Below are 115,343 nucleotides of genomic sequence, written 5' to 3'. Positions count from 1 at the left end.
CAAACATGTCCTCGATCTCGCGCAGCATGCGCGTGGCCGCCGGTTGCGACATGTTCAGGGCCTGGGACGCCCGGTGCAGGTTCTGGCTGGAACTGAGGGCCACCAGCATATGCAGGTGCTTGTAGCGCAAACGGTTGAACAGGCTGGGACTACGCATTTTCACCTTTCTTATCGATACCCTGAGGTTATCACTTGTAAGCGAGATTCGATTTGTAGCGCATTGCTCGGCCGCCGTACAGTCCGGCCCATAAGAACAAAACACTGGACTGCCCCTATGAAAACCCTGCCCGCGCCCCTGCTCGCCAAGATTTCCTGGCGGCTGCTGCCCTTCCTGCTGCTGATGTACATCATGGCGTTTCTCGACCGCGCCAACGTCGGGTTTGCCAAGCAAGCCTTCCAGGCCGACACCGGCTTGAGCGATGCCGCGTTTGCCTTTGGCGCCGGCGTGTTCTTTGTCGGCTACGCGCTGCTGGAAGTGCCGAGCAACCTGATCCTGCACCGTGTCGGCGCCCGCCTGTGGATGTGCCGGATCATGGTCAGCTGGGGCCTGATCTCGGCCGCGATGGTGTTTGCCCATAACGAGACCAGTTTCTACATCCTGCGCTTCCTGCTGGGTGTGGCCGAAGCCGGCTTCTTCCCCGGCGTGATCCTCTACCTCACCTACTGGTTCCCCCAGGCCGTGCGCGGCAAGGCCATGGGCTTCTTCTACTTTGGCGCGCCGCTGGCGTTCATCTTTGGCAGCCCGTTGTCCGGCCTGCTCCTGGAAATGGACGGCTGGGCCGGCCTCCACGGCTGGCAGTGGCTGTTCGCCGTCGAAGGCCTGATGGCCTCGGTGGTGGGCATCTGGGCCTACTTCTACCTGGACAACCGCCCCGCCGACGCCAAGTGGCTCAGCGTGGATGAGCGCCAGCAAATCCAGGCCCTGCTCGACAGCGAAGACCAACACAAAACCTCCCACGGCCGCAGCCTGCTCAACGTGCTGTGCCAACCCTCGGTGCTGTACCTGTGCCTGGTGTACCTGCTGATCCAGGCCAGTGTGTACGGCGTGGTGTTTTACCTGCCGACCCAGGTCGGTGGCCTGCTCGGCACCAAGGTCGGCCTGATGGTCGGGCTGGTCTCGGCGATTCCGTGGGTGTGCGCGCTGTTTGCGGCCTGGTGGATTCCGGCCTATTCCGACCGCACCGGCCTGCGTCGGCAAACCGCCTGCCTGACCCTGCTGATGGCCGCCGCTGGCATCGCCTGTTCGGTGACCTTTGCCAGCCCGCTGCTGGGCATGCTCGCCCTGTGTTTTGCCGCCTCCGGTTTTATCGCGGTGCAGCCGGTGTTCTGGACCTTTCCATCGAGCTACCTGGCCGGCAGCGCCGCCGCAGCCGGCATTGCGCTGATCAATTCCTTCGGCGCCCTCGGCGGCTTTATCGCGCCGGTGCTCAAGCACTGGGCCGAAGGCGCCTTCCATTCCCCGGCGGCCGGTCTGTACCTGCTGTCCGCCACCACGGTACTGGCTGCGTTGCTGGTACTGGGCATCCATTCACCCGGCCCTAAAGCGTCGAACACGCCGGCCACTGTTTAACTCCAGGAGTCACACCATGGGCAACCTCACTATCAAACACGTGCGCGCCTTTGTACTGCGCGGCGGCGGCGCCGATTACCACGACCAGGGCGACGGCCACTGGATCGACGACCATATCTCCACGCCGATGAGCAAATACCCGGAGTACCGCCAGAGCCGCCGCAGCTTCGGCATCAACGTGCTCGGCACCCTGGTGGTGGAGATCGAAGCCAGCGACGGCACCGTCGGTTTTGCCGTGACCACCGGCGGCGAACCGGCTGCCTATATCGTCGAGAAACACCTGGCGCGTTTCATCGAAGGCGCCCGCGTCACCGACATCGAAAAGATCTGGGACCAGATGTACCAGTCCACCCTCTACTACGGGCGCAAGGGCCTGGTGATCAACACGATCTCCGGCGTCGACCTGGCGCTGTGGGACCTGCTCGGCAAACTGCGCCAGGAACCGGTGCACCAGCTGCTCGGCGGCGCAGTGCGTGATGAATTGCAGTTCTACGCCACCGGCGCACGCCCCGACCTGGCGCAAAAGATGGGCTTTATTGGCGGCAAGATGCCCCTGCACCACGGCCCCAGCGAAGGCGAAGCAGGCCTGCGCAAAAACCTCGAAGAACTGGCGACCATGCGCGAGCGGGTCGGCCCGGACTTCTGGCTGATGCTCGATTGCTGGATGAGCCTGGACCTGAACTACGCGACCAAACTGGCGATCGGCGCCCATGAGCACGGCCTCAAGTGGATCGAAGAAGCGCTGTCGCCGGACGATTACTGGGGCTACGCCGCCCTGCGCAACAACGTGCCCAAGGGCATGCTGGTGACCACCGGCGAACACGAAGCCACGCGCTGGGGTTTCCGCATGCTCCTGGAAATGGGCTGCTGCGACATTATCCAGCCGGATGTCGGCTGGTGCGGCGGCCTCACCGAACTGGTGAAAATCTCCGCCCTCGCCGATGCGCACAACGCCATGGTCGTGCCCCACGGTTCCTCGGTGTACAGCTACCACTTCGTCGCCACCCGCCATAACAGCCCGTTCGCCGAGTTCCTGATGATGGCGCCGAAGGCCGATGAAGTGGTGCCGATGTTCCACCCGCAGCTGCTCGGCGAGCCGGTGCCGGTGAATGGCCGCATGCGTCTGTCGGCGCTGGACAAACCCGGCTTCGGCGTTGACCTGAACCCGGATTGCCAACTGCACCGTCCCTACAACCGCTGAGGAAACCTGCCATGCACATGCCCCGCAACGGCTTCAAGGCCGCCTTGGCCAACGACGCCACGCAATACGGCATCTGGGCCGGTTTCGCCACCGGCTACGCCGCCGAAATCGTCGCCAGCCTCGGTTACGACTGGATGCTGATCGACGGCGAGCACGCGCCGAACACCGTGCCCAGCGTGCTCAACCAATTGCAGACCGTGGCACCCTACGCCACCGCGCCTGTAGTACGCGCAGTGAATGGCGACGCCAACCTGATCAAGCAACTGCTCGATGTTGGCGCGCAGACGCTGATGATCCCCATGGTCGAAACCGCCGAACAGGCCCAGGCCCTGGTGCGTGCCATGCGTTACCCGCCCCACGGCATCCGTGGCGTCGGCGGCGGCCTGACCCGCGCCACCCGCTGGGACGGCGTCGACAACTACCTCACCACCGCCCATGAAGAGCTGTGCCTGATCGTGCAAGTGGAGTCGCGCCTGGGGGTGGAAAACGTCGCCGCGATTGCCGCCGTCGAAGGCGTGCACGCGGTATTCATCGGCCCGGCCGACCTGTCCATCGGCCTCGGCCACGCCGGCAACCCCGGCCATCCTGAGGTGCAGGAGCGGATCAAGCACGCGGTGGACGCCACCCTCGCCGCTGGCAAAGTCTGCGGCATCCTCGCGCCCAATGAAGACGACGCCCCGCCGCTACCAGGCCTGGGGTTGCCGCTTTATCGCGGTGGCCATCGACATCAGCCTGCTGCGCCAGAGCGCCCTGGCCACCCTCGCCCGTTATCGCCCGGGTGGGCGAAAACAAAGCCCCGTCGCGTACCTACTAAGGAGCTGCCCATGTCATCCGTTCCCGTGTACCAGAACTTCATCAACGGCCGCTTCGTCGCGAGCGAAACCCACATCGACGTGCTCAACCCAGCCACCGGCGCGCTGCTGTCCAAGGTGCCGGCGTCCAACGCCGCCGATGTGGACCAGGCCCTCGCCGCCGCACGCCAGGCGCAAACAGACTGGGCGCGCAAACCGGCCATCGAACGCGCCGGGCACCTGCGCCGGATCGCCGCCAAGCTGCGTGAAAATGTGGCGCACCTGGCGCGCACCATCACCCTGGAACAAGGCAAGGTCAGCGGGCTGGCCGAAGTCGAGGTGAACTTCACCGCCGACTACCTCGACTACATGGCCGAGTGGGCGCGACGCATCGAAGGCGAGATCATCACCAGCGACCGCCCGAACGAAAACATCTTCCTGTTCCGCAAGCCGCTGGGCGTGGTGGCCGGCATCCTGCCGTGGAATTTCCCGTTCTTCCTCATCGCCCGCAAAATGGCGCCGGCGCTGCTCACCGGCAACACCATCGTGATCAAGCCCAGCGAAGAAACGCCGAACAACTGCTTTGAATTCGCCAGGCTCGTCGCCGAAACCGACCTGCCCGCCGGCGTGTTCAACGTGGTGTGCGGCGACGGCCAGGTCGGCGGCGCCCTCACCGCGCACCAGGGCGTGGACATGATCAGCTTTACCGGCAGCGTCGCCACCGGTTCGCGAATCATGGCCGCCGCCGCGCCGAACATCACCAAGCTCAACCTCGAACTGGGTGGCAAGGCGCCGGCCATTGTGCTGGCCGACGCCGACCTGGACCTGGCGGTCAAAGCCATCCGCGACTCACGCATCATCAACACCGGCCAGGTGTGCAACTGCGCCGAGCGGGTGTACGTGGAGCGCAAGGTCGCCGACCAGTTCATCGAACGCATCAGCGCGGCGATGGCCGCCACGCGCTATGGCGACCCGCTGGCCCAGGCCGATATGGAGATGGGCCCGCTGATCAACCGCCAGGGCCTGGACAACGTCAACCGCAAGGTGCGCACCGCGCTGAGCCAGGGCGCCAGCTTGATCACGGGCGGGCAGATCGCCGACCTGGGCGCAGGCTTTCACTTCCAGCCGACGGTGTTGGCCGGCTGCCGCGCCGACATGGAGATCATGCGCGAAGAGATCTTCGGCCCGGTGCTGCCGATCCAGATTGTCGACGACCTCGACGAAGCCATCGCCCTGGCCAACGACTGCGACTACGGCCTGACTTCGTCGATCTACACCCGCGACCTGGGCAAGGCGATGCACGCGGTGCGCGAGCTCGACTTTGGTGAAACCTACGTCAACCGCGAGAACTTCGAAGCCATGCAAGGCTTCCATGCCGGCGTGCGCAAATCCGGGATCGGCGGGGCCGACGGCAAGCATGGCCTGTACGAATACACCCATACCCACGTGGTGTACCTGCAGAGCTGATCTGGTTAAACGGGCCCGCTCACGGTAGCGTGCGGGCCCTTCCCAATGTGCTTGCGATAAGGACTGCCCCCCATGCCCCTGACGCCCTACAGCGGCCCGATCATCGACAGCCACCTGCACCTGTTCGACCCGCGCCGGCCCCAAGGCATCCCCTGGCCCGAGCCGGGCAACCGCTTGTACGCCGCGCATCTGCCGGCGGATTACTGGGCGCTGGCCGCGCCGCACAACGTGGTTGGTGCGATTGCCGTGGAAGCCAGCCCGTGGCGCGACGACAACCACTGGCTGCTGCACACCCTGCGCAGCGACCCGCGCATGCTCGGCTTTGTCGGCAACCTCGACCCGTTGCACGCGGACTTCGCCCATGACCTCGAAGCGCTGGCCGACGAGCCGCTGTTCCTCGGCCTGCGCTACGGCAACCTGTGGGACCGCGACCTGCTGCTGGACCAGACCCGCCCCGGTTTTATCGACGGCCTGCGCGAACTCGCCGCCACCGGCCGCAGCCTGGACAGCGCCAACCCGAACCCGCGTTTGATCAAGGGTTTGTTGCACCTGAGCGATGCCTTGCCCGAGCTGCGCATCATCGTCGACCACCTGCCCAACGCCCAGGTGCCCACCGGCGAAGAAGCGGCGTATCACGCCGACCTGCTGCGCCTGGCCGAGCGGCCGAATGTGTTCGCCAAACTGGCGGAAATCCCGCAAGTCGGCCCCCTGGGTTTGATCAGCGACACGGCGTTCTACAACGACCGCCTGGCCGTGCTGTGGGAGGCCTTTGGTGAAGACCGTTGCTTCTTTGGCAGCGACTGGCCCAACAGCGATCACCTCGCGGATTTCGCCACCACCCTGGGCCTGGTCAAAGGCTGCATGGCCGACAAACCCGCGGCGGTGCAAAGCAAATTCTTCGTGCACAACGCCGTCCGGGTCTACACCCCCGACGCAGGAGCCCAGTGATGCAGACCCGCGCCTTTCGCATGAACCTCAACCCCGGCCAGGCCGATGAATACCGCAAGCGCCACGATGAGATCTGGCCCGAACTGGCCCAGGCCCTGCTGGACGCCGGCGTGGTGGATTACCGGATTTTCCTCGATGAATCGAGCAACGCGCTGTTCGCCGTGCTCACTCACGAAGACGCCCACGGCCTGGATGAACTGCCCGGCACCGCGCTGATGCAGCGTTGGTGGAACCACATGCAGGACATCATGCCCAGCCATGCGGATGCCTCGCCGATCAGCGTCGATCTACAGCCCATGTTCCACCTCACGCGCCCCTGACCAATCAAGCCCACAACAACAATAAAAAGGATTCGACTACGTGGAAATCATTCTCCTCGGTGTGATTCTGCACTTTATCGGCGGCTTCGCTTCCGGCAGTTTCTACATCCCCTACAAGAAGGTCCGCGGCTGGGCCTGGGAAAGTTATTGGATCACCGGTGGCCTGGTGTCCTGGCTGATCGTGCCGCTGATTGCCGCGCAATTGACGGTGCCGGGCTGGGTGCAGATCCTGCGTGATGCCGACACCAGCACCTTGCTGTGGACCTATATGTTCGGCGTGTTGTGGGGCATCGGCGGGCTGACGTTTGGCCTGACCATGCGCTACCTCGGCCTGTCCCTCGGCATGTCGCTGATCATGGGCCTCACCTCGGCCCTCGGCGCCCTGATGCCGGCGCTGTACCGCGACCTGTTCACCGACGCCACCGAAGGCACGCTGACCTCAATGCTGGCTTCCCAGGGCGGCCATTGGGTGCTGTGGGGCGTGGCGGTGTCGCTGGTCGGCATCGCGGTGTGCGGCAAGGCCGGGCTGATCAAGGAACGGGAAGTGTCCCAGGCGGTGAAGTTTGCCAGTGTCAGCGAGTTTTCCCTGGGCAAGGGCATGCTGGTGGCGGTGATCTCCGGCGTGCTCAGTGCCTGTTTCAGCTACGGCATTTCCGCCGGGCGCCCACTCGCGGCCGCTGCGGTGGAGCATGGCGCCAACAGCCTGTTCCAGAACAACGTGACCTTCATGGTGATCATGTGGGGCGGCCTGACCACCAACGGCCTCTGGTGCCTGTGGCTGAACTGGCGCAACCGCACCTTCCACAACTACACCGACCGCAGCACCCCGCTGCTGGGCAACTACCTGCTGGTGGCGGTCGCCGGCACGCTGTGGTTCTTGCAGTTCTTTTTCTACGGCATGGGCGAAAGCCGCCTGCAGAACGACGCCAGTTCGTGGGTGCTGCACATGTCATTCATCATCATCGTGTCCAACTGCTGGGGCCTGTATTTCCGCGAATGGCACGGCACCAGTGCCGCCAACAAAGGCGTGCTGGTGGCCGGGATCGCGGTGATCCTCGGCGCAATCGCCATGGTCGGCTACGGCAATTACCTCGGCTGAGGGCCGCTTATTTTTGAAGGAGTGTTGTTATGTTGCTTGCAGATAAAACCGTGATCATCACCGGTGCCTCCCGTGGCATCGGCCGCGCCGCCGCCCGTGAATGTGCGCGCCAGGGCGCCCGCGTCGTAATCGGCCACAGCGGCAGCGGCCAGGGCCGTGAAGCGGCGTATTCGTTGATCGAGGAGATAAAAGCGTTTGGCGGCGCAGCCATCGAAGTGGGCGGCGACGCGGCCGACCCGGACACCGGCGACAAGCTGGTGGCCGGCGCGGTGAAGGCCTTTGGCAGCGTCAACGTGTTCGTCAACAACGCCGGCATCTGCCCGTTCCACTCGTTCCTCGACATGCCCCGCGAGGTCTACCTGAAGACCGTCAACACCAACCTCAACGGCGCCTACTTCGCCGTGCAGGCGGCGGCCAACCAGATGAAAAACCAGGGCCGGGGGCGGCGCAATCATCGCGGTCAGCTCCATCAGCGCCCTGGTGGGCGGCGGCATGCAAACCCACTACACGCCAACCAAGGCCGGCCTGCATTCGCTGATGCAATCCTGCGCGATTGCCCTGGGGCCGTACGGGATTCGTTGCAACTCGGTGCTGCCGGGGACGATTGCCACGGATATCAACAAAGAGGATCTGGCGGATGCGGAGAAGCTCGCCTATATGACCTCGCGGACACCGCTGGGCCGCCTCGGTGAACCGGACGATGTGGCGGGGCCGATTGTGTTCCTGGCCTCGGACATGGCGCGTTATGTGACCGGTGCGTCCTTGCTGGTCGATGGCGGCCTCTACGTAAACCTCCAATAACACCCCGCTCGCTCCCCCAACACAGTTCCAATGTGGGAGCGGGCTTGCCCGCGATAGCAGTGGGTCAGACATGAATGTGCTGACTGACACACTGCCATCGCGGGCAAGCCCGCTCCCACAGGGGATCTCTGTGCCTGAAATTCCATAAAAACAACAATCCAAGGAGCTTTCCCATGCGCACCACCTACCCCCTGGCCCTGCTCTGTAGCGCCCTCTCCACCTGCGCCTACAGCGCCCCCGCCATGCTCGGCGACTGGAACGGCCTGCGCCCGCAACTGGCCGAACAGGGCTACGACTTCACCCTCAAATACGTCGGCGAAGTCGGTTCCAACCTCGGTGGCGGCTACGACTCCCACACCACGGCACGCTGGAGCGATCAACTGATCCTCGGCGTGGACATGGACCTGCAAAAACTCCTCGGCTGGCAGGACGCGACCTTGCGCATCGGCATCGGCGAGCGCCATGGCAAGGACATCACCAACGACCGCGTCCACCACCCCAACGCCACCGGGCTGACCTCGACCATGGAAGTGTTCGGCGGCGGCAACGCCTGGCGGTTGTCGCAGTTCTGGTATGAGCAGAAGTTCTTCGACAGGAAATTCGCCCTGAAACTCGGGCGTTTCGGCCACGGCGAAGACTTCGACCAGTTCCCCTGCGAATTCCAGAACGTGACCCTGTGCGGTTCCCAGGAAGGCAACTGGAATGGCGTGTGGAACAGCTTCCCCATCAGCCAGTGGGCGGTGCGCGCCAAGTACCAGTTCACGGACGCATTCGCCCTGCAGGTCGGCGCGTATGACAAGAACCCGGGCAACGCCGAAGCCAGTAACGGCTTCAAACCGTTTATCAGCGGTTCCCAAGGCACCAGTTTCCCCATCGAAGCGATCTGGAAAGGGCACATTGATGGGCTGAATTCGGAGTACCACGCCGGCTATTACTACGCCAACGCCGACACCAAGGACATGCTCAAGGACGCCGACGGCAACTACGCCGCCAGCTCGCAAAAACCTTACCGGATGTACTCCAGCAACAGTGGCTGGTGGCTGTCCGGCCAGCAGCAATTGACCACGGTAGACGGCAACAACAAGCGCGGGCTCAACGTGTTCGCCAACCTCACGGTGAATGACCCGGACAAAAGCGTGATCAAGAACCTGATCCAGGTCGGTTTGATTTACCGAGGCCCGTTCGATTCACGTCCCGATGACACCTTCGGCGTGGGCGCATCGAAGCTGCAGGTCAGCGACCGTTACACGCGCAACACGCAAATGCTCAATGCGGCGAATGGCGTGACGTCCATTGACGACCCGCTCTATGTCCCAGAGCAACGCCGCGAATACAGTTACGAGATCAACTACGGCGTGCAGGCAACAACATGGCTGATGGTGCGGCCCAACCTGCAATACGTGAAGTACCCCGGTGGGCTGACGCAAACCCGTGGCGCGGTGGTGGGTGGGGTGCAATTTATCGCGGATTTCTAAGCCCTGGTCCTGACGTGACTGAAGACTGGCAGCGACCCAAGACCGCACATCTTGTGCGTTGACCAGTCTTGTTACACACCATATAGTGTGCCCACAAACAAAACAGACCACTACATAGTGTGCAGCATCGGTATTTACCGACCACACTCTGCGCAGTATTTCAATGCCTAGTAGCCTGCAAACCGCATATTTTTGGACGGGTTCACACGCCGTCAGAACAGACCAGGAAGGAGTATTTCAATGCTGAGTTGGGATGAAGTCGACAACGAAGACACCGGTGCAGCGGTGATCAAGGGCGCCAACGCCGGCCACGCCAGCGAAGCCAACATGGACCGTCTCGACGGTGCCGGCGCTGCCGCCGCGCTGGAAGCCCGTAACGTGACCGCCAACGACTCCGCCGCGATCATCCGCGCCAAGGCTGCCCTCGACAAACTCGACATCGCCGAAGGCCTCGCCGAACTCGAAGGCGCCTCCGCCCGTGTCGCCGTTGACGAAAAGCGCATGATCAACTGCCGCGCCGACCTCAACCAACTCGTGCCGTTCAAGTACGACTGGGGCCTGGCAGAAGTACCTCGACGGCTGCGCCAACCACTGGATGCCGCAAGAGGTCAACATGACCGCCGACATCGCCCTGTGGAAAAACCCCGAAGGCCTGACCGACGACGAGCGTCGCATCGTCATGCGCAACCTGGGCTTCTTCTCCACCGCCGACTCCCTGGTCGCGAACAACCTGGTGCTGGCCGTATACCGCCTGATCACCAACCCGGAGTGCCGCCAGTACATCCTGCGCCAGGCCTTCGAAGAGGCCATCCACACCCACGCCTACCAGTACTGCATCGAATCCCTGGCCATGGATGAAGGCGAGATCTTCAACATGTACCACGAGATTCCATCGGTGGCGAAAAAAGCCGCCTGGGGGCCTGAAGTACACCCGTTCGATCTCCGATCCGAAGTTCGAAACCGGCACCGTCGACACCGACAAGGAACTGCTGCGCAACCTGGTCGCCTACTACTGCGTCCTTGAAGGCATCTTCTTCTACTGCGGCTTCACCCAGATCCTGTCCATGGGCCGCCGCAACAAGATGACCGGCGTGGCCGAGCAGTTCCAGTACATCCTGCGCGACGAGTCGATGCACCTGAACTTCGGTATCGACGTGATCAACCAGATCAAAATCGAAAACCCACACCTGTGGGATGCCGAGATGAAGGAAGAAGCGACCCAGATGATCCTGCAAGGGACCCAGCTGGAAATCGAATACGCCCGCGACACCATGCCGCGCGGCGTACTGGGCATGAACGCCGCGATGATGGAGGACTACCTCAAGTTCATCGCCAACCGTCGCCTGTCGCAGATTGGCTTGAAGGAAGAATACCCAGGGACGACCAACCCGTTCCCGTGGATGAGCGAGATCATGGACTTGAAGAAAGAGAAGAACTTCTTTGAGACCCGTGTGATCGAGTACCAGACTGGCGGCGCGCTGAGCTGGGATTAAACATGTAGGAGCGGGCTTGCCCGCGATGGCGGTGGGTCAGCATCAAGATGCGGTGACTGACAGACTGCTATCGCGGGCAAGCCCGCTCCCACATTGGTTTTCGGTGTTCTCCAGATTTTGCAAGCAAGCCACTTATGCCCAACCAGACCATCAAGACCCCCTGCATCGGCCTGTGCTCCACCGTCTACGGTGACCTGGTCTGCCGGGGCTGCAAGCGTTATCACCACGAAGTGATCCAGTGGAACGGCTACAACGCCGAGGAAAAACAGGCGGTGTGGCTGCGCCTGGAGCAATTGCTGGTGCAGGTGATGGCCAGCAAGCTGGAGGTGTTTGATCCGCACCTGCTGCGCCAGCAACTGGAGAACCGCAAGATCCGCTTTATGCCGCACCAGTCGCCGTATTGCTGGGCGTACCAGTTGATCGCCCGGGGGGCGCGGGTGATTTCCAGGCTGGATGCGTATGGGTTGGCGTTGCTGCCGGAGTTTCGTGAGCGGCAGCTGGCTGACTTGCGGGATGCCATCGACCGCGAGTTTTTCCTGTTGTCCGAAGCGCACTACGAGCGCTATATCGCCCCAGGCTTCCTCAAGGAAGCGTTTGGGCCGGCCATGATCGCCACCTTCTAAGCCACAGCACAAAACCCCTGTGGGAGCTGGCTTGCCTGCGATGACAGAGTGTCAGTCAGCACATTTATCGACTGGTACACCGCCATCGCAGGCAAGCCAGCTCCCACAGTTGATCTCGTTTGTTCAGGAGATCCAGGACGGATCACGCTCTGTCTGCAAGCCGTACTTCTCAATCGCCTGCTGACCCATCCGCGTATCCAACGCCGTCAGCGCCGCCAGTACGATGTGATACCGATCCACCTCAAAGAAGTCGCGCAACGCAGCGCGGGTATCACTGCGGCCGAACCCGTCGGTACCCAACACGGTATAGCTGGAACCGATGTACGAACCCACCATCTGCGGCACCGCCCGCACATAGTCCGACACAGCAACTACCGGCGCGCCCTTGGGCAGGCATGCAGTCAAATGGCTGAGGCGTGCAGCCTCTTGCGGATGCAGGCGATTCCACCGCTCCACCTCCCGCGCGTCCCGGGCCAGTTCGCTGTAGCTGGTGACGCTGAACACTGCGCTGGTCACCTGCCAATCGTCCGCCAGCAACCGTGCCGCCGCTTGCACCTCGCGTACCAGCGTGCCGGAACCCAGCAGGCGCACCTGGACATCGGGCGCGCCCTCCAGGCGGTACATGCCCTTGATAATCCCCGCTTCCACGCCCTCTGGCAGACTCGGCTGCGGGTAGTTTTCGTTCATCAGGGTCACGTAGTAGAACTCGTCCACCTCGTGTTCCAGCATCTGGCGCATGCCATGGTCGAGGATCACCGCGAACTCCCCGGCGAACGCCGGATCGTAGGCGCGGCAGTTGGGCACGGTGGCGGCCATGAGATGGCTGCTGCCGTCCTGATGCTGCAAGCCTTCGCCACCCAGGGTGGTGCGCCCCGCCGTCGCGCCGAGCAGGAAGCCACGGGCGCGCTGGTCGGCGGCGGCCCAGATCAGGTCGCCCACGCGCTGAAAGCCGAACATCGAGTAATAGATGTAGAACGGCAGCATGCGCAGGCCATGCACCGAGTAGCTGGTGGCCGCTGCGACCCAGGAGCTGATGGCGCTGGGTTCGCTGATGCCTTCTTCGAGGATCTGCCCGTCGGTGGCTTCGCGGTAGCTGAGGATCGAGCCGATGTCTTCCGGCTCGTAGCGCTGGCCGACGCTGGAATAGATACCAATCTGCTTGAACAGATTGGCCATGCCAAAGGTACGCGCCTCGTCGGCGACGATGGGCACGATGCGCGGACCCCAAGGCCGGGTCCTTGAGCAGATGGGTGAGCATGCGCACAAAGGCCATGGTGGTGGACATTTCCTTGCCGTCGGCCGCCGTGGCAAAACCGCCGTAGCCTGCCACGGGCGGCACGTTGACCGTTGCGGCGTGCTGGCTGCGACTGGGGACATAGCCGCCGAGTGCGTGGCGGCGCTGGTGCAGGTAGCGCATTTCAAGGCTGTCATCGGCCGGTTTGAAGAAGCTCAGGGACTCGGTCTGCTCATCGCTCAGCGGCAGTTGGAAGCGATTGCGAAAGGCGATCAACGCCTCGCGATCAAGCTTCTTCTGCTGGTGCGTGGTCATCTTGCCCTGCCCCGCCTCGCCCATGCCGAAACCCTTCTTGGTCTGGGCGAGGATCACCGTGGGCTTGCCCTTGACCCCGCCGCGCCGCATGGTAGGCCGCGTGGATCTTGACCATGTCGTGGCCGCCGCGCTTGAGGCGGTCGATCTGTTCGTCGCTCATGCCCGCCACGAGTCTGGCCAGGGAGTCACTCTGGCCGAAAAAGTGCTCACGGTTGTAGGCGCCGTCCTTGGCGGCGAAGGTCTGGAACTGGCCGTCAACCGTTTGCGACAGGGTGTTCACCAGCGAGCCATCCGCGTCTTTGGCCAGCAAGGCGTCCCAGTCCGAGCCCCAGACCAGCTTGATCACGTTCCAGCCGGCACCGGCGAACAGCGCTTCCAGCTCGTCGATGATCCGCCCATTGCCCCGCACCGGGCCGTCGAGGCGCTGCAGGTTGCAGTTGACCACCCAGGTCAGGTTGTCCAGGCCTTCGCGGGCTGCCAGGGTCAGGGCGGACATGCTTTCCGGCTCGTCCATTTCCCCGTCGCCAAACACGCCCCAGACGTGGCGGTCGGTGGTGTCGAGCAGGTTGCGGTGTTGCAGGTAGCGCATGAAACGCGCGTGGAAAATCGAGCTGATGGGGCCGATTCCCATCGACCCCGTGGGGAACTGCCAGAAATCAGGCATCAACCACGGATGGGGATAGCTCGACAGCCCGCGCGCGCCGGCCTTGGGGCCGCCGATTTCCTGGCGATAGTGGGCCAGGTCGTGTTCATTCAGGCGGCCTTCCAGATACGCCCGCGCATAGATGCCTGGGGCGGAATGGGGCTGATAGAACACCAGGTCGCCGCCAAAACCGTCGTTGCGCGCGCGGAAAAAGTGGTTGAAGCCCACCTCGAACAAATCCGCCGCACTGGCGTAGCTGGCGATATGCCCGCCGAGTTCACCGTAGGCCTGGTTGGCCCGCACCACCATGGCCAGGGCATTCCAGCGCACCAGCGAGGCCAGGCGCTCTTCGGTGGCGAGGTCGCCCGGGAACGCCGGTTGCTGCGCGACGCTGATGCTATTGATATAGGGCGTGCCGTGGCGCGGTTTCCAGTCGATGGGCGGCGCGCTGCCTTCACGGGCCAGCAAGTCGAGGATCTGCCGGGCCCGCGCGGGGCCGGCGTTGGCGACCAGGGACGCAAGGGCGTCGCGCCACTCGTCCAACTCTTGTTGATCCAGGGCTGTGTGATTCACCGCGCTCGCAAAACCGTTCATGGGCACCTCCGGGCTTTTTTTCCAGTTTATGTCGGCGTCAAAGGATTTTTTGCCTGTAATCCGGCGGACAAGTCTGAATTTTGAGCATGATTCACTGGCAATCCGCCTTTCCTCAGCACGTTGTGCTCAAGCCCCCCGAAACCTCGCCATTGTGTTTAAAATGCCGCCCGCTCAACGAACGACGTTAAACGATGAACCCAGACGCCCTTGCCACCCTGCACGCCCACCTGCTCACCGCCCTGGCGACCCCGCCCGGCGAAACCCGGCGCCTGTTCCACGGCCGTGGGCGCTGCTGGCCGGGCCTGGAGCAACTGACGGTGGATTGGTTGCAAGGCGTGGTGCTGGTTTCGCTGTTCAAGGAGCCGGAAGCTGAACAGTTGGAAGCCCTGAAGCAGTTGCTGCAAGCGCAGTTGAGCGCCCACACCGTCGCCCTGCAACACCGCTACCTGCCGCAAAGCACCACCGAATGGCTGGTGGGCAACCCCGTCGATGAGCTGACCATCACCGAAGGCGGCCTGCGTTACCTGATCGATCTGGGTAAAAAACAGAACAGCGGGCTGTTCCTCGACATGCGCTACGGGCGTAACTGGGTGCGTGAACAAGCCAAGGGCCAGCGCGTCCTCAACCTGTTCGCCTACACCTGCGGTTTCTCCGTGGCGGCCATCGAAGGCGGCGCCGACCATGTGGTGAACCTGGACATGGCCCGTGGCGCCCTCAGCCGGGGTCGCGACAACCATCGCCTGAACGGCCACGACCTGAGCCAGGTGACGTTCCTCGGCCACGACCTGTTCAAGTCCTGGGCCAAGGTCACCCACAGCGGCCCCTATGACCTGGTGATCATCGACCCGCCATCGTTCCAGAAAGGCAGTTTCCTGCTGACCAAGGACTACCAGCGCGTGCTGCGCCGCCTGCCGGACTTGTTGACGGCGCGAGGCACGGTGCTGGCCTGCATGAACGACCCGGCCTTCGGTGAAGACTTCCTGATCGACGGCGTGACCCGCGAGGCACCGGGGCTGCGCTTTGTCGAACGTCTGGAAAACCCGCCGGAATTTCCGGATATTGATGCACAAAGTGGCCTCAAGGCCCTGGTGTTCCGTCAAGGCTGATGCCGAAACCGCGCGCGCTTGCTACGCTTAGACTTACGCCGGGCGGTGAACCATATCCTCCCCTTCCCGGTCGATACCTGCATTCCCTGGCCAGACTCGACGGCGTCACGTTGTCGGCTGCCCCGTTTCACCTTTTGGAGAACCGCCCGTGATATCGACCCTGCATGTAGCCAGACTCAAAGCCTGGGGCGCCCACGGCTTTACCGCCACCGGTGTGGTATTGGCCTTCCTGGCCACCCTGGCGCTGCTGGAAAACTCGCCCAAGGCCTGCCTGCTGTGGCTGGGCCTGGCGCTGGTGGTCGATGGCGTCGACGGCTCGCTGGCGCGACGGGTCAACGTCAGCACGGTGCTGCCGAGCTTTGACGGCTCGGTGCTGGACCTGGTGATCGACTACCTGACCTACGTGTTTATCCCGGCATTGTTTATCTACCGCTACATCGACCTGCCGGACTTTACCCACCTGTTCACCGTGTCGGTGATCCTGGTGTCGTCGCTGTTCTGCTTCTGCAACGTGAACATGAAGAGCAAGGACAACTACTTCGTCGGCTTCCCCGCTGCGTGGAACGTGGTGGCGCTGTGCGTGTACATCATCCAGCCAGACGCCTGGGTCACCCTGCTCACCGTGATCGGCCTGGCCCTGCTGACCGTGACGCCGATGAAGTTCTTGCACCCGTTCCGCGTGAAGCGCTTCATGCCGATCAACATCGCGGTGACCACGATCTGGTTGCTGTGCAGCTTTCTGATGGTGGTGGATTATCCGAACACCAACCCGTGGACGTTTGGGTTGTGGTCGGTGATGTCGGCGTACTTCCTGGGGATTAGCATCTGGCGCACGGCTTTGGAGTGGATCGAAGCACGCCGCTGACTCAAGCGGGCACGGTCTAAATGTGGGAGCTGGCTTGCCTGCGATAGCGGTGGGTCAGCACCAGATTTTTTGCTTACAGACCGCTATCGCAGGCAAGCCAGCTCCCACATTTGGATCTGTGTAGATCTGGCAGTAAGATGGCGGCCTTCCGCATAGCGCCCTGCCAACAATAAGCCCTGCCCATGCCCTTCGAACTCAGCGTTGACCTCAGCACCCTCGCCATTCTCGCCGCCGTGGCCTTTGTCGCCGGTTTTATCGACGCCATCGCCGGCGGCGGCGGCTTGCTCACCACGCCTGCCCTGCTCACCGCCGGCATGCCGCCGCACCTGGTACTGGGCACCAACAAGCTCAGCTCCACCTTTGGCTCGGCCACCGCCAGCTTCACCTTCTATCGCCGCAAGCTGTTTCACCCGCGCCAGTGGGTGCACGCCATCGTCGGCACCTTTATCGGCGCGTTGACCGGCGCGGTGGTTGCCCACTACCTGCCCGCCGAAACCCTGAACAAGATGCTGCCGGTGATCGTCTTTGGTTGCGGCCTGTATTTGCTGTTCGGCGGCACGCCCAAGGCGCCGCTGGATGCCGACGCACCGATCAAGAAGAAATGGCAATCCACCCAGGGCTTCGGCCTGGGCTTCTACGATGGTGTGGCCGGCCCCGGCACGGGCGCGTTCTGGACCGTCAGCACGATGCTGATGTACCCCGTCGACCTGGTGAAAGCCAGCGGCGTCGCACGCAGCATGAACTTCGTCAGCAACGCGGCTGCGCTGTCGGTGTTTATCTTCAACGGCACGGTGGATTGGATCGTCGGCCTGACCATGGGCGTGTGCGTGATGGGCGGCGCGTTCTTTGGCGCACGCAGCGCGATCAGCGGCGGCGCCAAGTTCATTCGCCCGGTGTTTATCACCGTGGTGCTGGGCCTGACCGTACGCCTAGCCTGGCAGCACTGGTTCAGCGTGGCCTAAGCGCCGCGCCAGGTAGAGGTCGATCAGGTAGCGCGCAATCGAACGTGACGCCGGCAACGGTGGCAGGTTGTGGATGTTGAACCACTGCGCGTCTTCGATCTCGTCGGCCTGGGGCACGATGTCGCCACCGGCGTATTCGGCATGAAAGCCGAGCATCATCGAATGGGGAAACGGCCAGCATTGGCTGCCCATGTACTGGATGTTCTTGACCTCCACCTGCACTTCCTCGCGCACTTCGCGGATCAAGCAGTCTTCGGCCGACTCACCCGGCTCGGCAAACCCCGCCAGCGTGCTGTACACCCCCGTGACAAAACGCGGCGAACGCGCCAGCAGGATCTCGTCGCCCCGGGTCACCAGCACAATCATGCTCGGCGAGATCCGAGGGTAGCTGCGCAGGTCGCAGGCCTGGCAAAACATCGCGCGTTCGCGTGGCACCTGGACCATGGCCTGGCCACAACTGCCGCAAAACCGGTGCTCCCGCGCCCAGGTGCCGATTTGCGCGGCGTAGCCCAACACTTTGTACAAGGTGTGATCGCCTTGCAGCATGAAGGCGCGCAGGCCCTGCCAGCTGCAACCCGGCACTTCGGTCGGTGCGTTCAGCTCCAGCAGGTACAGCGGCTCGCCGTCGAGGTGGCCGATGCCGTGTTCGGCAAACACCGAGAGGTCCTGACGCTTGAGCCATTCGCGGGGGAACAGCGGGCCATTGCTGTCATGCAAAAAGCCCTCGCGGCTGCGGGCAACGGCCCAGCCGCCGGGGGTGTCGTTGTCCAGCAGTGTGGTGGTAATCCAGCCTGGGGTCATGTCAGTCAATCCACGAATTCGGGTTTCTGCTTGCTCATATGGGCCGCGATGGCCACGCGCAGGTCGTTGGATTGCAACATAGCCGCGTTCCAGGTGGCAACGTATTCCAGACCATCATTGACCGTATGGTCACGCATGTAGCTGATCATGGCTTTGGTGCCGGTCACGGCAATCGGCGACTTGGCGGCGATTTCGTGGGCGATCTCCAACACGCCGGCCAGCAGACGCTCTTGATCCGGGTAGACGCGGTTGACCAGGCCGATGCTGCGCGCTTCCTCGGCGCCGAATTGGCGACCGGTGTAGGCCAGTTCCCGCAGCATGCCGTCGCCGATGATGCGCGGCAGGCGTTGCAGGGTGCCGACGTCGGCGGCCATGCCGATGTCGATCTCCTTGATCGAGAACTGCGCGCCCTCGGCGGCGTAGCGCATGTCGCAGGCGCTGATCAGGTCGATGGCGCCGCCGATGCAGTAGCCCTGGATCGCCGCCAGCACCGGCTTGCGGCAGTTGTCCACGGCATTGAACGACGCTTGCAGCTCAAGGATCTTGCGCCGCAGCAGGCGCGCATTGCGGCCGACGTCCTTGCCGAATTCGTTGGCCACCGAGGCCAGCATCATCAGGTCGATGCCCGAGGAAAAATGCTTGCCGGCGCCACTCAACACCACCGCACGTACGGCGTCGGTGTCTTCGACCCACTGGAAGATCTCGATGATCTCGGTCCAGAACACCGCGTTCATCGCGTTGATCTTTTCCGGGCGATTGATCTGCACATGGGCAACGTTGCCAGTGAGTTCGACGACAAAAGCTTGGTATTCGGACATGGCAGTGATCCCTGACTGGCGAGTGATAAGGGCCGAACTATAACAAGGGTGCGCCACGGCGCATCGGCCAAAAGCGGGACTGGGAAAACGCTGGATAAAACCCGGCGTACGCGCCATCCTTCGCGCTTTAAGCCGCCCCATCAGCGGCGCTCGACGTTTAAAGGATATGCCCATGCACGCCCAACCCCTCTCCCCGGCCGAATTCGAGTTTGTCGAAGATACCCTGCAAAAGTACGGCGACGACCATTCGGTGCTGAACCTCGCCGAACTGGACGGCTACTTCACCGCCCTGGTGTCGAGCCCGGCCCAGGTGGACGTGGCCGAGTGGTTCCCGGCGATCTGGGGCGGGCAGAACCCCGAGTGGGAAAGCATGGACGAGGCGCAACGCTTCCTCGAACTGTGCGTGCGCCACATCAACACCCTGGCCGGGCAACTGGCGACCGACGCGACAAGCTTCAAGGCACGTTTCGACGACACTGAACACCAGGGCCACACCGTGACCCTCGCCGAGGAATGGTGCTTTGGTTATATCCGTGGCGCGGCCATTGGCAACTGGCCTGCGTTGCCGGCAGTACAGGCCGGCGAACTGGAGAAAATCTCCTGGTGCGCCGAGCAGGACAATTTCGAGTTGCCGGCCGACCTCGATGTAGCCGCGCACCAGCAGCGCGTCAGCCAGATCGAACCGGCCGCGCGTGCCCTGCACGATTACTGGCTGAGCCAGCGCTAAACCTCGACAAGTACTGCCGGTTTGGCCGATTATTCGGGTCCGCCCGTCGGCCACTCCCTACCACCTTGCCTTGCATCAGGAGCCTTGTACCTTGAGTTCGCAGAAAACCGTGACCGTTACACCGCCCAATCTCCCCCTCAATGGCAAGGTCGCGCCCCCCGGCTCCAAATCCATTACCAACCGCGCCCTGTTGCTGGCCGCCCTGGCCAAGGGCACCAGCCGCCTGAGCGGCGCGTTGAAGAGCGATGACACCCGCCATATGTCGGTGGCCCTGCGCCAGATGGGCGTGACCATCGACGAGCCGGATGACACCACCTTTGTCGTCACCGGCTCCGGCAAGCTGCAACTGCCGGCGCAACAGCTGTTCCTCGGCAACGCCGGCACCGCGATGCGCTTTCTTACCGCCGCCGTCGCCACCGTCGAAGGCACCGTGGTGCTGACCGGCGACGACTATATGCAGAAGCGCCCGATCGGCCCGCTGCTGGCGACCCTGCGCGAAAACGGCATCCAGGTCGACAGCCCAACCGGTTGCCCGCCGGTGACCGTGCACGGCGTGGGCAAGGTCCAGGCCAAGCGCTTCGAGATCGACGGCGGCTTGTCCAGCCAGTACGTATCGGCCCTGCTGATGCTTGCGGCCTGTGGCGAAGCGCCGATTGAAGTGGCCCTGACCGGCAAGGACATCGGCGCCCGCGGCTACGTGGACCTTACCCTGGACTGCATGCGCGCCTTCGGCGCCCAGGTCGACACCGTCAACGACACCACCTGGCGTGTCGCGCCGACCGGCTACCGCGCCCACGACTACCTGATCGAGCCGGACGCGTCCGCCGCCACCTACCTGTGGGCGGCCGAAGTGCTGACCGCTGGCCGTATCGACATCGGCGTCGCCGCGCAGGACTTCACCCAGCCGGACGCCAAGGCCCAGGCCGTGATCGCCCAGTTCCCGAACATGCAGGCCACAGTGGTGGGCTCGCAGATGCAGGACGCCATCCCGACCCTGGCCGTGCTGGCGGCGTTCAACAACACCCCGGTGCGTTTCACCGAGCTGGCCAACCTGCGGGTCAAGGAATGTGACCGCGTGCAGGCGCTGCACGACGGCTTGAATGAAATCCGTCCAGGCCTGGCCACCATCGAAGGCGACGACCTGCTCGTCGCCAGCGACCCAGCGCTGGCCGGCACGTCGTGCAACGCCCTGATCGACACCCACGCCGACCACCGCATCGCCATGTGCTTTGCCCTGGCTGGTTTGAAAGTGGCGGGCATCCGCATTCAGGACCCGGACTGCGTGGCCAAGACCTATCCTGACTACTGGAAGGCTCTGGGCAGTCTTGGGGTGCAACTCAGCTACTGAGCCGGCAGCGCCGGAATGGGGAGGCCAAGCACATGACGATTCGCCAACCCTGCCCACCCGGCGCTTGCGACTGCGACCGCGAGCAACTGCTGCAAACCCCTGACGCCGACGCGCGCATCCTCACCCTCACGCGCCAGGAAGAGAAGAAGCTGATCGCGCGCCTCGAAGACCTCAAGAGCCTGCAAGACCTGGAGCGCATGCAACAGCTGATGTACCAGCAATTGGGCATCCGCGTGCAGGTGGCGCCGGGGCATACCGAGGTCAAGAGCATGCGCGGCATCCAGATCGACATCGAGCCGTTTCCAGGCCTGTGCCGCAAGACCCGTCAGGCGATTCCGGCAGCGATCCGCCGGGGCATGGAAAAACGCCCGGAAATTGCCTACCGCCTGCTCGACGCCCACGACCTGTTTCGCGAAGGCTGAATCAGCCCGCGACCGTCTCCTGCTGAAACAAGCCCTGCCCGACCGCGTGCGCTGTGCGCAGGTGCGCCTCGGCGGTGCCGCTTTCCGATTCGAGCAACAGCTCGGAGGTGAGCACCTTGGCCCCGCAGTAATCAAAGATGCCGTGGTCGATCTGCGTACGCATGGCCGTGGCATAGCCGTGGCGATCAAAGGCGCTTTCATCCGCCGCCCCCACGGCCAGCAAGTGCACGTTCAAGTGCCGCAGCTTTTTCACCACCGGCCTGTTCGGGCCGTAATCAATCGCCCAGCCGTTGACGAATACACGGTCGACCCAGCCTTTGAGCAGGCCCGGCAGCGACCACCAGTAGATCGGAAACGCCAGCACCAGCGCATCGGCGCGGTCGATACGTGCTTGCTCGGCCAGTACATCCGCCGGCGGCGTGGCAAGGCCGCGATGCACGCGCTGGTCGGCGGCGCCGTAGCGTGGGTCGAAACCTTCGGCGGCGAGGTCGGCGATCTCAAAGCTGTGGCCGGCAGCGGTCAGCCCGGCAGCGGCTTGCAAAGCAATGCTGTGGGTCAGGGATTGCGGGTCGTGATGAGCGACAACGATCAAGGCGTGCATGACATTGACTCCATTTCGGTTTAGGCTGGGCTTAAGTTACCTTTGGTAAGTTACTTTTGGTATATAAGCATGTCAAGCCATGAACCCCCTGCCCCACGTCGCCGCCTGTCGCGCGAAGATCGCCTGCGTCAACTGTTGGACGTGGCCTGGCAACTGGTCCGCGATGAAGGCACCGACGCCCTGACCCTGGGCCGCCTGGCAGAACTGGCGGGCGTCACCAAGCCGGTGGTCTACGATCACTTCGTCACCCGAGCGGGGTTGCTGGCGGCGCTGTATGCCGATTTTGACGGGCGCCAGAACCAGGTGTTTGCCGAGGCCATCGAAGCGAGCCATGCGACGTTGGCGGACCGGGCATGGGTGATTGCCGCGTCCTATGTCGATTGCGTGTTGTTGCAGGGACGGGAAATCCCCGGGGTGATTGCGGCGTTGAGCAGCTCACCGGAACTGGAAACCCTCAAGCGCCAGTACGAGGCGATCTTCCTCGATAAATGCAGCGCCGCGCTGTCGCCGTTTGCGCCCGGCGGCAGTGTGTCCCGGGCTGGTTTGCGGGCGATGCTGGGGGCGGCGGAAGCCTTGTCCCAGGCGGCGGCCAGTGGTGAGCTGAGTCGGGAGGAGGCGCAGCAGGAATTGCTTGGGATGATTCTGGGGATGGTGGGTAGGCAGTGACGGCCTCATCGCAGGCAAGCCAGCTCCCACACTTGATCGGGTTCACACGGTCAAAATGTGGGAGCTGGCTTGCCTGCGATAGCAATAGGGCAGACACCACATCTGCCACAGAAAATTGAATCTCAGCCCCGCCCCTGCACAAACATCTGCACCTTGCGCGCCAGTTGATCCAGATGCCGGTCGCGCTGCTTCTCGGCATCCACCATCGCGCGCTTGCCGTGCTTTTGCAGCAGGTAGGTGTGAATCTGCCGCACTTCCAGCGAGCTGTAGATCGGCGCCACATCGAGCACACCCATCAGGCCGTCGGTGCCATAGCTGCGGGTATTCATCAACACCTGGGTGCCCCGCGCGCCACGCACCTGAAAGCCCATGGCTTCGAAGGCCGGGACTTTTTCGACAGCGCAGCTCAGCTCGGCGTGGGGATAACGTGCCAGCACATCGCCGATCATGGCGCGGGCCACGCCCTGGCGCCGGAAACCGGCCTGCACCGCCATGAACGCGATACCGCAGGCCTCGGGGTCATCTTTCACCGGCAGGCACAGCACGAAGCCAATGACCTCTTCCGGGTCCTGCGCGGCGGTGGCGACAAGCAACTCGACCGCAATCCCCTTCGCCCCATTCAAGGCCTCCAGGTACAGGTGCACCTCAAAGCCGATGGCGTACTGGTAGATGTTGTACAGCAGGTTGCTCGGCGGCAGGGCCACGCTGCTGATGTCGGTGAGGTTGTCCACCACCATCTGCAGGATCTGGCCATTGATGGGCTCGGGGCACGGCGTGGTGTAACGGGTAAGGCTGAACATGCACATTCCTGGGGTTTCGCGTCAAGGCTGCGGCGATTGTACCTGTTGCGGCCCGCAGACCTCACGCAAACATCCACGCAGCCAGCGATGGCCCAGGTCGGCATCCAGGCGCGGGTGCCAGAGCATCGCCACGGTAAAGGTCGGCAATGCCAAGGGCAGCGCGAAGCTGTGCAGGCCTTCGCGCTGCTGGGCGGTGTAGCGTTCGGGCACGCTGGCGATCAGGTCGGTGGCGCGGGCCAGGGCGATGGCGGTGGCGAACCCGGTGACAATCGTGCCGATCTGGCGGCTGAGGCCCTGGGCTTCCAGCGCGTCGTCGATCTGCCCACGGTCGTGCCCGCGCCGGGACACGTAGACGTGCTGGCCCTCGGCATAACGCTGCGCGCTGATGTCAACCTGGCTCAGGGGATGGCTGCTGCGCACGACGCCGATCAAGCGGTCGCGAAACAGCGCCTGGGTCAGCAGCTCGGGGCTGGCGTTGGCATCGACCACGCCGGTTTCCAGGTCAACGCTGGCGTCGCGTAGCCAGGCACTGTCCTTGTCGGTCTTGTTGACGAAGCGCAGGCGCACGCCAGGTGCTTCCGCCGCGATACGCGCGAGCAACGCCGGGCCGAAGTTTTCGACGAACTCGTCACTGGTGCGCAGGGTAAAGGTGCGCTCGACCCGCGCCATGTCCAGGGTTTGCGCGGGGCGCAGCACGGCCTGGGCATCCAGCACCAGGCGGCTGACCTGTTCGCGCAAGGCCAAGGCCCGTGGCGTCGGCACCAGGCCACGGCCGGCACGCACCAGCAACGGATCACCGGTGGTGTCACGCAAGCGCGCCAGGGCGCGGCTCATGGCCGAGGGGCTCAGGCGCAAACGCTTGGCTGCACCGGCGACGCTGCCTTCGGCAAGCAAGGCATCCAGGGTGATCAGCAGATTCAGGTCGGGCATCAGCGCTCCTTATCAGGCGTCTTGTGCAGGTATTGAATGCAATCCATGCGTCTTCCGCCATGTTAGGCGAGCCCGTAGATTTGTGACAGCAGCGATCATTCAAGGAATCCCAGATGCACACATCCACACGCGGCGCCCTTTTCAGCCTGTCGCTGTCCATGTTGCTGGCCTCCCTCGGCACCAGCATTGCCAATGTCGGCCTGCCCAGCCTGGTGCTGGCCTTCGACGCGTCATTTCACGCGGTGCAGTGGGTGGTGCTCGCCTATTTGCTGGCGATCACCGCCGTGATTGTCAGCGCGGGCCGCCTGGGTGATCGCCTGGGGCGGCGGCGGTTGTTGCTTGCCGGCTTGTTGCTGTTCGCCCTCGCCTGCGGACTGTGTGCCATGGCGCCGTCGCTGCACTGGCTGATCGCCGCGCGCGTGCTGCAAGGGCTCGGTGCGGCGATCATGATGGCGATGACCCTGGGGATGGTCGGCGACACGGTCAGCAAAGAGCGCACCGGGCGCGTGATGGGCTTGCTCGGCACGCTGTCGGCCGTCGGCACCGCCATGGGGCCCAGCGTCGGTGGCGTGTTGTTGAGCCTGTGGAGCTGGCGCGCGCTGTTCCTGCTCGGCGCGCCGCTGGGCCTGCTGGCGGCCGCCCTCGCCTACCGCTATCTGCCGAATGAACCCGGTGCACGGGCGACAGCGCCGTTCTGGTCGGCACTGACCAGCCCGGGGTTACGCAACGGCCTGGGGATGAGCGCACTGGTGTCGGCGGTGATGATGGCGACGTTTGTGGTCGGCCCGTTCTACTTGTCCCGGGGCCTGGGGCTCGCGCCGGCGTGGATGGGTCTGGTGATGGCGGTGGGACCTTGTGTCGCGGCCGCCACCGGCGTGCCTGCCGGCCATCTCACCGACCGCTTCGGCAGCTCGCCCATGACCTCCCTCGGGCTGGCCATCATGGCCGTGGGCGCGTTGTCACTGGCGCTGGCCAGCGGCCTGTTGGCCTACCTTGGCGCGCTGGTCTTACTGACGTCGGGCTACAGCCTGTTCCAGGCCGCCAACAACACCGCGGTGATGCGTGATGTCGAAGGCCCACGGCGCGGCACGGTGTCGGGCCTGCTGAACCTGTCGCGCAATATCGGCCTGATTTTCGGTGCCTCGGCCCTCGGCGCGGTGTTCGCCTGGGCGACGCCGGATATCGTCCGCGCCACCCCGCAATCCGTGGCTTTTGGCCTGCAAACCACCTTTGCGGTGGCGGTGGGCTTGATCCTGTTGGCCGGCACACTGCGATACAAACATTGACAAGATAAAATCGCAGCGACTATTGTCTGACAACCTGATCACCAAGGTTGTCCCATGCTTGAGCTCCAGCGCCCCGACTCGCTTGTCGTGCGGGTTGTCAGTGCGATCCGCGCAGAAATCGATTCCGGCCAATTGCCGCCGGAGTCGCGCATGCCCACCGAACAGCAACTGGCCGAACAACTCAATGTCAGCCGTTCCGTGGTGCGCGAAGCCATTGCCCAGCTCAAGGCCGATGGCGTGATCACTGCGCGCCGGGGCCTGGGCTCGTTCATTTCGCAGACGCCCGCGGGCACGGTGTTCCGTTTCCCCCAGCCCAACGGCCGCAGCCCCAACCTGGCGCAGATGTTCGAAGTGCGCCTGTGGATCGAAACCCAAGCCGCCTCGATTGCCGCCCAGCGCCGCGATGAGGCCGACCTGCAGCGCATGAAAAGCGCCCTGCAGGCCATGCAGGACCACCGCGACAACTTCGAAGCCGCCGCCCTCGCCGACGTGGAATTCCACCGTGCCATCGCGGATGCCAGCAAGAACGACTACTTCGTCGCGTTCCATGACTTCCTCAGAAGCCAACTGGCCAGCGCCCGTAAAACCGCCTGGGAAAACTCGGCGTCGCGCTTTGCCACCGGCTCCGCCGATGCGACCCAGGAACACCAGGCGCTCTACCAGGCCATCGCCGACGGCGACGCCCCACGTGCCGCCGCCAGTGCCGAGGCGCACTTGCGTGCTGCGGCGCGGCGCCTGAGCCTGGAGCTGCCAGCCACCCGTTGATCCTTTAAGTAGCGTGTCCTCGACACGCCATTTTTTTAACAAAAACATTAGTCTGACAACCTGATAAGCAGACCGAAATGTGCAACTTTAGGTACCCCACGCAATGATTCATGACTTTTGCATTATCGGCGGCGGCATCGTCGGCCTGGCCACCGCGATGGAACTGCTCAAACGCCAGCCGGGCGCCTCGCTGGTGATCCTGGAAAAAGAGGCGGTGCTGGCCAGGCACCAGACCGGCCACAACAGCGGGGTGATCCACGCCGGCATCTACTACGCACCGGGCAGTCTCAAAGCCGACCTGTGCAAGCGCGGCGCCGAGCAGACCAAGCAGTTCTGCACGGAGCACGGGATCAAGTTCGAGGTGTGCGGCAAGTTGCTGGTGGCCTCCAGCCCCCTGGAAATGCAGCGCATGGAAGCCCTTTACGCGCGCTCCCAGCTCAACGGCATGCAGGTCGAGCGCCTCGACGCCGACCAGTTGCGCCAGCGCGAACCGAACATCGTCGGCCTCGGCGGCTTGTTCCTCGACGCCACCGGTATCGTCGATTACCGCCAGGTCTGCGAAACCATGGCCCAGGTGATCCGCCGCAGCGGTGGCGAGATCTGCCTGGAACGCACTGTCACCGCGATCCACGAAGACACCGACAAAGTCACCGTGAATACCCGTGGCGAAACCTGGCAAGCCAAGCACCTGGTGGTCTGCGCCGGTTTGCAGTCGGACCGCCTGGCTACCCTCGCCGGCATTCCCATCGACCACCAGATCATCCCGTTTCGCGGCGAATACTTCCGCCTGCCCGCGGCGAAAAACAACATCGTCAACCACCTGATCTACCCGATTCCCGACCCGGAGTTGCCGTTTCTTGGCGTGCACCTCACGCGCATGATCGACGGCAGCGTCACCGTCGGCCCGAATGCCGTGCTCGGCCTGGGCCGTGAGAACTACCGCAAGTTCTCGGTGAACTGGCGCGACGTGGCGCAGTACGCGAGCTTCCCCGGCTTCTGGAAAACCCTCTGGCAGAACCTCGGCTCCGGCACCACCGAGATGAAGAACTCGCTGTTCAAGTCCGGCTACCTGGAGCAGTGCCGCAAGTACTGCCCATCGCTGACGATCGACGACCTGCTGCCCTATGAAGCAGGCATCCGCGCCCAGGCGGTGATGCGCGACGGCAGCCTGGTCCACGACTTCCTGTTCGCCCAGACCCCACGAATGCTCCACGTGTGCAACGCGCCCTCGCCGGCCGCCACCTCAGCCATGCCCATCGGCGCGATGATCGCCGACCGCCTGTTCCAGCCCGAGTAACACCCAGCAATACGCGTCCATTTGACAATAACTATAAAGACCCAGAAGGAAGTCCAGCATGTCGGCACCTGCCTCCATTCCGTCCACCGAAACACCCGAACAAACCCGCAAGCGCCTGCGCAAAGTCGCCGCCGCGACGATCTTTGGCTCGATGCTGGAGTGGTACGACTTTTACCTGTACGCCACCATGGCGGCCATTGTGTTCTCGAAGATCTTCTTCGATAACAGCGACCCGAAAACCGCCACGCTGATGGCCTTTTCCACCTTTGCCATCGGCTTTATCGCCCGCCCGTTCGGCGGCATCCTGTTCGGTTACCTCGGCGACAAGTTCGGCCGCAAGCAAGTGCTGGTGCTGACCTTCTGCCTGATGGGCGTGTGCACCACGCTGATCGGCCTGATCCCCAGCTACGCCTCGATTGGTATCTGGGCGCCGATCCTGCTGGTGTTTATCCGCATCATCCAGGGCCTGGGCGCGGGCGCCGAGCTGTCGGGGGCGGCGGTAACGTCCTACGAGCACGCGTCGGAAGGCAAGCGCGGCAGTCAAGGCGCATGGCCCGCACTGGGCCTGAACCTGGGCCTGTTGCTGTCGTCACTTACCGTGTACGTGCTGACCATCAACGGCAATGAGTTCCTGCTGGCCGGTGGCTGGCGTATCCCGTTCGTGTGCAGCATCGTGCTGGTGGGTGTGGGCCTGTGGGTGCGCAACAGCATCCCGGAAACCCCGCAGTTCAACGAGCTGAGCAAGGAAGCCGCCAAGGCCAAGGCCTCGCCGCTGAAAACCCTGTTCAAGAATGATATGAAAGGCCTGGCCGTGGTGTTCTTCGTGGCGATTGGCTACAACGCCCTGAGCTACATCTTCAAGACCTTCTCCCTGGCATACCTGACCCAGTTCAAAGGCGTGGATGTGCATGTCACCTCACTGTCGGTGACCATCGCCAGCCTGATCGCCATCGTCGCCGTGCCGTGCTTCGGCTGGCTGTGCGATAAATGGAGCAGCAAGACCGTGCTGATGCTCGGCGGCGTGTGCTCGCTGCTGTTCGCCTACCCGTTCCTGGCCCTGCTCAACACCGGCGAAAGCCTGATGATCTACATCGCCATCGGCGTCGGCACAGGCATCCTTGCGCCGATGATGTTTGCCCCCCAGGGCTCGTTCCTGAGCCGGCAGTTCCCGACCCAGACCCGCTCTTCCGGCTTTGGCACCGGGCGCGAAATCGGCACGGCCATCGCTGGCGGCCTGGCGCCGCTGGGAGCACTGTCGATGGTGGCAGCATCGGCCACCCATTCCACCGATGGCGTGGTGATCATCCTGGGCATTTCGGCCCTGCTGGTGGTGGTGTTTGCCCTGTGCGACCAGGGCCGCAAACACTCGGCCTTCAAGAACTGAAGGAAAAAGTTCAGACCAACGGGTGCATGGACGCACCTGGATCGCGCATCATGGGCACTTTACAAGCTCAAGGGTAATGTCCATGCGCGTGCTGTCATTGATGATGGGCCTGACGACGCTGGCCGCCACTACGGTGTTCTGCGCCAGCGCGATGGCGAATGAAGAAAGTCAGTTGGTACAACAGATCAACCAATACCGCAGCCAGCTACAGCGCTGCGGTGACCAGGGTTCCCAGGAACTGCCACCGCTGACCAGCGACACACGGCTGGTGCTGCCGGCGAATAATGTCGGCGACCTGCAACAGGCACTGGCGCGGGCGGCGTATCCGATGGTCAACGTGCAGGCCATCAGCCTGTCCGGGCCCAAGGATGCTGCGGCAGCCATGAAGGCCGTGCGCGAAAGCTTCTGCCGTGTGGTGCTGGACCCGCAATTTGTCGATATCGGCGTGAGCAACAGCGGCCAGGACTGGCGCATCGTGCTCGCCCGCCCGCTGCTGTCCAGCGGCCTTGGCGACTGGCAGACCGAAGGCAAGCAATTGCTCAACCTGGTCAACGCCGCCCGATCCCAGGCACGCCAATGCGGCACCCAGGCGTTTACCGCCACCACGCCGCTGAGCTGGAACGACGACCTGGCCGGCGCCGCCAACAGCCACACGCGCAACATGGCCAACGGCAATTTCTTCGATCACCTGGATCACGACGGGCGCACCCCCGGCGACCGTGCGGAACTGGCCGGGTATATCGCAAAAAACATCGGCGAAAACATCGCCGCCGGCCTCGACACCCCGCGCAAGGTGGTGGACGGCTGGCTCGCCAGCCCCGGGCATTGCGCCAACCTGATGAACCCGCAATTTCGCGAGTTGGGCGCGGCGTACGCCATGGACCCGAAGAGTGATGCAGGCATCTACTGGACGGGGTTGTTCGGCACCCAGTAACCTATTCAAATGGATAGAGCATCAAAATGCCATCTCCGCGATAATTGCGTTGAACTGCCAACAGCCATTCCGGTCTGTTGCGTGTCGGCCTGACCCTCCAGGCGATTAACAAGACGGCGGCAAACAAGGTGTTCTTCCAATGATGAATTGGCTGCAAAGCAGCAGCGACATGGCCGAGCAGGTGCGCTTGCATGATTGGGCCAGTACGCCGCTGGGCCCGCTGGACCAGTGGCCGGACGTGCTCAAGACCACCGTCGCGCTGTGCTTTGCCTCCAGCTTCCCCCAGGCCATCGTTTGGGGGCCTTCCCTGACCATGCTCTATAACGATGCGTTTATCCCGATCCTCGGCGACAAGCCCTACGCATTGGGGCGCCCGTTCAGCGAGGTGTGGAGCGAGGCCTGGAATGACATCAGCCCGATCGCCAAGGCAGCGTTCGAGGGGCATGCGACGTATATCGAGAACTACCCGCTGCTGATCGAACGCGGCGCCGGTACCGAGCAGGCCTACTTCACCTTTTGCTACAGCCCGATCCGCGACCCCCACGGCAGCGTGGTGGGCATGCTCGACACCGTCACCGAAACCACCGCCACCGTATTCCTGGCGCGGCGCCTGGCGATGCTGGACGCAATCGGCAATGCCGTGGCCAATGCCACCGACGCCGAAGCCATCATGACCAGCACCACCCGCCTGCTGGCGCAGCACCTGCAAGTGTCCAATTGTGCGTATGCCGACATGGACGACGATGAGGACGGTTTCACCATTCGCGGCAACTGGGCCGCGCCTGGCTCGCCGAGTATCGTCGGGCGTTACAGCCTGGCGTCGTTCGGCGCCTTGGCGGTGCAGCGCCTGCGGGCTGGCGAACCCTTGGTGATCCGCGACAACCGCGTGGAATTCCCCCCCGACGAGTCCGCCAGCTACCAGGCCCTCGGGGCCACGGCGACGGTGTGTTTCCCCCTGATCAAGGAAGGCCGGCTGACCGCCCTGATGGCGGCGCACCACAAATCGGCGCGGGTCTGGTCGCCCTATGACCTGGCGCTGCTGGGGGAAGTCACCGAACGTTCCTGGGCCCATATCGAGCGCGTGCGCGCCGACGCCGCCGTGCGCGAAGGGCTGGCGGCCTTCAGCGAACTGAACGCGACGCTGGAGCAGCGGGTGGAAGAGCGCACCACCGCCCTCACCCAGGCCGAAGCCGCGCTGCATCAATCGCAAAAGCTCGAAGCCATCGGCCAATTGACCGGCGGCGTGGCCCACGACTTCAACAACCTGCTGACCATTATCCGTTCCTCGGTGGATTTCCTGCGCCAGCCAGGGTTGTCCGAAGAACGCCGGCAACGCTACCTGGGCGCCGTCTCCGACACCGTCGAGCGGGCCAGCAAGCTCACCAGCCAACTGCTCGCCTTTGCCCGCCGCCAGCCGCTGAACCCGGAAGTCTTCGACGTGTGCCAGCGCGTGAGCAACATCGGCGAGATGCTTGAGAGCCTCACCGGTGCACGCATCCACGTAGAGGTCGAATTACCGGCGCAACCGTGCCATGTGCGGGTCGATTCCAGCCAGTTCGAAACAGCGCTGATCAACATTGCCCTCAACGCCCGCGATGCCATGGACGGCCAAGGCACCCTGAGCCTGCGGGTAGCCCAGGTATCGACGCTGCCGCGCATTCGTGGCGATGCCGAAGCACAGCAGCAGTTTGTCGCGGTTTCGCTGAGCGATACGGGGGTGGGTATTCCCAGGGACACCTTCGAGCGTATTTTCGAGCCGTTCTTCACCACCAAGGCCGTGGGCAAAGGCACCGGGCTGGGCTTGTCGCAAGTGTTCGGCTTTGCCAAGCAATCGGGTGGCAACGTCGATGTGAGCAGCACGCTGGGCCAGGGCACGCGGTTTACCCTGTACTTGCCCGCCGTCGCCGCACAGGTGGAACAGCCCGGGCCGTCACCTGAACCCGGCACGCGCCTCGACACCGCGCAGCGGCACATCCTGATCGTCGAAGACAACCTGGAAGTCGGGCGTTTTGCCAACCAGATCCTGCAAGATCTCGGCTACCAGACCACCTGGGCCACCCATGCCGAACAGGCACTCGCGCTGGCGGGCCCGGACGCCATGGCCTTCGACGGGATTTTCTCGGACGTGGTGATGCCCGGCATGACCGGCGTGGCCATGGCCAAACGGTTGCGCCAGCGCCGACCGGACCTGCCGGTAGTGCTCACCTCCGGCTACAGCGAAGAGCTGGCCGACAGCGGCTACGAAGGCTTCGAGTTCCTCGCCAAGCCCTACTCCGCCGAGCAGGTGGCACGGGCACTGGCCAAATCCATGCAGCGCGAGTGACCGCCTACTCGGCCACGGCCACCTGGTTGCGCCCCTGGGCCTTGGCGCGGTACAGCGCCTTGTCGGCGGTATTCATCAGGCTGTGCAGGTCCTGGTCAAGGCTGCGGATCGACGCCACGCCGAGGCTGGCGGTCAAGCCATGCACCGGCTCGGCCGCCAACCCGGAAATCGCGCGGATCAACTGTTCGGCGATGTTGCGCGCCGTTTCCAGGGAGGTATTCGGCAGCAGCACGGCAAACTCTTCACCGCCCAACCGGCCGTACACATCCGTCTGGCGGAACGAGGCGCTGATCACCCCGCCGATCTGGCGCAACACCTGATCGCCCGCCTGATGGCCGTAGGTGTCGTTGATCTCCTTGAAATGGTCCATGTCCAGCATCAGCGCACACAGCGGCTGGCTGTTGTGCCGGCACTGTGCGTACAACAAGTGGGCATGTTCGAAGAACGCGCGGCGATTCATCAGGCCGGTGAGTTCATCGGTCTGGGCGGCGCGGGTGGAAATATTGTGGGCACGTTCCATTTGCCGGGTCAGGCGAAAGGCTTTTTCCAGGGCATCCGAGAGTTTGCGCGTGGCGCTGACCACAAACGTCGAAAACACCAGCACTGCCACGGCCACGCCGACTTGCATGGGCGACGGCTGGAACAACAGCCACACCGTGCACGGCAACAACACCAGGGCCATGGACATCAGCGTCATGTAGCGATACGCCGAATAACACGACACCGCACTGACCGACATGCCCACGGTGAACAACATCACCAGCACCTGGGACACGCGGTCGTCGGTGGGCATCACGGCCAACGCGCCCGCGCCCCAGATTCCCGCGGACAACATCAGGGTCAGCCAGTAGCGACGCTCCCAGCGATCCGGTGTGCGTTCGGCATGGGGGCAACGAAACCAGCCCATGAACAGGTGGATGCGCAGCAACGATGACGCCCCCAGCGCCACCAGCCAGATCAGGATGACCTGGTGGGAAAACCGGTCCCAGCACAGCCAGCACAGCATGGCCGCGCCGAGAAAGCTGCCGAAAATGGCGGCAAATGATTGTCGAAACAGCTGGTGCAGACGGTCGGTCCGCACCTGCTCCTCAATAACGCAATCCTGGTCCTGCCCACGCTCAAGGCCATTCATGAAATCCGCCTGCTTCGACTGCCACGACAAAGGCGCCATTGTGGCACCCTGCCAGCAACCTGAACAACTGAATCCAGCCAGTTAGGGCCGTTGTCTGGCGCCGGACACATGAAACATGCATCCACAGCCGATCTTTTAGTGCCGCCGCCGCACCCTACTCAAAAAACTTGCGCTTCTCCCCTGACGGTTGCATCTATCCAGCGCGGCTCCATCGGGTCGCTCCACACCGAAGTGGGTGGAGTATTGCCGTCACTGATCAGAATTCGCCGACCTTCCTGGCTCCATTCCTGCATCCGCGCCTTGAACTGCGCGGGGTAATCCGAGGCGCGGCAGGTGATGCCGGCCCAGGGATCGACGATCCAGGCGTCAGCCCACTCGGGCTCGGCAAACCCTTTGCTCCTGGGCTGGCCTGGGGGGCCACCGACGATACCAAACGTATGCCCTTTGACTTGCGCGATGCGCGCATGGCCACCACTGGCGTTGATGGTATCAACGGCAACCTTGGCCATCTGGTCGCAGTTCCCCGCCCCGGTCTTGAGGACGATTTCGGAATAATTCGGCGCTCCCGTTCGAGTGTAAAGCCAGCTCACTGTCTCGGCTGCGACATTGCCGCGAAGGGCCTCTCCGGGTTGCCCCGGCACTTGTTGATTGGCAGACCTTATGCCGGTGGCCTGAAACTGATCATCAACCGCCTTCCTCCCCCCTTCGGCATAGAGCCGGTTTTGATCCGCCGGCGGTAGCTGGCCAAAACCCGACGGTTTACCGATGGGCTCGAGTCGAACCGGTTTTGCGGCCACCACGACCTTGCCTGGTTTACTTCCGGACGCATAAACGCTCATCAGGACTTCGCGCTTCTTCTCTGGAGTGAGGCCGCTCAACACCTGGACAAGATGGTCCATTTCCAAAGCCGACATGGGCTCATCCGCCACGATCTTCTTGACCAGTGTGTCCATGGTGGGCAGAACCACCAACTGATTGTTCGGGCTACTCTGCGCAGCAAACCCGTAGAAGTCCCTGAATTGATCATGGGATTCGATAAGATGCCGGCTGACTGGATCATTCCGGGACAAGCGGTGAAAGTCGAGTTGAGCTGCGCCGTTGAGTTCAGCGTAGTAATGAATACCGGTGTCACCCTCCACCACCACGTATTGGCGGCCGTTGTAGTCAATTTTCTGGCCTCTTACCATTCGCTGGTCATGACTCAAGTCGCTGATCGAATCCATTTTCACCACAACTGTTTCGTTGTTCAGCGAACGCGCCACGCCAAAATCATCGAAGCCAAAATCCGGTTCGTTGACCAGCGATCCAGTCGTCTGGCTTTTGTAGGTCACCGCCTGCTGCCTCGCAATCGGCAGCAATTCCTGCTGACCCGCTTCATTGACGCGATGCAAACGTCGTTCATGCACGACGGTGCGCGGCCCGTTAGCCGATCCGGTGCCGGGAAACAGGCGCCGGTGCTCAAGTGCCTGGGCATCCTGAAAAATGAAGGTCCCGCCTGGCTGGATCTCTTTGGTGTAACACAGGTCATTGAAGCCACGCCTGAACCTGCGCGCCCCTGCGCCACAGGTTGCCGTGAACCCTTCCAGGGGACCTGCATGATCAGGGCCGCCGAGTTTGGTCAGGCGATCCGGCTTGCGAGGGTCATAGCGGAAGACATCGTCACCGACCACAACGTCTGTGTGATTTCGCCGGTTCAGCACCCGCACTTCATCCCTGGAGATACCCTCGGGTACCCTGACGGTGCCGCCTTCAGGCAAGGTTCGGGACGTCACGGGTATTTTCGGGGTGACATCATAGTGGCCTTTCCCCGGCAGTTTGAGCGGCGACATGCGCCTGAACTGTGCAATGCCCGTCTGTATTCGATCAACGTCCCCGGCCTGGAACTTCAGCCCTTTCCCTCCCTTGATATTGAAGCCCGGCATCACGGGATCCAGTGGGTTCAGATTGCTTGCCACTGAGACACCGAACTGCTTGACCAAGGGCACGAACCTTGGCAACAAGGCGCGAATACTGATCTTGCCGAGGTTGGACAATACCCGCACAGAACCTGCGGCGAGCTTGCCCGCCGGGCCGGCGAACGTGAATAGCCCGTCGACGACCAGGCTGATGATTCCCTGCTTGGTATTGCCGTTGACGAGGTCCTCGATGCCCCCCCAGAAAGGTATAAAAAACTGACCTACGCCTTTGATACGCTCCCAGAACGCCTCGTCATTTTTTTGCGCCGAACTTTCCCTGTCAGGGTCCGCACTTGCCCACTCCTTGAGTCTGTTTTCATCAACGTAGAACAACTCTCGGGTAACGGTCTTGGCAAGGGCTGCCGAGCGCTCAGAGCTCAACGTCTGGGGTACCGAAGCACTGTCCGTACGGCCAGTGGCCGGAAAATGATCGAGCTGCTGCGCAACGACTATCGAAAAACTCTTGGGGCGCGGGCCTTTGCCAGCCCTGAACGCAGCCCACTGCTTCTTGAATTCGGCCATCCCCGTACGACTATTACGAACAACCAGCTCTTCAGACGCGAAGCCGTCAGCGGTGTGCTCGACTGAAATGAAATCTTTGCCGAAACTCTTGTCAGCCGGGTCATAGGCCTCCAGGACCGGTTTCAGATCATCGCGCCGCCGGGCTATGCCCTTGATCGGGTTGATTTCGTAGTAGTTTGTTTGCCCTTCATGCTCCGCTTTGATGACAAACCCCGGTCGCGTCCTCGCAGCTTTTTTCTCGTCCTCTGTCTCCTTGGCTGAGTCGGGCTTGACCCTGAGGGCATAGACCGTGACGGTGCCGTGTTCAATCGCCACACGATCCTGTGTCGGCAACTGTGACAACTGGTTGCGCACCACTTTGTCATAACCCGCCTTGGCCTTGCCCAAGTAGTCTTCAAAGGCAGACTCGAAGGCATCGTCATCGTAGACCGGATACTCGTAGGTGACATCGGAGGGCTTGATCTTTTCGCCGTTAAGATGCCTGTAGAGCGCAAAAAAAGGGCTTATCAGCGACAACAGCTCAGTGCGTGATGTGCCCTTTTCCATACGTTCGAAATAGTTTTTCCGCATGGGCACATCGACTGCAAGTTGCGCTGTCGCCTCGACAATACCGTGGACATGCTCATCAAATGCAGACATGGCGCGGGTGATCTCTGCCTTCGAATACTCGTCCTTCGTTGCAATCACCCCCTGCATCGCCGCCCATTCCAGCGTTGCCGGAATACGCGTGCCCGCAATCAGCGCCCACTGCTCGTTCGTAGTCGCCTGTTCGCCAAGCTTGCCCGGCAGATCGACCAGCTCTTGAAAGCTCATGCTTCGCGACGAACCTGGCTCAATCGCGTCCGCCAATGCGACACCGTGCTTGAAGTTCACCCACGCCGCAGTTCCCTGATAGTGCAAATCCGCCGGAATATCCCGCACGGCAAAATCCGCCGGGAACTGTGGGCTGAACAGATACGCGGCCAGATTCGCGTCGGAGGGGGAGATGTTGTGTGCGTCGACCAAGTGCTGCCTGAACTGCGCAGTAATATCCGGATAGTGCTTGTTGCCATGCGCGCCAGACGCCAGGTTGAACCCCGCAATATGTCCGGGCTTGCGCGCTTGCACAGGTTCCAGGCTGAGGACAATCGCCTTGATCAACAGCTGGACTTTAACGGCAGAGGAGATAAGCCCATCGACTGGAAAATCACTGCCCGCAAGTTTCTTCATCACCTGGTGAACCAGTTCTTCTGCCTTGGGTGATTTCCAGATCAACTCCAGCAGCGTGGCCGGCGAGCGTTGGGCTTTTTCGAGCGCGGACGCGGACAGTCCCTCGGTCAAATAACTCAACAAAGGCTTCTGGTGCTTGGCTTGTACCTCATTGACCAATGCCGATATGGCGTCGTCATTACTCTCCTGCAGCAGCCCATCTTGCTTGCTTGACTCATCCCCCATCCCCAAGGAAATTTCGCTGCGTGTATTTTCCAGGCTATCAATTGCCGCTTTAACTTGAGCCTGAGTCCCAGGGTTCGACGGCACAATGCCATAGAACTTGAGCATATTATCCAGTCGGTTGGTGCCCGGCTGAGTCGAGCCGTTGGGCGGAATGAGCGGCGAATCCTTGTTGAGGAACAAGCTCTTCTTCCGGGCATCCGGGGGCTCTGTCTGGGTCTGAAGCTCCCGTAGCGCACTTGACATTTCATCAAGATCAAACAGCTTCCCCCTAAGCTCGGCACCTGATGAGTCGGAGGTTTGACCGGGTGCCGCTGCCAACATGGGGCCTGGCTGCCCCAGGGCGGAAACTGACGGCTTGGGGTGTGACGGGGCGATCGTTGCCACGACATCACGTTGGATATTCAGCGGGAATGATGTCATGGATATGGCTTTGTCTCAGGGAATGGAGGTCATAGACCGGCCGACGAAACAAGGCGTGTTGATAGATTTACGCCAAATCGCCTACATCCATGTGTGGAGAAATCGTAGGAAATTGCTCCATCGAGATGTATGACATTTTGCGTCCAGCCAGCACGGGCGTGCCGCTGCTGCACACCCGTTGACTCCCAGACAGATCATCCCTAGCGGGCGGCGGTTATTCAGGCCGCAGAATCAGCACCCCCAACGGTGGCAGATTCAGCGTCAACGACACCGGTTGCCCATGGCGCGGTTCATCCTGGGTAAACACTTCGCCCCCATTGCCATAGTTGGAACCGGCATAGGTGTCGGCATCCGTGTTGATCACCTCGCTCCAGCGTCCGGCAAATGGCACGCCTACCGCGTACGCCTCCCGGGGCACCGGGGTGAAGTTGGCCACCACCAGCACCGGCCGGCCGTCCTTGCTCCAGCGCAGCCAGGCGTAGACGCTGTTGATTGCATCGTCGCCGATCAGCCACTGGAAGCCCTGGGGCGCGTCGTCCTGCTCGTGCAGCGCCGGTTCTTCGCGGTACAGGCGGTTCAAATCGCCCACCAGTTTCTGCACGCCCTTGTGCTCGGCGTACTGCAACAGGTACCAGTCCAGTTGCTGGTCATGGTTCCACTCGCGCCACTGGCCGAATTCACAGCCCATGAACAGCAATTTCTTGCCGGGATGCATCCACATGAAGGCCAGGTAGGCCCGCAGGTTGGCGAACTTCTGCCAACGGTCGCCAGGCATCTTGTCGATCAGCGAGTGTTTGCCGTGCACCACTTCGTCGTGGGAAATCGGCAGGATGAAGCGCTCGGACCAGGCATACACCAGGCCAAAACTCAGCTCGTTGTGATGATGGGCGCGGTACACCGGGTCTTGCTGGATGTAGTGCAGCGAATCGTGCATCCAGCCCATGTTCCACTTGTAGTTGAAGCCCAGGCCGCCCTGTTGGGTCGGTTGGCTCACGCCCGGCCAGGCCGTGGACTCTTCGGCGATCACCAGCGCGCCCGGTGCCTCCTGGGCGACGACATCGTTCAAGTGCCGCAAAAAGTCGATGGCTTCGAGGTTCTCACGACCACCGTGGCGGTTGGGCACCCACTCGCCGGCCTTGCGCGAATAGTCGCGGTACAGCATCGACGCCACGGCATCCACCCGCAGGCCGTCCACGTGGAAGTGTTTGAGCCAGTGCAACGCCGAAGCCAGCATAAAGCCATGCACTTCGGTGCGGCCGAGGTTGTAGATCAGCGTGTCCCAATCCTGGTGAAAGCCTTCCAGCGGGTTGGCGTATTCGTACAGCGCGGTGCCGTCAAACTGCGCCAAGCCGTGGGTGTCGGTGGGAAAATGCGCCGGTACCCAGTCAAGGATCACGCCGATATCGGCCTGATGCAGGGCGTTGACGAAGTAGGCGAAATCTTCCGGCGAACCGAAGCGTGCCGTCGGCGCAAATTGTGACAGCGCCTGATAACCCCACGAACCGCCGAACGGGTGCTCCATGATCGGCATCAGTTCGATGTGGGTGAAGCCCAGTTGCTGCACGTAGGGGATCAAGCGCTCGGCCAGCTCGCGCCAGCCGTACTGGCGGGCGACTTCGCCGGCCTCGTCCAGCTCGCACTGCCAGGAGCCCACATGCAGTTCGTAGATCGACAGCGGCGCCGTGGTCTTGTGCTTGTCGAGGCGTGATTGCATCCAGTCATGGTCCTGCCAGTCCACCTGCAACGGCGCGGCGACTTTCGACGCGGTGTCGGGCGGCAGTTGCGTGGCCAGCGCACAGGGGTCGGCCTTCAGCGGCAAGATGCCATTGGCACCGAGAATTTCGTACTTGTAGGCCGCGCCCGGTTGCAGGCGTGGGATAAAAATCTCCCATACGCCAGAAGGATGCCGCAGGCGCATCGGATGACGCCGGCCGTCCCAGATATTGAAATCGCCGACCACCGACACCCGCCGCGCATTCGGTGCCCACACGGCAAAGCGCACGCCTTGCACGCCATCCACCGTGGTCACTTGCGCGCCAAGGCAACTGCTGAGGTCGCGGTGGTTGCCTTCGGCAAACAGGTACAGGTCCATTTCCCCCAGCAACAACTGGCTGAAACTGTAGGGGTCTTCGGTGATCTGCTCGCCACCGGCCCACTGGATCTGCAGCAGGTACGCCTGGCGCGTGGTGAAATGCCCGACAAACAAGCCCGGCACCTGGGTTGCGTCCAGGCTGCCGAGCGGCTCGCCGTTGTCGCGCGCCAGCACCTGGACGCTCAGCGCCTCGGGCAGGAACGCGCGGATAAACTGGCCGCCCTGTTCGTCATCGTGCGGCCCCAGGATCGAGAACGGGTCCGGGTGCTCGGCGCGCACCAGCGCTTCGATATCGTTGGATGCTGGCAATGCAGTCAACTTGGGCTGCAGCGGTTCTTTATGTGTAAAGCTCATGACGTCTCCCCACCGCGTGCAGTTTTCGATATAGGTTCAAGCCCGCTGAGCAGGCGGTGCAGCCCTTGCAGGGGCACCGGTAGCCAGCTGGGGCGGTTTTCCGCTTCGTAAGCCACTTCGTACGCGGCCTTTTCCAGGCTGAACAACGTCAGCGCGGCGTCCTGGCCCTTGGCGTCCTGCCAGTCATGCGCCAGTGTAGACGTAGCTGCCTGATAAGCCTGGATAAAGGCCTGACGTGCGTCATTCAGGTAACGATCAGTCACGCGTTGGCGCGCCAGGTCGGCTTCGGGCGAGTGGTCCAGCCCTTGTCCATTCAGGGCCAGCGCCGCTGCGTAATCAAACGAACGCAGCACGCCACTCGCATCTTTATACGGGCTGTGCTTGCCGCGTCGTTCATGCAACGGCCGCGCCGGTTCACCTTCAAAGTCGATCAAATAGGCATCACCCTTCACCACCAAGACCTGGCCCAGGTGCAAATCACCGTGGACGCGTATACGCAGCCCACCGGCCGTGGCTTTCGCCAGGGCCTGGACATGCCGGGCGATGGCTTTTTCCTGTGCCAGCAACTCAGTGACCCGCACTTGATCCGCAGGGTTCAACTGAGGTTGGTGATGACTGAGCAATTGCAGGGCGCGGTCGAGCTGCGCACCGATATCCCTGGCCCACGCCTGGGTGTCTTTGACGCGGGTGATTTCAGGCTTGAAGTCAGGATCAGCCGTGTCCGCGCCCAATACCCCGTGCATTTCGCCCAGGCGCTGGCCGAGCAATCCAGCGAAGTCCTTTAGCTCGCCGAGGGCGTTGTAGTGCTGTTCCTGCTCGGAGATGGCGCCGGCCAATTCATCACGGATCGCCCGCTCCAGGCTGTTCTGGGTCCAGGCCCAGGCGTCGCCCTGATTGCTCAGGTAACCCTGGGCAATCATCAACAGGTTGTCCTGCCCGGCCCCGTCGCGGCGAATCACTGCGCCCAGCAGCGGCGAAATATTCGGGTAGCCGGCGGCGGTCAGGTAGGCGCTCATCTCCAGTTCCGGGTGCACCCCACTGGCGACCTTGCGGATCAGCTTGAGCACCAGGCCCTCACCCACCACCACCGAGCTGTTGGACTGCTCGGCCGACAGGTAGCGCACTGGCGCGTCGTCCGTCAGTTGCAACTTGGCCAAGTGGGGTGTCGCGTCAAACTGCAACTCGCCATCACTGGAAGGTAGCCGCGTACCGGCCTGCAAGCCCTGGATCACCGCCCGAATAAAAGGCTCAAGGCTGAACGCATCGGTCACCAGCCCCACCTGGTGCGCACGCCGCACACGGGCCAGGGCCAGTTGCTGGGGCAAGGCGCTGGTGAATTCGTCTTCAGCGAGGAAGCCGAACGGCAACTGGTAGCGGCTGACCTGACCGGCGCTGGTCACCTCGATTTCGCTGAGCAATACCGGGTGCTGCGCGTCGCCGAAGCGCACGCCGTAGGCAATGTGCACGCTGTCGATGGCGACATCCTTGGCCGCGAACCAGCGTCGCTTGGGCAACCAGGCGGGCAGCGCGGTCTGTTCCAGCGTGGCGCGACAGGGTTGTTCCAGCAGTTCTTCCAGGCGTTGCTTCAGCACCAGGGTGGTGAAGTCCGGCATGCTCTGCGCCGGTTCGACATGCCAGCTGGGCATCTGGTTTTCCGGCGCCAGCACGAACCAGTAGAAGCCGTAGGGCGCCAGGGTCAGCAGGAAATGCAACTGGCCGATGGGCGGAAAGGCGTTACCGCCGAGCATCTCCACCGGCACCATCCCGGCATACGCCGACAGGTCCAGCTCGGCCGCCTGGGCGCTGCGCGACACGTTGGCCACACACAGAATGATTTCCGTGCGGCCGTCCTCCCCGGTGAACTCGCGGGTGTACGCCAGGATGCGACGGTTGGCGGGCGACAGCATGTTCAAACGGCCCCGGCCAAACGCCTTGGATTGCTTGCGCACCGCCAACATGCGCCGGGTCCAGTTGAGCAACGAATGGGGGTCCTGGGCCTGGGTTTCGACGTTCACCGACTGAAAGCCGTACTGCGGGTCCATGATCGGCGGCAACACCAGGCTGGCCGGGTCGGCGCGGGAGAAGCCGCCATTGCGGTCGATGGACCACTGCATCGGCGTGCGCACGCCATCGCGGTCGCCAAGGTAAATGTTGTCGCCCATGCCGATTTCATCGCCGTAATACAGGGTTGGCGTACCGGGCATCGACAGCAGCAGGCTGTTGAGCAGTTCGATGCGCCGGCGGTCGCGCTCCATCAGGGGCGCGAGGCGGCGGCGAATGCCCAGGTTGATACGAGCGCGGCGGTCGGCGGCGTAGTAGTTCCACAGGTAGTCGCGCTCTTTGTCGGTGACCATCTCGAGAGTCAGTTCATCGTGGTTGCGCAGGAAGATCGCCCACTGGCAATTGGCCGGGATCTGCGGGGTCTGGCGCAGAATATCGGTGATAGGGAAGCGATCTTCCTGGGCCAGCGCCATGTACATGCGCGGCATCAGGGGGAAGTGGAAGGCCATGTGGCATTCGTCGCCGTCATCGCCCCTGGGGGCGCCGAAGTAGAGTTGCGTGTCTTCCGGCCATTGGTTGGCCTCCGCCAGCAACATGCGGTCGGGATAGTGGGCATCGATCTCGGCGCGGATCTGTTTAAGCACGTCGTGGGTTTGCGCCAGGTTTTCGTTGTTGGTGCCGTCGCGTTCGATCAGGTACGGGATGGCATCCAGGCGCAGGCCGTCGATGCCCATGTCGAGCCAGTAGCGCATCACCGACAGCACGGCCTTCATCACTTGCGGGTTGTCGAAGTTGAGGTCTGGCTGGTGGGAATAGAAACGGTGCCAGAAGTATTGGCCGGCCACCGGGTCCCAGGTCCAGTTGGACTGCTCGGTGTCGAGGAAAATGATGCGGGTGCCGGCGTACTTCTGGTCGTCATCGGACCACACGTAGAAGTCCCGCGCCGCCGAACCGGGCTTGGCCTTGCGGGCGCGCTGGAACCACGGGTGCTGGTCGCTGGTGTGGTTGATCACCAGCTCGGTGATGACCCGCAGCCCGCGCTTGTGGGCCTCGGCAATAAAGCGCTTGGCGTCGGCCAGGGTGCCGTAGTCGCTGTGTACGCCACGGTATTCGGCGATATCGTAGCCGTCATCGCGACGTGGCGAGGGGTAGAACGGCAAGAGCCACAGGGTGTTCACACCGAGGTCGGCGATGTAGTCGAGCTTGGCGATCAGCCCGGGAAAGTCGCCTATACCGTCGTTATTGGCATCGAAGAAGGATTTGACGTGAACCTGGTAGATCACCGCGTCCTTGTACCAGAGCGGGTCCTGGGTGAAGGGGTCTGGGCTGGGTTTCTTCGCCATTGGAAACTCCTGAGAATACGTTCAAAACCATCTGGAGAAACTCGGTCAATGTGGGAGCTGGCTTGCCTGCGATAGCGGTTTATCAGCACCAGAAGTATTGGCTGATGTACCGCTATCGCAGGCAAGCCAGCTCCCACATTTTTTGATCTCCACAGGGCTTAAGAGAGGGTGATGCGCCAGATCCCGAACGGCATCTGCGGCTCCAGCCGCATCCACTGGGTCTTGCCATACCAGGTCCAGCGATGGCCATTCATCAGGTCTTCACCCTGGGTTTGCGCATCGTCCGGCAAGCCCAGTTCCCACAGCGGCAATTCGAAATTCGCCTCCTGGGCGTTGTAGGGATCGAGGTTCACCGCGATCAGGACAAAGTTGCTGCCGTCCTCGCTGCGCTTGCCGAAATACAGGATGTTGTCGTTCCAGGCGTTGTACAGCTTCAAGCCCAGGTGCGTGTGCAACGCCGGGTTTTGCCGGCGGATGCGATTGAGCTGGGCGATCTCGGCGATGATATTGCCCGGCGCGGTGAAATCCCTGACGCGTATCTCGTACTTCTCCGAATCCAGGTATTCCTCTTTGCCCGGCACCGGCGCGGCTTCACACAGCTCGAAACCCGAATACATGCCCCACAGGCCCGAGCCCATGGTGGCCAGCGCGGCACGGATCAAAAAGCCCGGGCGGCCGGATTGGTGCAGGAACCCCGGATTGATATCCGGCGTGTTGACGAAAAAGTTCGGCCGGAAACACTCGCGCCACGGCGACTCATTCAGTTGGGTGAAGTATTCGCTCAATTCGGCCTTGGTGTTGCGCCAGGTGAAATAGGTGTAGCTCTGGGAGTAACCGACCTTGCCCAGGCGCGCCATCATCGCCGGTGTGGTGAAGGCTTCGGCGAGGAAGATCACCTCCGGGTATTTGGCCCGCACATCGCTGATCAACCACTGCCAGAACGGCAGCGGCTTGGTGTGGGGGTTGTCGACGCGAAAGGTCTTCACGCCCTCCTCGACCCAGCCCACCACGATGTCGCGCAGCTCGGTCCACAGGCTGGGAATGGCATCCGCCGCATAGAAATCGACGTTGACGATGTCCTGGTATTTTTTCGGCGGGTTCTCCGCGTACTTGATCGTGCCGTCCGGGCGCCAGTTGAACCAGCCGGGGTGTTGCTTGAGCCACGGATGGTCCTGGGAGCACTGGATGGCGAAGTCCAGGGCGATTTCCAGACCGTGCTCGGCGGCGGCCTTGACCAGGCGCCGGAAGTCATCGCGGCTGCCCAATTGCGGATGGATCGCCTCATGCCCGCCCTCCTCGCTGCCGATGGCGTAGGGGCTGCCCGGATCATCGGGGCCGGCGGTCAGGGCATTGTTGCGCCCCTTGCGATGGCTGCGGCCGATGGGATGGATCGGCGGGAAGTACAGCACGTCGAAGCCCATGTCATGGATCATCGCCAGCCGCGAGTGCACATCATTGAACGTGCCGTGGCGCGCGGGATCGTCGGTGATCGAGCGGGGAAACAGCTCGTACCAGCTGGCAAATTGCGCCGCCTGGCGCTCGACGTCGATCGGGTAGACGGTGCTGATGCTCAGGTAGGCGCGGTGATCGGCCTGGGTCATCAGGTGTGCACTGTCTTCGTGCAGGAACAGCGCGACCTGCTCGGTTTCCAGCAGGCCGGACAGTTCGTGGTGCAACACCATCAGCCGGTCGCGCAACGCGTTGTCACTGCGCTCGGCGGCTTGCAGCACCAGGCTGCGGCCTTCCTGCAATTCCAGGCTGACCGGCACCCCGGCTTCGTGTTTCTTGCGCAATTCGTAGCAGAAGCTGGCAAACGTATCGACCCAGGCTTCGATGCAGTATTCATGGGGCCCTTGATGGGTGACGGTAAACGCGCCTTCCCAGCCATTGTTGCCCACATCGCTCATCACCACGCTGTGCCAGCTTTCGTCGTGCAGCGGCCGCCAGCGAATCAGCACAGCGAGTTTGTCGTGGCCGTCAGCGAACACCTTGCTGGTGACGTTGACACGCTGCCCCACCACGGCCTTGACGGCAAATTCGCCGCCGTCGATCACCGGCATGGTGCTTTCAATCGCGATCCTGGGCAGTAACAGTGCCTGGGACAGCGGTAATGCGGATGCATTGGGAACCAGTGTTTCAGCAGTCATCGAGCATCTTCCCCTTACGCCCAGTGGACGCTCTTTGCTTGATCCGGGTTCTGATACGCCAGCGCTCTCCCTGAGCGCTACCGTCATAGGTCCGAGCCTGTGCCCGCGCGAAAAGTTCAGGTGGATGTGCTGCCGCCGGGCAGGGAATCAATCCCTCCAGGCCGCTGTCCACCGATAGAGCAAAGCACAAAGGAGGCCACACTGATGAATATCCCGATCCCGGCTGAAACCCCGGACCCGAATATCGACAACCCGACCCTGCCGCCCACCGAGCCGCAACCGATTCCAGAGCAGGAGCCACCTGAAAAACTGCCCCCTGCGGTGGAGGAACCGCCGCAAACCCAGCCACCGGTGATCGTCTGACTATCGGGCCAGCCTGCCGGATCGCCCGTCACTGGCCCTCATTCGATGATGCTGCTCACTACATAACAAACTGAAACAACCTACAAAACCAACAAACATTTACCCACCTCAAGCCCAGGGCACGGTTTTTATACTCGCTGGTGTAAGCGCCCCTTTTCGGTCCATGAACGGGGTGTTTACCCCATTCATCGCGAGGAAACCCTGATGTCAACTATCCAGCCGCAGCACACTCCCCCTCCCCTCAAGGCCCCACCGTCGCACACCCCCAGTGCACAACAACCGACCCCAGGCAACGAGCGCATGAACAATCTGCTCAAGTCTGGCCCGGATTGGTCCAGGTCCCCCAAGGCTCCAGACCCGGCACCGTCAGCCAACAATGCAACGCCCCAGGAAAACCCCAATGATCTGGCCCCCATGTTGACCCGGGAGAACATCAAGCAGCTGGTGCGCAACCCCAACTCGCCCGAGTCCAAGGCGCTGATGGAAAAAACACGTGCCCGCCTCACCCCGGAAAAAATCCAGGCCATGGTGCAAGGCCCGAATGGCGAAGCAAACGCTCAAACGCTGAAGGCCATCGGCAAGCATTTGAACAAGGACGAGATCGATTCTGGCCTGGCCGAAACCAAGAAGCAGATGGTCGAGGAAAAAATCAAAGAGCTCTCGCATCGCAATGTCGAGACGCTTCTCCATGCGTTTGACGGAGGCAGCGCTGAAAGCATCGTCAGCGACATCAAGCGATTGGAGGACGACGGAGCCGCCATGCAAAAACAGTTCTCCGCCTCCAACAACGCCGCCAAAGGCTTGGGCGATATCGGCAGTTCGTTGACTGAGGACAACGTCAACAAAATGCGACGCGATCCCGGCAAAACCTACAGCTACAACAGCACAAGCGAGTCCACCCTGGATGCGCCCAGCGAAATCCGGGACTTTACCGCGAATGACAAGCTGGACCTGCGGGGCATTCAAAAGCAGCTGAATAAACCTTTGCAGGTCGTCGACAGCTTTTCGGGAGCAAGCGGGGAAGTCAAAATCGACTACTCACAGAGCAGCAAGACAAGCGTGGTATCGGTTTCCGGCGAGCCGGGCACGCCGCCCCTGGTGGTGAAGGTGTTTGGTGAAGTACGCCGGGAGAACCTGATGACATAAGGGCAATGCAGCGACATCGGGCGCCCAACCAGACTGCTTCGGCGATTTGATTGATCTGTATCAGCATGCCTGAAAACCAGCTGCACCCCAGGCGCCACGGGGTGCAGCACATTGACGCAGGCATCCCCTAAAAACTCATCTGATCCGCTTTTTATCGTTTTACCTGAGTCTGTTATGCAAACAGACCGGCGCGCATAGTTCCCCTGCCTGATGGAGGCTGATGAGCGAACGACCATGAGCGAAAGAATCCCCGTCCGAACCGTGGAAACCTTTGAGCCACTTCACCCAAAGAAGGTGAAGGCCAAATCCAGCGACAACCTGATCCACACCCGTAGTTTCACCGGCCTGTTCCGCACCTTGCGCTTGAGCGGTGCAGGCTTTCTGTTCCTGGCCTTTTTCGGCACCGTGTGGCTGAACTGGGGCGGTCGCCAAGCCGTGCTATGGGACTTGGCTGAAAGCAAATTCCATATTTTTGGTGCGACGTTCTGGCCGCAGGACTTCATCCTGCTCTCGGCGCTGTTGATCATCTGCGCCTTCGGCCTGTTTGCGATCACCGTATTTGCCGGCCGCGTGTGGTGCGGCTACACCTGCCCGCAAAGCTCCTTCACCTGGCTGTTCATGTGGTGCGAAAAAGTCACCGAAGGCGAACGCAACCAGCGCATCAAGCTGCAGGCCGCGCCGTGGAGCCCGAACAAACTGGCGCGGCGCGCGGCCAAGCACACGTTGTGGCTGGGCATCAGTGTGCTCACGGGCCTGACATTTGTCGGCTACTTCACACCGATCCGCCCGCTGGCCGCCGAGTTGCTGACCTGGCAGATGGGTGGCGTGAGCCTGTTCTGGGTGCTGTTTTTCACCGGTGCCACCTACATCAACGCCGGCTGGCTGCGTGAAGCGGTGTGCATGCACATGTGCCCTTATGCGCGCTTCCAGAGCGTGATGTTCGACAAGGACACCCTGACCATTTCCTACGACGCCGCCCGTGGCGAACACCGCGGCCCACGCAAACGCGAGGTGAAACCCGCCGACGTCGGCCTGGGTGACTGCATCGACTGCCACCTGTGCGTGCAGGTCTGCCCCACCGGCATCGACATCCGCGATGGCCTGCAAATGGAGTGCATCGGCTGCGCCGCGTGTATCGACGCCTGTGATTCGATCATGGACAAGATGGGCTACGCCCGTGGCCTGGTCAGCTATACCTCCGAGCATCAACTGCAAGGCGGCAAGACGCATCTGCTCAGGCCACGCCTGATCGGCTACAGTGCCGTGCTGCTGGTGATGATCGCCGCGCTGGTGGTGGCGTTGATCGAACGGCCGATGGTCTCGCTGGATGTGACCAAGGACCGGGGCATGTTCCGCGAGAACGCCCAGGGCTTGATCGAAAACATCTACAGCCTCAAGGTCATCAACAAGACCCAGCAACGCCAGGACTACCGCCTGGAGCTGGTGGACGCCGATGGCTTCCAGTTGCAAGGCAAGACCGAGATCAGCCTGGCGCCAGGCGAAATCAGCGATGTGCCGGTGTCGGTGGCGTTGCTGGCGGATAAACCGGCGAGCAGCTCGCAGACCTTGCGCTTCAAGGTCACCGATGTGGATGAACCGTGGGTCTACAGTGCTGCCGACAGCCGTTTCGTGGCACCGCTGAACCGCTGATACCTCACAAACAATAGAGATCACCTGTGGGAGCGGGCTTGCCCGCGATAGCGTCAGCCCAGCCAACAACGATGCCGGATGTACCGCCGTCATCGCAGGCAAGCCAGCTCCCACCTGTTGCCCTGCGACGAATAAGGCCCCCATGAAACGCTACGAAAAATTCGCCGACGACATTGCCGAACTGATCCGCTCCGGCGTCCTGGGCCCCGGCCAGCGCGTGCCGTCGGTGCGTTATGCCAGCCAGACCTACGGCGTCAGCCCGTCCACGGTGTTCCAGGCCTACTACCTGCTGGAGCGCCGTGGCCTGATCCGCGCGCGACCGCGTTCCGGCTACTTCGTCAACACCCATGCGCCCAGCCCGTTTTCCGAGCCGGTGGTGAGCGAGCAGGTGCACGAGTCCACCGAAGTCGATGTCAGCGAGCTGGTGTTTTCCGTGCTCGACTCGATCAAAGACCCCAACACCGTGCCGTTCGGCTCGGCGTTCCCCAGCCCGATGCTGTTCCCGCTGCCACGCCTGGCCCGCTCCCTGGCCAGCGCCAGCCGTGAGATGGACCCGCGCCTGGTGGTCACCGACATGTCGCCGGGCAACCCGCAGTTGCGCCGACAGATTGCCCTGCGCTACATGGTCGGCGGCCTGATGCTGCCCATGGAAGAACTGCTGATCACCAACGGCGCCCTCGAGGCGCTGAACCTGTGCCTGCAAGCCGTCACCGAGCCGGGCGACCTGGTGGCCATCGAAGCCCCGGCCTTCTATGCCTGCCTGCAAGTGCTGGAGCGCCTGAAGCTCAAGGCCGTGGAAATCCCCGTGCACCCGCGCGACGGCATCGACCTGGGCGCCCTCGCGCAAAGCCTGGAGCGCTACCCGATCAAGGCCTGCTGGACCATGACCAGCTTCCAGAACCCCATGGGCGCCACCCTGCCGGAAGCCAAGAAGCAGGCGCTGGTGGAACTTTTGCGCAACCATCAGGTGCCCCTGATCGAGGACGACGTGTACGCCGAGTTGTATTACGGCCAACACCCACCCAAACCGGCCAAGGCCTTCGACACCGAGGGCCTGGTGCTGCATTGCGGCTCCTTCGCCAAGAGCCTCGCGCCAGGTTACCGCGTGGGCTGGGTGGCGGCCGGACGCTATGCGCAAAAGGTCGAACGCTTGAAGCTGATGACCTCGCTGTGCCCGTCGATGCCGGCCCAGGCGGCGATTGCCGATTACCTGCAACACGGCGGTTACGACCGCCACCTGCGCAAGTTGCGCTACGCCCTGGAAGAACAGCAAAGCGCCATGCTCGCCGCCATCGCCCGCTACTTCCCGGCGCAGACGCGGGTCAGCCAGCCGGCCGGCGGCTACTTCCTGTGGCTGGAACTGCCGGAGCAGACCGATTCGTTGAAATTGTTCCAGATGGCCCTGGCCCAAGGCATCAGCATCGCGCCGGGGCCGATCTTCTCGGCCACCCAGCGTTTCAGGAATTGCATTCGCTTGAACTATGGCAGCCCGTGGACCGAGGCGTCGGAGAAGGCAATGGAGACGTTGGGGCGGATTGTGCGGTCGTTCTGAGTTATCGAGTCGCCCTGTCTGACGCCATCGCGGGCAAGCCCGCTCCCACAGTTTGAACGGCGAACACCTTCAGATGTGGGAGCGGGCTTGCCCGCGATGGCGTCGGCCCAGCCACTACAAAATCAGCGGCCGCCCCCCAAATCCAGGAACGTCCCGGTGGTGTAGGAAGCCTTATCCGACAACAACCAGACAATCGCCTCCGCCACCTCATCCGGCCTCCCGCCACGAGCCATGGGAATACCAGACTCCAACTTGCTGACCCGATCCGGATCACCGCTCAGGGCATGGAAGTCGGTAAAGATATAACCAGGGCGCACCGCATTCACGCGGATACCTTCGCCCGCGACCTCCTTGGAAAGGCCAATAGTGAAGGTGTCCAGCGCGCCCTTGGACGCTGCATAGTCCACGTACTCACCCGGCGAACCCAGGCGCGCCGCCACCGACGACACGTTGACGATGCTGCCGCCCTGCCCGCCATGCCTGGGCGACATGCGCAGCACCGCATGCTTGGCGCACAGGATCGGCCCCAACACGTTGGTTTTCATGATCTTGAGAATGCGGAACTCGGACATCTCGTCGACCCGCGACTTGTGCCCCACGGTACCGGCGTTGTTCACCAGCGCGGTGACCCGCCCCAACTCGGCATCGACCCGATTGAACAATGCGATCACTTCATCTTCGATGCTGACATCGGCCCGCACCGCGATGGCCTGCGCGCCCAGCGCGCGGACCTGCTCCAGCACGCGGTGGGCAGCCGCTTCGTCGGACTGGAAATTGATGCAGATACGGTAGCCCTGACGCGCAGCCAGCAAGGCCGTCTCGGCGCCGATCCCGCGGCTGCCTCCGGTGATGATGACGACTTTGTCCATGGGTGGGGTCTCCTGATCCAACCGGGTGTTTAGGGTTGGATCCAAGAATACCCGTCAGCCCAGGCTTTTGTCAGGCGCCGCGAGCTCTTCGGCGCGCTGGATGTCGGCCATGAAACGCTCCGCTGGCAGCGGGTGGCCGAGCAGGTAGCCCTGTAGGGAATTGCAGCCGAGCCGTGTGAGAAAATTCTGCTGCACATCGGTCTCCACCCCTTCGGCGACGATGCGCAACCCCAAGGCATGGCCGAGGGCGACGATGGCCGAGACGATGGCCGCATCGTCACCGTCGTGCTCCAGGTCACGCACAAAGCCACGGTCGATCTTCAGCTCGTTGGCCGGCAGGCGCTTGAGGTACATCAGGCTGGAATAACCGGTACCGAAGTCATCGATGGACAGGTCGACGCCCATGTCCGACAGCTGCTGCAACACGGTCATGCTTGCATCGGCGTCGCTCATGGCGGTGGTTTCGGTGATTTCCAGGGTCAGGCTGTTGGCCGGCAACTGGTGCCGGTCCAGGGCCGAGGCCACGCTCTTGACCAGCCCGGCGTGGCAGAACTGCAACGCCGACAGGTTCACGGCGATGCGCCAGTCTTCATAGCCCTGGGCATACCACAGGCGCATCTGGCGACAGGCTTCGTTGAGCACCCATTCGCCGATGGGAATGATCAGCCCGGTCTTTTCCGCCAATTCGATAAAGGTCGCCGGCAACAGCAGGCCTTGCTGCGGATGCTCCCAGCGCAACAGCGCTTCGGCGCCCACCGGGATGCCGCTGACGGCATCGAACTTGGGTTGGTAATGCAGGCAGAACTGCTGTTGCTCGACGGCGTTGCGCAAGTCCTGCAACAGTTGCAGTTGTTTGCGCGCATTGGTGTTCATCGACACGTCGAAGAAGCTGTAGCCGTTCTTGCCCATGCCCTTGGCGTGGTACATCGCGGCGTCGGCGTTCATCAGCAGTTCCTGGGGGTTGCCGCCGTTGCCGGGGAAGATCGCAATGCCCACGCTGGCGGAAATCTTCAGCTCATGTTCGGCCACCTTGAACGCGCGGTTGACCAGGCCCACCTGGCGCTCGGCGAGGCGCAGCGCATCGTCGGGCTGGGTCAGGCGCACCAGCAACACAAACTCATCGCCGCCGATGCGCGCCAGGGTGTCCTGGCTGCGCAGGTCTTCCCGCAGGCGCAGGCCGACTTCGCGCAGCAACTGGTCGCCCATGTGGTGGCCGAAGGCATCGTTGACCGGTTTGAAACCGTCCAGGTCGATAAACATCAGGGCAAAACAGCCGCCCTTCTCGTTGACCGCTTGCATGGCCTGCTGGATCCGGTCGGCGAGCAAGGTGCGGTTGGGCAGCCCGGTCAGGGTGTCGTGCAGGGCCAGGTGGGTCAGTTCCTGGTTGGCCAGGCTCAGGGAATCGGCCAGCACCGAGGTGCGCGCCTCCAGCCGCGCGTCCAGCACCGAGGTCAGCAAGGCAATCACCAAGACCGCCAGGCTGGTGACCACCACCAGGTTGTCCAGGCCCTTGCCACTCAAGCCCGACAGCGCCGCGCCGCAGTAACTCTCGTCGGCAAATTGCGCGGCCGCCATGCCGGTGTAGTGCATGCCGACGATCGCCAGCCCCATCACCACCGCCGCACCGCCGCGCATCAGGCGCACGTAAGGGGTGTTGCGCCGCAGGTGGAACGCAATCCACAACGCCGCGCCGGAAGCGACCACCGCGATCAACAACGATGCGCTGAACAGCGTCGGGTCATAGTCGATGCCGGGGGTCATGCGCATCGCGGCCATGCCGGTGTAATGCATGCTGCTGATGCCCGCGCCCATGACCAGTGCGCCAAACGCCAACTGCCAGGCCGGCAAGCGCGGCTGGTTGACCAGCCACAACGCAAAGCCGCAGGACAGCACCGCGATCAGCAACGACAACGCGGTGATACCGACGTCAAAGCCCAGGGCAAACGGCAAGCGCAGCGCGAGCATGCCGATAAAATGCATGGACCACACACCCACGCCCATCGCCAATGCTCCACCACTCATCCAATAAAAAACCGCACGGCCCTTGGCGGTCGCAATGCGGCCGGCCAGGTCCAGCGCGGTGTAGGACGCCAGGATCGCGACGAACAGGGAGATCACGACCAGCGAGGGAGAATAGCTACCGATAAGCATGGGACTTCTCGAGACTGACGGGCCTGAAAAGCCCGTGCCAGGTGGCAAAGCGGGCGATTGTAGCGAGAAAGATTCTTGTACAGTTGAAATATTAGCGTATAGCCATCATGGTCTTTTTGACGCCAATTCGCTGACTCAAAAGTCCCCTCAATGTGGAGGCTGAATGAGTCAACTTGTGGGAGCTGGCTTGCCTGCGATAGCGGTTAATCAGTACCAGAAGAGTTGGCTGATGTACCGCTATCGCAGGCAAGCCAGCTCCCACATTTTAGTCCGTGTTTACTGTCAGTTCTTTGCGTCGACTGCGGTCTTGCCATCCCAACCGCCGCCGAGCGCAGCAATCAGTTGCACACTCGCCACCAGGCGTGTCTGCAGCAGGGTCAACACCGTGCGCTCGTTGCTCAGGGCGGTCGCCTGCACCTGTACCACATCCAGATAGGCAATCAGCCCGGCCTTGTACTGGTTCTGGGTCAGGCGCAACGATTCGCGGGCGGCGTCCAGCGCTTCATTGCTGACCACGGCTTCGTCCTCCAGCACCTTGAGCTGGACCATGTAGTTTTCCACTTCGCGGAAACCGTCCAGCACGGTCTGGCGGTACTTGGCCACGGTCTCGTCATAGCTGGCCACGGTACGGTCGACTTCGGCCGAGCGCTGGCCGCCGTCGAACAGGGTCATGGCGAGTTTCGGGCCCACCGACCAGAAGCGGTTCGGCAGGCTGATCCAGTCGGCGTAGGTGCTGCTGGAATAACCACCGGCCAGGCTCAGGCTCAGGTCCGGGTAGTAGGCGGCCTTGGCCACGCCGATATTGGCGTTGGCGGCGATCACCGAGCGTTCGGCCGAGGCGATGTCCGGGCGGCGTTCAAGCAGTTGCGACGGCAGGCTCACGGGGATCTGTGGCAGCGCCGGGATGTCGTTGCTCACCGCCAGCTTGAAGTTGGCCGGTGCCTCGCCGATCAACACGGCAATCGCGTTTTCCAGCTGGGCACGCTGCCAGATCAGGTCGATCAGGCTGGCCTGGGTGGACTTGAGCTGGGTTTGCGCCTGAGCCACCGCATCCTTGCCGGAGACGCCGGCGCGGTATTGGTTTTCGGTCATTTGCAGCGAGCGCTGGTAGGTCTCCAGCGTGGCTTGCAGCAAGCGGGTCTGCTCATCCATCACCCGCAGTTGCAGGTAGTTTTGCACCAGTTCCGACTGCTGGCTCAGGCGCATCGCCGCCAAGTCCGCGGAACTGGCTTGGGCCGTGGCGTCGTTGGCTTCCAGGCCACGGCGCAACTTGCCCCAGACGTCCGCCTCCCAGCTCACCCCCAGTTGCGCGTTGAGGGTATCGCGGATACCGCTGCTGGAACTGCTGAGGCTGGCGTTGCTGCTGCCGGTGCCCTGGCTGGCGCGGGTTTTCCCGGCGCTCAGGTCAACCGTGGGGAAAAATGCACCACGGGCGCTGCGCACCTGGGCCTGGGCCTGGCGAAAGCGCGCCTCGGCCTGGGCCACGGTCTGGTTGGAGGTGTTCAGGCGCACCACGAGGTCGTTGAGCTGGCGGTCGCCGTACAACTCCCACCACGCGCCACGTGCCAGGGCATCGCTCGGCGTAGCCTGGCGCCAGCCCTGGGCTTCCTTGAACTGCACCGGTTCAACGACGTCCGGGCGCTTGTAATCCGGGCCAATGGCGCAGGCGCTGAGCAACAGGCTACACAGCACCGTCACCAACAGTTTCTGGCTTGTCTTAGGGAAATCGGTCATAGCGCAGTGTCCAGGGCAGCATCGGTACGCACGCCACGCCAGGCGTTGAAGCGATGGCGCGCGCGGTCGAGATAGAGGTAGACCACCGGGGTGGTGTAAAGGGTCAGGATCTGGCTGAACACCAGGCCGCCGATAATGGTCAGGCCCAGGGGCTGGCGCATTTCCGCGCCTTCGGCGGTGCCGAGCAACAGCGGCAGCGCGCCGAGGATTGCTGCCAGGGTGGTCATCAGGATCGGCCGCAGGCGCAGCAGGCAGGCGCTGCGGATCGACTCCAGCGGGCTCATGCCGTCATGCCGCTCCAATTGCAGGGCGAGGTCGATCATCAGGATCGCGTTTTTCTTCACCACGCCAATCAGCAGGAACAAGCCCAGCAGGGAGATCAGGCTGAACTCGCCGCCCAGCAGGTAGATCGACAGCAACGCGCCAACACCCGCCGACGGCAGGGTCGAGAGGATGGTCAACGGGTGAATGTAGCTTTCATACAAGATGCCCAGCACCAGGTACACCGCCACCAACGCACCCAGGATCATGAACGGCTGGCCCTTCTGCGTCGCGGCGAAGGCGTCGGCGGTGCCGGCCATCTTCGCGATCACGTCTTCCGGCAAGCCGACCTTGGCAATCGCCCGTTCGATGGCGGCGGTGCCCTGCTCCACCGTGACCCCGGGCGCCATGTCGAAGGCAATGTTCTCCGAGGCGAACTGGCCTTCGTGGCTGACGCGGTCGTCCGCCAGGCTGTTTTCGTAATGGGCGATGGTCGACAACGGCACCCGCGCGCCAGTGGAGGTGATCACCTGCATCTGGTTCAGGGTGATCGGGTCCTGGGCGTATTTCGGATTGACCTCCATCACCACCTGATACTGGTTGAGGCTGTCATAGATGGTGGAAATCTGCCGCTGGCTGTAGGCGTTATTGAGCACCGCCGTGACCATCGCCATGTCGATGCCCAGGCGCTTGGCCTGGTCGCGGTCGACAATCAGCGTGACCTGCGCCGCACCGCGACCTTCGCGGGCGTCGATGGCGGTCAGTTCCGGCAGCTCGCGCAAGGCGCTGACCACTTTCGGGTACCACAGGCGCAACGCGGCCAGGTCACCGCTTTGCAGGATGTAGGAATACTGCGCGCTGCTCTGGTCGCGACTGCCACCAAATTGCAGGTCCTGGTCGGCCATCAGGAACAAGCGCCCGCCCGGCACCAATGGGACGTTCTTGCGCAAGCGCTCGATCACCGCCTGGGCCGAGACCTTGCGCTCGCTGATGGGCTTGAGGCGCACCAGCATCACCGCGTTGTTGGTGCCGTTGTTGCCACCGATAAAGCCGGCCACGCTCTGCACCGCCGGGTCCTTGAGCACAGCGATGCGGAAGGTCTCCATCTTCGGTTGCATCACGTTGAACGACAGGCCGTCATCGCCGCGTACAAAGCCGATCAGCTGGCCGGTGTCCTGCTGCGGCATGAACGTCTTGGGCACCACCACGTACAGCGCGATATTCACGCCCACGGTGATCAACAGGCTGAGCAGGGTCAGGCGCCGGTGACGCAGCACCCAGTCGAGGCTGGTGGCGTAGCCGGCGACCATGCGGTCGTTGACCTTCTGGCTCCAGCGCTGCAAGCCGGTCATCTGGCCTTTGACATGGGGCTTGAGCCAACGGGCGCAGAGCATCGGGGTCAGGGTCAGCGAGACGATCAGCGAGACGATGATCGCCGCCGACAAGGTGATGGAAAACTCACGGAACAGGTTGGTGACGATCCCGCCCATAAACAGGATGGACAGGAACACCGCCACCAGCGACACGTTCATCGACAGCAAGGTGAAGCCGACTTCCTGGGCCCCCAGGTACGCCGCTTTCATCGGTGGCACGCCGTCGTCGATATGCCGGGAAATGTTCTCCAGCACAACGATGGCATCGTCCACCACCAGGCCGGTGGCGAGGATCAACGCCATCAGCGAGAAGTTGTTCAGCGAGAACCCGAACAGGTACATCACCGCAAAGGTGCCCACCAGCGACACCGGCACCGCCAGCGTCGGAATCAGCGACGCGCGGAAATTGCCGAGGAACAGGTACACCACCAGGATCACCAGGGCGACGGCAATCAGCAAGGTCATCTCGGCTTCATGCAGGGTCGCGGTGATAACGGGCGAGCGGTCCATGGCCAGGTTGAGCTTGACGCTGGACGGCAGCACCGCCTGCAACGCCGGCAGCTGGGCCTTGATCTGGCGGACGGTCTCGATGATGTTGGCGCCGGACTGGCGGTTGATCACCAGCAGCACGGCCGGTTCGTTGTTGAAGAAACCACTGTTGTAGCGGTCCTCCACGCCGTCGCTGATCTTTGCCACATCGCCCAGGCGCAGGGCCGCGCCGTTCTGGTAGCGGATCAGCAACGGTTCGTAGTCCTTGGCTTTTTCCAGCTGGTCATTGGCCTGGATCTGCCAGTTGCGCTCACTGTCTTCCAGGGAGCCCTTGGGCCGGCGCTGGTTGGCATTGGCGATGGTGTTGCGCACATCGTCGAGAGCCACGCCGTACTGGTCGAGGGCCTTGGGTTCGAGTTCGATGCGCACGGCTGGCAGCGAGCTGCCGCCGATCTGCACTTCCCCCACGCCGGGCACCTGGGACAGGCTTTGCGAGAGGATCGTCGAGGCCAGGTCGTACAGCTGGCCCTTCTGCAGCACGTCCGAGGTCAGCGACAGCACCATGATCGGCGCCTGGGACGGGTTGATCTTCTTGTAGGTCGGCATGCTGCGCATACCGCTGGGCAGCAGGTTGCGCGAGGCATTGATGGCCGCCTGCACTTCCCGCGCGGCGCCGTTGATATCGCGGTCGGAGTCGAACGCGAGGATCACCCGCGTCGAACCCTGGCTGGAATTGCTGCTCATGGTGGTGATGCCGGCAATCGCGCCGAACGAGCGCTCCAGCGGCGTCGCCACCGTAGACGCCATCACCTCGGGGCTGGCGCCGGGCAAGCTCGCCGAGACCACGATCACCGGAAAGTCGATCTGCGGCAACGGTGATACCGGCAGCAGGTTGAAGCTCACACCGCCCAGCAACATGATCGCCAGGCTCAGCAGCATGGTGGCTACCGGCCGGCGGATGAAAGGTCCGGACAGGTTCATGACTCAACCGGCTCCAGGCTTTGCGGCTCTTTGCGCCAGCGCCGACCGAGGCGGTCGAAGTACAGGTAGATCACCGGGGTGGTGAACAGGGTCAGCACCTGGCTCACCAGCAGGCCGCCGACCATCACCAGACCCAGGGGCTGGCGCAATTCCGCGCCCGAACCGGTTGCCAGCATCAATGGCACCGCGCCAAACAGCGCGGCCAGCGTGGTCATCAGGATCGGCCGGAAGCGCAACAGCGCCGCCTGGTAGATCGCCGTTTGCGGGTCGAGGCCCTGGTTGCGTTCCGCGTCGAGGGCGAAGTCGATCATCATGATCGCGTTCTTTTTCACGATACCGATCAGCAAGATGATGCCGATGATCGCGATCATGCCCAGGTCATTGCCGCTGAGCAGCAACGCCAACAAGGCGCCCACTGCTGCCGACGGCAAGGTCGACAGAATGGTGATCGGGTGGATATAGCTCTCGTAGAGCACGCCAAGCACGATGTACATGGTCACCACCGCCGCCAGGATCAGCAGCAAGGTGCTCGACAGCGACGCTTCGAACGCCTGGGCCGCGCCCTGGAACTGGGTCTGCACGCCCACCGGCATGCCGATGTCCTTCTGGGTCTGGTTGATCAGCTCCACGCCTTTGCCCAGCGCGACGCCGGGGGCCAGGTTGAACGACATCATCACCGCCGGGAACTGGCCGATATGCGCGATCGCCAACTGCGCCTGGCGCTGTTCGACACGGGCCAGGCTGGACAGGCGCACCTGGCCGCCATCGGTGGTTTTCACGTGGATCTGGTTCAGCGCATCCGGGCCGAGGGTTTCGCCGGATTGCGCCTGCAACACCACGCGGTACTGGCTGGCCTGGGTGTAGATCGTGGAAATCTGCCGCTGGCCGAAGGCGTCGTACAGCGCGTCGGTGATGGTCGATACCGTCACGCCCAGGCGCGAGGCCGCATCGCGGTCGATCACCAGGAACACCTGTAAACCCTTGTCTTGCAGGTCGCTGGCGACGTCGGTGAGTTCCGGCAACTGGCTCAAGGCGTGTACCAGCTTGTCGCTCCACAGCGCCAACAGGTCAGCGTCTGGCGACGACATACTGAACTGGTACTGGGTGCGGCTGACGCGGTCTTCGATGGTCAAATCCTGCACCGGCTGCATGAACAGGCGGATGCCCACCAGCTTGTCGAGTTCCGGTTGCAGGCGGGTGATCACCTCGGCCGCGCTCAAGTCGCGCTGGCCGTGGGGCTTGAGGTTGATCAGCAAGCGGCCGCTGTTGAGCGTGGCGTTGTCGCCATCCACACCAATGTAGGACGACAGGCTTTGCACCGCCGGGTCGGCCAGGATGATCTTGGCCAACTCCTGCTGGCGCTGGCTCATGGCCGCAAAGGAAATCGACTGCGGCGCTTCGGAAATACCCTGGATCACGCCGGTGTCCTGCACCGGGAAGAAACCCTTGGGCACCACCAGGTACAACACCACGGTCAGGCCGAGGGTGGCGATCGCCACCAGCAGGGTCAGTGGCTGGTGCTTGAGCACCCACTGCAACTTGCGCCCGTAGGCTTCGATCATCCAGTCGATCCACGCGCCACTGGCCTTGTAGAAGCGGCTTTGTTCTTCTTCCTTGGGCTCACGCTTGAGCAGGCGCGCGCACATCATCGGCGTGAGGGTCAGGGACACCACCAGGGAAATCAGGATCGCCACCGCCAGGGTGATGGCAAATTCGCGGAACAAGCGCCCCACCACATCGGCCATGAACAGCAACGGGATCAATACGGCGATCAGCGACAGGGTCAGGGAGATCAAGGTGAAGCCAATCTGCTTGGCGCCCTTGAGTGCGGCGGCCAGTGGCGTCTCGCCCTCTTCGATATAGCGCGAGATGTTCTCCAGCATCACGATGGCATCGTCCACCACAAACCCGGTGGCGATGGTCAGGGCCATCAGCGTCAGGTTGTTGATGGAGAACCCGGCCAGGTACATCACGCCAAACGTGCCCACCAGTGACAGCGGCACCGCGATGGACGGAATGATCGTCGCGCTGACCCGGCGCAGGAACAGGAAGGTCACCATCACCACCAGGGCAATGGCGATGAGCAGTTCGTGCTGCACGTCGGTGACCGAGGCGCGGATGGTCTGGGTGCGGTCGGTGAGCACCAGCACGTCAAGGCCGGCCGGCAGGTTGTCGGTGATGCTCGGCAGCAGCGCCTTGATGCGGTCCACCACCTCGATCACGTTGGCGCCGGGCTGGCGCTGGATATTCAGGAGCACGGCCTGGTTTTCATTGGCCCAGGCGGCGAGGCGCTCGTTTTCGGCGCCATCGACGATCTGTGCCACGTCTTTCAAGCGCAGCGGCGCGCCGTTGTTATAGGCCAGGATCAATTCGGCGTATTGCTGCGGCGAGACCAACTGGTCGTTGGCATCGAGCATCGACACGCGCGTCGGGCCGTCGAAGTTGCCCTTGGGCTGGTTGACGTTGGACGCGGCGATCAGGGTGCGCACATCCGACAGGTTCAAGCCGTTCGCCGCCAGGGCCTCGGGGTTGACCTTGATACGCACGGCCTGGCGCTGGCCGCCGGCGATGCTGACCATGCCGACACCGCTGATCTGCGCGATTTTCTGCGCCATGCGCGTATCGACCAGGTCATTGAGCTTGGGCAGCAGCATGGTCTTGGACGTGACCGCCAGGGTCAGCACCGGGGTATCCGCCGGGTTGACCTTGTTGTACACCGGCGGCGCCGGCAGGTCCTTGGGCAGCAGGTTGGTGGCGGCGTTGATCGCGGCCTGCACCTGTTGCTCGGCGACGTCCATGTTGACGTCGAGGTTGAAGCGCAGGGTCAGCACCGACGCGCCACCGGAGCTGGTGGACGCCATCTGCGTAAGACCCGGCATTTGCCCGAACTGGCGCTCCAGCGGCGCGGTGACGGCGCTGGTCATCACGTCCGGGCTGGCGCCGGGGTACAGGGTCATCACGCGGATGGTCGGGTAATCCACCTGGGGCAACGCCGACACCGGCAACAAGCGATACGAAATGATGCCGGCCAACACAATGGCGAGCATGCTCAGCGTGGTGGCGACCGGGCGAAGAATAAACAGCCGCGACAGGTTCATGAACCGACCTTTTGCGCCTTGCCGGCGGTGGTGCCGGTCTCCCCTTTCGCCGCAGGCTTGCCTTGCAGGTGCTCGGTCGGGGTGGTCAGCACTTCGGTGCTGTCGTTGACCACTTCGATTTCAGTGCCGTCCTTCAGGCGGTCGGTGCCTTCCAGTACCACGCGATCACCGGCCACCAGGCCTTGCTTGATCACGGTGTTGTCGCCGTCGGTGTCACCAATGACCAGGGGTTGGATCTTGACCTTCTTGTCGCCATCGAGCTTGTAGACAAAGGTGCCGTTGTTGCCGAACTGGATCGCCGCAGATGGCGCCAGCACCACGTTGTGCAGGGTGTCGGCGAGCAGGTGCACATTGACGAACTGGTTGGGGAACAGTGCCTGGTCCTTGTTATCGAAGCGCCCCTTGAATTTCAGGGTACCGGTGGTCACGTCGATCTGGTTGTCCAGGCTTTGCAGCACACCGACGGCCTGTTTCTTCACGTCGCCACGGTCCCAGGCTTCCACCGGCAGCTTGTTGCCGGCGTGGTAGCGGGTGAGCACGGTGTCCAGGGTGTTTTCCGGCAGGGTGAAGACCACGTTGATCGGTTGGGTCTGGGTGATCACGGCGATGAATGTGGTGTCGTTCGCCGCCACCAGGTTGCCCACGTCCACCTGGCGCAAGCCGACACGGCCACCGATGGGCGCGCGGATCTTGGTGAATTCCAGGTTGAGCTTGGCGTCATCCACCGCACCCTGGTTGGTCTTGACCGTGCCCTGGTATTGCAGGACCAGCGCTTCGGCGGTGTCTAGGGTCTGCTTGGCAATACTGTCCTGGGCATACAGGCCGCGATAACGCTCGACATCCACCTGGGCGTTTTTCAGTTGCGCCTGGTTCTGCAACAGCGTGCCCTGGGCCTGGAGCAAGGCGTTCTGGTAGCTGCGCGGGTCGATCTCGGCCAGCAGGTCGCCGGCCTTGACCATCTGCCCTTCTTCAAAGGCGATCTTCACCAGCTCTCCGCCCACCCGGCTGCGCACGTTGATGGTGTTGAGCGCGGTCACCGTGCCCAGCGCCTTGTAGTACACCGGGAACTCGCCGAGCACCGCAGGCGCCACACGCACCGGCACCGGGCCGGCAGCACCACCGAAGCCCGGGCGCATCATTCCCGACTTGCCGGCACGCCCGGCTGGCGCCTGGGCGGCATCGTCCTTGTGGCTGGCGGGCCAGAATTTCCAGCACAGGCCGGCGATAACCAGCAGCACAAGCAGGCCAAACAGCCAGCGGCGGGACTTACGGGGGGAGGATTGCATGGATTGATCAACCATTGGGCGCGAGAGCTTCTTCTTTGGGAGGCTGAAAGATAAGCACTGGAGCGCGTTTAGAGAAGCGCCTTTACCGGCTATTTACCTTGGGCTTACAACTTTTAACTTCTGACCTTAGTCCATCGGCTAATTCAGCTAAGCGTTTGACCCTTAAATGAAAACGGCCTGGACTAGGCCAGGCCGCAATCATGTAGCACGCGTGTTACTGCCAGACGACAGTCGTGCGCCGATACAGTTACTTCAAAACAGCCAGGGCTGCTTCGTAGTTGGGCTCGTTGCCGATTTCGGCGACCAGCTCGCTGTGCAGGACTTTATCGTTTTCGTCCAGTACAACCACCGCACGGGCGGTCAGGCTGCGCAGCGGGCCATCAACGATGTTCACGCCGTAGTTTTCGCAGAACTCGGCACTGCGGAAATCCGACAGGTTCTTCACGTTTTCCAGGCCTTCGGAGCCGCAGAAGCGCGCCTGGGCAAATGGCAGGTCCGAGGAAATGCACAGGACAACGGTGTTGACCAGATCATTGGCCTGGGCGTTGAACTTGCGCACCGAGGTCGCGCAGGTCGGGGTGTCGACGCTTGGGAAGATGTTCAGAATTTTGCGCTTGCCGGCGAAAGTGGCCAGGGTGGCGTCCGACAGATCGCCGGCAGTCAGGGTGAAATCAGCGGCTTGGGCGCCGACTTGTGGCAGATCGCCTTCAACCTGGACAGGGTTACCACGGAGAGTGACTTGAGCCATGAACGGAATCCTTTTGCTGTGTTGGGTTAAACGAATTCGAGAGGCGGAAGTTAACCACAAAGCGCGATGACTACCTACCGCCAGACACAAATTGTCATGCGACGTGGTTGTGGTTTAATTGCGCGCTTTTCGCCCCTCCTTCAAGGAAACCGTTGTTGATGAATCAACCCGCCACCAAAGTCCTGGTCATTGGTTATGTCTGGCCGGAACCCCGCTCCTCGGCTGCGGGCGGGCATATGATGCAAATACTCGAGACGTTTCTTGCGCAAGGTTGGGACATTACCTTCAGCAGCCCCGCCGCACTGGGCGAGCACAAGGCCGACTTGCAAGCCCTGGGCATCGCCGAATGCGCCATCGAACTCAATAACAGCAGCTTCGATGACTTCATCCGCGAACTGGCCCCGGACATTGTGCTGTTTGACCGCTTCATGATGGAAGAACAGTTCGGCTGGCGCGTCGAAAAGCACTGCCCCGACGCCCTGCGCGTCCTGGAAACCTGCGACCTGCAAAGCCTGCGCGACGCTCGCCAGCAGCGCCTGAAGAACCATCTGAAAGCCCACCCCGACAGCGACGACTTCAGCGCACTCTTTGCCCCGGCCCTCAAGGAAGAATTCGAGCTGATGGCCGACACCGACATCGCCAAGCGCGAGATCGCGGCGATTTACCGCTGTGATATCAGCCTGATGATTTCCGATGTGGAAGCCCGCCTGCTCACCGAGCAGTTCAAGGTGCCCGCCGTCCTGCTCCACTGGTGCCCGCTGATGCTGGAGGTGCCCACCGCGCCCTTCGCACCGTTTGAAGACCGCGCGCACTTTCTCAGCATCGGCAACTTCCGCCACGCGCCCAACTGGGATGCGGTGCTGTGGATGAAAAACAGCCTGTGGCCGTTGATCCGCCAGCAACTGCCGGGCGCCCAGCTGCACATCTACGGTTCCTACACGCCGCCCAAGGCGACGGCGCTGCACAACCCGGCGCAAGGCTTTCATGTAATGAATTGGGCCGAGGATGCGTTGCAGGTCATGAGCACCGCGCGCATCTGCCTGGCGCCGTTGCGTTTTGGTGCAGGGATCAAGGGCAAGCTGGCGGATGGCATGCTTTGCGGCACGCCAAATGTCACCACGCCGATCGGTGCCGAAGCCATGGGCGATGAGCAACCGTGGCCGGGCGCCATCGAGCAGAGCGAAGCGGCACTGGCCGCGGCCGCCGTGGCGCTGTATCAGGACCGCGAGCGCTGGACCGAGGCGCAGGAACAGGGCCGCCAGTTGCTTGCGCGTCGTTATGACTACGCCCGTCATGCCCCGGCGCTGGTGGCGTGCCTTGAGCAATGCCGGGAAAACCTGGCCGCCCATCGCCGGAACAACTTTACCGGCAGCATGCTGCGCCACCACGCCCATAAAAGTACGCAATACATGTCGCAGTGGATCGAGGCAAAAAACCGCACCGTATAAACATCGGCGCTGGCAGCCTTACACGCATAGGGGCATTATTCGGGTCGCTACCAACAATAAAGCGACGCCAGCATGACCCGAGCCGCGCGCATCACCGACCCTTCCTACGAGCTGATGGACGATCACAACGGTCTGTCCATCATCTATCGCCAACATGGCTTCCCCTGCCCGCTGGTGCGCTGGCACTTCCACAAGGAATACGAGCTGCACCTGATCGTCGCCAGCTCCGGCAAGGTGTTTATCGGCGACTATATCGGCAACTTCTACCCCGAAAGCCTGTTCCTCACCGGCCCCAACCTGCCGCACAACTGGATCAGCCAGGTGGAGGAAGACGAGGTGGTGCCCAAGCGCGACATGCTGGTGAACTTCACCGACGAGCTGTTTGAGGGCGGCAGCCATATCTTCGCCGAACTGAAAAGCCTGGCACCGCTGCTGGAGCGCGCGCAGTACGGCATCGAATTTCGCTGCAAACACACCATTGCCCAGGCGATGACCTTGATGCAACGCATCGAGGATGCCCAGGGTATGGCAAGGTTGGGGCACTTCTTTATCCTGCTGGAAGTGTTGAGCGCGTGTGAGGACTACCAGTTGCTGTCGGGTGCGACGACGCCGCAGCTGGCCGATGAACACAGCATCGACCGCACCAACCGCGCGGTGGACTACATCTTTGCCCATTACGCACGGGAGTTGCCGCTGGAAGAAGTGGCGGAGTACCTGGGGATGAAGCCCACCTATTTTTCGCGGGTGTTTAAACAGGCCACCGGGCGCACGTTTATCGAATTCGTCAATCGGTTGCGCATCAGCAAGTCCTGCGAGTTGTTGGCCGATGGCGACAAGGCGGTGACGGATGTGTGCTTCGAGTCGGGGTTTAACAACATCTCCAACTTCAACCGGCGCTTCCAGCAGCTCAAGGGTATGACCCCCTCTCATTACCGACGTCTGGCTGTACAGCGGCTCACGGAACAGAACCTGGTTTGACTCGGGCACCCGCGCAACACCGTCAACAAGAAGACCGAAACCTCAGCAACGTCTCCCCCATCACTCATGGAACCCAATCATCCCGCCCCGTTACTCAGTGTAGGCATCATCGCGCTTTCGCTAGAAAGGCGATGCTTTTCTGACGTACAGGTAAAGGGTCACCATGGTCAATGTCTCGCCGTTTTCCGGCAACCGTGTCACACACCAGCCGCTGACTGAAATCAAGCCGCACATAACCCACGCACGGCCGAGTCAGGAAGCAATCGCTAGCCCGCCGCCCAGCCCACCCAAGTTTGATCCTGTCTTGTCGCGGTCGCGTCGAGACTTGCAGAATCCGGTCGCCGAGCCTGACCCTCTCAAGGTGTCAGTTCGCCAGTTCGCCGATGCCTTGGTTGAGAAGGATGACGGGCAACTGGCGATAAATCTCGGCAAGGCCTTGGTTCGTCGCGAACGCCCTTCCAACATCCGCGGATCAATCGACGATGCGTACAAGCTCGCCGTACCGCCGTACTCCAGCTATGGCCAGGCGTTGTCTGAGCTTGCTGACGCACTGGAATCGGAGCCTTTCAAGTCGTTTGCCGAAGCCCAGTCGATTGATATTTCACAGCTGGTCTTCGATCCAGATGGCAGCCTGACGGTGACAGGTAAAGATGGAGGCATCACCCACTATTTCGCGCATAAAAACCCCGAGTGGGCAGCTGCCTCATCTGCCGTTTTAGCCGCCGTGAAAAAACTGGTGGGTCAGGGCTACCCCTCACTTGTGTACTATGGTCGCGACTACGCATCGGCTCACAACGTCGCCGAATTCTACGGGCAACCATTGAGCGGCCTCGATGCCAACGATAGGCTCAAAACCGCAGGCAAACTTCTACACGACGGCAGTTTCAAGACGCTAAGCAGCTCAGACCCGCTCGACGCGCCGATCAAACAAAAACAAAAAGACGCCCGCCAACGCATTGTGGATTTATCACCACCGGCACTCGCCTCGATGCTCGAAGAGTTTGCACCTTCGACAGTGAAGCAGAAGGTTCAGCAAGACGATCAGGCACTGGCGCAACTGGTCAGCCGCGGGATGATGAAACTGCTGCCAGAAACGGCCGAATACGAGACATCGGTCACTCTAGAGGACATTCCCAAGTATTCAACTTACAGTCTGGTGCGTGAAAACCTGTTGGAAAAGCTGCAGGGCAAAACAGCCGCCACCTTTTTCCAAGAGAACAACGTCGACCCCACCAGCATACGCATCAACCCCGTCAGCGGCGAGTTGACGGGCACCGTAAAGGGCGTCGATACCACGTTCAACCTGAACGATGTGTCTGGCTGGAACGATGTCTGGACCGAGATAAAAGAGGCGGTGCAACAGATGGCCGCGGGCTCCGACGAGGATGTCACCTACCCCTCCAGCAACTCCGCCAGCCTGTATAAAGTCATGGCTTTTTACAATGAACCGCCGCCTCGCCAAGAGCAGGACACTCAACACCCCGACTGGCAGCAACGCCAGCTCGCGTCCACCCTGCAGCGTATCGACGAGATGAACCAGAATAATGGTTTCAAAGCGTTGGTCGGTGAAGACCCCAGCGACCCCGAATCCCTCGCGGTACGCCAGCGCCAGCAAGCCGTGACGAAACAATTGGCAAACAGGCCACTATCATTATCGTCACTTGAAACCCTGGCCACCACCGTCAAGGCCAACCTCCCGTCCTCCGAAGACCTGTTAGCCAGCGCCGAAGGCGAACTGGCAACCACCGTACATCGTGCGATGCTTGAGCTGAAAGCCAACCCCGACCAAGTCACGGCGAAAACCATCCAGCCAATACCGGCCAACAGTTTCGCCGGCCAGTGGCAGGCCTACCTGGTCAAAGCCCTCAACGGGCGTGGTTTCACCGAGTGGATGAAGGAACAGCATATTGCCCCGAACTCTTTGCGCTATGACCCCACGGACCAAGCGCTGATCGGCAGCGTCAATGGCGTTGACCAGCGCTTTACCATCAGTGATTTTGCGCAAAAGTACCCCAAGCATTTTGACGTGCTCGCGCCTGTATTAACCGCCGCGCAGGCATTCGCCACGCCCGGGCAACCGATTGCCCTTGCTCACGCCGAAGGCAGCGGCATGCCGTACCAATGGGTGGCCAACCTCTATGGCCTCAGCGACGCCCCAAGCAGCCCACTATTTGCCCAACAGACTGCGTCGTTGGGCAGTACCCAACAGCTCCCAGGCCTACCTGATGACCCACAAAAAATCGTCGGCTGGCTGGACCAGCAAAAAACCGCATTGGGTGATAGCAACGACCGTTATCAGCTGATCCGCTTGTTGAAAGCCGGGCATAAAAACAGCGACTTCAGTCGCTTTGCGGTTGACCCGCACTCAAGCCATCAACCGAAAGGCGTAACGCAGCTTGCAGAATTCCTCGCGCACAATGACTGGTACCCCATCCGATCAAATACCGACAACGATAATCTGCTGGCAGCCTTGCAGTCACCGGTTCCCCATTCCCCTCCCCTTGGCAACTATTGGGGCTTCCTGTCAACGCAACTGCCGCTGACGACCGAACAGCGCGGTGCATTGGTCGCAGAGGTAAAAAAAAGCATCGGTACCCGTGACACCCTCCTCAATTACCTGAGTAGCAAGGTTACCAACCTCAGTAGCGACCCTGAACACGCACTGGAGCAACTGCTCACCAGCGACGATGCGTCTGTACTCGCCAGTCATCTGCAAACCCAGATGAAGGGGGCTACAACCCCAACCAGCCTGAAGCAATGGCTATTGACGGCGTTGGTGCTGGAGCTGGATCCAACGGCCGGCACGCAGCATAAGACTGTTGCCGGTATGGATTTGATGGGCGCTGATAACGCCGGGCGCGGCACGCGCTTTATCCGTGAGCGGTTTAACCAATACTTGACGACCAAGAAGAACATTCCGTCGAACCTTGTATCGACGGTTTCGCACCTGCTGATGCGCGGCGCTGCACCACACCTGCTGGTGAAAGATGCACCGCAAAAAATGACGCTCGGCTCCCCGGAGTGGTTCAACTTTACGGCGGCGGTTAACCGGATCGAATGGACGGCACCCGGAGCGACCGCGAACATGACCTACCAACAGATAATGGAAAATTACAAAATCCAGCCTATTTCAAAATTGGAATCGCAAATACAGAGCTACGCGCAGATGAACCCTTTGTTGGATTGGGCCGCCCTCAACAACAAGGTCGACAAGAACAACTACACCTTGGAACAGTTGAAAGACAGCCAGGAAAAACTCCAGGCGCAAGCCAGTAACACCGCCCAAGCGATCAACTGGTTGCGCACGACGCCAGCGCCCAACAGGAGGGACATGGCGCTTAAGGTGCTAAGAGAAAAGTTTGGCCCCGATATTGATTATGAAAAACGATTCATGGTGGAGAACGAGCTCGGTGGTGTTGTCAGCGGCCGCCACTACAGCCTCGTAGAAATCTATGAAGCCGGCAGGCTGGATGAAAACTGGCGACAGGAAGGCGATCAGGTGGATTTCGACAGCCTGCGTAAAAAAGCCAAAGAGCCTGACTTTCCGGTTATCAACGATGAGTTCGACACGGCCATAAAGGCCGACTTCAACCAGCGCAGGCTGCATACCACGACGTTGTTCGAGGACATGCTGAAAAAGCTACCAGTGGAGGAATACAAAAGCCTGCTCTATGGCAACGTAGAGTTTTTAAATGTTGTAGGCCCCGGTGGTAGCAGCGGCATGGTGATTACGTCTGTCTACGACGGGGTCAGAAGAGATTTTGCGGTTTATCCGACGTGGGGCCAGATTGTAAGAATTGCTGACATCGATCCGTCCACCCCGATGAACACAGTGGTCGAACTCGAAATCGACGCCGATGCTTTCAAAAATGGCAAAGAGCCCAGGACGGGAGTTAAAACCAACGTTGTATTGCGCACCACCGACCAACACCTGCTGGATGACAACAATGAACCCTGGCCATTGGAAGTCAACTTCCCAGCCCACAAGGAAGACGATGCGTTCTCTCCCAGCTACGTGGCCGGCAGACTCTCCAAACTTGCCAAAGTCATGATCGATTCGACCTACCTGAATAAATCCGAGTTTGTGAACCTTCACCGCAATTGGTCCAGCAATACGCTTGAAACAGCGACAGAACCCAGTGACTTCTTCAAAGCCCTGTGGCGCTCCTTGCCCGGCGCCAGCAGCCTGGAAGACCTTTATCACGGCCAATTCCTGAAGGCGGGCGCAGACCTTGCCATTGATGTCGCTATCGTTGTTGCCACCGAGGGCGCCGGCAAGTTGTGGGGCCTGGCAAAATCTGCGGCGTCCTGGGCGGCAGCCAAGGTCGGTGCGGGGTTTATAGAGAAGTTTGGGGCTAAGGAGGCCGAAAGCATTGCGATCAGGGACATGACCACCGCCACCACCTCTGAGTCAGTCAATGCAACCAGCCGCCTGCAGGGCACAGCTGTCGACGTTACGACGCCGGAGAATGTGGCTGACGGTTCCGTCGCCAGCTCCAGCGCAGGGGGAAAAACCAAGATCAGCGCTATTTTTCAAGATGATGAATGGCACGCCTATAACCCCAAGACGCTAGAAGCCGAGGGCCCAGCGCTTAATGGTTTTGTGCCGGAAGGTTCCACCAACAGCCCTCTGAACCCTCTATTTGGCTCATCGCCCGAGGAGAGACAGGCCCAAAAAGAGCTGATTGGAAGATTTGAAGATAAAGTTATCGAAGCACGTAAAAAGCCAGGTTATCAAAAAGGCTACGACACGTTAAATCTCGACAACATAGCCGGTTACACCCCAAACATGGGGCCTAAAACAATCGCGAAACTCATTGCCGATTCCGACTTCACTGCTGAGCAGATAGGCAGTTTGATGCGGCAAAGAGAGAGAATAAAAATGGACACCGTTCAAAGAGTTTCCGAGGGCTTCATGAAAGAAATGAAATCGGCTGGAGGTACGGTTCGCCCTATGCCCCAGACGCTTTATCTTGCCCTGGCACACATCTTCTCCCCTGGCGAATGTGCCGGGCTTTCCACCGCAATGGCTATGGCAATAATGGATGGCACGGAAAATACATTGATCGATAATTTGGCCATTGCCGCTGCAAGACCGAACCTCCCCGCGAATGCCGCGTTTCTCGAGAGCATCACGAAACTCGAGAATACGATGATGTACCAAGAACAACTGCATGGTGTTTCAGGGGCTCTCGTCCCCGTTGATGGCATCATCAAGAAGATGAGCAAGGCGACGAGTACGACCGCATGGCTCATCAGCTCGGATGAACACGCAATGGTCGCGGGCGTGAGGGTAGACCCCACCAATACAAGCAAAAAGCTCTGGTACTTTTACGAACCGAGCTATGGCCTTGCCAAGTTCGACTCTGAAAAGGCGATGAAGGTTGGGGTGAACAAGCTCCTGAAGAACGGCCCAATTGGTACAAGTCAGGTCCATTTTGGAACCCCCTCAAAACCGTTGTATGGGGTGTCGGTCTTCAATCAGAACACGCTCATCGACCGGAAATGGGCGATAGAGGACGTTAAAAAGTTGTCCCAACCCATTGGGAGTTGACAACTTCAGCATACCCCAAGGACCAGGGCGCAGCGCCTGCGCCCCTCCGTGCACGAGCACGCATCTACCGCAAAAGCCTTTGAGTCGAGTGCAAAAAAGTATCAGTCCTAGTGCTCCCAAGGATTTGTCACAACCCCATTTCAAGGCTGTAATCAACCGCACACTCTTCCTGACTCCCTGTAGGAAGACACAACAACAATAACTGTCCTTCTGTAGCCCCCTGGGCGCGGAAACGGAGTGCGCGATGAAGTTCACAGCAAAAGTTCTGCTTGCCTCTACCTGCTTGACTATCAGCGCCGTCAGCCTTGGCGCGCAAACCTTGACCATTGCCACCGTCAACAACAGCGACATGATCCGCATGCAAAAGCTCTCGAAAACCTTCGAAGCCGAGCACCCGGAGATCAAGCTGAACTGGGTGGTGCTTGAAGAAAATGTGCTGCGCCAACGCCTGACCACCGACATCGCCACCCAGGGCGGGCAGTTCGACGTGTTGACCATCGGCATGTACGAAGCCGCACTGTGGGGCGCCAAGGGCTGGCTGGAGCCGATGAAGGACTTGCCGGCTTCCTACGACCTCGATGATGTATTCCCTTCGGTGCGTGACGGCTTGTCCGTCAAGGGTTCGCTGTACGCCCTGCCGTTCTATGCCGAAAGCTCGATCACCTATTACCGCACCGACCTGTTCAAGGACGCCGGGCTGACCATGCCCGAGCACCCGACCTGGACGCAGATCGGCGAATTCGCCAGCAAACTCACCGATAAAACCAAAGAACAATACGGCCTGTGCCTGCGCGGCAAAGCCGGTTGGGGCGAGAACATGGCGCTGATCACCACCCTGGCCAACGGCTACGGCGCACGCTGGTTCGATGAGAAATGGCAGCCGGAATTCAACGGCCCCGAGTGGAAGGACGCGCTGAACTTCTACGTCGACAACATGAAGAAATCCGGCCCACCGGGTGCGTCCAGCAACGGCTTCAACGAAAACCTCGCGCTGTTCAACAGCGGCAAGTGTGCGATCTGGGTCGATGCCAGCGTGGCCGGCTCATTTGTCACCGACAAAACCCAGAGCAAGGTGGCGGACCACGTCGGCTTCACGTTTGCCCCCCACGAGAAGACCGACAAGGGCACTTCGTGGCTGTACTCCTGGAGCCTGGCGATCCCCACCAGCTCCAAGGCCAAGGACGCCGCCAAGGTGTTCGCCAGCTGGGCCACGTCCAAGGAATACGGCGCATTGGTCGCCAAGACCGATGGCGTGGCCAATGTCCCACCGGGCACCCGGACTTCGACCTACAGCGAGGAGTACATGAAGGCCGCGCCGTTTGCCAAGGTGACCCTGGAATCCCTGAAAGTCGCGGACCCGACCAAGCCGACGCTCAAGCCGGTGCCGTATATCGGCATCCAGTTGGTGACCATTCCTGAATTCCAGGCGATTGGCACCCAGGTGGGCAAGTTCTTCTCGGGGGCGCTGACCGGTCAGCAGACGGTGGATGCGGCACTGACTGCCGCGCAGACCACTACCGAGCGGGAAATGAAGCGGGCCGGCTATCCCAAATAAAGCAGCCTCCCCCCTGTAAATGTGGGAACCCGCTTTCTGTGGGAGCCGGGCTTGCCCGCGATAGCGGTGTGTCAGTGGATGAATCTGTTTGCTGACACACCACTATCGCAGGCGAGCCAGCTCCCACATTGACCGCGCTCCGACGCTGGCTCCGCCTGTAATCGACTGGCCTTGAATACCATGAATACACCCCCCAAAAACCGCCTGGCCAACCCCGGCTGGTTCCTTGTCAGCCCCTCGGTGGCCCTGCTGCTGTTGTGGATGATCGTGCCGCTGGGCATGACCCTGTACTTTTCGCTGATCCGCTACAACCTGCTCTACCCCGGTGAAAACCAATTCGTCGGGCTGGAAAACTTCACCTACTTCATCACCGATTCGGGCTTCTTGCCCGGCGCCACCAACACCTTGTTGCTGGTGGGCAGCGTGCTGCTGATCAGCGTGGTGCTGGGCGTGTTGATCAGCGCCCTGCTCGAAGCCAGTGAGTTCTTCGGTCGCGGCCTGGTGCGGGTGTTGTTGATCTCGCCGTTCTTCATCATGCCCACCGTCGGTGCGCTGATCTGGAAGAACCTGATTTTCCACCCGGTGTCGGGGATTCTCGCCGCCGTGTGGAAGTTCTTCGGCGCCGAACCGGTGGACTGGCTCGCGCACTACCCGTTGCTGTCGATCATCATCATTGTCTCCTGGCAATGGCTGCCGTTCGCCATCCTGCTGCTGATGACCGCCATGCAGTCCCTCGACCAGGAACAAAAGGAAGCCGCGCGCCTGGACGGTGCCGGCGCCATCGCGATCTTCTGGCACCTGACCCTGCCGCACCTGGCCCGGCCGATTGCCGTGGTGGTGATGATCGAAACGATCTTTCTGCTCTCGGTGTTCGCCGAAATCTTCACCACCACCAACGGCGGCCCCGGCTACGCGTCCACCAACCTCGCCTACCTGATCTACAACCAGGCGCTGGTGCAGTTCGACGTGGGCATGGCCTCGGCCGGCGGCTTGATTGCCGTGGTCATTGCCAATATCGCGGCGATCATCCTGGTGCGGATGATCGGCAAAAACCTGACTGACAAGCCTTGAGGGCCGCGCCATGACGCTTCAACAATCCCGCCGCCTGCAAAGCCTGTTGCTTGGCACGTTGGCCTGGGCCATCGCGATCCTGATCTTCTTCCCGATCTTCTGGATGGTGCTGACCAGCTTCAAGACCGAAATCGACGCGTTCGCCACGCCGCCGCAGTTCATCTTCACGCCGACGCTGGAGAACTACCTGCACATCAACGAGCGCAGCAATTACTTCGCCTACGCCTGGAACTCAGTGGTGATTTCCTTCAGCGCCACGGCTTTGTGCCTGCTGATCTCGGTGCCGGCAGCCTACTCCATGGCCTTCTACGAAACCCAGCGCACCAAGGGCACGCTGCTGTGGATGCTGTCCACCAAGATGCTGCCACCGGTGGGCGTGCTGATGCCGATCTACCTGCTCGCCAAGAGCTTTGGCCTGCTGGACACACGTATCGCGCTGATCATCATCTACACCCTGATCAACCTGCCGATTGTGGTGTGGATGGTTTACACCTACTTCAAGGACATCCCCAAGGACATCCTCGAAGCCGCCCGCCTCGATGGCGCCACCCTGTGGCAGGAAATGGTCCGCGTGCTGCTGCCGATTGCCAAGGGAGGCCTGGCCTCCACAGTGCTGCTGTCGCTGATCCTGTGCTGGAACGAGGCATTCTGGTCGCTGAACCTGACCTCGTCGAATGCCGCGCCGTTGACCGCGCTGATCGCCTCCTACTCCAGCCCCCGAGGGCTTGTTCTGGGCCAAATTGTCCGCCGTGTCGACCCTCGCCTGTGCGCCGATCCTGATCTTTGGCTGGGTCAGCCAGAAACAGCTGGTGCGCGGTTTGTCCTTCGGCGCTGTTAAATAATAATTCCAAGCGGAGGCCCATCATGGCCAACCTGAAAATCAAGAATCTGCAAAAAGGCTTCGAAGGTTTCTCCATCATCAAGGGCATCGACCTTGAGGTGAACGACAAGGAATTCGTGGTCTTCGTCGGCCCGTCGGGCTGTGGTAAATCCACGCTGCTGCGCCTGATCGCCGGGCTGGAAGAAGTCAGCGACGGCACCATCGAACTGGACGGTCGCGACATCACCGAAGTGACCCCGGCCAAGCGTGACCTGGCGATGGTGTTCCAGACCTACGCCCTGTACCCGCACATGAGCGTGCGCAAGAACATGTCGTTCGCCCTGGACCTGGCCGGCGTCGACAAGAAGCTGGTGGAGAGCAAGGTCAGCGAAGCCGCGCGCATCCTCGAACTGGGCCCGTTGCTGGAGCGCAAGCCCAAGCAGCTGTCGGGCGGCCAACGCCAGCGCGTCGCAATCGGCCGCGCCATTGTGCGCAACCCGAAGATCTTCCTGTTCGACGAACCGCTGTCCAACCTCGACGCCGCGCTGCGCGTGCAGATGCGCCTGGAGCTGGCACGCCTGCATAAAGAACTGCAAGCGACGATGATCTACGTGACCCACGATCAGGTCGAGGCCATGACCCTGGCCGACAAGGTGGTGGTGCTCAACAGCGGCCGCATCGAACAGGTCGGCTCGCCGCTGGAGCTGTACCACCAGCCGGCCAACCTGTTTGTCGCCGGGTTTCTCGGCACGCCGAAAATGGGCTTCCTCAAGGGCAAGGTCACCCGCGTCGACAGCCAGAGTTGTGAAGTGCAACTGGATGCCGGCACCTTGATCAGCCTGCCGTTGAGCGGTGCAACCTTGAGCGTGGGCAGCGCGGTAACCCTGGGCATCCGCCCGGAGCACCTGGAAATCGCCACCGCTGGCCAAACCACCCTGACCGTCACCGCCGACGTCGGCGAGCGCCTGGGCAGCGACACCTTCTGCCACGTCAACACCGCCAACGGCGAGCCGCTGACCATGCGCATCCGTGGCGACATGGCCAGCCAATACGGCGAAACCCTGCACCTGCACCTCGACCCGGCGCACTGCCATCTTTTCGACACCGAAGGCAAAGCCGTGGCCCGCCCACTGCGCGCTGCCGCCTGATTTTGCGAGAGTTGTGATGAAACTGAATAAACAGAACCTCACGCGGTTGGCGCCAGAAGTACAGCTGCCGACTTATACGTCTACCTCGCAGGGCATCGCCCATATCGGCGTCGGCGGTTTCCACCGCGCGCATCAGGCGTATTACACCGATGCGCTGATGAACACCGGCGTTGGCCTGGACTGGAGCATCTGCGGCGTCGGCCTGCGCAGCGAGGACCGCAAGGCCCGCGACGACCTGGCCGGTCAGGATTATCTGTTCACCCTGTACGAACTGGGCGACACCGACGACACCGAAGTGCGCGTGATCGGCGCGATCAGCGACATGCTGCTGGCCGAAGACAGCGCCCAGGCGTTGATCGACAAGCTCGCCAGCCCCGAGATCCGCATCCTCTCGCTGACCATCACCGAAGGCGGCTACTGCATCGACGACAGCAACGGCGAGTTCATGGCCCACCTGCCGCAAATCCAGCATGACCTCGCGCACCCCAAGGCGCCGAAAACCGTGTTCGGTTTTCTCTGCGCGGCCCTGACCCAACGCCGCGCCGCCGGCACCCCGGCGTTTACCGTGATGTCCTGCGATAACCTGCCGCACAACGGCGCTGTCACGCGCAAGGCGCTGCTGGCGTTCGCCGCCCTGCACAACGCCGACCTGCATGACTGGATCGCCACGAATGTGAGCTTCCCGAATGCCATGGTCGATCGCATCACGCCGATGACCAGCACCGCCCACCGCCTGCAACTGCATGACGTGCACGGCATCGACGATGCCTGGCCGGTGGTGTGCGAACCCTTTGTGCAGTGGGTGCTGGAAGACAAGTTCGTCAACGGCCGCCCGGCCTGGGAAACGGTCGGCGTGCAGTTCACCGATGACGTGACGCCCTACGAAGAGATGAAGATCGGCTTGCTCAACGGCAGCCACCTGGCCCTCACCTACCTGGGCTTCCTCAAGGGCTATCGGTTTGTCCACGAGACCATGAACGACCCGCTGTTCGTCGCCTATATGCGCGCCTACATGGACCTGGACGTCACGCCCAACCTGGCGCCCGTGCCCGGCATCGACTTGACACACTACAAGCAGACCCTGGTGGATCGTTTCTCCAACCAGGCGATTGCCGACCAGTTGGAGCGCGTGTGCTCCGATGGTTCGTCGAAGTTTCCGAAGTTCACCGTGCCGACCATCAACCGCTTGATTGCCGATGGCCGCGAGACGGAACGTGCGGCGCTGGTGGTGGCGGCGTGGGCGTTGTATCTGAAGGGTGTGGATGAGAATGGCGTGAGCTACACGATTCCGGACCCGCGTGCGGCGTTCTGCCAGGGCCTGGTCAGTGACGATGGATTGATCAGCCAGCGGCTGTTGGGGGTTGAAGAGATTTTTGGCACGGCTATTCCCAATTCGCCTGGGTTTGTGGCAGCGTTCGAGCGGTGTTTTGTGAGCTTGCGTGACCACGGTGTCACCCAAACCCTGCAAACCCTCCTGAAGAAACCGGCTTGAAAAATGTGGGAGCTGGCTTGCCTGCGATAGCGGTGGTTCAGTCAGCCCTGTTGTGACTGACAGATTGCTATCGCAGGCAAGCCAGCTCCCACAGTTGATCGGGTTTTCAATCCAAAACAACAATACTGCTGAGCACCCCACCATGACCCAGCAAAACCTGTTCCTCGGCATCGACTGCGGCACCCAGGGCACCAAGGCCATCGTCCTCGACGCTGCCAGCGGCAAGGTGCTGGGCCAGGGCGACGCTCCACACACATTGATCAGCGGCGCCAACGGCCGCCGCGAGCAAGACACCCAGCAATGGCTCGACGCCTTTACCGCCGCCACCCACCGCGCCTTGCAACAGGCCCGCGTGGACGGCCAGGACGTCCTTGGCATCGGCGTTTCCGGCCAGCAGCACGGCCTGGTGCTGCTCGATGAGGGCGGCCAGGTCCTGCGCCCGGCCAAGCTGTGGTGCGACACCGAAACCACCGCCGAAAACCAGCGACTGCTGGATTATCTGGGCGGCGAAAGCGGCTCGCTGGAACGCCTGGGCGTGGCGATTGCGCCGGGCTACACCGTGTCCAAGCTGCTGTGGACCCGCGAGCAACACCCCGACGTATTCGCGCAGATCGCCCATGTACTGCTGCCCCACGACTACCTCAACTACTGGCTCACCGGGCGTGCCGTCGCCGAATACGGCGATGCGTCGGGCACCGGCTATTTCAATGTGCGCAGCCGCGAATGGGATGTGGCGCTGCTGCAGCACATCGATCCGACTGGGCGCCTGGTCAACGCCTTGCCGCCATTGATCGAGGCCGATCAAGCCGTCGGCACGATCCTGCCGGCCATCGCCGAACGCCTGGGCATCAACCCCAACGCGATCGTGTCCAGCGGCGGCGGCGACAACATGATGGGCGCCCTCGGCACCGGCAACATTGCCCCCGGCGTGATCACCATGAGCCTCGGTTCATCGGGCACCGTCTACGCATTTGCCGACCAACCCAACGTCAGCCCCCAGGCCTCAGTGGCGACGTTCTGCTCATCCAGCGGCGGCTGGCTGCCGTTGATCTGCACCATGAACCTGACCAACGCCACCGGGGTGATCCGCGAGCTGTTCGAACTGGACCTCGCCGCGTTCAACACCCTGGTCGCCGAGGCCCCGATTGGCGCCGAGGGCGTGAGCATGCTGCCGTTCCTCAATGGCGAACGTGTACCTGCCCTGCCCCACGCCAGCGGCAGCCTGCACGGCCTGACCATGACCAACCTGACCCGCGCCAACCTGTGCCGCGCGGTGGTCGAGGGCACCACCTTCGGCCTGCGCTACGGCCTTGACCTGCTGCGCCAGACCGGCCTGCAAAGCCAGAGCATCCGCTTGATCGGCGGCGGTTCGAAAAGCCCGCTGTGGCGGCAGATGGTCGCCGACATCATGAACACCGAAGTGGTCTGTACCGAACAACCGGAAGCTGCCGCACTGGGCGCAGCGATCCAGGCGGCGTGGAGCCAATCCGGCGAATCCCTGGCCCGTTTGTGCGACCGCTGCGTGAGTCTTGACCTGGCCAGCCGCACCTTGCCGGTGGCGGCCAGTGTCGGCGCCTATCAACAGGCCTACGAGCGCTATCAACAGCACGTGGCCACCCTTTAAGAGCGAACGACTATGTATCTGGTGTGTGGTGAAGCGCTGTTTGATTTTTTCAGCGAGGAGGATGCCAGCGGGCAGGCTTCCAAGGTCAACTACAAGGCACTTGCCGGTGGCTCGCCGTTCAACGTGGCCGTGGGTCTGCGCCGCCTGGGCGTCGAGGCGGGACTGTTCGGTGGCGTGTCCACCGACTTCCTCGGCCGGCGCCTGTTGCAGGTGCTCAGGGACGAAGGCGTGAGCGAACAGTTCCTGGTGGAATTCGCCGCGCCGACCACCCTGTCGATGGTCGCGGTGGGCAGCGATGGTTCGCCGCAGTACAACTTTCGCGGCGACGGGTGCGCGGATCGCCTGCTGCAGACCAGCCATCTGCCGGCACTCGGCGCTGACATTCGCGGCCTGCATATCGGCTCGTTTTCCCTGGTGGTGCAGCCGGTGGGCGACACCCTGCTGCACCTGGTCAAGCGTGAAAGCGGCAAGCGCCTGATCAGCCTCGATCCCAACGTGCGTCTCAACCCGCAACCGGACATCCACCTGTGGCGCGCGCGCATCGACGAGCTGGTGCAGCATGCCGACTTGATCAAGGTCAGCGACGAAGACCTGCACCTGCTCTACCCCGAACAGTCGCCGGAAAGCGTCTTGCAAGGTTGGCTGCAACACCGTTGCCAGCTGGTGTTTCTCACCCGCGGTGGCGACGGCGCCAGCGTATTCAGCCGCCAGCATGGGCACTGGTCTGCACCTGCGGTCAAGGTGGTGATGGCCGATACGGTCGGCGCCGGGGATACCTTCCAGGCGGCGTTGATTGCCTGGCTGACCGAGCACGCGCTGGACTCGGTAGAAGGCCTGCAACAGCTGTCTCGCGAGCAGATCGACCGCATGCTGGGGTTTGCCATTCGCGCCGCGGCCATGACCTGCGGCAAGACCGGCCCGGACCTGCCCTACCGCGACCAACTGGGCTGAAAATCGCGATAAATGTAGGAGAAATTCGGCGATCATGTAGGTAATCGCTTTCGAACATGAAGCTTTTGTCAGGAACCCCCAAAATTAATCAATGGTTAATGTCGGGGGACAACAGTGAACGCGTCCGCCCATCACCACGATGGGCCAGCGAATCCCTGTTGGAGAACCTTCATGAACACCCAAACCCTGCTGATCGGCCTCACCTTGGCGCTGGCCGCCGTTTCGGGCGTGGCCCAAGCCGATTCAAAACCGGTGCCTTACCGCTACGGCATGCCCATGGATGTGCAGAAAGTCATCTCGATGAACGAACCGCAGACCAGCGAATGCAAGGTCGTCAAGGCCGATATCAAGTTTCTCGACAAGGCCGGTGTCGAGCAGTACGTAAGCTACAAGAAGCTGTCTGAAGCCTGCCTGTCCCAGAATTGAGCACCGTGCTGACAAAGGGCGGCGTATTGGCTTGCGAACGGTTATCCTTGCGCGCTGATCACCCGGCCGAAAGGACTCGTCATGCCGCTGCGCTTTCATACGCTCGCCCTCTTCACCGCCCTGCTCTGCTTCGCCCTCGCACTCACGTGGGGCCTGCGCCCCGACTGGCTGTTATGGTTGTGGAGTGTGGAATATTCAAGCGCCACGGGCTTGGTGGCCCGGCGTAACGCCGCGCTGTTCCTGGCCCTCGGCATCATGTTCTACCGCGCCCGCCACGCACCTCCCTCTGACACACGCCGCGCCATCACCACCGGGTTTATCGCCGGGTGTTTTGTCTTGGCCGCGTTGGGTTTGAGCGAGTGGATCAGTGGCAACGCCGGCCCGGGCATCCTGCTGGCGGTGGCCACGGAAACCGTGCTGGGCCTGGCGTTTATCCAGGCCCACAGGGCGTCGGTGCCAACCCCTCAAACGGCGGCCTGATCAATAGGCACGCCCGCCCGCTCTTTGCAGGGCGGGTGCATGGGAGTGCTTGAGGTTTTCGCGCAACCCGGTGATCAGGTTGCAAATGGCGCGGCTGCTGTCGAGTTTATCGGCGTTGATGCCTTTGACTTCCAAATCCACCCGGTCACGGTCGCGGTCGTCGTAGACCTTGATCGTCAGCGAAGCGTCTTCGGCTTTGGTGCATTCGCACCGCTTGGGCAGGAAACTTGTTTCAATAATGCTGCGTAGTTCCAGTTCCGAAAGCATGGTCAACCTCTCCTTTCCTGAGACTGCCAATCGATTGTTATGGATCCGGCAGGCACTGGCCTGCCACGTCTTGCCAACCCTGGAAGACGCTTGCAATCACCAGCCTACCCGGCAAAATCCGCTGGCGTTGTAACCTTTCCTCATAAGCCCCTTGCGGCGTTATATAACTTGAACAGCGCCCGTTTAATCATCGGCGAACGGCTGCGATTAAACGTTTAACTTACGTATTCAAGTTAAACGACCGCTTGGGCAGCCACTCTTTCAGCAACATGTCGCAAACTATCGAAGTTGATATTCGCCCCGGAATTGATCGCTACCAGGGTCTGCCCAACGACACCACTGCGCGCGACGTACTTGCGAATGCCGGCCACCGCCAATGCCCCGGAAGGCTCGGTGATGGACCGTGTGTCGTCGTAGATCAGCTTGATCGCGCTGCACAGTTCGTCGTTGCTGACGGTGATGACTTCGTCCACCCAATCGCGGCAGATTTCAAACCCAAACGCGCCGACCTGCGCCACCGCCGTGCCATCGGCAAACCCATCGACACTGGGCAACACCACCCGCTCGCCGGCACGCAGGGCCGCCAACAGGCAACTGGAACCTTCGGGCTCGACGCCGACGATGCGCACTTCGGGACGCAGGTATTTGACGTACGCGGCAATCCCGGCGATAAGCCCGCCGCCGCCCACCGGTACAAAGATCGCGTCCAGGGGGCCTTGTTGCTGGCGCAGGATTTCCATGGCCACCGTGCCCTGGCCGGCGATCACCTCCGGGTCATCGAAGGGCGAGACAAAGGTGCAACCCGAGGCCTCGGCCAGTTGCAACGCATGGGCCAGGGCAAACGGAAAACTCGCCCCGTGCAGCACCGCTTCGGCACCCCGCGAGCGCACGCCCAGCACCTTGAGTTCCGGGGTGGTGGCGGGCATGACGATACGCGCCTTGATCCCCAATTCCCGGGCCGCCAGCGCCACGCCTTGCGCATGGTTGCCCGGCGAGGCCGTCACCACGCCCCGGGCCTTTTGCACGTCACTGAGTTGCACCAGCATGTTGTAGGCGCCGCGGATCTTGAAGGAAAACGTCGGTTGCAGGTCTTCACGCTTGAGCAGCACGGTATTGCCCAGCAAGGCCGACAACGCCGGCGCCGCTTGCAAGGGCGTGCGCACCGCCAGGTCGTACACCGGGGCGGCGAGGATTTTTTTCACGTAATGCTCAAGCAGCCCAGTGTCGGCGGTGTGGGGCGCGGTGCAGGTGCTCATGGGTGTCTCCTGGCGTGGTGCAAAGGGCCCTGGAGACGGAAAAACAAAACCCGCCTCTAGGGCGGGTTTGGGTACAGCCGTGCGCTATCCCGCCAAATGAGGAATGGCGGTAATAATCATGCTTGGCTGAGTGCGGACAGTTGGATAAGTCATGGCCTGAAACTAACCGCCGACGGCAGGACGAGTCAACAAAAGGTTTACTTGCGATATACGAAACATATACGCTTTGTATATCAACCCAGCACAGTGAACCCCATGGGCATCGTCAAGATTACCGACCAACTGCACGAACAATTGCGCCTGGCCAGCGCCGCGATGGACCGCTCCATCAACGCCCAGGCCGAGTTCTGGATCAAGATCGGCCTGCTCGCCGAACTCAATCCCAACCTGGCCTACAACGACCTGATCAACAAACTGTTGCTGGACAAGCCCGACCTGATCCGGGGGCGCAGCTGATGATCAAGACCGCCGCCCAACTGGCCGTGATGCGCGAATCCGGGCGCCTGCTGGCCCAGGTGTTCGACATGCTCGACGGCTTTGTCGCCGCCGGCCGCTCCACCCTGGCGCTGGACAGCGCCGTCGAAGCCTTCATCCGCAACGACTTGCAGGCCCGCCCCGCCAGCCTTGGCCAATACGATTACCCCTTCTCCATCAACACCTCGATCAACGAGGTGGTGTGCCACGGCATGCCCAGTGCCAAGGATGTGTTGCAGGACGGCGACATCATCAACATCGACATCACCCTGGAAAAAGGCGGCTACATCGCCGACTCCAGCAAGATGTACATGATCGGCAACGTGCCGCCCAAGGCCCGGCGCCTGGTGGAACAGACCTTCGAGGCGATGTGGGCGGGCATCCGCCAGGTCAAGCCCGGCGCGCGCCTGGGCGACATCGGCCACGCGATCCAGAGCCACGCCCAGGCCAACGGCTACAGCGTGGTGCGTGAGTACTGCGGCCATGGCATTGGCCGGCAGATGCATGAAGAACCGCAGATCCTCCACTTCGGCCGCCCCGGCACCGGGCTGGAACTGCGTGAAGGCATGGTGTTTACCGTCGAGCCGATGCTTAACCAGGGCGGCGCCAAAGTGCGCAGCCTCAAGGATGGCTGGACGGTGGTGACCAAGGACAACAGTTTGTCGGCGCAATGGGAACATACGGTGGCGGTGACTGCGCAGGGGTTTGAGGTGCTGACGCTGCAAGCCACGCCCTGAATCCCCCTGTGGGAACTGGATTTTTTGTGGGAGCTGGCTTGCCTGCGATAGCGGTGGGTCAGTCACTGTTGTTTTAACTGGACCACCGCTATCGCAGGCAAGCCAGCTCCCACAGTTGATCTTCGGCGTCTGTGCTACCAACCCTGGCCCTGGCGCTTGAGTTCCAAACGCCGCACAAACTCCTCCAGCACCAACCCATACAGATCGTCCTGCAAATACGCATCCTCGATCCCCGCATCCATATTCGGGTTGTCGTTCACCTCGATCACCACCACCTTGTCGCCGGACTGCTTGAGGTCGACGCCATAGAGGCCGTCGCCGATCAGGTTGGCGGTCTTCACCGCCAGCTCCACCACCGCCTTCGGCGCTTCATGGACCGCCAGGGTGCGGCACTCGCCGTTGATGGCCTGGCCGATGGCCTTGTGGTTGTAGATCTGCCAATGGCCCTTGGACATGAAGTACTGGCAGGCAAAGATCGGCTTGCGGTTGAGCACGCCGATGCGCCAGTCGTACTCGGTGTAGAAAAACTCCTGGGCCAGCAGCAGCACCGAATGCTCGAACAACTCGGCGGTGGCCTTGAGCAAGGCCTCCTGGCTTTCCACCTTGATCACGCCCTTGGAAAAGCAGCCGTCGGGGATCTTCAGCACCAACGGAAAACCCAGGCGCTCGCCAACCCGTTCAAAATCCTCCGGTCGTTCCTTGTAGAGGATACTCGGTGGCGGGCATGCCCAGCTGATGACTGTTGAGCAGGTCGGCGAGGTAGACCTTGTTGGTACAGCGCAGGATCGACGCCGGGTCGTCCATCACCACCAGGCCTTCGCTTTCGGCTTTTCTTGGCGAAGCGGTAGGTGTGGTTGTCTACGCTGGTGGTCTCGCGGATCAGCAAGGCGTCGTATTCGGCCAGGCGCGCGTAGTCCTTGCGCTCGATCAACTGCACGTCAATGCCGAGGCCCTTGCCCACGCGGATGAAATGCTCCAGGGCCTTGGGGTTGGACGGTGGCAATTGCTCCAGGGGATCGTGGAGGATCGCCAGGTCATAACGGGCCACCCGGCGTGAGCGCGGCTGGCGCCAGATCTTGCGGCTGAAGTTGTCGAGGGCGTGGGCGAATTGATCTTCCTGATCATCGCGCAACTTATGCAATGCGCCGCACTTGACGCCTTCGATATGCCAGCCGTTATGCTTCTTGAATTCAACTAATAGAATCGGACAGGCAAAGGTTTCAAACAACTCGCGGGCCAGATCCTGTAATGGCTCAATCGTGGTCCGACCAAAATAAAGGGTCAGGGTAAAGCCCTCGGTATTGCTGTAAAGATGATGACTGAGGGCTTTATCCAGGGTCTTGTCCAAGTTATCCAGGGCCAGCCCGTATAACGACTTCTTCGTCAGTTCGCTGATGGTGCGCACCGACGGAATCACCTTGTGCCCGCGCGCCTCGGCCAGCAGCGAACAGTAGTAGCCGTGGCCCAGGTACTTGTAGCTGCGGCACAGGTTGATCACCTGAACGCGCTTGCCCACGTCGCTGTCGCGGGTTTGTTCGAGGTATTCCTGGGCGGTGACGATGTCTTCGCTGGGGAAATAGGAGGCCCAATCTTCCCGGCGCTCGACGATGATCACTACTTGACTGGACGGTTTGGAACTCGCGGAAAAATAACCGTTGGACGTTATTGTCGCCACGACACTTTGCTCGGATACTTCACGCCAATGACTTTGTACCGCTGACATAGTATTTGATCCGCTTAAGAGAACTCGACCTTTTCTATTAAGCACGATCTTTTAGAGAAGTCCCGTTTCGTTACGCAACTTTTACGGCGGTTATATGGCTCTTTCCTTTCGCGTTGCATGCACCACGGATATACCCGCGTTAATTGCGCTGGAGCAGCAATGTTTTATCAGTGATCGGCTCTCGCCGCGCAGTGTGCGCTGGATGGTCAGCCGCGCCCACGGCCAGTTGCTGGTGGTGGCGCGTGACGGGCAACTGCTCGGTTATGCCTTGCTGCTGTTGCGCCGCCGGAGTACGCGGGCGCGGTTGTACTCCATCGCCATCGCCGAACAGGCGCGCGGCATGGGCCTGGGCCAGCAACTGCTGGCCCGTATCGAGGCCTGCGCCGTGGCGCACCGTTGCACCCACCTGCGCCTGGAAGTGCGCACTGACAACCCCGGCGCCCTGGGCTTGTACGAGCGCAACGGCTACCGGCGCTTTGCCCAGGTCGACGACTACTACGCCGACCACACCAGCGCCCTGCGCCTGGAAAAGCCCTTGCCTACGCCACCTGCTTGATCCCGGCCTTGGCTTCCAGCTCGCGTACCAGTGGCAACACGCGCTTGCCGAAATACTCGACTTCTTCCTGGAAGTGCAGGAAACCCGCCAGCACCAGGTCCACACCCACCGCCTTCAGCGCAACAATGCGCTCGGCAATTTGCTGCGGAGTGCCGATGAGGTTGGTCTTGAAGCCGTCGTTGTACTGCACCAGGTCTTCAAAGCTGGATTTGGCCCAGTTGCCCTCGCCTTCCGGTGACGCCTTGCCTGCCTGTTTCGCGGCGTCGCCAAAGGCGTTGACCGCTTCGGGATCGGCCTTGTCGATGATCTCGGCGAGCACGGCGCGGGCCTCTTCTTCGGTGTCGCGGGCGATCACAAAGGCGTTGACCCCGACTTTCACCGAATGGTTGTTGGCCGCCGCCTTGGCGCGGATGTCGTCAACCTGCGCCTTGATCCCTTCGGGAGTGTTGCCGTTGGTGAAATACCAGTCCGACACGCGCGCGGCCATGTCCCGCGCCGCCCGTGAACTGCCGCCCTGGAACACTTCCGGTTGGCCCAGGGGCTTGGGTTTCAAGGTGTAGTTGTTGAAGCGGTAGAAGTCGCCCTTGAAGGTGAAATCGTCCTGGGTCCAGATGCCTTTGAGGGCGCGGATAAACTCCTCGGAACGGCGGTAACGTTCGTCATGCTCCAGCCAGGGTTCGCCAATGGCCTGGAACTCGCCCTTGAACCAGCCGCTGACGATATTCACCGCGATACGGCCGTTGGTGAGCTGGTCGATCGTCGCCAGTTGCTTGGCCGCCAGCGCCGGCTGCCAAGGGCCAGGCAGGATCGCAGCGATCACCTTGAGGGTGGTGGTCGCCGCCAGCAAGGCATGGCTGAACGCCACGGACTCGTGCTGGTTCTCGGCGCCGTAGCCGGCGGTGAAACGGATCTGGGTCAGGCCGTATTCAAAACCGGCGGCTTCTGCCAGTTGCGCCAGCTTGCGGTTGTAATCGATGCCCCAGTGGGTGCGTTGCTCGATCTTGCTGACCACCAACCCACCGCTGACGTTGGGCACCCAGTAGGCAAATTTCACAGGCTGCTGACTCATCGGACACTACCTCGTACACATGGGATGTACCGAGAGCTTGAGCAGCAAGCGTGCCAGCCCTGGCAAACGCCCGCAGCAGGCGGGTTGCGCAGAAATCGTGGCGTCGCAGCGATGTCGCAGATCGCGACGGTTTGTCGAACCACTGTTGCCAGGGCAACAGTTGCGGCGGGCTGCGCCCCGTAAACACGGGCTCGTGCACCCGGCACGGACTGTGCAATCACCCCTGCATTGTCCACAGGAGCCGTCCCCATGACTGAACACCACGTCATCAACCCGCTGTCCATCGGCGTCGATTACCCCACGCTGGCCGCGCGCTTCCGGCCGATCTTCGCACGCATCGCCGCAGGCGCCGTGCAGCGCGAACAGACCCGCACCCTGCCCCATGAGCCGATCCAGTGGCTCAAGGCCGCCGGCTTTGGCGCCGTGCGCGTGCCGGTGGAGTACGGCGGCGGCGGCGCGTCCCTGCCACAGTTGTTTGAGCTGTTGATCGAACTGGCCGCTGCCGACTCCAACATCCCCCAGGCATTGCGCGGGCACTTTGCATTTGCCGAAGACCGCCTCAACGCACCGCCCGGCGCCGGGCGTGACCTGTGGTTCAAGCGCTTTGTCGACGGCGATATCGTCGGCTGTGCCTGGACCGAAATCGGTAATGTCGCCATTGGCGATGTCGTCACCCAAGTCAGCCCCGACGGCGACAACTGGACACTCAACGGTGAAAAGTTCTACAGCACCGGCAGCATTTTCGCTGACTGGATCGACGTGTACGCCCAGCGCAGCGACACCCAGGGCGATGTGATCGCCGCCACCCGCGCCCGCCAGCCCGGCGTAGAGCACAGCGACGACTGGGACGGCTTCGGCCAGCGCACCACCGGCAGCGGCACCTCGCGCTTTACCAACGCCGTGGTGGAAGCGGACAACGTGATCGACTTTGCCACGCGCTTCAAATACCAGACGGCGTTCTACCAACTGGTGTTACTGGCCAGCCTGGCCGGGATCGGCCGCGCCGCGCTGAACGACGTGGCCGAGCAGGTGCGCAGCCGCAAGCGCATCTACAGCCATGGCAATGCGCCCCACGTCAGCGCGGATGCGCAGGTACAACAGGTGGTGGGTGACGTCGCGGCGCTGGTCTATGCTGCCGAAGCCAGTGCGTTGAAAGCCACGCTGCCGGCACAGCAAGCCTACGTGGCGCGGTTTGGTGGGGATGATGCCGCCGAGCGCGCCGCCAATGTGGCGGCCGAGATTGAATCGGCGACGGCGCAGGTGGTGGTGTCGGAGTTGATCCAGCGAGCCACCAGCCAGTTGTTCAATGCACTGGGGGCGTCGGATGTGCGCCAAGGTAAATCCCTGGACCGGCATTGGCGCAATGCGCGTACGGTGTCGTCGCATAATCCGGTGATCTACAAGGCGCGGATTGTCGGGGATTGGGTGATCAATGGGACCGAGCCGCCGTTTGTGTGGCAGATCGGTAATGGCCCGGCAAAAACCTAAGACCAGTCACGGTAAAAAAATGTGGGAGCTGGCTTGCCTGCGATAGCGGTGGGTCAGTCAAAAGTATGTTTGCTGAACCACCGCTATCGCGGGCAAGCCCGCTCCCACAGTTGAATCGCGTTAAAACGCCAATTTATAACCAATGGCCATCAACATCACCGCCAGGCACGGCCGCAGCACGCCGTCCGGCAGCTTGCCGGTCATATGGCTGCCGATGTAGATCCCGGGCAGCGAGCCCATCAGCAGAAAGCCCAGCAAGTGCCAATCCATATTGCCCATGCTTGCATGACCCAGGCCTGCCACCAGGGTCAGCGGCACGGCGTGGGCGATCTCGGTGCCGACCAGGCGGCGCGTGGCGAGGAACGGATAGAGGATAAACAACGCCACGGTGCCCAGGGCGCCGGCGCCGATGGAGGTCAGCGCGACCATGGTGCCCAGGATGGCGCCGGTGACCACCGTCAGCACGTTCAAGTTGCGCGGGCTCATGTGGTAGTCGTCACCGGCATGGCGCTGGGCGAAGGCCAGGAGCTGTTTCTTGAACAGGATCGCCAGGGCGGTCAGCAACAGCACCACGCCGAGGGCTTGCTTGATCACCGCGTTCATCGCGCTGGGGTCGGTGTGCAGGCTGGCGAGGAACCACAGGGTCAACAGCACGGCGGGCACGCTGCCGAGGGTCAGCCAACCGGTGATGGTCCAATCGATGTTCTTGTTCTTGCTGTGCACCAGCACGCCACCGGACTTGGTGATCGCCGCGTACAACAGGTCAGTGCCCACGGCGGTGGCCGGGTTGATACCGAACCACAACAGGATCGGCGTCATCAGCGACCCCCCGCCCACACCGGTCATGCCCACGATAAAACCAACAATCAGGCCAGCAACGACGAAACCAACATTACCCACATCCATTACAACTACCTGCGGCCTTATAAATTTCTGGCGGCAGGATAGCGATTTTTCTTATAACGACTTATATCAATATGATCTGACTTTAGATCGTTTTGTTTTTTCTTCGATTTATTTATCGATGCCTGCATCCATTTGCCGTGCCCATGGGTAGTACCTGCAGCAACCCTGCTGTTCTACCCAATGGAGAAACACCCATGAACGCCAAAGCATTGCTCTGCCTGACTGCCCTGCTCGCCGCCCCGGCCGCTTTCGCCCAGAGCGGTTTGCCCGACAGTATCAAAGTGCCGGATGGCCATAAGGTCGCCATGGAAACCACTGGCGTCGGCGAAATCACCTACGAGTGCCGGGACAAAGCCAACGCCGCCGGCCAGACCGAATGGACCTTCGTCGGCCCTAAAGCGGTGCTCAATGATCGCAGCGGCAAGCAAGTGGGCACCTACTTTGGCCCACCGGCGACCTGGCAGGCCAAGGACGGTTCGAAGATCACCGGCACCCAGCTGGCCGTGGCCCCATCGAGCCCGGGCAACCTGCCGTATCAACTGGTCAAGGCCAACCCGGCTGAAGGCAAGGGCGCGATGAGCGGCGTGAGCTACATCCAGCGCGTAGCCCTCAAGGGTGGCGTGGCGCCGAGCAGCGAGTGCACCACGGCCAACAAAGGCAAGCAGGAAGTGGTGAAGTACCAGGCCGACTACATTTTCTGGGCGGCCAACTGAGCAAACTCGGCTACGCTGCCCCCGGTGCAGATGAATTCGTTGTTCTGCCATTGGGGGTAGCCATACGTGTTTGATTACGAAACCTGTCTGCTGGCCTGTGCCCGTGGCGACCAGCGCGCGTTGCGCCAACTCTACGAACAGGACAGCAGCCACTTGCTCGGCGTGGCCTTGCGCATCACCCGGGACAAGGCCCTGGCCGAAGATGTCGTGCATGACGCTTTTATCAAGATCTGGCGCGGTGCCGGCAGTTTCGACCCGGCGCGCGGCGCCGCCCGTGGCTGGGTGTTCAGCGTGACCCGCCACCTGGCCCTCAATGCGATGCGCAACAGCTACCGCGAAGTGCCGCTGGGCGACGAACATGAGCCCATCGCCAGCCCCGAATTCGCCACACACTCCGGGCAGATCCACACCTGCCTGGAACAACTCGACCCGGCCCGTCGCGCGTGCATTCTGCACGCCTATGTCGACGGTTATTCCCACAGCGAAATCGCCCGGAAACTGGACACCCCGTTGGGAACCGTCAAAGCCTGGATCAAACGTAGCCTCGCCGCGCTGCGGGAGTGCATGGCATGAGCAACCCCCTGGACGAACTGGCCAGTGAATACGTGCTGGGCACCCTGCCCGGCGAACAGCGCGCCGAGGTGGAACAACGCCTCCCGCACGACCCCGAGCTGCGCGCGGCCGTCGACGCCTGGGAGCAGCGCCTGCTGCCCCTGACCGCCTTGGCCGCACCGGTAACGCCCCCACCGCAGCTGTGGCAGCGCATCGAGCGCAACCTCAGTGGCGTGCGCACGCCGTGGTGGGACCTGCTGGCCCTGTGGCGCGGCCTGGCCGGCGCTGGGCTGGTGGCGACGCTGGCCCTGGCCGCGCTGTTGCTGACCCGCCCAACGAGCCTTGAACCGACCTTTGTGGTGGTGCTGGTCGCCCCGCAGAACCAGGCGCCGGGCTGGGTAATCCAGGCCAGCAACAACCAGCAGATTCAGCTGATCCCGCTGGGGGTGATGGAAGTGCCGGCGGACAAGGCCCTGCAATTCTGGACCAAGGGCGATGGCTGGCAGGGCCCGGTGTCGCTGGGGCTGGTCAAGCCGGGGCAGACGCTGTCGGTGCCGCTGGACAAGCTGCCGCCGCTGTCGCCCAACCAGCTGTTCGAACTGACGCTGGAAGACCCGCGCGGCTCGCCGACCGGCAAACCGACGGGGCCGATCCAGGCGATTGGCCGCGCGGTCAAGGTGCTCTGATCAGGCCACGCTGGGCAACCACACGCGAAACCGCGCGCCGCCCAAGGGCGAGGCTTGGGCGACCAAGGTGCCGCCCTGGGCTTCCATGGCGCGCCGGCTGATCGCCAACCCCAGGCCGAATCCACCGGTGGCGCGGTCGCGACTGCGGTCGAGGCGGTAGAACGGTTCGAAGATGCGCTCCCGCTGGTCCAGCGGGATGCCGATGCCATCGTCATCCACCCAGATCTCGCAGCCGTCGGGGCCGACCCTGACGCCCACCTGAATGCGTTTATCGCAGTAACGCGTGGCGTTGCGCAGCAGGTTCTGCAACACGCGGGCAGTGAGACGCGGGTCAAGGTTGAAACGCTCGACGGCGCAGTCGAGGGCCACATCGATGACGATCTCGGGGTTTTCCAGCTCGTCATCGACGCTGCCCAGCACGCTGTCGATAAACTCATCGAGCACCACTTCGACCCGCTCAGGCAGTTGCGCCGGGTTTTGCAGGCGGCTGTAGGACAGCAGTTCCAACACCAGTTCATCCAGCTCGCGGATATGCGCAACAAGGCCTTGCAGGCGTTCGCGGCTGGCCTGGGGCAAGTCGTCGGACAGCGCCAGGGCCAGGCCGAAATCCAGGCGCGTGAGCGGCGTGCGCAGTTCATGGGACACGGCGTTGAGCAGGTCGCGCTGCTGGTTGAGCAGCTGTTCGACATCATCGGCCATGGTGTCGAACACCGCCGCCAGGCTGCCGATGTTGGAGCTGGGGGGGATGCGTGTGCGCTCCGTCAGGTTGCCCCGGCCCAATTGCGCGGCGGTGCTTTTCAGGCGTTCGAGGTCACGCCAATGGGGGCGCAACCACACCAGCAGGCACGCCAGCAACGCGGCGCCGATCAGCACGTTCATCGACCAGTACAGCAGGTTCATGTCCAACGGGTCCGGCGGAATGGTCAGCTTGACCACGAACTGTTCGTTGATCGGCGAGCTGATGTCTTCCATCCAGCCCCACTCGCCCAGGCGGATCACCGGCTTGCCCTCGGCCAGCCGTTGCGCCTCGGCGGGGGTATAGCTGGCGTCCTGGCGCAGCAACAGTTGCACCTTGAGCGGCGCAAAGTCGGCGCTCAGCTGTTCGGTCAACTGCGACCAACGCTCCACCGGCGCGCGCAGGTACTGCTTGACGATGAGCTTCTGCATGCCGCGGGACTGCTCGACGTTGTAGTCCATGTAGCGGTGTTCGAAGAGTTGGATCACCAGCTTGGGAATCAGGAAGATCGCCGCGCTGTAGGTGACGATGGTGATCAGGTACAGCCGCAGGAGTACGCGAAACATCGGTCAGCATTCCCACTCGGAACGGCTGAACAGGTAGCCCTTGCCCCACACGGTCTTGATCTTGCGTGCTTCGCCGGCGTGGTCGTCGAACTTGCGCCGCAGCTTGGAGATGGCCACGTCCACCGAGCGATCGGTGCCGTTGAACTCGATGCCGCGCAGGCGTTGCAGGATCTGGTCGCGGCTGAGCACTTCGCCCGCGTGCCGGGCCAGCACCACCAGCAGGTTGTATTCACCGCTGGACAGCTCCACCACCTGCTCGCGCCAGGTCACGGTGCGTTCCGACAGGTCGATGCACAGGTTGCCCATGAGGATCTGGTCGTTGGCCACCTGCGGTTCGGACAGGCTGCTGCGCCGCAGCAAGGTGCGCACCCGCGCCAGCAACACGCGAGGCTCGCAGGGTTTGGTCACGTAGTCGTCGGCGCCCATTTCCAGGCCGAGCACCTGGTCGTGGCTGTCGTCGCGGGCAGTGAGCATCAGGATCGGCAGGCCCGCCGAATCGGCGCGCAGCAGGCGGCACACTTGCAGGCCGTCGAGGCCGGGCAGCATCAGGTCGAGGATCACCAGGTCCGGCGGGTTGAGGCGCGCGCGTTCACGCACATGGTCGCCACGGCTGAGCACACTGACGTGGTAGCCATTGCGCTCCAGGTAGCTGGCAATCAGCTCGGAGAGTGCGGCGTCGTCTTCCACCAGGAGGATGTTGGGCATGGTGTTTCCAATCAATACGGTTAAAAGTCATACACAAATCCAATGTGGGAGCGGGCTTGCCCGCGATAGCGGTGTATCAGCTGAAATATGCTTGGCTGACCCACCGCTATCGCGGGCAAGCCCGCTCCCACATGGGATCTTTGGTGTTTGCAGGATTGTGCAAGGATATACGCCTGCTGCCGACTGTGGGCGGCACCTTACATTTCTTCACAGACGACCTACACAGCTTCACAGCACCCTGGCCCCACTGGCCTTAGGATGCACCGGTCATTATTGGGATAAGAGCATGTCGAAGAATCTGTTTGCGCCGTTTTGCCTGCTGGCCCTGACCCTTGCCCTGAGCGCGTGTGACCAGTCCGCCGCCGAGGCACCGCAGATGCCCCTGGCCAAAGTGCGTATCGAAACCCTTGAGGCCAAGCCGCTGTCCATCAGCAGCGAGCTGAGCGGGCGGATCGCTGCCCCGCGCATCGCCGAAGTGCGGGCACGGGTGGCGGGCGTGGTGATGCAACGGGTGTTCAAGGAAGGCCATGACGTCAAACAGGGCGACGTGCTGTTTCGCATCGACCCAGCGCCGTTCAAGGCCGACCTCGACAGTGCCCAGGCCAACCTGAGCAAGGCCGAGGCCAACGCGTTCCAGGCGCGCCTGCAAGAGCAGCGCTACAGCCAACTGGTGGCCGACAAGGCCATCAGCGGCCAGGACTACGACAACGCCCGCGCAGCACTGCGCCAGACCAACGCCGAAGTCGCCGCCAACAAGGCCGCCGTGGAGCGCGCCAAATTGAACCTGGGCTACGCCACCGTGACCGCGCCGATTTCCGGGCGTATCGGCCGTGCCCTGGTGACCGAAGGCGCGCTGGTGGGCCAGAACGAGGCGACGCCGCTGGCGATCATCCAGCAACTGGACCCGATCCACGCCGACCTGACCCAGTCCACCCGCGAGCTGAATGACCTGCGCCGCGCCTTTCGCGCCGGCAGCTTGAAGCAGGTCGGCCAGGACCAGGCCAAGGCCACGCTGATCGAGGACGACGGCAGCCTCTACCCGTTGCCGGGCAAGTTGCTGTTCGCCGAGATCAGCGTCGACCCGGGCACCGGGCAGATCATCCTGCGCAGCGAGTTCCCCAACCCGGACCTCGACCTGCTGCCCGGCAGTTTTGTGCGGGTGCGCCTGGAACAGGCCGTCGACAGGCAAGGCATCAGCGTGCCGCAACGCGCCATTACCCGTGACAGCGCGGGTATCCCGATGGTGTTGCTGCTGGACGCCGAGCAGACCGTCAGCCAGCAACCGGTGGAATTGGGCGCGGTGATCGACGACCGCTGGGTGGTCAGCCACGGCCTCAAGCCCGGCGACCGCATCATCGTCGAAGGCCTGCAACACGCCCGCCCCGGGGAAAAAGTCGAGGTGGACAACAGCCCCACCTCCGGCCAGCTCGCAAAGGAATAATCCGACATGCCGCAGTTCTTTATCGACCGCCCGATCTTCGCCTGGGTGGTGGCCCTGTTTATCCTGCTGGCCGGCCTGCTGGCCATCCCGCAGTTGCCGGTGGCGCAGTACCCCAACGTCGCACCGCCGAAAGTCGAAATCTATGCGGTGTACCCTGGCGCGTCGGCGCAGACCCTGGATGAAAGCGTGGTCAGCCTGATCGAGCAGGAGCTCAACGGTGCCGACCACCTGCTGTATTTCGAATCCCAGAGCAGCCTCGGTTCGGCCACCATCACCGCCACCTTCCAGCCGGGCACCGACCCGGAGATGGCCCAGGTGGACGTGCAGAACCGCCTCAAGGCCGTCGAGCCACGCCTGCCGCAGGCGGTGACCCAGCAAGGTTTGCAGGTGGAGAAGGTCTCCGCCGGCTTCCTGTTGCTGGTCACGCTGACGTCCAACGACGGCAAGCTGGATGACGTTGCGCTCAGCGACTACCTGGCGCGCAACGTGATGAACGAGCTCAAGCGCCTGGACGGTGTGGGCAAGGCGCAGCTGTATGGCGCCGAGCGCGCGATGCGCATCTGGATCGACCCGCAGAAGCTGATCGGCTTCAACCTCACGCCCGCCGATGTCAACGCGGCGATCAGTGCGCAGAACGCCCAGGTCTCGGCCGGCAGCATCGGTGATTTGCCGGGCACCAAAACCCAGGAAATCACGGCGGCGATCCTGGTCAAAGGCCAGCTGTCGACGCCGGCGGAATTCGCCGACATCGTGCTCAAGGCCAACCCGGACGGCTCCACCGTGCGCGTCGGCGATGTGGCGCGGGTGGAAATCGGCAGCCAGGAATACCAGTTCTCCACGCGCCTGAATGGCAAGCCGTCCACCGCCGTCAGCGTGCAATTGGCGCCCGGCGCCAACGCGCTGAACACCGCGACCCTGGTGCGGGCGAAGATGGACGAGCTGTCGCGCTACTTCCCGGCGAACGTGGAGTACAAGATTCCGTACGACACGTCGCCCTTCGTCAAGGTCTCGATCACCAAGGTGGTCTACACCTTGCTGGAGGCCATGGCGCTGGTGTTTGCGGTGATGTTCCTGTTCCTGCAGAACGTGCGCTACACGCTGATCCCGACGCTGGTGGTGCCGATTGCGCTGATGGGCACCTTTGCCACCATGCTGTTGCTGGGCTTCTCGATCAACGTGCTGACCATGTTTGGCATGGTGCTGGCCATCGGCATCCTGGTGGACGACGCGATTGTGGTGGTGGAGAACGTCGAGCGCATCATGGTCACCGAGGGCCTGTCGCCCAAGGAAGCCACGCGCAAGGCCATGGGCCAGATCACTGGCGCCATCGTCGGCATCACCCTGGTGCTGGTGGCGGTGTTCCTGCCGATGGCGTTCATGGCCGGCTCGGTGGGGGTGATCTACCAGCAGTTCTCGCTGTCGATGGCCACCTCGATCCTGTTCTCGGCGTTTCTCGCCCTGACCTTGACTCCAGCGCTGTGCGCCACCTTGCTCAAGCCGATTGCCAAGGGCGAACACCACGCCAAGGGCGGTTTCTTCGGCTGGTTCAACCGGCGTTTCGAGCAGCTCACCGACCGTTATGAAGGCTGGGTGGCCTACGCCCTCAAGCGCAGCGGCCGTTACCTGCTGATTTACCTGGTGCTGCTGGTGGGCCTGGGCTGGATGTTCACGCGCCTGCCCTCCTCGTTCCTGCCGGTGGAAGACCAGGGTTACACCATCACCGACATCCAGCTGCCGCCCGGCGCCAGCAAGAACCGCACGGTGCAGGTGGCCGAGCAGATCGAAGCGCACAACGCCGGCGAGCCGGGGGTGGGCGACACCACCATGATCATGGGCTTCAGCTTCTCCGGTTCGGGGCAGAACGCCGCGTTGGCGTTTACCACGCTCAAGGATTGGTCGGCGCGTGGCAGCGCGGATTCGGCGATGGCGATTGCCGACCGCGCCAACGCCGCGTTCAGCGAGCTCAAGGATGCGATTGCCTACGCCATCCTGCCGCCGCCGGTCGACGGCCTGGGCACCTCCAGCGGCTTTGAGTTCCGCTTGCAGGACCGTGGCGGCGTCGGCCATGCCGCACTGATGGCGGCGCGTACCGAGTTGCTCGCGGCGGCGGAAAAGAGCCCGATCCTCGCCAACGTGCGCGAAAGCGCCCTGGCCGAAGCGCCGCAGGTGCAGTTGGAGGTGGACCGCAAACAGGCCAACGCACTGGGGGTGTCCTTCGCGGATGTGGGCAACGTGCTGTCCTCGGCGATTGGTTCGGCCTATATCAACGACTTCCCCAACCAGGGCCGCATGCAGCGGGTGGTGGTGCAGGCCGAAGGCGACCAGCGCAGCCAGGTGGCCGATCTGATGAAGATCCATGTGCGCAACAACGCCGGGAAGATGGTGCCGCTGTCGGCGTTTGTCGAAGCCAAGTGGACCCAGGGCCCGGCGCAGTTGACGCGCTACAACGGCTACCCGGCCATCGCCATCAGCGGCGAAGCGGCACCGGGCCACAGCACCGGCGAGGCGATGGATGAAATCCAGCGCCTGGTCAACCAGTTGCCAGCGGGTTTGGGCCAGGAATGGACCGGGCTGTCGTTGCAGGAACGTTTGTCCGGTGCCCAGGCGCCGCTGCTGTTGGGCCTGTCGTTGCTGATCGTGTTCCTCTGCCTGGCCGCGTTGTATGAAAGCTGGTCGATCCCGACCTCGGTGTTGCTGGTGGTGCCGCTGGGCGTGCTCGGCGCGGTGTTGGCGGTGAGCTTGCGCGGCATGCCCAACGATGTGTTCTTCAAGGTGGGCTTGATCACCATCATTGGCCTGTCGGCGAAGAACGCGATCCTGATCATCGAGTTTGCCAAGGACCTGTATGACCAGGGTGAAGACCTGATCAGCGCCACATTGAAAGCGGCACGCCTGCGCTTGCGGCCGATCATCATGACCTCGCTGGCGTTCATCCTTGGCGTGGTGCCGTTGGCGATTGCCACCGGGGCCAGCTCGGCGAGCCAGCAGGCGATTGGTACGGGGGTGATTGGCGGGATGATCACCGCGACGCTGGCGGTGGTGTTTGTGCCGGTGTTTTTCGTGGTGGTCATGAAACTGGTCAGGAAGAACACCCGATAACCTGTGGGAGCTGGCTTGTGTGGGAGCTGGCTTGCCTGCGATGCAGGCGACTCGGTACATCTGGGATAGCGAGTCGATGCTATCGCAGGCAAGCCAGCTCCCACAGGGATCGGGTACAGTCTGCTCACACACGGTTATTTGTGAGCCCTCATGCCCTTTCTCGTCCGCACGCATCCACGCCTTTCCACCGCCGCCGTGCTGGGCCTTGCTGTCGGCATCCTGGCACCCGCCGACGGTCTCATCAGCAAAATCCTCATCGGCTGGAACGCCGGCGTCTGGACCTACCTGGTACTGATGCTGTGGCTGACCATCCGCGCCAAGGCCCCCGACGTCAAACGCATCGCCGAAATCGAAGATGAAAACGCCGGGCTGGTGCTGTTCATGGTGTGCATCGCGGCCATCGCCAGCCTGGCGACGATCACCTTCGAACTGGTCGGCAGCAAGGACCTGCCCACCACCGCGCGCCTGCTGCACTACGGTTTTACCGGGTTGACGGTGATCGGTTCGTGGTTGCTGATCGGAGTGATTTTCAGCGTGCACTACGCGCGCCTTTATTACACCTGGGGCGGCAAGGAACCGGCGCTGCGTTTTGCCGAGGGCCTGACGACGCCCAATTACTGGGACTTCCTGTACTTCTCGTTCACCATCGGCGTGGCGGTGCAGACTTCGGATGTGGGTGTGGCCACGCGGGGCATGCGCAAGGTGGTGTTGGGGCAGTCGTTGATCGGGTTTCTGTTCAATACAGCGATTCTGGGGTTCTCGATCAATATCGCCGCCGGGTTGTTCGGCTGAAACAAAAAAAGGGCAAGCCGAAGCTTCCCCTTTCAAATGACCGCGCTTCTTAGAAATCGTAGCGCACGCCGAAGTTGACACCCCACGGCTGGTCGATCTGCTTGCCTTTGCTGGTTTCGATGTCTGCATGCAGCTTGACGTTCTTCGATACCGACATGGCGACACCGGCGGCCAATTCGACACGCGAACCAAACACGTCGTTGTTGAAGGTCTGATCGTTGATCTTGACCTGGTTGCTGTGGTTGAACTCATGGGCAACCGCAGTGCGCAGGTACGGCTGCAACACGCCGCCGCTGTCCAGCTGGATGTCCTTGCCCACCGTCACGCCCACTTTGCCGACAACCGACGCCGAACGGTCACCCTTGGCGTGCAGACCGTTGTCCAGGTCGTAGCTCTGGGCCTGGATGATGGTCGCCGACAGCTGCGAGTACGGTTCGACAAAGAAGCCGTCATCCAGCTTGATATGACGACCCACTTCAACCGAGGCACCGACAGCGTTCTGCGCATAGTTGCCTTTGGCTTTCTTGCCATCGCTCATGGTCACGTCGACGTTGTTGTGCAAGCGGTTGAGCTTGGCGACACCATCGAAGTACAGACCGCTTTCATCATCCAACCAGGTGGCGTAGGCACCCAGGTAGTAGCTCTTGACGTCGGCTTTGCTGCCACGGTTCAGGTCCAGGTCCGAGGTGCTGTGACCGGCCATCACACCCGCCATCCACTGCCCGTCACCGCCGGACAACGGCGCATCGGCACCGATGGTGAAGCCCTTCTGGGTTTGTGCATAACCGGCGCCGTTCTTGTTGGCGGCCACTTCATACTTGTTGCCGTAGCTGCGCATCCACAGGCCGTTGTCCTTGTGTTCGCTGAAGCGCAGTTCACCCATGCGAGTACGCAGGATGGACGACTCACCGTACAACACGGTCGGCGCGCTGTTGAACAACGCCAGTACCGAACGGGCGCTGGTGCTGGCACCACGGCGCGTCGGGTCGAGCAGCCAGTCGGTGCCGTCCTTCTGCAAGCCGTAGGCAAAGGCGCCGATGTCCACGGTGTCGCCCAGCAGGGAGAAGTGCGCGTCGCCGCCTTCGGTGTGAACCACCTTGATCGGTTCGCCACGGGCCAGCTCCGAGCCGGTGGCAGCCAACAGCAGGCTGTGATTGCCCTCGGCCTTGCCTTCCACGTTGAGGAAGTCGGTCTGGTGCGTGGAGAAGTCGGTGTGCATGACGAAGGTGCCTTCGCCTTCCAGGCTCTTCACGTCCAGTTGGTAGAACTCGTCTGCACCACCAAAATGCACGGCACCACCGCCCATCTTCAAGGCTTCGACATTGCTGTCGCCCACCAATACCCAGTTGGATGCCTCGTTAACGCTCAACTCGGCGACGTTTTTCAACTGGCCAGTCAGCCAGGAGCCGTTGTTGAGTTGTACTTTGGCGGTGCTGCCCTCTTCGGCGACAATGTCGCCCTCCAGGAAACTCCGGTCGACGTTCATGTTGGCCGAGGAGCCGCCGGTGACTTCAAGGATATTGCCGTTACCGCCCTTGAGGGTCGAACCGTTGCGAATCTGAATATCGGCATCAACCAGCTCGCCGGCCTTTGAACTTTCGACCAGGATGGCAGCACCGGTTTTGCCCTCTACATGCGAACCATTGAGTACCAGCGTATTGGGCGCATCGGTGCTGCGGTCCATATCCATCCGCACGCCATTCTGACCGCCTGTGATCAGGCTATTGTTCGCGACGGCCTGGCCAAACAGATACAAGCCAACGCCATTGACAGCAGTGCCTTCAAGTTCGGCTCCGTTGAGTTCCAGCGTGCTGTTGCCACTGACACTGGCGCCACGCGTAGTGCCTTTGATAAGGCTATTGAATACGGAGGCGGTTGCGCCTTCATCAACGCCGACTCCGCGGGAAACAACCAAGCCGATGCCATTACTGTGAGTGAGCGTGCTGTTTTGTATGGAAAGCGTACCGCCACTCATGAAGACCGCTGCGGGCTGCGTGGCGCGCGCGGTAACCTCGGCGCCACTGAGACTTACGTTTGAATCGAATGCAGTGATGTCTTGAGTCTTGCTGCCCGCGGTAACCGTCAACGTCGCAGACTGCGCGCGAATTTGCTTGGTGGTTGCCCCTTCTACCGTCAGGCCGGAGCCAGACCGCAGTTCGAAGCTGTCTGGCGGAGGGCCAGGGCGAACCGTTTCATTTGGGCCGGTTACCACACGGGCTTCAGCAATACCCGCCATAAGGACCAGCAAAGAGACAGCGTTTGCCTTCAAGGCAACACTTAAAGGGCTGAGTTTAAAATTGAAAATTGACGACATTGGACGAACCTCTGGGTTTGGCATTCCTTGAAGGAAGAAATTGGCCGGTACCGAAGAGCGTGGGACCTTGCCAATCAAGCGGCGCCAAGTTACCCAGAGTCGTTCCCTGTTTATGTAGGATTAATCTTAAGTACTTCTGCTAATAGTCAATGGAGAACGTGTGATTGAGGATGTTGATTCGACCTCGCCTGTCACACCACGAAACCAGGGAGCAGCGTGGCTGCTCCTTGGCCGTTTTTCCAAAACAACTCAGGGTGCCGCAGGTACCGGCGTGTTATCGCAGTAGGTGGGAGAAGCACCGGCTTTGATCGCACGCGACAAGTGCAAGGCGTCACTGGATGTCAACGGTCCCGACGGCAATTGAATCGTGTAGTTGATCCGTGCCGCCCCCATCAACCGTGCTCCCTGGTCAGGCTGGATCAACTTCATGATGGTGGAGAAAGGTCCCAGGTTTACCTCAAACCCCAGCGCAATCATGGACGCTGTCAGCGGAAGGGAATTGGTGAAACCGGCGGCTGCCGTTACTTCAGTCGTGCCGGTGTTGTCGCTGTAGCCTTTCCAGTCCACCCGGACCACCATAAACGGCTCGAACAAGCTCGATGGCGGGATATACACCGTGACATTCCCATCCGTGTTCAACGGTCTCACCGTATTGCAGTTGATGATGCCCGGTGGACCGCCAGCCAGCTCAAGGTTGCGCACCTCTGGCTGGGCGAGAGACTGAACATTGGCCTGTACATCCACCAGTGTGAAAACGGACTCCTGCCGATTCGTGCCGGTTAGCGCGCTGATGGTGTAATACACCTGCTTCAGAGGCGGCGCATTACCATGCTTGGCAATCAGCGCCCATGGAATCTGCAGCGGTGGCACGACAGGCTGGCCGGCCATTCCCCCCGTAATGGTACGCGTGGCTGCCAGGTCCCCCTCGTAGAAAAGTCGGAAGACAAAATCTTCAGCGTCAGGGGTCGGCGTTGCGTCCCATAGCGTGATATGGGCATTCGCTGGCCGGTTGGCGTGGATTGGCAATAACTCATTGTCATCACCCTCGACCCCGCTCGCATCCACCCCTTTGATCACGACGGCGTACAGATCGGTGTTCACCAGGTCAGGTGGGTCCGTTGGGTCGGGGCCGACCACTTTCAGATTCAAATTGATCAGCGTCGGCGGCGCAGGCGGATACGTAACGGATCGACGTTTGATGACGTACGTAACCGTCAACGGCAGGTCCCCCGTCGAGGCACCATAGAGGGTGACCAATGTATGGAAGGGAACCGGAATAGGGACTGGAAAGCTGGTGCTTCCTAGTGGGGTGCCCTTGATGGTTTCAGTACCGACACTCGTCGAAAGCGTGAGATCAAAGTAATCCCCGTCATCGCCCCGCTGAAAATCATCATAGGCCGGGATCCGCACAATCATCCCGAAGTCAATGGACGCGTCGACCCGGTCAAACAGGCCGTCACCCGGAAACGCCCTGTTGATCAATGGCGCTCTGAGGTTTCGTGGGCCCGGCATCAATGCCACGTCGAACGAGAGCGTTGAGGAGAGCCGACTCACGTTACGTGCTGCATCCAGCAGTTCATACCGGAGAGTATTGAAGCCGTCCGGCCCCGCCTCTACGACACTTTTGGGCAATGGGAACCTCAAATCTGTAACCGGCCAATCCACATCGGTAGAGGGTGGATTAGGTGCATAAGGAGTATCAGAACCATTGTAATACAGCCTCAGGGTGTCCCCTGGTGCGCGCCCATGGGCAACGTAGTCAGGAATCGAGAAAAACAGTCGATCATTGGGCGGGGCCGGGAAGTCAGCCAAGTCAATCGGCAGTGTCACACCGGCCGGTCGAATGGCCGCGGGAGGGTTACTCGGAGAAGATGCATAAGGCGCTTCGGTATCGACAATCAGCCGCGTCGGATCCGACTCACTCAAGTTCGGAATACGGACGATAAACACCTCGTACTTTATGTCCCAGAAGCCCGGGGGCCGCCTGCCTCGGACGATATTCGTGGTGGCAAAGTCTTGGGGAAGCGTCGCATCAAAACTAAATTGGAACGTGATGAACGGGTCACCGTATTCAGCATCATCCGCAGGTTTTATATACACACGTACAGTATCAGGGTTGCTAGGATCGGTGCTGAAGTCTTCCCAGCGCGGCAAACGCAGCTCCATATTTTCGGCCAAGGCCTGCTCCCGGTAAATCAAACCCGGAAAACCTGGAACAAAATCAAACTCCGGCGCCTCCAGTTCCGCCAACACCGCCGGCGGCGGATTTTTTGCCGCATTGAGTTTGGCAAAATAGTCTCGCGTTTTTTTGTTCATCATTAATCTCCATTGAGTGACCTATCTGGAATGACGAACAACAGCAATAATACTATTCGATTAGCCCAGATCATTTTTTACAACTGTTTACCCGACTAAAAACAGCACTTCCCGATTTCAGATCTCGTAAAGTCGCTTTATCCCAAGCACTTCATCGTCACGTTATTACTTATGTCCCATCAGCATCGGCACACCGTCACTCGAACAGTTGATGACATCGCCCGCCTGGCAAAACCCACCGGAGGGGTAAGCCAAATCAACCCTGAACCGTCGAATGACCGATTGACCAATCTTCGATGGGCCGCGCCACACCTCATACCAGGCTTGTGCAGTGCCTCTAAGGCGCAACGAATACACCACAGGGTCGTACGGGGAGACGATAAATTTCAGCCCATTCGCCAAGTCCATAGGGGTGCTAAAAGACTGACGCTCGGCGAACCGGCTTTCCTCCACAACCGGATCATTCCAACCGTTATTGTTATAGCCGTGGGTAAAAAACCGGATTTCATCGTTCAGTGCAAAATCTGTGTGAGGTACCACTTCCCAAGTGACGCCGAAAAAAATTTCCGGGGAGGAACAGCAGGTGAGGAAGGTCCCTGTCCCCCCGATAAGCGTGTGACGAATAACTGGTGCAGGAAAACTGGCCACAGCGCCCGTATTGACATTGACCAGGGTGTTTGCCGACTGCTGCTGGTTAACGCCATTATCGGTGGTGTAATACACGGGCAACGCGGGGTTGATGATGCCCTCCACGACCGCCCAAGGAATAACGCTGGAAAACACTAATTGGCCCCCTACTTCCCCCAGCTGCACCGTTTTGGTTGCAACGGGGCCGATACCATTCCAAAAGAACCGCAGCACTTGCCCTGGCTGTGGATCGTCATAAAGAAACACACGGGCACGGGCCCCCACGTCTTGGTCCCGATGATCGACTACATTGGGTTCGTCTGACACCAAGCCGCGCACTTCAGCCAACGGCAAGTCGGGGTTGAGCAGCGCGGGCGCTCCCGCATGATCCTGCCCGGCAACCCTGAAATCCTGCTGGATACGTCGCGCAAATGAAGGGAAGGTCGAGAGGCCACGAATGATCTCGTAACGAACTCGCACCTCCTCCGCCACCAGATCAGGCGACGGGCCACGCATGGTTAACCAGGGGATCAGCACCTCGGTCACCACGCCATCGAGCACCGGTACATCGGCGACTGGCCGATCATCCCAGAACACCCTGGCGCGATCATTTGAGGCCCAGTTCAGGTAAGGATCAATCAGCACCACAACCCCTGCCCTCGCATCATCACGCTTGATGAGGTTGTCATCGTAGGCAGGTGGCCGAATACGAGGCGCTGCAAGCGGTACTCCCGGACTCGCGATCAGGTTCAACACAAACGGCAAACCGGCACTGCGTGTACTAAAGTTACCGGCCCTATCGAACACCCGATAAAAGATAAAAGCTGGCCCATTGTTCAGCCTACGAAACGCGTCAGCTGCCAGCTCAACCACCAGCGGGTCTGAAATATTTTCAAGTATGTGAACGCCATCAGGCCCGTCCGCTGGCGGGTTTGGACTATTGGATAGGAACATTTCAATACGGTCTCGGCGACTTCGCCTCAGATAAGGCGGCACGTTGAACCTTACCGGGTCATTGCTCGCGAGATAGGGCTCATCGATACCTGTAACAGGTGGCGTCACGAAGCTCAGTTGATCATCTGGTCGAAGCAGTTCCGGCCCTTCCATATCGATGGTCAAGGTGACCTTCGGGTCAAGCTCACTCATCTGCCCTTCCGAATCGACCACTCGATAAAACAAATCCACGGTGCCTGAACGCTCTCTCAGCATCAGCAACGGCACATGCACTTCAATAAAGGGCGGTAACGGAGGGGGGGGCGCATTGACGAGTTCAAAATCGGCCTGCCTTTCGATACCGTCCCGCAGCCAGATGAGGTACAGCCTGTGGGGGGTGTCTGCAGGCTCCGGCGCAGGTAGCCACATGGGCACCCTCACCAACAAGTCCGCCAGCAACAGGTGGACGGGCACCAAACCTTCGGGGTCGAGAGGATCAACACCCGGGATTTCCATCGGCCCAAGTGCCAGGACCGTTCCACTGTGTGTTAGTTGAGGCTGAGCAGGTGTGGATACAGACATTTTCTTTCTCCTGATGCGTGGCCGGTCGTAAACGCCTGGCAGCTATTCGCCTATGAGGAAAGTAAATGCCAAACCAGTCGACTCGACTACTGTCAGAACTAACAGGCTAACGACCCGTTCGTCGGCTTGGCGGGATAACTGCGACTATAAAAAACCGAAGATTAACTTGACGATTGCGTGTAGCTGATGTCTTCTGAAACCGGTTTCAGCGCAATCCCAGCGCATACAATAAGAAAGGCTCTGCCATGACTTCATTTTCCGCCGCCCAGCGTAGCCGCGTAACCATGCTTGATGTGGCAGAGCGAGCCGGCGTGTCGAAAGCCAGCGTCTCGCGTTTTATCGGCGACGACCGCGCCCTGCTCTCCGACGCCATCGCCCTGCGCATCGAGCAAGCCATCGAACAACTTGGCTACCGCCCCAACCAAATGGCCCGTGGCCTCAAACGTGGGCGCACACGCCTGATCGGCATGCTCGTCGCCGATATCCGCAACCCCTATTCCATTGCCGTGATGCACGGCGTCGAAACCGCCTGCCGCCAGCACGGCTACAGCCTGGTGGTGTGCAACACCGACCGCGATGATGAACAGGAACGCCAGCACCTTGCTGCGCTGCGTTCGTACAACATCGAAGGGCTGATCGTGAACACCCTCGGCCATCACCTCGACCAACTGCTGGAACTGCAACGGGAAATGCCCCTGGTGCTGGTGGACCGCAAGGTCGAGACACTGCACAGCGACCTGGTGGGCTTGGACAACCCGGCGGCGGTGCGCATGGCCGTTGAGCATCTTGAGCAACAGGGTTATCGCGACGTGCTGCTGGTGAGCGAAGCCACCGATGGCACCAGTTCGCGGTTGGAGCGCTTGGACAGCTTCAAGGCTGAGATTGCGGGCCGCCCGCAGCTGACCGGTGCGGTAGTGGAACTGGACGGCGAACTGGAACATCACCTGCAAACCTTCCTCGTCAAACCCGGCCCCAAGGCGCTGTTCTGCGCCAACGGCGTCGCCGCGCTGGCCTGCACCCGCGCGCTCAAGAACCTGGGCTGCAACTTGTTCGACGATGTCGGCCTGATCGCCCTGGATGACCTGGACTGGTACCCGCTGGTAGGGAATGGCATTACCGCCCTCGCCCAACCCACCGAAGCCATCGGCGCCAGCGCATTCGAGTGCCTGCTCAAGCGCCTGCGCGGCGATACCGAACCGACGCGCACCCTGGATTTCCTGCCCGAACTCATCATCCGAGGCTCAACACAATCCGTTGTGGGAGCTGGCTTGCCAGCTCCCACATTTTGATTTTCGCTTAAAAATGAAACCGGTTTCAGAGGTAAACAACAATGCATAAATACCCCGTCTCCATCAGCCTTTCCAGCTACGGCGCCGACCTGGTCCGCGAGCAAGGCCAATTGAGTTTTGTCGAACTGCTCGCCGCTGCCGGTGCCCAGCGCATCGAATGGCGTGAAGAGCTGCTCACCCACGAACAGCCCGCCGAACTGGCCCAGGCCGCCGCGCAGCATGACTTGCAATCGGTCTTCTCTTCGCCTCTGGAACTGTGGGTCGCCGGCCGCGCCCAGCCCAGCGGCGAACTCGCTGCCACCCTCGACCGCGCCCAGGCGTTCGGCGCGCGCTGGCTGAAAGTCTCCCTCGGCTACTTCACCGACACCAACGACCTCGACAGCCTGCACGCCCTGCTCAACCGCCACCCGGTCCGGTTGCTGGTGGAAAATGACCAGACCCTGCACGGCGGGCGCATCGAGCCGATGCAGCGTTTCTTTACCGAAGTCGAACGCCTGGGCCTGCCGGTGAAGATGACCTTCGACATCGGCAACTGGCAGTGGCAGGACCAATCCGCCCTCACCGCCGCGCGCCTGCTCGGCCGGCATGTGGATTACCTGCACTGCAAGGCGGTGGCTCGCCGCGCCGACGGCAAACTCGTGGCCCAACCGCCCGGCGCCACCGACCTGCACCTGTGGGAACAATTGCTCAAGCACATGACTCAAGGGATTACCCGGGCGGTGGAATTCCCGCTGCAAGGCGCTGACCTGATCGCGGTCACCGCGCAACAGGTCGCTGCCCTCGCCCAACTTGGCCAACCGCGTGCGGAGAACGCCCATGTCTGAGATCGATATTCTGTCGTTTGGTGAAACCATGGCGATGTTTGTCGCCGAGCAAACGGGCGATCTGGCCCAGGTCGCGCAGTTCCACAAGCGCATTGCCGGGGCCGACAGCAATGTCGCCATCGGCCTGTCACGCCTGGGTTTCAACGTGGCGTGGCTGAGCCGCGTGGGCAATGACTCACTCGGGCGCTTTGTGGTGGATACGTTGCAAAACGAAGGGCTGGATTGCACGCACGTCGCCGTTGATCCCCTGCATCCGACCGGCTTCCAGTTCAAGTCCCGCGAAGAAGCCGGTGCCGACCCGCAGGTGGAATACTTCCGCAAGGGCTCGGCGGCCAGTCACCTGTCGGTTGCGGCGATCAGTCCGACCTTGCTCAACGCTCGCCACTTGCATGCCACCGGGATTCCGCCGGCGTTGTCCGAGGCGACCCGCGAGCTGTCGGTGGAACTGATGACACAAATGCGCAGCGCCGGGCGCAGCGTGTCGTTCGACCCCAACCTGCGCCCGTCGCTGTGGGCCAGCCAGGCGCAGATGATCCGCGAGATCAACGCCCTCGCCAGCCTCGCCGACTGGGTCTTGCCGGGCCTGGGCGAAGGCCGCCTGCTCACCGGCTTCGATGACCCGGCGGATATCGCCGCGTTCTACCTCGACCGAGGCGCCGAAGCCGTGGCGATCAAGCTCGGTGCCGACGGCGCCTACTACCGCACGCACATGGACCAGGGTTTTATCGCCGCCGTGCCCGTGGCCAAGGTCGTCGACACCGTTGGCGCCGGCGACGGTTTTGCCGTGGGCATGGTCAGCGCCCTCCTGGAAAACCTCAGCTTTCCCGCGGCCGTGCAGCGCGGCAACTGGATCGGCAGCCGCGCCGTGCAAAGCCGCGGCGATATGGAAGGTTTGCCTACCCGCACAGAGTTACCCGTTCAAGCCGTTGCCTAACCCACTACCTGTTGCCACAACTACAACAAGCTCAGGAGCAACCCCATGGAAACCGTGAAACTCGCCACCCGCCGTTGGTGGTACATCATGCCCATCGTATTTATCACCTACAGCCTGGCCTACCTGGACCGCGCCAACTACGGCTTCGCCGCCGCCTCCGGGATGGCCGAAGACCTGATGATCACCCCCGGCATGTCGTCGTTGCTGGGGGCGCTGTTTTTTCTCGGTTACTTTTTCTTCCAGGTGCCGGGGGCGATCTACGCGCAAAAGCGCAGCGTGAAGAAGCTGATCTTTGTCAGCCTGATTCTCTGGGGCGGCTTGGCCACGCTGACTGGCGTGGTGTCCAACGCCTACATGCTGATCGTCATTCGCTTCATGCTCGGCGTGGTCGAAGCCGCCGTGATGCCGGCGATGCTGGTGTACCTGTGCCACTGGTTCACCCGTGCCGAACGCTCGCGGGCCAACACCTTCCTGATCCTCGGCAACCCGGTGACCATGCTGTGGATGTCGGTGGTGTCGGGCTACCTGGTGCAGCATTTCAGCTGGCGCTGGATGTTTATCATTGAAGGTCTGCCGGCCGTGCTGTGGGCGTTTATCTGGTGGAAGCTGGCCGATGAGCGTCCAAAGGATGCCAAGTGGCTGAGCGCCACTGAGAAACAGGACCTGGAAACCGCGCTGGCCGCCGAGCAAGTCGGGATCAAGGCGGTGAAGAACTACGCTGAAGCATTCCGCTCACCCAAAGTGATCATCCTGGCCCTGCAATTCTTCTGCTGGAGCATTGGCGTGTACGGCTTTGTGCTCTGGCTGCCGTCGATCCTCAAGCAAGGCTTGCAGATGGACATGGTCGAGGCCGGCTGGCTGTCGGCGCTGCCCTACCTGGCGGCGGTGATTGGCATGCTGGTGGTGTCGTGGGGCTCGGACAAGCTGCAAAAACGTAAACGTTTTGTATGGCCGCCGCTGCTGATCGCCTCCATCGCCTTCTACGGTTCCTACGCACTCGGCGCCGAACACTTCTGGTGGTCCTACACCCTGCTGGTGATCGCCGGGGCCTGCATGTATGCGCCCTACGGCCCATTTTTTGCCATTGTCCCGGAGATCCTGCCGGCCAACGTTGCCGGGGGCGCCATGGCGCTGATCAACAGCATGGGCGCCCTCGGCTCGTTCGGCGGTTCGTACCTGGTGGGTTACCTCAATAGCAGCACCGGCTCGCCCGGCGCCTCGTACCTGCTGATGAGCGGCGCACTGCTGCTGTCGGTGGTGTTGACGATTTTCCTCAAGCCCGGCGCCAGCGACCGCGCTCCGGTGCAAACCCTCGAATTGAAGGCCAAGACCGCATGAAAAAGTCTGTCGTGTTGTACAAAAAACTCTCCGCGCCCTTGATGGCCCGCCTGCATGAACAGGTCGACGTCACCCTGATCGAAGCGCTGGACGCCAGCGGCCTGGCCAAGCTGCGCGACGCTCTGCCCGGTGCCCACGGCCTGCTCGGCGCCAGCCTGCGCCTGGACGCACAACTGCTGGATCTTGCGCCGCAGCTGGAAGCGGTGGCCAGCGTATCGGTAGGCGTCGATAACTACGACCTCGACTACCTGACCGCACGCGGCATCCTGCTCAGCAACACCCCCGACGTGCTCACCGAAACCACCGCCGACACCGGCTTCGCATTGATCCTCGCCACCGCCCGGCGTGTGGTCGAACTGGCCGACATGGTGCGCGCCGGCCAATGGAACAAAAACATCGGCCCCGCGCACTTTGGCAGCGATGTACACGGCAAGACCCTGGGCATCATCGGCATGGGCCGCATCGGCGAAGCCCTGGCCCAGCGCGGGCATTTTGGCTTTGGCATGCCGGTGATCTACCACAGCCACTCGCCCAAGCCGCTGGTGGAACAGCGCTTTGGTGCACAGTACCGCAGCCTCGCGGATTTGCTGCAACAAGCGGACTTTGTCTGCCTGACATTGCCGCTGACGGCAGAAACGGAAAAGCTCATCGGCACCAAAGAGTTCGCGCAGATGGGACCGGACACGATCTTCATCAACATCTCGCGGGGCAAGGTGGTCGACGAAGCCGCGCTGGTGGAAGCCCTGCAACAACGCACGATTCGTGCGGCGGGGCTGGATGTGTTCGAGCGTGAGCCGCTGAGTCACGACTCACCGTTGCTGCGCTTGAACAACGTGGTGGCAACGCCGCATATCGGCTCGGCGACGCATGAGACGCGGGAGGCGATGGCCAAGTGTGCGGTGGATAACCTGCTGCAAGCGTTGGCCGGGGAAAGGCCGAAAAACCTGGTGAACGGCGCAGCCTGGAAGCAATAACCACTGACACACTGCTGAAAAACTGTGGGAGCTGGCTTGCCTGCGATGGCGGTGGTTCAGTCAGCGATGTACTGACTGACAGATTGCTATCGCAGCGGTGCGGCGACCCGACAAGCCAGCTCCCACAAGATTATGCGGCGCTACACCTACTGTGCAGAGCTGACAAGCTGTGAGAACTGACAGTAGCGAGGCCTGGTAAACCTCGCTTCAATTGGCATTGACATCCCTTTGAACAGGAGCGAGATGACATGCCCACTTCAAAAAAGGTCGCAAAGGCACCCACGCTGGAAACACCGGTCAAGGTCATACTTCCCGAGGGTATTCCGCAGATTGGCGTGACCAATGAATACCTCAGACAGCATAAAAACACCTTGCCGGTGACCATCTCCGTTTATGCAGGGCAAACCCCCGGCGATACCATTGGCCTGTGCATCGGCGGCCCCGATGAAAAGCCGCTGATTGTGGTCACCGTCACCCACGCCGACAAAGAGACCGTGATTCCGGTTCCCGCAGCGCTATTGCACCTGTTCGCCGACACCGTGCACCTGATCTATTACAAAATCTGCACGCCGAACTCGAAAGGCGAATTTCTGCGGTTGCACCTGAACCCACGGATGCCCTGACACACCCCTGTAAAAACTGTGGGAGCTGGCTTGCCGGCGATAGCGGTGGTTCAGTCAATGATGCATTGACTGACAGGTTGCTATCGCAGGCAAGCCAGCTCCCACAAGGGTTATGCAGTGGCGGTTAGATCACGAACCTGGCCACCATCCCATTCAGATCCACCGCCAGGCGCGACAGCTCATGGCTCGCCGCGCTGGTCTGGTTGGCGCCCGCTGCCGACTGAGTCGCCAGGTCGCGGATGTTCACCAGGTTGCGGTCCACTTCGCGGGACACCTGGGCCTGTTCTTCCGAAGCGCTGGCGATCACCAGGTTGCGCTCGTTGATCAGGCTGATGGACTGGGTGATCTGCTCCAGCGCGACACCGGCGGCGCGGGCCATTTCCAGGGTGGTTTGCGTGCGCTGATTGCTTTGCTGCATCGATTGCACGGCCTCACCGGTGCCGTTCTGGATACCGGCGACCATCTTCTCGATCTCCTGGGTCGACTGCGCCGTGCGATGGGCCAGGGCCCGCACCTCGTCGGCCACCACCGCAAAACCGCGCCCGGCTTCTCCGGCACGCGCCGCTTCGATGGCGGCGTTGAGCGCCAGCAGGTTGGTCTGTTCGGCAATCGCGCGGATCACGTCGAGCACCTTGCCGATATCACGGCCTTGGGTGGCCAGGCCTTCGATCAACACGGAGGTGTTTTGCACATCCTGGGTCATGGTCTGGATCGCGCCGACGGTTTCCACCACACGGTCGCGGCCTTCACGCGCCGCCTGGTTGGACTGGCTGGAGGCCTCGGAGGTGGACACCGCATTGCGCGCCACTTCTTCCACCGCCGCCGTCATCTCGTTGACCGCCGTGGCGGCCTGGTCGATTTCGTTGTTCTGTTGTTGCAGGCCTTTGGACGCCTCTTCGGTGACCGCGCTCAGTTCTTCTGCCGCAGAGGCCAGCTGGGTGGCCGAGCCGGCGATGTGCTGGATGGTCTGGCGCAGGTTGGCCTGCATGGTGCCCAGGGCGCTGAGCAGGCGCGCCGGCTCGTCCTTGCCATCGTCTTCGATGACTTTGCTCAGGTTGCCACTGGCGATGGTTTCGGCCACTTCCACGGCTTTGCGCAAGGGCGTGACGATGCTGCGGGTCAGCAGCCAGGCCAGCAACACCGTGAGCACGGCGGCAACCACCGACACGGCAATCACCCCGGTGATAGCGCCCTGATAACTGTGCTCGGCTTCAGCGTCAGCATCCTTGGCGTCGGCCGCGTTGATAGCGATCAGTTTGTTCAACTGCTCGCCCATCAGGTCAGTGCCGTCCTTGATCCGCGTATTGATCAACAGGCGCACGTCCTCGACCTTGCCTTGCTTGGACAAAACCAGCATTTCGGCCTGGGCCTTGAAGTAGTTGTCCAGGGTGGTGACGAAGGTTTTGTACAGCGCGGCTTCCTCGGGGCCGGCGGGCAGCGCCGCGTAGCTGGCCTGGGCCGCCTTGACCTTGTCGCCCAGCGCGCTCATGCGGGTTTCAGCTTCTTGCAAAGCGGCCGGCTCGCGGTTGACCAGCACGCGAAACGACAGGATGCGCAGGCGCAGCACGTTTTCCGTGATGATGCCCAGGGACGTGACGCTGGGTAGCTGCGTGGCGCTCATGTCCACCGAAGACTGGCGTATCTGCGTCATGCGGTTGACCGCAAACACCCCTAATAAAATCACTAGCAACGCAATGAAGGCGAAACCGAGAAACGCGCGTGGGGCGATATTCAGCTGACGAAGTGACATAGGGGGGGTGCTCTCAGAAGTAGTGTTTGCGAGCGTCCCTGCCGCGAAACGATCAGCCAGCGTCAACGCGCCGTACGGACCTTTGGTCACCACTGTTATGGTTGGAATGTGGGCCTATACGAGGTATCGGCAGGCTCGGCAGATTTATGCAGGGTGTTTATAAATATTTTTTTACACTTCTGACGCTAGGCAGTTTCTGGCATCCTGCGCCTCCATTTTCTGACCCGAGCCCGCATTTTGTCTGACGCTCAAGCCCCCCGCCCCCGTTATAAATCCGACCTGATCTACGGCCTGGAAGACCGCCCGCACTTTGCCGCCGCGATTTTTGCCGCGTTGCAGCACGTGCTGGCCAGTTTTGTCGGCATCATCACGCCCACCCTGATCGTCGGCGGTGTGCTGGGCCTGGAAAGCGAAGTGCCCTACCTGGTGAGCATGGCGCTGTTTGTGTCGGGGCTGGGCACCTTTGTGCAGGCGCGCAAGTTCGGGCCGATTGGTTCGGGGCTGTTGTGCCTGCAAGGCACCAGTTTTTCGTTTATCAGCGTGATCCTCAGCGCCGGGTTCATGGTCAAGGCCCGGGGCGGGGGCACCGATGAGATCCTGTCGACGATCTTTGGCATCTGCTTTTTCGCCGCGTTTATCGAAGTGGTGCTGAGCCAGTTCATCGGCCAGCTGCGCATGCTGATCACCCCGGTGGTCACCGGCACCATCATTACCCTGATGGGCTTGTCACTGATCAAGGTCGCGGTCACCGACATGGCCGGCGGCTATGGCGCCAGCGACCTGGGTGCGGCCGGCAACATGGGCCTCGCGGCCCTGGTGCTGCTGACCATCGTGGTCCTCAACCGCTTCAGCAATCCGTTCCTGCGCCTGGGCTCCATCGTCATCGGCCTGACCCTGGGCTTTGTGGTGGCCTGGATGATGGGCCGCGTGGACATGGCGGCATTGCCGCACGTGCCGTTGATCAGCGTGCCGGTGCCGTTCAAGTACGGGTTTTCGTTCGACTGGGTAGCGTTTATCCCGGTGGCAGTGATCTTCCTGATTTCGCCGTTGGAAGCGGCCGGTGATCTGACGGCCAACTCGATGATTTCCCAGCAGCCGGTCAAGGGCCCGCTGTATATCAAGCGCATCAAGTCGGGCCTGTTGGCCGACGGCCTGAACTCGGCGATGGCCGCCACCTTCAACAGTTTGCCGATGGTCACCTTCGCCCAGAACAACGGCGTGATCCAGCTGACCGGCGTGGCCAGCCGCTACGTCGCCTACTTTATCGCCGGCCTGCTGGTGCTGCTGGGGCTGTTCCCGATGATTGGCGCGGTGCTGCAATTGATGCCCAAGCCGGTACTCGGTGGTGCCACCCTGATCATGTTCGGCACCGTCGCGGTGGCCGGGATCAAGATCCTCGCCGAAGCCGGCCTGCACCGGCGCAACGTGCTGATCGTGGCGATCTCCCTGGGCATGGGCCTGGGCGTCGCCGCCGTGCCGGAAGTGCTGCGCGACCTGCCCAAGGCGCTGCACAACATCTTCGAATCGCCGATCACCGTGGGCGCATTCTGTGCAATCCTGCTGAACATTTTCCTGCCGGAAGAGTTCATAGAACTGCACGAAGATGAATTTGATCCAGAGTCCTCTACCCTCAAAGTGATGCAGGACCCGGACGCCACGAAATAAGGAACAGGTTTTATGCGCAAGCTCATGGTTCTATCGTTACTGCTGCTGACCCTGAGCGCCTGCGCGCTGTTCCCCAACCGTGACCCGGTGAATATCAATGTGGTGGGCATCGAGCCCCTGCAAAGCCAGGACCTGGAAGTGCGCTTTGCCG

The 115,343-nt window shown here is 61.8% G+C and carries 81 protein-coding genes and 8 pseudogenes (2 of these 89 only partly in view); 59 read left to right on the top strand and 30 right to left on the bottom strand.

The window, feature by feature from the left end:
- Nucleotides 1–157, bottom strand: the beginning of a protein-coding gene (locus PSH87_RS12760; protein WP_305433932.1) for a LysR family transcriptional regulator. 773 nt of this gene lie to the left of the window's left edge; 157 of the gene's 930 nt are visible here — the first part of the coding sequence; its start codon is at nucleotides 155–157; its stop codon lies beyond the left edge, outside the window.
- A 117-nt stretch (nucleotides 158–274) separates the two neighbouring features.
- Here PSH87_RS12760 and PSH87_RS12755 point away from each other — a divergent pair, with 117 nt between their 5' ends.
- The 11 genes and pseudogenes from PSH87_RS12755 to PSH87_RS12705 all read left to right on the top strand — a co-directional run bounded on the left by PSH87_RS12755 (nucleotide 275) and on the right by PSH87_RS12705 (nucleotide 11,788).
- On the top strand, nucleotides 275–1,570 hold the full coding sequence (locus PSH87_RS12755; RefSeq protein WP_305433930.1) for an MFS transporter: 1,296 nt from the start codon (nucleotides 275–277) through the stop codon (nucleotides 1,568–1,570).
- A 16-nt stretch (nucleotides 1,571–1,586) separates the two neighbouring features.
- Nucleotides 1,587–2,771 (top strand): L-rhamnonate dehydratase, encoded by a 1,185-nt coding sequence (rhmD, locus tag PSH87_RS12750; RefSeq protein ID WP_305433928.1) that lies wholly within the window; start codon nucleotides 1,587–1,589, stop codon nucleotides 2,769–2,771.
- Between the two features lie 11 nt (nucleotides 2,772–2,782).
- A pseudogene (locus tag PSH87_RS12745) lies at nucleotides 2,783–3,585 on the top strand (HpcH/HpaI aldolase/citrate lyase family protein).
- Between the two features lie 10 nt (nucleotides 3,586–3,595).
- Nucleotides 3,596–5,029: an aldehyde dehydrogenase gene (gene aldA, locus PSH87_RS12740; RefSeq protein ID WP_305433926.1), complete on the top strand. Its 1,434-nt coding sequence runs from the start codon at nucleotides 3,596–3,598 to the stop codon at nucleotides 5,027–5,029.
- 72 nt (nucleotides 5,030–5,101) lie between these two features.
- Nucleotides 5,102–5,977 carry an amidohydrolase gene (locus PSH87_RS12735; RefSeq protein WP_305433924.1) on the top strand — a complete coding sequence of 292 codons (876 nt, stop codon included), beginning with the start codon at nucleotides 5,102–5,104 and terminating at the stop codon, nucleotides 5,975–5,977.
- The gene (rhaM, locus tag PSH87_RS12730) at nucleotides 5,977–6,297 is read left to right on the top strand and encodes an L-rhamnose mutarotase (protein WP_017739418.1); all 321 of its coding nucleotides are present in this window, start codon (nucleotides 5,977–5,979) and stop codon (nucleotides 6,295–6,297) included. The genes PSH87_RS12735 and rhaM overlap by 1 nt, the downstream gene beginning before the upstream one ends.
- A 40-nt stretch (nucleotides 6,298–6,337) precedes the next feature.
- Entirely contained in the window at nucleotides 6,338–7,396 is a 1,059-nt protein-coding gene (gene rhaT / locus PSH87_RS12725) for an L-rhamnose/proton symporter RhaT (RefSeq protein ID WP_017739419.1), read from the top strand.
- Between the two features lie 29 nt (nucleotides 7,397–7,425).
- Nucleotides 7,426–8,197: pseudogene (locus PSH87_RS12720) on the top strand (SDR family NAD(P)-dependent oxidoreductase).
- A 173-nt stretch (nucleotides 8,198–8,370) separates the two neighbouring features.
- On the top strand, nucleotides 8,371–9,672 hold the full coding sequence (locus PSH87_RS12715; protein WP_017739421.1) for a carbohydrate porin: 1,302 nt from the start codon (nucleotides 8,371–8,373) through the stop codon (nucleotides 9,670–9,672).
- 240 nt (nucleotides 9,673–9,912) lie between these two features.
- Nucleotides 9,913–11,165, top strand: a pseudogene (locus PSH87_RS12710) (ribonucleotide-diphosphate reductase subunit beta).
- Nucleotides 11,166–11,299: 134 nt separating this feature from the next.
- Nucleotides 11,300–11,788, top strand: a complete 489-nt coding sequence (locus PSH87_RS12705; RefSeq protein ID WP_305433921.1) for a DUF1289 domain-containing protein — start codon at nucleotides 11,300–11,302, stop codon at nucleotides 11,786–11,788.
- Between the two features lie 123 nt (nucleotides 11,789–11,911).
- On the opposite strand, the pseudogene mdeB reads toward PSH87_RS12705, so the two are convergent.
- A pseudogene (mdeB, locus tag PSH87_RS12700) lies at nucleotides 11,912–14,574 on the bottom strand (alpha-ketoglutarate dehydrogenase).
- Nucleotides 14,575–14,765: 191 nt separating this feature from the next.
- Here mdeB and PSH87_RS12695 point away from each other — a divergent pair.
- The 3 genes from PSH87_RS12695 to PSH87_RS12685 all read left to right on the top strand — a co-directional run bounded on the left by PSH87_RS12695 (nucleotide 14,766) and on the right by PSH87_RS12685 (nucleotide 17,507).
- Nucleotides 14,766–15,680 (top strand): class I SAM-dependent methyltransferase, encoded by a 915-nt coding sequence (locus PSH87_RS12695; protein ID WP_305433919.1) that lies wholly within the window; start codon nucleotides 14,766–14,768, stop codon nucleotides 15,678–15,680.
- A 148-nt stretch (nucleotides 15,681–15,828) separates the two neighbouring features.
- Entirely contained in the window at nucleotides 15,829–16,545 is a 717-nt protein-coding gene (gene pcsA / locus PSH87_RS12690) for a phosphatidylcholine synthase (RefSeq protein WP_305433918.1), read from the top strand.
- A 182-nt stretch (nucleotides 16,546–16,727) separates the two neighbouring features.
- Entirely contained in the window at nucleotides 16,728–17,507 is a 780-nt protein-coding gene (locus PSH87_RS12685) for a TSUP family transporter (protein WP_305433916.1), read from the top strand.
- On the opposite strand, the gene nudC is transcribed toward PSH87_RS12685, so the two are convergent.
- Both nudC and PSH87_RS12675 read right to left on the bottom strand, forming a co-directional pair.
- Entirely contained in the window at nucleotides 17,475–18,308 is an 834-nt protein-coding gene (nudC, locus tag PSH87_RS12680) for an NAD(+) diphosphatase (RefSeq protein WP_305433915.1), read from the bottom strand. The two genes, PSH87_RS12685 and nudC, sit on opposite strands and share 33 nt — an antisense overlap.
- 5 nt (nucleotides 18,309–18,313) lie before the next feature.
- Nucleotides 18,314–19,126, bottom strand: coding sequence for a crotonase/enoyl-CoA hydratase family protein (locus PSH87_RS12675; RefSeq protein WP_305433912.1), 813 nt, complete (start codon nucleotides 19,124–19,126; stop codon nucleotides 18,314–18,316).
- Nucleotides 19,127–19,298: 172 nt separating this feature from the next.
- Between PSH87_RS12675 and PSH87_RS12670 the strand changes: the two genes are divergently transcribed.
- The 3 genes from PSH87_RS12670 (at nucleotide 19,299) to PSH87_RS12660 (ending at nucleotide 21,623) form a co-directional block, all read left to right on the top strand.
- Nucleotides 19,299–19,853, top strand: a complete 555-nt coding sequence (locus tag PSH87_RS12670) for a UPF0149 family protein (protein ID WP_017734587.1) — start codon at nucleotides 19,299–19,301, stop codon at nucleotides 19,851–19,853.
- Nucleotides 19,854–19,944: 91 nt separating this feature from the next.
- Nucleotides 19,945–21,201, top strand: a complete 1,257-nt coding sequence (aroA, locus tag PSH87_RS12665; protein WP_305433910.1) for a 3-phosphoshikimate 1-carboxyvinyltransferase — start codon at nucleotides 19,945–19,947, stop codon at nucleotides 21,199–21,201.
- Between the two features lie 32 nt (nucleotides 21,202–21,233).
- Complete coding sequence (locus PSH87_RS12660) at nucleotides 21,234–21,623, top strand: hypothetical protein (protein WP_305433908.1); 390 nt, start codon at nucleotides 21,234–21,236, stop codon at nucleotides 21,621–21,623.
- A 1-nt stretch (nucleotide 21,624) separates the two neighbouring features.
- Here the strand turns inward: PSH87_RS12660 and PSH87_RS12655 are convergent, their stop codons facing one another.
- Nucleotides 21,625–22,224: an NAD(P)H-dependent oxidoreductase gene (locus tag PSH87_RS12655; RefSeq protein WP_305433906.1), complete on the bottom strand. Its 600-nt coding sequence runs from the start codon at nucleotides 22,222–22,224 to the stop codon at nucleotides 21,625–21,627.
- Between the two features lie 69 nt (nucleotides 22,225–22,293).
- On the opposite strand from PSH87_RS12655, the gene PSH87_RS12650 reads away from it, so the two are divergent.
- Entirely contained in the window at nucleotides 22,294–22,890 is a 597-nt protein-coding gene (locus PSH87_RS12650; RefSeq protein ID WP_305433905.1) for a TetR/AcrR family transcriptional regulator, read from the top strand.
- A gap of 122 nt (nucleotides 22,891–23,012) precedes the next feature.
- On the opposite strand, the gene PSH87_RS12645 is transcribed toward PSH87_RS12650, so the two are convergent.
- On the bottom strand, nucleotides 23,013–23,690 hold the full coding sequence (locus tag PSH87_RS12645; RefSeq protein WP_305433904.1) for a GNAT family N-acetyltransferase: 678 nt from the start codon (nucleotides 23,688–23,690) through the stop codon (nucleotides 23,013–23,015).
- Nucleotides 23,691–23,711: 21 nt separating this feature from the next.
- On the bottom strand, nucleotides 23,712–24,620 hold the full coding sequence (locus tag PSH87_RS12640) for a LysR family transcriptional regulator (protein ID WP_305433903.1): 909 nt from the start codon (nucleotides 24,618–24,620) through the stop codon (nucleotides 23,712–23,714).
- Between the two features lie 113 nt (nucleotides 24,621–24,733).
- Between PSH87_RS12640 and PSH87_RS12635 the strand changes: the two genes are divergently transcribed.
- The 6 genes from PSH87_RS12635 to PSH87_RS12610 all read left to right on the top strand — a co-directional run bounded on the left by PSH87_RS12635 (nucleotide 24,734) and on the right by PSH87_RS12610 (nucleotide 32,609).
- Nucleotides 24,734–25,906, top strand: a complete 1,173-nt coding sequence (locus tag PSH87_RS12635; protein ID WP_305433901.1) for an MFS transporter — start codon at nucleotides 24,734–24,736, stop codon at nucleotides 25,904–25,906.
- Nucleotides 25,907–25,960: 54 nt separating this feature from the next.
- Complete coding sequence (locus tag PSH87_RS12630) at nucleotides 25,961–26,671, top strand: FadR/GntR family transcriptional regulator (RefSeq protein WP_305433899.1); 711 nt, start codon at nucleotides 25,961–25,963, stop codon at nucleotides 26,669–26,671.
- 103 nt (nucleotides 26,672–26,774) lie between these two features.
- Nucleotides 26,775–27,968, top strand: coding sequence for an L-2-hydroxyglutarate oxidase (lhgO, locus tag PSH87_RS12625; RefSeq protein ID WP_017734578.1), 1,194 nt, complete (start codon nucleotides 26,775–26,777; stop codon nucleotides 27,966–27,968).
- Nucleotides 27,969–28,026: 58 nt separating this feature from the next.
- Nucleotides 28,027–29,352, top strand: a complete 1,326-nt coding sequence (locus PSH87_RS12620) for an MFS transporter (protein ID WP_017734577.1) — start codon at nucleotides 28,027–28,029, stop codon at nucleotides 29,350–29,352.
- Nucleotides 29,353–29,434: 82 nt separating this feature from the next.
- Entirely contained in the window at nucleotides 29,435–30,286 is an 852-nt protein-coding gene (locus PSH87_RS12615; protein WP_026136502.1) for a CAP domain-containing protein, read from the top strand.
- Nucleotides 30,287–30,425: 139 nt separating this feature from the next.
- A complete protein-coding gene (locus PSH87_RS12610; protein WP_017734575.1) occupies nucleotides 30,426–32,609 on the top strand; it encodes an ATP-binding protein in 2,184 nt (727 codons plus the stop codon).
- Between the two features lie 4 nt (nucleotides 32,610–32,613).
- Here the strand turns inward: PSH87_RS12610 and PSH87_RS12605 are convergent, their stop codons facing one another.
- From PSH87_RS12605 to PSH87_RS12585, 5 genes are all read right to left on the bottom strand, one after another.
- The gene (locus PSH87_RS12605) at nucleotides 32,614–33,780 is read right to left on the bottom strand and encodes a diguanylate cyclase (protein WP_017734574.1); all 1,167 of its coding nucleotides are present in this window, start codon (nucleotides 33,778–33,780) and stop codon (nucleotides 32,614–32,616) included.
- Between the two features lie 119 nt (nucleotides 33,781–33,899).
- Nucleotides 33,900–38,072: a hypothetical protein gene (locus PSH87_RS12600; protein WP_305433897.1), complete on the bottom strand. Its 4,173-nt coding sequence runs from the start codon at nucleotides 38,070–38,072 to the stop codon at nucleotides 33,900–33,902.
- 214 nt (nucleotides 38,073–38,286) lie between these two features.
- Nucleotides 38,287–40,518 (bottom strand): 1,4-alpha-glucan branching protein GlgB, encoded by a 2,232-nt coding sequence (gene glgB / locus PSH87_RS12595; protein WP_305433896.1) that lies wholly within the window; start codon nucleotides 40,516–40,518, stop codon nucleotides 38,287–38,289.
- Entirely contained in the window at nucleotides 40,515–43,862 is a 3,348-nt protein-coding gene (treS, locus tag PSH87_RS12590; RefSeq protein ID WP_305433894.1) for a maltose alpha-D-glucosyltransferase, read from the bottom strand. The genes glgB and treS overlap by 4 nt, the downstream gene beginning before the upstream one ends.
- A 158-nt stretch (nucleotides 43,863–44,020) precedes the next feature.
- Nucleotides 44,021–46,009, bottom strand: a complete 1,989-nt coding sequence (locus PSH87_RS12585; protein ID WP_305433892.1) for an alpha-1,4-glucan--maltose-1-phosphate maltosyltransferase — start codon at nucleotides 46,007–46,009, stop codon at nucleotides 44,021–44,023.
- A 204-nt stretch (nucleotides 46,010–46,213) separates the two neighbouring features.
- Between PSH87_RS12585 and PSH87_RS12580 the strand changes: the two genes are divergently transcribed.
- The 4 genes from PSH87_RS12580 to mapR all read left to right on the top strand — a co-directional run bounded on the left by PSH87_RS12580 (nucleotide 46,214) and on the right by mapR (nucleotide 50,720).
- Entirely contained in the window at nucleotides 46,214–46,372 is a 159-nt protein-coding gene (locus PSH87_RS12580; RefSeq protein WP_257781499.1) for a hypothetical protein, read from the top strand.
- Nucleotides 46,373–46,672: 300 nt separating this feature from the next.
- Nucleotides 46,673–47,518: a M10 family metallopeptidase C-terminal domain-containing protein gene (locus PSH87_RS12575; protein ID WP_305433890.1), complete on the top strand. Its 846-nt coding sequence runs from the start codon at nucleotides 46,673–46,675 to the stop codon at nucleotides 47,516–47,518.
- Between the two features lie 234 nt (nucleotides 47,519–47,752).
- Nucleotides 47,753–49,168 (top strand): cytochrome c oxidase accessory protein CcoG, encoded by a 1,416-nt coding sequence (gene ccoG / locus PSH87_RS12570; RefSeq protein ID WP_305433888.1) that lies wholly within the window; start codon nucleotides 47,753–47,755, stop codon nucleotides 49,166–49,168.
- A gap of 142 nt (nucleotides 49,169–49,310) precedes the next feature.
- Nucleotides 49,311–50,720: a GntR family transcriptional regulator MpaR gene (gene mapR / locus PSH87_RS12565; RefSeq protein ID WP_017734566.1), complete on the top strand. Its 1,410-nt coding sequence runs from the start codon at nucleotides 49,311–49,313 to the stop codon at nucleotides 50,718–50,720.
- Between the two features lie 122 nt (nucleotides 50,721–50,842).
- On the opposite strand, the gene PSH87_RS12560 is transcribed toward mapR, so the two are convergent.
- The 7 genes from PSH87_RS12560 to tpx all read right to left on the bottom strand — a co-directional run bounded on the left by PSH87_RS12560 (nucleotide 50,843) and on the right by tpx (nucleotide 63,710).
- The gene (locus PSH87_RS12560) at nucleotides 50,843–51,589 is read right to left on the bottom strand and encodes an SDR family oxidoreductase (protein WP_017734565.1); all 747 of its coding nucleotides are present in this window, start codon (nucleotides 51,587–51,589) and stop codon (nucleotides 50,843–50,845) included.
- Between the two features lie 54 nt (nucleotides 51,590–51,643).
- Nucleotides 51,644–53,740: a bifunctional diguanylate cyclase/phosphodiesterase gene (locus PSH87_RS12555; RefSeq protein ID WP_017734564.1), complete on the bottom strand. Its 2,097-nt coding sequence runs from the start codon at nucleotides 53,738–53,740 to the stop codon at nucleotides 51,644–51,646.
- 282 nt (nucleotides 53,741–54,022) lie between these two features.
- A complete protein-coding gene (locus PSH87_RS12550; protein WP_305433887.1) occupies nucleotides 54,023–55,474 on the bottom strand; it encodes an efflux transporter outer membrane subunit in 1,452 nt (483 codons plus the stop codon).
- Nucleotides 55,471–58,578 (bottom strand): efflux RND transporter permease subunit, encoded by a 3,108-nt coding sequence (locus PSH87_RS12545; protein ID WP_017734562.1) that lies wholly within the window; start codon nucleotides 58,576–58,578, stop codon nucleotides 55,471–55,473. The genes PSH87_RS12550 and PSH87_RS12545 overlap by 4 nt, the downstream gene beginning before the upstream one ends.
- On the bottom strand, nucleotides 58,575–61,676 hold the full coding sequence (locus PSH87_RS12540) for an MdtB/MuxB family multidrug efflux RND transporter permease subunit (RefSeq protein ID WP_017734561.1): 3,102 nt from the start codon (nucleotides 61,674–61,676) through the stop codon (nucleotides 58,575–58,577). The genes PSH87_RS12545 and PSH87_RS12540 overlap by 4 nt, the downstream gene beginning before the upstream one ends.
- Complete coding sequence (locus tag PSH87_RS12535) at nucleotides 61,673–62,977, bottom strand: MdtA/MuxA family multidrug efflux RND transporter periplasmic adaptor subunit (protein ID WP_305433885.1); 1,305 nt, start codon at nucleotides 62,975–62,977, stop codon at nucleotides 61,673–61,675. Before PSH87_RS12535 ends, PSH87_RS12540 begins: the two co-directional genes overlap by 4 nt.
- Nucleotides 62,978–63,209: 232 nt before the next feature.
- Nucleotides 63,210–63,710 carry a thiol peroxidase gene (gene tpx, locus PSH87_RS12530; protein WP_305433884.1) on the bottom strand — a complete coding sequence of 167 codons (501 nt, stop codon included), beginning with the start codon at nucleotides 63,708–63,710 and terminating at the stop codon, nucleotides 63,210–63,212.
- 158 nt (nucleotides 63,711–63,868) lie between these two features.
- Here tpx and PSH87_RS12525 point away from each other — a divergent pair, with 158 nt between their 5' ends.
- From PSH87_RS12525 to PSH87_RS12470, 12 genes and pseudogenes are all read left to right on the top strand, one after another.
- Nucleotides 63,869–65,158: a glycosyltransferase gene (locus PSH87_RS12525; RefSeq protein ID WP_305433883.1), complete on the top strand. Its 1,290-nt coding sequence runs from the start codon at nucleotides 63,869–63,871 to the stop codon at nucleotides 65,156–65,158.
- A gap of 72 nt (nucleotides 65,159–65,230) precedes the next feature.
- On the top strand, nucleotides 65,231–66,136 hold the full coding sequence (locus tag PSH87_RS12520) for an AraC family transcriptional regulator (protein WP_305433882.1): 906 nt from the start codon (nucleotides 65,231–65,233) through the stop codon (nucleotides 66,134–66,136).
- Nucleotides 66,137–66,299: 163 nt separating this feature from the next.
- Nucleotides 66,300–71,690 carry a hypothetical protein gene (locus PSH87_RS12515; RefSeq protein WP_305433880.1) on the top strand — a complete coding sequence of 1,797 codons (5,391 nt, stop codon included), beginning with the start codon at nucleotides 66,300–66,302 and terminating at the stop codon, nucleotides 71,688–71,690.
- Nucleotides 71,691–71,934: 244 nt separating this feature from the next.
- Nucleotides 71,935–73,245, top strand: coding sequence for a sugar ABC transporter substrate-binding protein (locus PSH87_RS12510; RefSeq protein WP_305433878.1), 1,311 nt, complete (start codon nucleotides 71,935–71,937; stop codon nucleotides 73,243–73,245).
- Nucleotides 73,246–73,425: 180 nt separating this feature from the next.
- Nucleotides 73,426–74,316 (top strand): carbohydrate ABC transporter permease, encoded by an 891-nt coding sequence (locus PSH87_RS12505; RefSeq protein WP_207046692.1) that lies wholly within the window; start codon nucleotides 73,426–73,428, stop codon nucleotides 74,314–74,316.
- A 10-nt stretch (nucleotides 74,317–74,326) separates the two neighbouring features.
- A pseudogene (locus PSH87_RS12500) lies at nucleotides 74,327–75,158 on the top strand (carbohydrate ABC transporter permease).
- 22 nt (nucleotides 75,159–75,180) lie between these two features.
- Complete coding sequence (locus PSH87_RS12495) at nucleotides 75,181–76,284, top strand: ABC transporter ATP-binding protein (RefSeq protein WP_017734517.1); 1,104 nt, start codon at nucleotides 75,181–75,183, stop codon at nucleotides 76,282–76,284.
- A gap of 16 nt (nucleotides 76,285–76,300) precedes the next feature.
- Entirely contained in the window at nucleotides 76,301–77,776 is a 1,476-nt protein-coding gene (locus PSH87_RS12490) for a mannitol dehydrogenase family protein (protein WP_305433875.1), read from the top strand.
- Nucleotides 77,777–77,918: 142 nt separating this feature from the next.
- Entirely contained in the window at nucleotides 77,919–79,400 is a 1,482-nt protein-coding gene (gene xylB / locus PSH87_RS12485) for a xylulokinase (RefSeq protein WP_305433873.1), read from the top strand.
- A 12-nt stretch (nucleotides 79,401–79,412) separates the two neighbouring features.
- A complete protein-coding gene (locus PSH87_RS12480; RefSeq protein WP_305433871.1) occupies nucleotides 79,413–80,351 on the top strand; it encodes a carbohydrate kinase in 939 nt (312 codons plus the stop codon).
- Between the two features lie 171 nt (nucleotides 80,352–80,522).
- Nucleotides 80,523–80,777, top strand: coding sequence for a DUF2790 domain-containing protein (locus tag PSH87_RS12475; RefSeq protein ID WP_305433869.1), 255 nt, complete (start codon nucleotides 80,523–80,525; stop codon nucleotides 80,775–80,777).
- Nucleotides 80,778–80,858: 81 nt separating this feature from the next.
- Entirely contained in the window at nucleotides 80,859–81,257 is a 399-nt protein-coding gene (locus PSH87_RS12470; RefSeq protein ID WP_305433868.1) for a hypothetical protein, read from the top strand.
- Here the strand turns inward: PSH87_RS12470 and PSH87_RS12465 are convergent, their stop codons facing one another.
- The gene (locus PSH87_RS12465; RefSeq protein ID WP_305433866.1) at nucleotides 81,258–81,524 is read right to left on the bottom strand and encodes a DUF1652 domain-containing protein; all 267 of its coding nucleotides are present in this window, start codon (nucleotides 81,522–81,524) and stop codon (nucleotides 81,258–81,260) included.
- Between the two features lie 257 nt (nucleotides 81,525–81,781).
- Nucleotides 81,782–82,780, bottom strand: a pseudogene (gene ilvA / locus PSH87_RS12460) (threonine ammonia-lyase, biosynthetic); the annotation flags it as partial.
- Nucleotides 82,781–83,035: 255 nt separating this feature from the next.
- Here ilvA and PSH87_RS12455 point away from each other — a divergent pair.
- Together PSH87_RS12455 and map are read left to right on the top strand one after the other, a co-directional pair.
- Nucleotides 83,036–83,236 (top strand): ParD-like family protein, encoded by a 201-nt coding sequence (locus PSH87_RS12455; RefSeq protein WP_017735467.1) that lies wholly within the window; start codon nucleotides 83,036–83,038, stop codon nucleotides 83,234–83,236.
- Complete coding sequence (map, locus tag PSH87_RS12450; protein WP_305433862.1) at nucleotides 83,236–83,991, top strand: type I methionyl aminopeptidase; 756 nt, start codon at nucleotides 83,236–83,238, stop codon at nucleotides 83,989–83,991. Before PSH87_RS12455 ends, map begins: the two co-directional genes overlap by 1 nt.
- A gap of 134 nt (nucleotides 83,992–84,125) precedes the next feature.
- On the opposite strand, the pseudogene PSH87_RS12445 reads toward map, so the two are convergent.
- A pseudogene (locus PSH87_RS12445) lies at nucleotides 84,126–85,714 on the bottom strand (RimK family protein).
- Between the two features lie 94 nt (nucleotides 85,715–85,808).
- Here PSH87_RS12445 and PSH87_RS12440 point away from each other — a divergent pair.
- Nucleotides 85,809–86,246, top strand: a pseudogene (locus PSH87_RS12440) (GNAT family N-acetyltransferase); the annotation flags it as partial.
- A 7-nt stretch (nucleotides 86,247–86,253) separates the two neighbouring features.
- Here PSH87_RS12440 and sfnG read toward each other — a convergent pair.
- Complete coding sequence (sfnG, locus tag PSH87_RS12435; RefSeq protein WP_305433859.1) at nucleotides 86,254–87,339, bottom strand: dimethylsulfone monooxygenase SfnG; 1,086 nt, start codon at nucleotides 87,337–87,339, stop codon at nucleotides 86,254–86,256.
- 249 nt (nucleotides 87,340–87,588) lie between these two features.
- On the opposite strand from sfnG, the gene PSH87_RS12430 reads away from it, so the two are divergent.
- Entirely contained in the window at nucleotides 87,589–88,827 is a 1,239-nt protein-coding gene (locus tag PSH87_RS12430; RefSeq protein WP_305433858.1) for an acyl-CoA dehydrogenase family protein, read from the top strand.
- A 120-nt stretch (nucleotides 88,828–88,947) separates the two neighbouring features.
- Here PSH87_RS12430 and PSH87_RS12425 read toward each other — a convergent pair whose 3' ends face one another.
- Complete coding sequence (locus PSH87_RS12425; RefSeq protein WP_017738653.1) at nucleotides 88,948–89,733, bottom strand: sulfite exporter TauE/SafE family protein; 786 nt, start codon at nucleotides 89,731–89,733, stop codon at nucleotides 88,948–88,950.
- A gap of 194 nt (nucleotides 89,734–89,927) precedes the next feature.
- On the opposite strand from PSH87_RS12425, the gene PSH87_RS12420 reads away from it, so the two are divergent.
- From PSH87_RS12420 to PSH87_RS12410, 3 genes are all read left to right on the top strand, one after another.
- Nucleotides 89,928–90,446 carry a DUF3455 domain-containing protein gene (locus PSH87_RS12420; RefSeq protein WP_305433857.1) on the top strand — a complete coding sequence of 173 codons (519 nt, stop codon included), beginning with the start codon at nucleotides 89,928–89,930 and terminating at the stop codon, nucleotides 90,444–90,446.
- A 66-nt stretch (nucleotides 90,447–90,512) separates the two neighbouring features.
- Complete coding sequence (locus tag PSH87_RS12415) at nucleotides 90,513–91,019, top strand: sigma-70 family RNA polymerase sigma factor (RefSeq protein WP_305433856.1); 507 nt, start codon at nucleotides 90,513–90,515, stop codon at nucleotides 91,017–91,019.
- On the top strand, nucleotides 91,016–91,684 hold the full coding sequence (locus PSH87_RS12410) for an anti-sigma factor domain-containing protein (RefSeq protein WP_305433855.1): 669 nt from the start codon (nucleotides 91,016–91,018) through the stop codon (nucleotides 91,682–91,684). The genes PSH87_RS12415 and PSH87_RS12410 overlap by 4 nt, the downstream gene beginning before the upstream one ends.
- Here PSH87_RS12410 and PSH87_RS12405 read toward each other — a convergent pair whose 3' ends face one another.
- Together PSH87_RS12405 and PSH87_RS12400 are read right to left on the bottom strand one after the other, a co-directional pair.
- Complete coding sequence (locus tag PSH87_RS12405; RefSeq protein ID WP_305433853.1) at nucleotides 91,685–92,986, bottom strand: ATP-binding protein; 1,302 nt, start codon at nucleotides 92,984–92,986, stop codon at nucleotides 91,685–91,687.
- Nucleotides 92,987–92,989: 3 nt separating this feature from the next.
- Nucleotides 92,990–93,691, bottom strand: coding sequence for a response regulator transcription factor (locus PSH87_RS12400; protein ID WP_017738648.1), 702 nt, complete (start codon nucleotides 93,689–93,691; stop codon nucleotides 92,990–92,992).
- 286 nt (nucleotides 93,692–93,977) lie between these two features.
- On the opposite strand from PSH87_RS12400, the gene PSH87_RS12395 reads away from it, so the two are divergent.
- The 3 genes from PSH87_RS12395 to PSH87_RS12385 all read left to right on the top strand — a co-directional run bounded on the left by PSH87_RS12395 (nucleotide 93,978) and on the right by PSH87_RS12385 (nucleotide 99,023).
- Entirely contained in the window at nucleotides 93,978–95,132 is a 1,155-nt protein-coding gene (locus PSH87_RS12395; RefSeq protein WP_017738647.1) for an efflux RND transporter periplasmic adaptor subunit, read from the top strand.
- 6 nt (nucleotides 95,133–95,138) lie between these two features.
- Nucleotides 95,139–98,231 carry an efflux RND transporter permease subunit gene (locus PSH87_RS12390; protein ID WP_305433851.1) on the top strand — a complete coding sequence of 1,031 codons (3,093 nt, stop codon included), beginning with the start codon at nucleotides 95,139–95,141 and terminating at the stop codon, nucleotides 98,229–98,231.
- 150 nt (nucleotides 98,232–98,381) lie between these two features.
- Nucleotides 98,382–99,023, top strand: coding sequence for a DUF1345 domain-containing protein (locus tag PSH87_RS12385; RefSeq protein WP_305433849.1), 642 nt, complete (start codon nucleotides 98,382–98,384; stop codon nucleotides 99,021–99,023).
- Nucleotides 99,024–99,072: 49 nt separating this feature from the next.
- On the opposite strand, the gene PSH87_RS12380 is transcribed toward PSH87_RS12385, so the two are convergent.
- A complete protein-coding gene (locus PSH87_RS12380) occupies nucleotides 99,073–100,707 on the bottom strand; it encodes an autotransporter outer membrane beta-barrel domain-containing protein (RefSeq protein ID WP_305433847.1) in 1,635 nt (544 codons plus the stop codon).
- Between PSH87_RS12380 and PSH87_RS12375 the strand changes: the two genes are divergently transcribed.
- Nucleotides 100,657–101,061 carry a hypothetical protein gene (locus tag PSH87_RS12375; RefSeq protein WP_305433846.1) on the top strand — a complete coding sequence of 135 codons (405 nt, stop codon included), beginning with the start codon at nucleotides 100,657–100,659 and terminating at the stop codon, nucleotides 101,059–101,061. The two genes, PSH87_RS12380 and PSH87_RS12375, sit on opposite strands and share 51 nt — an antisense overlap.
- 525 nt (nucleotides 101,062–101,586) lie before the next feature.
- Here PSH87_RS12375 and PSH87_RS12370 read toward each other — a convergent pair.
- Together PSH87_RS12370 and PSH87_RS12365 are read right to left on the bottom strand one after the other, a co-directional pair.
- Nucleotides 101,587–103,653, bottom strand: a complete 2,067-nt coding sequence (locus PSH87_RS12370) for a hypothetical protein (RefSeq protein ID WP_305433844.1) — start codon at nucleotides 103,651–103,653, stop codon at nucleotides 101,587–101,589.
- Between the two features lie 165 nt (nucleotides 103,654–103,818).
- Nucleotides 103,819–105,795 carry a hypothetical protein gene (locus PSH87_RS12365; RefSeq protein ID WP_305433842.1) on the bottom strand — a complete coding sequence of 659 codons (1,977 nt, stop codon included), beginning with the start codon at nucleotides 105,793–105,795 and terminating at the stop codon, nucleotides 103,819–103,821.
- A gap of 245 nt (nucleotides 105,796–106,040) precedes the next feature.
- On the opposite strand from PSH87_RS12365, the gene PSH87_RS12360 reads away from it, so the two are divergent.
- The 6 genes from PSH87_RS12360 (at nucleotide 106,041) to PSH87_RS12335 (ending at nucleotide 111,777) form a co-directional block, all read left to right on the top strand.
- Entirely contained in the window at nucleotides 106,041–107,084 is a 1,044-nt protein-coding gene (locus PSH87_RS12360; RefSeq protein ID WP_305433841.1) for a LacI family DNA-binding transcriptional regulator, read from the top strand.
- Between the two features lie 41 nt (nucleotides 107,085–107,125).
- Nucleotides 107,126–107,908 (top strand): sugar phosphate isomerase/epimerase, encoded by a 783-nt coding sequence (locus PSH87_RS12355; protein ID WP_305433839.1) that lies wholly within the window; start codon nucleotides 107,126–107,128, stop codon nucleotides 107,906–107,908.
- Entirely contained in the window at nucleotides 107,901–108,842 is a 942-nt protein-coding gene (locus PSH87_RS12350; protein WP_017738638.1) for a sugar kinase, read from the top strand. The genes PSH87_RS12355 and PSH87_RS12350 overlap by 8 nt, the downstream gene beginning before the upstream one ends.
- A gap of 45 nt (nucleotides 108,843–108,887) precedes the next feature.
- Complete coding sequence (locus PSH87_RS12345; RefSeq protein ID WP_305433837.1) at nucleotides 108,888–110,180, top strand: MFS transporter; 1,293 nt, start codon at nucleotides 108,888–108,890, stop codon at nucleotides 110,178–110,180.
- Nucleotides 110,177–111,154: a D-glycerate dehydrogenase gene (locus tag PSH87_RS12340; protein ID WP_017738636.1), complete on the top strand. Its 978-nt coding sequence runs from the start codon at nucleotides 110,177–110,179 to the stop codon at nucleotides 111,152–111,154. The genes PSH87_RS12345 and PSH87_RS12340 overlap by 4 nt, the downstream gene beginning before the upstream one ends.
- A gap of 248 nt (nucleotides 111,155–111,402) precedes the next feature.
- Entirely contained in the window at nucleotides 111,403–111,777 is a 375-nt protein-coding gene (locus tag PSH87_RS12335) for a hypothetical protein (protein WP_305433836.1), read from the top strand.
- Nucleotides 111,778–111,901: 124 nt separating this feature from the next.
- Here PSH87_RS12335 and PSH87_RS12330 read toward each other — a convergent pair whose 3' ends face one another.
- Nucleotides 111,902–113,527 (bottom strand): methyl-accepting chemotaxis protein, encoded by a 1,626-nt coding sequence (locus tag PSH87_RS12330; RefSeq protein WP_305433835.1) that lies wholly within the window; start codon nucleotides 113,525–113,527, stop codon nucleotides 111,902–111,904.
- 237 nt (nucleotides 113,528–113,764) lie between these two features.
- On the opposite strand from PSH87_RS12330, the gene PSH87_RS12325 reads away from it, so the two are divergent.
- Both PSH87_RS12325 and PSH87_RS12320 read left to right on the top strand, forming a co-directional pair.
- Nucleotides 113,765–115,192: a nucleobase:cation symporter-2 family protein gene (locus PSH87_RS12325; RefSeq protein WP_305433833.1), complete on the top strand. Its 1,428-nt coding sequence runs from the start codon at nucleotides 113,765–113,767 to the stop codon at nucleotides 115,190–115,192.
- A 12-nt stretch (nucleotides 115,193–115,204) separates the two neighbouring features.
- A protein-coding gene (locus tag PSH87_RS12320) for an LEA type 2 family protein (protein WP_305433831.1) crosses the window boundary here: on the top strand, nucleotides 115,205–115,343 show its start. The gene runs 323 nt beyond the window's last position; only the first 139 of its 462 coding nucleotides appear in the window; it begins with the start codon at nucleotides 115,205–115,207; the stop codon falls past the right edge of the window.

Origin of the sequence: Pseudomonas sp. FP453 (assembly GCF_030687495.1) — a bacterium.
In the GTDB taxonomy this organism is placed as follows: Bacteria; Pseudomonadota; Gammaproteobacteria; order Pseudomonadales; family Pseudomonadaceae; genus Aquipseudomonas.
The sequence above is the reverse complement of the archived record's forward strand: the minus strand, read 5'-3'. Positions and strand labels throughout refer to the sequence as shown.

Coding starts and splice junctions, on each gene's coding strand:
- PSH87_RS12635 (WP_305433901.1), top strand. CDS start 24,734: ATGCACACATCCACACGCGGCGCCCTTTTCAGCCTGTCGCTGTCCATG.
- PSH87_RS12660 (WP_305433908.1), top strand. CDS start 21,234: ATGACGATTCGCCAACCCTGCCCACCCGGCGCTTGCGACTGCGACCGC.
- PSH87_RS12340 (WP_017738636.1), top strand. CDS start 110,177: ATGAAAAAGTCTGTCGTGTTGTACAAAAAACTCTCCGCGCCCTTGATG.
- PSH87_RS12525 (WP_305433883.1), top strand. CDS start 63,869: ATGAATCAACCCGCCACCAAAGTCCTGGTCATTGGTTATGTCTGGCCG.
- PSH87_RS12615 (WP_026136502.1), top strand. CDS start 29,435: ATGCGCGTGCTGTCATTGATGATGGGCCTGACGACGCTGGCCGCCACT.
- PSH87_RS12550 (WP_305433887.1), bottom strand. CDS start 55,474: ATGACCGATTTCCCTAAGACAAGCCAGAAACTGTTGGTGACGGTGCTG.
- PSH87_RS12395 (WP_017738647.1), top strand. CDS start 93,978: ATGTCGAAGAATCTGTTTGCGCCGTTTTGCCTGCTGGCCCTGACCCTT.
- PSH87_RS12605 (WP_017734574.1), bottom strand. CDS start 33,780: ATGGCGCCTTTGTCGTGGCAGTCGAAGCAGGCGGATTTCATGAATGGC.
- PSH87_RS12560 (WP_017734565.1), bottom strand. CDS start 51,589: ATGGACAAAGTCGTCATCATCACCGGAGGCAGCCGCGGGATCGGCGCC.
- PSH87_RS12515 (WP_305433880.1), top strand. CDS start 66,300: ATGGTCAATGTCTCGCCGTTTTCCGGCAACCGTGTCACACACCAGCCG.
- PSH87_RS12380 (WP_305433847.1), bottom strand. CDS start 100,707: ATGGACCGCAGCACCGATGCGCCCAATACGCTGGTACTCAATGGTTCG.
- PSH87_RS12495 (WP_017734517.1), top strand. CDS start 75,181: ATGGCCAACCTGAAAATCAAGAATCTGCAAAAAGGCTTCGAAGGTTTC.
- PSH87_RS12630 (WP_305433899.1), top strand. CDS start 25,961: ATGCTTGAGCTCCAGCGCCCCGACTCGCTTGTCGTGCGGGTTGTCAGT.
- PSH87_RS12480 (WP_305433871.1), top strand. CDS start 79,413: ATGTATCTGGTGTGTGGTGAAGCGCTGTTTGATTTTTTCAGCGAGGAG.
- PSH87_RS12430 (WP_305433858.1), top strand. CDS start 87,589: ATGACTGAACACCACGTCATCAACCCGCTGTCCATCGGCGTCGATTAC.
- PSH87_RS12425 (WP_017738653.1), bottom strand. CDS start 89,733: ATGGATGTGGGTAATGTTGGTTTCGTCGTTGCTGGCCTGATTGTTGGT.
- PSH87_RS12735 (WP_305433924.1), top strand. CDS start 5,102: ATGCCCCTGACGCCCTACAGCGGCCCGATCATCGACAGCCACCTGCAC.
- PSH87_RS12610 (WP_017734575.1), top strand. CDS start 30,426: ATGATGAATTGGCTGCAAAGCAGCAGCGACATGGCCGAGCAGGTGCGC.
- PSH87_RS12585 (WP_305433892.1), bottom strand. CDS start 46,009: ATGACTGCTGAAACACTGGTTCCCAATGCATCCGCATTACCGCTGTCC.
- PSH87_RS12575 (WP_305433890.1), top strand. CDS start 46,673: ATGAACAATCTGCTCAAGTCTGGCCCGGATTGGTCCAGGTCCCCCAAG.
- PSH87_RS12650 (WP_305433905.1), top strand. CDS start 22,294: ATGTCAAGCCATGAACCCCCTGCCCCACGTCGCCGCCTGTCGCGCGAA.
- PSH87_RS12600 (WP_305433897.1), bottom strand. CDS start 38,072: ATGACATCATTCCCGCTGAATATCCAACGTGATGTCGTGGCAACGATC.
- PSH87_RS12675 (WP_305433912.1), bottom strand. CDS start 19,126: ATGTCCGAATACCAAGCTTTTGTCGTCGAACTCACTGGCAACGTTGCC.
- PSH87_RS12390 (WP_305433851.1), top strand. CDS start 95,139: ATGCCGCAGTTCTTTATCGACCGCCCGATCTTCGCCTGGGTGGTGGCC.
- PSH87_RS12455 (WP_017735467.1), top strand. CDS start 83,036: ATGGGCATCGTCAAGATTACCGACCAACTGCACGAACAATTGCGCCTG.
- ccoG (WP_305433888.1), top strand. CDS start 47,753: ATGAGCGAAAGAATCCCCGTCCGAACCGTGGAAACCTTTGAGCCACTT.
- PSH87_RS12470 (WP_305433868.1), top strand. CDS start 80,859: ATGCCGCTGCGCTTTCATACGCTCGCCCTCTTCACCGCCCTGCTCTGC.
- xylB (WP_305433873.1), top strand. CDS start 77,919: ATGACCCAGCAAAACCTGTTCCTCGGCATCGACTGCGGCACCCAGGGC.
- PSH87_RS12385 (WP_305433849.1), top strand. CDS start 98,382: ATGCCCTTTCTCGTCCGCACGCATCCACGCCTTTCCACCGCCGCCGTG.
- treS (WP_305433894.1), bottom strand. CDS start 43,862: ATGGCGAAGAAACCCAGCCCAGACCCCTTCACCCAGGACCCGCTCTGG.
- PSH87_RS12475 (WP_305433869.1), top strand. CDS start 80,523: ATGAACACCCAAACCCTGCTGATCGGCCTCACCTTGGCGCTGGCCGCC.
- PSH87_RS12670 (WP_017734587.1), top strand. CDS start 19,299: ATGCACGCCCAACCCCTCTCCCCGGCCGAATTCGAGTTTGTCGAAGAT.
- PSH87_RS12465 (WP_305433866.1), bottom strand. CDS start 81,524: ATGCTTTCGGAACTGGAACTACGCAGCATTATTGAAACAAGTTTCCTG.
- glgB (WP_305433896.1), bottom strand. CDS start 40,518: ATGAGCTTTACACATAAAGAACCGCTGCAGCCCAAGTTGACTGCATTG.
- PSH87_RS12330 (WP_305433835.1), bottom strand. CDS start 113,527: ATGTCACTTCGTCAGCTGAATATCGCCCCACGCGCGTTTCTCGGTTTC.
- map (WP_305433862.1), top strand. CDS start 83,236: ATGATCAAGACCGCCGCCCAACTGGCCGTGATGCGCGAATCCGGGCGC.
- PSH87_RS12715 (WP_017739421.1), top strand. CDS start 8,371: ATGCGCACCACCTACCCCCTGGCCCTGCTCTGTAGCGCCCTCTCCACC.
- sfnG (WP_305433859.1), bottom strand. CDS start 87,339: ATGAGTCAGCAGCCTGTGAAATTTGCCTACTGGGTGCCCAACGTCAGC.
- PSH87_RS12555 (WP_017734564.1), bottom strand. CDS start 53,740: ATGCTTATCGGTAGCTATTCTCCCTCGCTGGTCGTGATCTCCCTGTTC.
- PSH87_RS12755 (WP_305433930.1), top strand. CDS start 275: ATGAAAACCCTGCCCGCGCCCCTGCTCGCCAAGATTTCCTGGCGGCTG.
- mapR (WP_017734566.1), top strand. CDS start 49,311: ATGAAACGCTACGAAAAATTCGCCGACGACATTGCCGAACTGATCCGC.
- PSH87_RS12370 (WP_305433844.1), bottom strand. CDS start 103,653: ATGAACAAAAAAACGCGAGACTATTTTGCCAAACTCAATGCGGCAAAA.
- PSH87_RS12345 (WP_305433837.1), top strand. CDS start 108,888: ATGGAAACCGTGAAACTCGCCACCCGCCGTTGGTGGTACATCATGCCC.
- PSH87_RS12535 (WP_305433885.1), bottom strand. CDS start 62,977: ATGGTTGATCAATCCATGCAATCCTCCCCCCGTAAGTCCCGCCGCTGG.
- lhgO (WP_017734578.1), top strand. CDS start 26,775: ATGATTCATGACTTTTGCATTATCGGCGGCGGCATCGTCGGCCTGGCC.
- PSH87_RS12705 (WP_305433921.1), top strand. CDS start 11,300: ATGCCCAACCAGACCATCAAGACCCCCTGCATCGGCCTGTGCTCCACC.
- PSH87_RS12355 (WP_305433839.1), top strand. CDS start 107,126: ATGCATAAATACCCCGTCTCCATCAGCCTTTCCAGCTACGGCGCCGAC.
- PSH87_RS12620 (WP_017734577.1), top strand. CDS start 28,027: ATGTCGGCACCTGCCTCCATTCCGTCCACCGAAACACCCGAACAAACC.
- PSH87_RS12695 (WP_305433919.1), top strand. CDS start 14,766: ATGAACCCAGACGCCCTTGCCACCCTGCACGCCCACCTGCTCACCGCC.
- aldA (WP_305433926.1), top strand. CDS start 3,596: ATGTCATCCGTTCCCGTGTACCAGAACTTCATCAACGGCCGCTTCGTC.
- PSH87_RS12645 (WP_305433904.1), bottom strand. CDS start 23,690: ATGTTCAGCCTTACCCGTTACACCACGCCGTGCCCCGAGCCCATCAAT.
- PSH87_RS12580 (WP_257781499.1), top strand. CDS start 46,214: ATGAATATCCCGATCCCGGCTGAAACCCCGGACCCGAATATCGACAAC.
- tpx (WP_305433884.1), bottom strand. CDS start 63,710: ATGGCTCAAGTCACTCTCCGTGGTAACCCTGTCCAGGTTGAAGGCGAT.
- PSH87_RS12545 (WP_017734562.1), bottom strand. CDS start 58,578: ATGAACCTGTCCGGACCTTTCATCCGCCGGCCGGTAGCCACCATGCTG.
- PSH87_RS12540 (WP_017734561.1), bottom strand. CDS start 61,676: ATGAACCTGTCGCGGCTGTTTATTCTTCGCCCGGTCGCCACCACGCTG.
- PSH87_RS12335 (WP_305433836.1), top strand. CDS start 111,403: ATGCCCACTTCAAAAAAGGTCGCAAAGGCACCCACGCTGGAAACACCG.
- PSH87_RS12375 (WP_305433846.1), top strand. CDS start 100,657: ATGCGAACCATTGAGTACCAGCGTATTGGGCGCATCGGTGCTGCGGTC.
- PSH87_RS12410 (WP_305433855.1), top strand. CDS start 91,016: ATGAGCAACCCCCTGGACGAACTGGCCAGTGAATACGTGCTGGGCACC.
- PSH87_RS12360 (WP_305433841.1), top strand. CDS start 106,041: ATGACTTCATTTTCCGCCGCCCAGCGTAGCCGCGTAACCATGCTTGAT.
- nudC (WP_305433915.1), bottom strand. CDS start 18,308: ATGACCCCAGGCTGGATTACCACCACACTGCTGGACAACGACACCCCC.
- PSH87_RS12490 (WP_305433875.1), top strand. CDS start 76,301: ATGAAACTGAATAAACAGAACCTCACGCGGTTGGCGCCAGAAGTACAG.
- PSH87_RS12350 (WP_017738638.1), top strand. CDS start 107,901: ATGTCTGAGATCGATATTCTGTCGTTTGGTGAAACCATGGCGATGTTT.
- PSH87_RS12365 (WP_305433842.1), bottom strand. CDS start 105,795: ATGTCTGTATCCACACCTGCTCAGCCTCAACTAACACACAGTGGAACG.
- rhmD (WP_305433928.1), top strand. CDS start 1,587: ATGGGCAACCTCACTATCAAACACGTGCGCGCCTTTGTACTGCGCGGC.
- PSH87_RS12405 (WP_305433853.1), bottom strand. CDS start 92,986: ATGTTTCGCGTACTCCTGCGGCTGTACCTGATCACCATCGTCACCTAC.
- PSH87_RS12685 (WP_305433916.1), top strand. CDS start 16,728: ATGCCCTTCGAACTCAGCGTTGACCTCAGCACCCTCGCCATTCTCGCC.
- PSH87_RS12420 (WP_305433857.1), top strand. CDS start 89,928: ATGAACGCCAAAGCATTGCTCTGCCTGACTGCCCTGCTCGCCGCCCCG.
- PSH87_RS12505 (WP_207046692.1), top strand. CDS start 73,426: ATGAATACACCCCCCAAAAACCGCCTGGCCAACCCCGGCTGGTTCCTT.
- PSH87_RS12520 (WP_305433882.1), top strand. CDS start 65,231: ATGACCCGAGCCGCGCGCATCACCGACCCTTCCTACGAGCTGATGGAC.
- PSH87_RS12640 (WP_305433903.1), bottom strand. CDS start 24,620: ATGCCCGACCTGAATCTGCTGATCACCCTGGATGCCTTGCTTGCCGAA.
- rhaM (WP_017739418.1), top strand. CDS start 5,977: ATGCAGACCCGCGCCTTTCGCATGAACCTCAACCCCGGCCAGGCCGAT.
- PSH87_RS12510 (WP_305433878.1), top strand. CDS start 71,935: ATGAAGTTCACAGCAAAAGTTCTGCTTGCCTCTACCTGCTTGACTATC.
- PSH87_RS12400 (WP_017738648.1), bottom strand. CDS start 93,691: ATGCCCAACATCCTCCTGGTGGAAGACGACGCCGCACTCTCCGAGCTG.
- PSH87_RS12655 (WP_305433906.1), bottom strand. CDS start 22,224: ATGCACGCCTTGATCGTTGTCGCTCATCACGACCCGCAATCCCTGACC.